This is a genomic window from Rhizobium sp. 18065, assembly GCF_902706095.1.
Taxonomy (GTDB): domain Bacteria; phylum Pseudomonadota; class Alphaproteobacteria; order Rhizobiales; family Rhizobiaceae; genus Allorhizobium.
This window is the reverse complement of sequence record NZ_CACSJP010000007.1, coordinates 1-112,134: the sequence shown is the minus strand read 5'-3', so window position 1 is coordinate 112,134 and position 112,134 is coordinate 1. Positions and strand designations below refer to the sequence as shown.

Genomic DNA, 112,134 nt, shown 5'->3' with positions numbered 1-112,134 from the left:
TCTTCCGCAAGGGTTCGGTCGGTATCGTTTCGCGCTCCGGCACGCTGACCTATGAAGCCGTGTTCCAGACGTCGAACGAAGGCCTCGGCCAGACGACGGCTGTCGGCATCGGCGGCGACCCGGTCAAGGGCACCGAGTTCATCGACATGCTGGAAATGTTCCTCGCCGATGAAGCCACCCAGTCGATCATCATGATCGGCGAAATCGGCGGCTCGGCTGAAGAAGATGCAGCCCAGTTCCTGATCGACGAAGCCAAGAAGGGCCGTAAGAAGCCGATGGCAGGCTTCATCGCCGGTCGTACGGCGCCGAAGGGCCGCACGATGGGTCATGCCGGTGCTGTCGTTTCGGGCGGCAAGGGCGACGCAGAATCGAAGATCGAAGCCATGGAAGCGGCCGGCATCAAGGTTTCGCCTTCCCCGGCACGCCTCGGCAAGACGCTGGTCGAAGTCCTCAAGGGCTGACCCTATATAAAGCAAGTGCCAGGCAAGGGGATCGGTTCATCATCTCTTTGCCTGGTTTCGGCATTTAAATCGAAGGCCCCGCACGCACGCGGGAAAGCGGCAGACCGGATCCGGTCATCATCTCAATTCGGGAGGCGAGCCAGGGCGCTCGCGAAACACCATGAGTAGGCAAGAAGCCAACGAGCAGTTCCTGATCACGTCCTTTCTCGACGGATCGAACGCAGCCTATATCGAACAGCTTTACGCGCGCTATCAGGAAGATCCGTCGTCGCTATCGGGCGAATGGCAGTCCTTCTTCAAGGCGCTTGCAGACAATCCGGCCGATGTGAAAAAAGCCGCATCCGGCGCTTCATGGCAGCGGAAAAACTGGCCGATCGCGGCCAATGGCGAGCTTGTCTCGGCGCTCGACGGCAATTGGGGCACGATCGAAAAGGTCGTCGAGACCAAGGTGAAGGCCAAGGCCGAAGCCGCCGGTCAGCCGATCTCGGAAACCCAGGTTCTCCAGGCGACCCGCGACAGCGTGCGCGCCATCATGATGATCCGCGCCTATCGCATGCGCGGTCACCTGCATGCCAATCTCGATCCGCTCGGGCTTGCCGCACCGGTTGACGACTATAACGAACTGTCGCCGGCTGCCTACGGCTTCACCGAGGCCGATTTCAGCCGCAAGATCTTCATCGACAACGTGCTGGGTCTCGAATACGCGACCATTCCGCAGATGCTCGATATCCTCAAGCGCACCTATTGTTCGACGCTCGGCGTCGAATTCATGCATATCTCCGATCCGGAAGAAAAGGCGTGGATCCAGGAACGCATCGAAGGTCCGGGCAAGGGTGTGGAATTCACCCCGATCGGCAAGAAGGCGATCCTGCAGAAGCTGATCGAGGCGGAAGGCTTCGAGCAGTTCATCGACGTCAAGTACAAGGGCACCAAGCGCTTCGGTCTCGATGGCGGTGAATCGCTGATCCCGGCGCTGGAGCAGATCATCAAGCGTGGCGGCCAGGAAGGCCTTGAGGAAGTCGTTCTCGGCATGGCCCATCGCGGCCGCCTGAACGTTCTGACCAACGTCATGGCCAAGCCGCATCGCGCGGTGTTCCACGAGTTCAAGGGCGGTTCGTTCAAGCCCGATGAAGTCGAAGGCTCCGGCGACGTGAAGTACCATCTGGGTGCTTCGTCCGACCGTGAGTTCGACGGCAACAAGGTTCACCTGTCGCTGACGGCAAACCCGTCGCATCTGGAAATCGTCAACCCTGTGGTCATGGGCAAGGCCCGCGCCAAGCAGGACCAGCTCGCCAAGACTTGGGACGGCGATGTCATCCCGCTCAAGGAACGCTCGAAGGTCCTGCCGCTGCTGCTGCATGGCGATGCGGCGTTTGCCGGCCAAGGTGTGGTTGCCGAAATCCTCGGCCTGTCCGGCCTGCGCGGTCACCGCGTTGCCGGCACCATGCATGTGATCATCAACAACCAGATCGGTTTCACCACCAATCCGGCCTTCTCGCGTTCGTCGCCTTATCCGTCGGACGTCGCCAAGATGATTGAGGCGCCGATCTTCCACGTCAACGGCGACGATCCTGAGGCAGTCACCTATGCTGCCAAGATCGCCACCGAATACCGGATGAAGTTCCACAAGCCTGTCGTCATTGACATGTTCTGCTATCGCCGCTTCGGCCATAACGAAGGCGACGAGCCGGCGTTCACGCAGCCGAAGATGTACAAGGTCATTCGTGCTCACAAGACGGTCGCGCAGATCTATGCCGAGCGCCTGATCGCCGAAGGCCTGATGACCGATGGCGAATTCGAGAAGATGAAGGCCGACTGGCGCGCCAATCTCGAGACCGAATTCGAGGCAGGACAGAGTTACAAGCCGAACAAGGCCGACTGGCTGGACGGCCAGTGGTCGGGCCTGCGCTCGGCTGACAATGCCGACGAACAGCGTCGTGGCAAGACCGCCGTGCCGATGAAGCAGCTCAAGGAAATCGGCCGCAAGCTGTCGGCTATTCCGGAAGGTTTCAAGGCGCATCGCACGATCCAGCGCTTCATGGACAACCGTTCGCAGATGATCGAGACCGGCGAGGGTATCGATTGGGCAATGGCCGAGGCGCTTGCCTTCGGGTCACTGGTCGTCGATGGCCACAAGATCCGCCTCTCTGGCCAGGATTGCGAACGCGGCACGTTCAGCCAGCGCCATTCGGTTCTCTACGATCAGGAAACCGAAGATCGTTTCATTCCGCTCGCCAATCTTGCGCCGAACCAGGCCAAGTATGAAGTGATCAACTCGATGCTGTCGGAAGAAGCCGTACTCGGCTTCGAATACGGCTATTCGCTGGCCCGTCCTAACGCGCTGACGCTCTGGGAAGCCCAGTTCGGCGACTTCGCCAATGGTGCACAGGTCGTGTTCGACCAGTTCATCTCGTCTGGCGAACGCAAGTGGCTGCGCATGTCCGGCCTCGTCTGCCTGCTGCCGCATGGCTACGAAGGTCAGGGTCCGGAACATTCGTCGGCCCGTCTCGAACGCTGGCTGCAGATGTGCGCCGAAGACAATATGCAGGTTGCCTATTGCACGACGCCGGCCAACTACTTCCATATCCTGCGCCGTCAGATGAAGCGTGACTTCCGCAAGCCTTTAATCCTGATGACACCGAAGTCACTTCTGCGCCACAAGCGGGCCACGTCGAGCCTTGCCGAAATGGCCGGCGAATCGTCCTTCCACCGCTTGCTGTGGGATGATGCCGAAGTGATCAAGGACGGCCCGATCAAGTTGCAGAAGGATGCCAAGATCCGTCGCGTCGTGATGTGCTCGGGCAAGGTCTACTACGACTTGCTCGAAGAGCGCGAAAAGCGAGGTATCGACGACATCTATCTGCTGCGTATCGAACAGCTCTATCCGTTCCCGGCCAAGGCCCTGATCAACGAGCTGTCGCGCTTCCGCAATGCCGAGATGGTCTGGTGCCAGGAAGAGCCGAAGAACATGGGCGCATGGTCTTTCATCGACCCTTACCTCGAATGGGTTCTCGCCCATATCGACGCCAAGTATCAGCGTGTTCGCTACACCGGTCGTCCGGCTGCGGCATCGCCGGCAACGGGCCTGATGTCGAAGCATCTCGCCCAGCTCGAAGCCTTCCTGGAGGACGCACTGGGCGGTTGATCCGCCCAGTCACCATCCCCTTCGACCGAAACGTTCTCTGATTAACGGAATTGAGATCATGGCCACTGAAATCCGCGTACCCACCCTTGGCGAATCCGTCAGCGAAGCCACTATCGGCACCTGGTTCAAGAAGGTCGGCGATGTCGTCAAGGCTGACGAGCCGCTCGTCGAACTGGAAACCGACAAGGTCACGGTCGAAGTGCCGTCGCCGGTCTCGGGCGTCCTGACCGAAATCGTCGCTCAGAATGGCGAGACCGTCGGTCTCGGCGCACTGCTCGGCCAGATCAGCGAAGGCGCTGCCGGCAGCGTATCTGCAGCTCCGGCTGCCGCACCGGCCCCGGCTGCTGCACCCGCTGCCGCCGCACCGGCTCCGGCCGCCGCCGCAATGCCGGCAGCGCCAGCAGCGGCCAAGGTTGCTGCCGACAACAATATCTCGACGGCTGATGTCGATGGATCCGGCAAGCGTGGCCAGGTGCTGAAGGGCGACGTGCTGGCTGCCATCGCCAAGGGCTCTTCCGCTCCGGCAGCAGTTGCCGCGCCGGCTGCTCCGCGTCCCGCATCGGGCGCCAACGATGTGGTGCGCGAAGAGCGCGTGAAGATGACGCGCCTGCGCCAGACGATCGCCAAGCGCCTGAAGGATGCCCAGAATACCGCAGCCATGCTGACCACCTATAACGAGGTGGATATGTCGGCCGTGATGAGCCTGCGCACCAAGTACAAGGATATCTTCGAGAAGAAGCATGGCGTGAAGCTCGGCTTCATGGGCTTCTTCACCAAGGCGATCACGCATGCGCTGAAGGAACTGCCGGCCGTTAACGCCGAGATCGACGGCACCGACATCATCTACAAGAACTATTGTCACGTTGGCATGGCCGTAGGCACCGACAAGGGCCTGGTTGTTCCGGTCATTCGCGATGCCGACCAGATGACGGTTGCCGAAATCGAGAAGGAACTGGGACGCCTTGCCAAGGCTGCCCGTGACGGCTCGCTGTCGATGGCCGACATGCAGGGCGGTACCTTCACGATCACCAATGGCGGTGTCTATGGTTCGCTGATGTCTTCGCCGATCCTGAACGCGCCGCAGTCGGGCATTCTCGGCATGCACAAGATCCAGGATCGCCCGGTTGCCATCGGCGGTCAGGTCGTCATCCGTCCGATGATGTATCTGGCTTTGTCCTATGACCACCGCATCGTCGACGGCAAGGAAGCCGTGACCTTCCTGGTTCGCGTCAAGGAAAGCCTGGAAGATCCGGAACGTCTGGTTCTCGATCTCTAAGGAGCAGCCGTGATGGATCCGCTTGCCGTGTTGGCCTCTCCGCTCCTGCCCTTGATCGGCGGGAGCGTGATCCTTCTGGTTCTGCATGTGCTCATGCAGTCTATGATTGCCACTACGGAACTTGGTTCGGCCTGGAATGCGGGTCCACGCGACGAAGAGAAAAGGCCGGCGGGCAAATTCGCCGGTCGGGCGGAACGGGCATCTTCCAATTTCCGCGAGACCTATCCCGGCTTTCTGGCCCTTGCCTTCGGCCTGCTGCTTGCCGGTAAGACTGCGGGAATCGGGCTTGCCGGCGCCGGCGTCTGGATGGCGTGCCGGATTGTCTATATCCCGCTCTATCTGGGCGGCATTCCCTATGTGCGGTCGCTGGTTTGGTTGGGTTCAATGGCGGGCATGGGGCTGATGTTCCTCGCCCTTATGTTCTAGGACGATAGGCGATGTTGGGCTTACGCGCGCTTTCCGGCTCAGCCATCCTGACCCTCCTGGCTCAGCCGTTGATGGCGGCCGACTGCCCGATCGAACGGGCGATCTATGCCGAAGCTGAAACCGGGGCCGAACTGCGCTTTCGAGTGGCAAGCGGCGAAAACACTCCGGTCAGCAATGGCTTTTCACTGATTGCCAAAAGCGCCGCCAAGTCTCTGGATGGCCATGTGATCTATGATCCGGAAATCGAGCGGCCGGTCGCGATGATCATGAACAATTGCCCGGAAGGTGACGTGACTGGCGCTGATCTTGCTGCCTGCACCGTCTGGAAAGGCATCATCTACAGCGTAGACACGGCCTCCGGCCACATCGACCTCTTGCCGCCGGAAGGCACTGCCGCGCCCGACAGCCTGCTGCTTCCGGGGTTTGGCCCTGCTTATGCTCAGTCCTCTTTCGGCAAATCGCTGGAAACGGCACCGTGGGACGTCTTCGAATTCAAGGGCTGTGCATCATGAGCGATCGGCCCGTTCTTCTTGTTACCGGCGGCAGCCGTGGTATCGGCGCTGCAGTTGTGCTGAAGGCAGCAGGTGCCGGCTGGGACGTGCTGATCAACTATGTTTCGAACCGGACAGCGGCGGAAGAACTGGGCGCCGAGGTGCGTCTGCTGGGCGTGCGCGCCGAAATCGTGCAGGGTGACACCGGGACTGAAGAGGGCATAGCGGCTATCTTTGCCGCCGTCGATCAGCAATTCGGCAGGCTCGATGGCCTGGTCAACAATGCCGGCGTTGTCGATCAGACGGCACGGGTTGAAGACTATAGCCGCCAGCGACTGGACCGGATGTTTGCCATCAACGTGATCGGCAAGATCCGCTGTGCTTCCGAGGCGGTCAAGCGCATGTCGACGGCCCATGGCGGACGCGGCGGGCCGATCGTCAATATTTCGTCGATGGCTGCCGTGCTTGGCAGTCCGGGCCAGTATGTCGATTATGCGGCATCAAAGGGGGCCGTCGATACGTTCACGATCGGTCTTGCGCGCGAAGTCGCCAGCGAGGGCATCCGCGTGAATGCCATCCGGCCCGGTGTGATCGACACCGATATCCATGCCTCCGGCGGACTGCCGGATCGCGCGGCGGCCATGGCGCCGAGCATCCCGATGCAGCGGCCCGGCACGTCCGAGGAAATTGCTGACGCCGTTCTTTATCTCATCTCCAGCCAGGCATCCTATGTGACTGGCGCCATCTTGAATGTCAGCGGCGGACGGTAGTCGCCGAAAACGAAGGAAGCATCCCATGTCTTATGATGTTGTCATTATCGGCTCCGGCCCTGGCGGTTATGTCTGCGCGGTGAAGGCTGCACAGCTCGGTCTCAAGGTCGCGGTCGTTGAAAAGCGCGCCACCTATGGCGGTACCTGCCTGAATGTCGGCTGCATTCCCTCCAAGGCGCTGCTGCACGCTTCGGAAGTCTTCCATCATGCCGGCCATGGCATGGCCGACCTCGGTGTAGAAGTCAGCACGCCGACCCTCAACCTCGGCAAGATGATGGCGCACAAGGATGCGACCGTGAAGTCGAATGTCGATGGCGTTTCCTTCCTGTTCAAGAAGAACAAGATCGACGGCTTTATCGGCACCGGCAAGATCGTGTCTGCCGGCAAGGTGTCTGTCACCGCTGACGATGGCAAGGTGCAGGAAATCGAGGCGAAGAACATCGTCATCGGCACCGGCTCCGATGTTGCCGGCATTCCCGGCGTTCCGGTCGAAATCGACGAGAAGGTGATCATTTCCTCGACCGGCGGCATCGCGCTGGACAAGGTGCCGGCTCACATGATCGTGGTCGGCGGCGGCGTCATCGGCCTCGAACTCGGTTCCGTCTGGATGCGTCTCGGCGCCAAGGTGACCGTGGTCGAATATCTCGACAAGCTGCTCGGCGGCATGGACGGCGACGTGTCCAAGCAGTTCCAGCGCATGATGGCCAAGCAGGGCATGGACATCCGCACCGACGCCAAGGTCACCGGCGTCGAGAAGACTGCCTCTGGTGCCAAGGTCACCTATGAACCGGTCAAGGGCGGCGACGCGCAGTCGCTTGAAGCCGACGTGGTGCTGATCGCCACCGGCCGCAAGCCGTACACGGCCGGCCTTGGTCTCGAAGAGGCGGGCGTTGCACTCGACAACCGTGGTCGCGTCGAGATCGATGGTCACTTCAAGACAAATGTCGCCGGGATCTTCGCGATCGGCGACGTGGTCAAGGGTCCAATGCTGGCGCACAAGGCTGAAGACGAGGGCGTGGCGCTTGCCGAAATCCTCGCCGGCCAGCATGGCCATGTGAACTATGATGTCATTCCGGGCGTCGTCTATACCCAGCCGGAAGTCGCTTCCGTCGGCAAGACCGAGGAAGAGCTGAAGGCTGCGGGCATTGCCTACAAGGTCGGCAAGTTCCCGTTCACGGCCAATGGTCGCGCCCGTGCGATGGTCGCAACGGACGGCTTCGTCAAGATTCTTGCCGACAAGGATACTGATCGCGTGCTCGGTGGTCATATCATCGGCTTCGGCGCCGGCGAGATGATCCACGAAATTGCCGTGCTGATGGAATTCGGTGGTTCTTCGGAAGATCTCGGCCGCACCTGCCATGCGCATCCGACGATGTCGGAAGCGGTCAAGGAAGCCGCGCTCGCTACCTTCTTCAAGCCGATCCACATGTAATCGGCCGCTTCTCGAAAGAGGAGTAAAATTGGAAATTATTATATTTCCGTAATCTTCTAAGCCGCGGCTTGTGCTTCAAGTCGCGGCTTTTATCATCTGGAGGCAATATTCCGCAAATGCTTGATAAAGGGCAAGAATATGACCTCCGCAGTCTCGGTTTACTCCATTCCGCAACGCGTGCTTCATTGGCTGATGGCCGCGTTGATCATTTTCAACTTGCTGGTCGCGGAAGCGATGGAAGAGACGGTGGAGGCTTTCGAGGACGGCAATGTGCCGTCTGTCGATGATCTCGCCGGCGCCAATCTGCACGCCTATGTCGGCATTGCGGTGCTCTGTCTCGCCGTGATCCGGCTGGTGCTGCGGGTCGTGCAGGGCGCACCGGATGCGCCGGCCGATGAGCCGCCGATGTTCAAGCTGGCCGCCAAAGTGGCGCATTGGAGCTTTTACGGGCTGTTCATCGCCATTCCGTTCAGCGGCATAGGCAAATACTATTTCGGCAATGACATTGCCGGCTTCCTGCATGGCGGCCCGCTCAAGTCGCTGATGTGGCTATTGATCGCAGTGCATATTCTGGCGGTGCTGGTACACCAGTTCTACTGGAAGACGTCGCTCGCCCAACGCATGACCAAGGGCTGACGGGTAGCAGACAGCGTGGAGCCGCTCATGGCATTGGCAAGATCCGAGATCGTCACCTTGCCGCATCCGGCTTTGCCGGCGGCTGACTGGGCCGATTGTTATGTCCTGAGCGTCAAGGAGGCGGATATGCGGGCGATTGACGCCGCCCGGCGCGTACTCGGTTCTGCACCGGGATGGATCCGGTCGTTGCTTGCTTTGCGCAACCGTATCGTTGGCGTAGTCGGGCTCAAGTCCGCCGAGCTGAAAGTCGGCGCGGCCGGTTCAGTCGGCGCGTTTCCGATCGTCAGCGAGGGGGACCGGCAGGTGGTGCTTGGCTTCAATGACAAACATCTCGATTTCCGCATCGTGGTCGATGTGCGGCCGGATGGCGGGCGGGGCAGCGTCGTGGCGGTCACGACCGTTGTCGACCGCCACAATATGGGCGGTCGGGCCTATATCGCGCTGATCACGCCGTTCCACAAGGCGATCGTCAAGTCGCTGTTGAGCCGGCTTGAGCCGAAATCCTGATCAGCCGCCGACGACCGTCAGCGTGTATCCATCCTTGCGCAGCAATTCGACAAGGCCTTCTGCGCCGGGCAGGTGCAGGGCACCAACGGCGATGAAGGCATTGCCCTTTTCCAGATGCGGTAGGCTGCCTTTGGCCATCACGACATTTCTGTCCTGGACAATGCGGCGCTCGAAGGCGGCATAGGCGCTGTCGTCCTTGTCGGACCCACTCGGCGTGACCGCTTCCAGCATTGGCATGGTCATGCCGATCTCGCCCGAGAGATAGATTTCCGTCATGGTCTCGATGACGTCTTCCATCTTGTCGCCAAGCGCCATGGTCTCGATCAGTGCCTTGAAATGGAACTCGACCGGCAGGTCCGCCATGGCCTGCAATTGCTCGACCAGAGTTTCCAGTCCGGCGACCGGCTTGCCGGCCTTGATCGCATCCTCGGCAATCTGCTTGTCGAGGAAGGATGCGCCGGCCGCCTTGCGGGAAATCTCGCAGGCCGGCAGGGCAACGAAGCTGGCCAGGATCCAGGGTTTCATCCTGGCGACCGTGGCAAGCGACAGACCACGCTGCTTCAGGCCCTCGTCCAGTTCAGTCACCTGCTCGGGGTTGAGGTGGTCCTTGACCGTCTTGCCGTCGGTAAACATGGTCAGTTCGGGATGCATGAGGAGGGCCGCACCGGCCTTTTTCTCGTCGAGGATCTCGTCTGATTCGATGACGATGATGTCGGCTTTTGCCGCTGCCTCGCGGGCACCTTCCGGCATGGTCAGGACGCGCGGGTCGGTGACATGCATGGTGCCGAGCAGCCAGGATGGCTTCACGCCTTCCTTCTCGATCTTCCAGAAAATGCCCTTGCCATTGGGTGTCTTGGCCGCCTCGGCGCGGACCTTGTCCAATGCTGCCGGATCGTCGCGCTGCATGGCGACAAGCAGGTTCTCGCCCGTGCATTTGACGTCATCGGCCCTCGCCGGCGAGAGGCTGAACAGCACCAGCATCAGCGACAGCAGAAAAGCCAGCGGCAGGGCGCCTGCCAGCCAAAGCGCTGCGTCGGCCATCGACAGGCGAGACAGATAGGGACGAATATTTTGCAGCAATGGCGCGTTCATGGCGGATCCCGTTTGATCGCGGCAGACTAGGCCGGTTGCTCCTCACGATCTGTTAAGGATCGTGGTTAATGCAGGCTCAGGCGCGCGGATGGGCGCGGTCGTAGATGTCGAGCAGGCGGGCTGAATCAACGCCGGTATAGATCTGCGTTGTCGACAGGCTGGCATGGCCGAGCAGTTCCTGGATCGTGCGCAGATCGCCGCCGCTGCCAAGCAGATGGGTGGCAAAAGAGTGGCGAAGCGCATGCGGCGTGGCGGAATCGGGCAGGCCGAGTGCCGAGCGCAGGCGTTGCATCTCGCGCTGGATGATCGCCGGCTGAAGCTTTGCGCCGCGGGCGCCGCGGAAGATCGGCTCATTGTCCGGCAGATGGTAGGGGCAGAGCTTCGCATAGGTCTCGACCGCATTGGCCACGACCGGCAACAGCGGCACAAGCCGCGTCTTGCCGCCCTTGCCGGTGACGCGCAGACTTGTGGCCTTTGCGTGAAATGCGGCCGGCGTCAGGTCGAGTGCTTCGGCAATGCGCAGGCCGCAGCCATAGAGTAGAGAGAGCACGGCGGCATCCCGCGCGGCGATCCATGGCTCCTCGTTCATCTGCGTATCGCGATCGACGACTTTCAGCGCCTGGCCGCCGGTCAGTGGTTTCGGCAGAGACTTCGGCTGCTTGGGCGAGCGGATTGCGCTGGCGCCGGCGGCGTTGACGAGATTCTTGCGCTCGAGATAGCGGAGGAAGGATCGAAGGCCGGCCAGGTGGCGGCCCAACGACCGCGCGCCATCGCCGTCCTTGCGGCGGGCTGCCAGAAAACCGCGCAGATCAGCAGGTCGAAGGTTGGCGATGTCGCTGATCTTCACCGTGCCGCCGACATAACCCGACATGAATATGAGAAACTGGCGTGTGTCGCGCTCATAGGCTTCCAGCGTATTGCCGGCCAAACGTCTTTCCGAGCCCAGGCTTTCCAACCAGGCAGCCCGTTCGCCAAGGAGTGTTTCGTCTGCAGGGATCAAAGCGGGCCTTTCAGCGTTTCCACGATTGATGGCGCATGTGTGAGAATGTCTGACGATGCCGCCAGCGGGTTAGGATAAGACTAACGAGGCGAAATTGTCATGCTCGGATCACACTCGACTGCGATAGAAGCTGTGTCCAACAGGCGAGGTAGATAATGTCGCGTCGTGATCCCGTGGCGACCTTCGGTCAAATCGCAGATACCGTATCGCTGTTTTCCCATGGTCGCCCTGGCCACATCGTCGATACGCTGATTGCCGAACGCGGTCAGAAAATCGTCACGCATCCGCTGTGGCCGGTGATGCGACCGTTCATCTACAGTCTTCTTCGGTATGACAAAGCGATCGAGTTCGCCAATGACATCGCCAACATGCCGGGATTCCAGGCGTTCGAATACCTGAGCGCCGTGCTTGACCTGACGATCAGGGTCAAAGCGCCGGAGCGCATTCCAGCCAGGGGCGGTTTCATTCTGGTCAGCAATCATCCGACCGGCATTGCCGATGGAGTGGCGGTGTTCGATCTCCTCAAGGATCGCAGGCCTGACATGATGTTTTATGCCAACCGTGATGCCGTGCGCGTCAATCCGCGTTTTGTCGAGATGATCATTCCGGTCGAATGGCGCGAGGAGCACAAGTCCAAGCTCAAGGCGCGCGAGACGCTGAAACTGACCAATCACGCCGTCGAGCAGCAGAAGGCGACCATCCTGTTTCCATCCGGCCGCATTGGCTATTGGGCAAATGGCCGGCTGAATGAGCGGCCATGGAAGACATCTGCGGTGGGGCTTGCCCGCAAATACGATCTTCCGATCCTGCCTGTGCATATGAAGGCGCGCAATTCCGGCCTGTTCTACTGGCTCGCCAAATGGTCGACGGAGCTGCGCGACATGACGGTGTTCCACGAACTGCTGAACAAGAAGGGTGATCTGTTCGAATTCACCATCGGCAATCTGATTGCGCCGGATGAGCTGGACGGCGATCCGGTGGATGTGACCAGGGCACTGGAGCGCCACACCGTGCATGCACTCGCCAATGATGAAAATGCCTGCTTCGGCCGCCATTTCTAAGCCACATGCCATCGGTTAAGGTGGCCGCATGCAGCTCAGGTCCATGTCAGCCAGCAATTACCGATCCCTGCGCAAGATCCGCATGGATCTCGCGGGCGTAAATCTGTTCATCGGCGCCAACGGCGTCGGCAAATCCAATCTCTATCGTTCGTTGCAATTGGTGCAGGCGGCCGTCCGCGGCAGGCTTGCCCACGAGATTGCAGCGGAAGGCGGCATGGCGTCGGCGCTGTGGTCCGGTCAGAGACGGACTGAAAAGAATTTCCGTATCAAGTTCGAAGTTGAGATCCTGGATCAGGAGCGTGCCGTCACCTTCATCTATAGTGTAGAAGCAGGCCTTCGGCCGCCGGAAGGTGCTGCAGGATTTGCCTTTGAGCCGCAGGTGAAGGCCGAGCATTTCGCCATCGAAACCGGCTCACGGCCGGTGACGATGATGAAGCGGGATGGGCCGGGGATCATGGTTCGCGATGAACGCGGCCGGATGGAGGCATATCCCGAGCAGGCGATGACGTCGGAGACGGCAATCGCGTTGCTCGGCGATGCCGGGCATTATCCCGAGGTCGGCACCTTTCGCCGCATGGTCGATGGCTGGCGGTTCTTCCATGGTTTTCGCACCGATCGCGATTCGCCGCTGCGCCGCCCATGCCTCGCGGTTACGGCGCCGATGCTGGATGAGGATGGGGGCAATCTTGCCGCGGTGCTGGCAACGCTCGTCCACACACGCCAGGACACGGTCGAGCTTGATGCTGCGATCGCATCCGCCTTCGGCGGCGCGCGATTGCGGGTGCCGGAGCCGGGCGAGCATGCTGAATTCGGCGTTATATTTCCGGATTTCCCGCAGCGGGTGTTCCATCCGCGCGAACTGTCGGACGGCCAGATCCGCTTTCTGGGTCTGGCGACCGCGCTGATGTCCTATCGCCTGCCGCCGCTGATCGCCTTGAACGAGCCGGAATCGAGCCTGCATCCCGATATGCTGGATCCGCTGGCCGACATGGTCGCCGAGGCTTCTCGGTACAGCCAGATCTGGATCGTCACCCATTCCGAACAGCTGGCGGCGGCTGTGTTTGCCCGTTGCGGGGCTCGGCCGAAACGGGTCATTCGCCAGGATGGGGCGACCTGGATCGACGGCATGCGGCTGACCGGCGCGACCGACGAAGACGACGATTAGTGTTCAGGGTTCACTTTTGTTCTGTCTCGGGGCATGGTCCGCGCCCATGAACGAAGATTCGTCCAACCTCTTTGGCAAGCTGTTTGATGCACCGGTCCGGCGCGTCGTGCCGGTGCTTGTGCCTATGCCGGCACCGACGGCCTATAGTTATGCCGTGCCCGATGGTGTCACCGTCGCGCCGGGCGCGATCGTGCAGGTGCCGCTTGGCCCCCGCCAGGTGATCGGTGTCGTCTGGGACGGCGAAGACCAGACTTCCGTCGATCCGAAGAAGCTGCGCGAGATCACCAAGGTTTTCGACAGTCCGCCGTTTGACCAGGATATGCGGACCTTTCTCGACTGGGTGGCCAATTACACGCTTTCCCCGCCGGGTTATGTCGCGCGCATGGCGCTTCGAGCGCCGGCAGCGCTGGATCCGGACCCGATGATCGAAGGCCTGCGGTTCAATGGCTACCAGCCGGAACGGATGACGCCGGCGCGGCGCAAGGTGCTGGAGCTTGCCGGAGATGGCCTTTCCTGGACAAAGAGTGGCCTTGCGCATGCCTGCGGAGTGTCCAGCAGCGTCGTCGACGGTCTGGTCACCCAAGGCGTGTTCGAGCAAGTGTTCCTGCCGCCGCCGCCGATCGTCGCGCTTCCGGATCCCGATTACGCCGAGCATCGGCTGGCCGGCCCGCAGAAGGAGGCGGCCGAGGAGATCCTCGAGGGTCTGAAGGCGGGCGGCTTTTCCGTCGCGCTGATCGATGGTGTGACCGGGTCCGGCAAGACGGAAGTCTATTTCGAGGCGATTGCCGAAACGCTGCGCCAGGGCAAGCAGGTGCTGATCCTTTTGCCGGAAATCGCGTTGACGGCGAATTTCCTCGATCGCTTCCACGATCGCTTCGGCGCAAAACCCGGCGAGTGGCATTCCGACCTGGCGACCCGCACGCGCGAAAAGGTCTGGCGCCAGGCGGCCACCGGTGAGATCCGCGTCGTGGCGGGTGCCCGCTCGGCCCTTTTCCTGCCGTTCGAAAATCTCGGCCTGATCATCGTCGACGAAGAGCATGACCCGGCGTTCAAGCAGGAAGACCGCGTCTTCTACAATGCCCGCGACATGGCGGTCGTGCGCGCCCGTATTGCCGGCTTTCCCGTCGTGCTGGTCTCGGCGACGCCCTCTGTCGAAAGCCAGGTCAATTGCATCGCCGGCCGGTACAAGCGCATCCACCTGCCGACGCGCTTTGCCGATGCGGCGATGCCGGACCTGCATCTGATCGACATGCGTCGGCATCCGCCGGAGCGTGGCGGCTTCCTCTCGCCCTTGTTGCTGCGATCCGTCGGCAAGGCCGTCGAGCGCGGCGAGCAGGCACTGCTCTTCCTCAACCGGCGTGGTTACGCGCCGCTGACGCTGTGCCGGGTTTGCGGCCATCGCTTCCAGTGTCCGCAATGCTCGAGCTGGCTGGTCGAGCACCGCTTCCGCGGCCAGATCCAGTGCCATCAATGCGGCTATCACGAGCCGACGCCGAATGCCTGCCCGGAATGCGGCACGCTCGACCATCTGGTTGCCTGCGGCCCAGGCGTGGAGCGGATCGCGGAAGAGGTCGAGAAACATTTTCCGGACGCACGGACGCTGGTGCTGTCTTCGGACCTTGGAGGGGTCAAGCGGCTGCGGCTGGAACTGGAGGCGATTGCCAACGGCGAGGCGGATATCGTTATCGGCACGCAGCTGGTGGCCAAGGGCCACAATTTTCCGCTGATGACGCTGGTCGGCATCATCGATGCGGATATCGGCCTGTCGAATGGCGATCCGCGTGCTGCCGAGCGCACCTTCCAACTGTTGTCACAGGTGACCGGGCGTGCGGGCCGTACCGGCCGCAAGAGCCTCGGCCTGTTGCAGACGTTCCAACCGCAACATCCAGTGATGCAGGCGCTGGTTTCCGGTGATGCAACGGCTTTCTATGACCGCGAGATTACCGAGCGTGAGCGTGCGCAACTGCCGCCTTACGGACGGCTGGTGTCGATCATCGTATCCGCCGACAGTCGGGCCGAGGCCGAAGGGCATGCACGGGCGCTCCGCCAATCGGCGCCCAATGAGCCGGGTATTGCCATTCTGGGGCCGGCCGAGGCGCCGCTGGCCTTGATCCGCGGCCGGCATCGCTTTCGCCTGCTCATTCATGGCAAGCGCAGCAGCGACATGCAGTCCTTTGTCAAAACCATGCTGGTACGCGGGCCGAAGGAACGGAAATCGATCCAGGTGCAGGTCGATGTCGATCCGCAAAGCTTCCTGTAGTCGTAGACGTTGCCGATTCTGCCGAAGAAAAATCGGCGAATGCGATACCGGAACCGCAGCGATTGTGGCATAAGCCGCGGCGAACATCTTCCAGGCGGGACGCTATCATGGAATTCTATTTTCCGACCGAACTCGGCGAGCAATTGGCCTTTCTCTCTGCGGCAACAACGTCGCTGATCGGCTGTTTCATTTTGTTTGCCCCAGGTATCACGCTCAATATCCTGGGCCTGATACGTCGTGACGAACGCCCCGAGGGACTGGGGGCGGCGCGCGCTGTCGGTGGCCTGATGATCGGCTTTTCGGCAACCGCCATCCTGCTGGCCCAGCCGATTGTCTATCTGGCCTTCGGCTCGGCGCTGGGGCTGGCTGCCTTCGGGCGCGTGCTGTCGATCATGTCCGATCGGGGCAGCACCTGGCGCACTGTGCTATTTCTGGTTGTGGAGGCGGTGCTCGCTTCTCTCCCGCTCGCCTATGTATTCGGTTTGATCTGAGCGCGTGAAAACCCTTTATCGACACGGGCGCCGTCAATTCGACGCAGATTTGGACAAATTTCGGCGCGAGGCCTTGCTCTTAAGGAGTAAACCGTTATTACGCGTGTTGCGAGTCTAGACCTGCTATGCTAGACGAACCGCGAAATTCGGAAAACGCAAGTGCAGAACGCTTGTGTTTTCGGGGGAAAACAAAACGATATCAGGATCTTGCTGAACCATTTCGGGGATGTGGGAGAGCCTGGATCAAGATCAGGGAATTTTTTGCCCGTGGCAGACACATCCCAAGTGATTTCTGGCGTAGCAGAGCGTTACGCATCGTCGCTTTTCGAGCTTGCGCTCGAAGCTGGCGCTGTGGATGCCGTTGCTGCCGATCTCAACCGTTTCCAGGCTATGATCGACGAGAGCGCCGATCTGAAGCGCCTGGTGCTGTCGCCCGTGTTTACAGCCGAAGACCAGGTCAATGCGATTACCGCCATTGCCCAGAAGGCTAAGCTCGGCGCGCTGGTACTGAACTTTCTCAAGGTCGTTGCCGGCAATCGCCGCCTTTTTGCCGTGTCCGGCATGGTGGTTGCCTATCGTCAGATCGCCGCCCAGCACAAGGGCGAGATCACGGCTGAAGTGACCTCTGCGCATGCCCTGACGGCAGAGCAGGAAAAAGAACTGAAGGCGGCGCTGAAGAGCGTTACCGGCAAGGAAGTCTCGATCAATGCTACGGTCGATGCTTCCCTTCTCGGCGGCCTGATCGTCAAGATCGGATCCCGCCAGATCGATACATCTCTTCGCACCAAACTTTCCACCCTTAAGCTTGCACTGAAAGAGGTTGGCTGATGGATATCCGCGCCGCGGAAATTTCCGCAATTCTTAAAGATCAAATCAAAAACTTCGGCAAAGAGGCAGAAGTCTCCGAAGTTGGCCAGGTGCTTTCCGTCGGTGACGGTATTGCCCGCGTTTACGGTCTGGACAATGTCCAGGCTGGTGAAATGGTCGAGTTCCCGGGCGGCATCCGTGGTATGGCGCTGAACCTTGAAGCTGACAATGTCGGCGTGGTTATCTTCGGTTCCGACCGTTCGATCAAGGAAGGCGACACCGTCAAGCGGACCGGCGCCATCGTTGACGTTCCGGTTGGTCCGGAACTGCTCGGCCGCGTTGTCGACGCTCTCGGCAACCCGATCGACGGCAAGGGCCCGATCAATGCAACGCGTCGTTCGCGCGTTGACATCAAGGCTCCCGGCATCATTCCGCGCAAGTCGGTGCATGAGCCGATGTCGACCGGCCTCAAGGCCATCGACGCTCTGATCCCGGTTGGTCGTGGTCAGCGCGAGCTGGTCATCGGTGACCGTCAGACGGGCAAGACCGCGATCATTCTGGACTCGATCCTGAACCAGAAGGCCATTCACGACAATGGTCCGGAAGCTGAGAAGCTTTACTGCGTCTACGTCGCCATCGGCCAGAAGCGTTCGACCGTTGCCCAGTTCGTCAAGGTTCTCGAAGAACGTGGCGCCCTGCAGTATTCGATCATCATCGCTGCCACGGCTTCCGATCCGGCTCCGATGCAGTACCTGGCACCGTTCGCCGGTTGCGCCATGGGCGAATATTTCCGCGACAACGGCATGCATGCCCTGATCGCTTATGACGACCTGTCCAAGCAGGCTGTTGCTTACCGTCAGATGTCGCTTCTGCTGCGCCGTCCTCCGGGCCGCGAAGCTTACCCGGGCGACGTTTTCTACCTCCATTCGCGTCTGCTTGAGCGCGCCGCCAAGATGGGCGACGCTGCCGGTAACGGCTCGCTGACCGCTCTGCCGGTCATCGAAACGCAGGGCAACGACGTTTCGGCGTTCATTCCGACCAACGTGATCTCGATCACCGACGGCCAGATCTTCCTTGAAACCGACCTGTTCTACCAGGGCATTCGTCCGGCCGTTAACGTCGGTCTGTCGGTTTCACGCGTTGGCTCTGCCGCTCAGGTCAAGGCCATGAAGCAGGTTGCCGGTTCGATCAAGGGCGAGCTCGCCCAGTATCGTGAAATGGCAGCATTCGCCCAGTTCGGTTCCGACCTCGATGCTTCGACGCAGCGTCTTCTGAACCGTGGTGCACGCCTGACCGAACTCCTGAAGCAGCCGCAGTTCTCGCCGTTGAAGACGGAAGAACAGGTCGCCGTGATCTTCGCTGGTGTGAATGGCTATCTCGACAAGGTTGCCGTCAACCAGGTCGGCAAGTTCGAACAGGGCCTGCTCTCCTATCTGCGTTCGGAAGGCAAGGGTATCCTTGATGCCATCCGCACGGAGAAGGCGATCAGCGACGACACCAAGGGCAAGCTGAAGTCGGCTATCGACACGTTCGCCAAGAACTTCGCCTGATCAGGGCTCAAGCCAAGGACGGATAACGGATGCCTTCACTTAAGGATCTGAAGAACCGGATCGCCTCCGTCAAGGCGACGCAGAAAATCACCAAGGCGATGAAAATGGTCGCCGCGGCGAAACTGCGTCGTGCGCAGGAGGCGGCCGAGGCTGCCCGGCCGTATTCGCAGCGCATGGGTATCGTTCTTGCCAATATCGCCCAGGCGGTCGGCACGGACGATAGCGTGCCGCGTCTGATGGCCGGCACCGGCAAGGACGATGTGCATCTGCTCGTCGTCTGCACTGCCGAGCGTGGCCTTTGCGGCGGTTTCAATTCGCAGATCTCCCGTTTCGCCCGTGACCATGCGCGCAAGCTGCTGGCCGCCGGCAAGACGGTCAAGATCTTCTGCGTCGGCAAGAAGGGCTTCGACAGCCTTCGTCGCGAATTCGGTTCGATCATCGTCGAACGGACGGATCTGCGCGAAGTCAAGCGTATCGGCTTTGCAGATGCGGATGCCATCGGTCGCAAGATCATCGGCATGTTCGAGCGCGGCGAATTCGACGTCTGCACGCTGTTCTATTCCGAATTCAAGTCGGTCATCAGCCAGATCCCGACTGCGATGCAGCTCATTCCGGCTGCCGCACCTGACGTTGATGCACAGGACGGTGCTTCGGCGTTGTATGAATACGAACCGGATGCGGCTGCGATCCTCACGGATCTCATCCCGCGCAACATCTCGGTTCAGGTCTTCCGGGCTCTGCTCGAAAATGTCGCTGGTGAAATGGGCGCCAAGATGAGCGCCATGGACAATGCGACACGCAACGCCGGTGAAATGATCAACAAGCTGACGCTGAGCTACAACCGCCAGCGCCAGGCTCAGATCACCACCGAGCTCATCGAAATCATTGCGGGCGCGGAAGCGCTCTGAGGTTAAGGAAAGAGGGTAAGAATTATGGCTAAGGCAGCTACCCCCAAATCTACCGCAGCTGGCAAGGTGACGCAGGTCATCGGCGCTGTCGTCGACGTATCGTTCGAAGGCGAACTGCCCTCGATCCTGAACGCGCTGGAAACCACCAATGGCGGCAACCGCCTGGTTCTGGAAGTGGCTCAGCACCTCGGTGAAAACCAGGTTCGCACGATCGCCATGGACTCGACCGAAGGTCTGGTTCGCGGTCAGCCGGTTAGCGACACAGGCGCTCCGATCACCGTTCCGGTTGGTCCTGAAACGCTCGGCCGTATCATGAATGTCATCGGCGAGCCGGTTGACGAAGCTGGTCCGCTGGTCACATCCGGCAAGCGCGCCATCCACCAGGAAGCTCCGGCCTACGTCGAACAGTCGACCGATGCCCAGATCCTGGTTACCGGCATCAAGGTCGTCGACCTTCTGGCGCCTTACGCCAAGGGCGGCAAGATCGGCCTGTTCGGCGGCGCCGGCGTTGGCAAGACCGTTCTGATCATGGAACTGATCAACAACGTCGCCAAGGCGCACGGTGGGTACTCGGTATTCGCCGGTGTTGGCGAACGTACCCGCGAAGGCAACGACCTTTACCACGAAATGATCGAGTCGGGCGTTAACAAGCTCGGCGGCGGCGAAGGCTCCAAGGCTGCCCTCGTATACGGTCAGATGAACGAGCCTCCGGGCGCGCGTGCTCGCGTCGCTCTCACCGGTCTGACGATCGCTGAAGACTTCCGCGACAAGGGCCAGGACGTTCTGTTCTTCGTCGACAACATCTTCCGCTTCACCCAGGCAGGTTCCGAAGTGTCGGCTCTGCTCGGCCGTATCCCGTCGGCCGTTGGTTATCAGCCGACGCTGGCAACCGACATGGGCCAGATGCAGGAACGCATCACCACCACGACCAAGGGGTCTATCACCTCGGTTCAGGCGATTTACGTTCCCGCCGACGACTTGACCGACCCGGCTCCGGCCACATCGTTCGCCCACCTGGACGCAACGACGGTTCTGTCGCGCTCGATCGCCGAAAAGGGTATCTACCCGGCCGTTGACCCGCTCGATAGCACCTCGCGTATGCTCGACCCGATGATCGTCGGCGAAGAGCACTACGAAATCGCTCGTAAGGTTCAGTCGACCCTGCAGCGCTACAAGGCTCTCCAGGACATCATCGCGATTCTGGGTATGGACGAACTGTCTGAAGAAGACCGTCTGTCCGTTGCCCGCGCTCGTAAGATCGAACGCTTCCTGTCGCAGCCGTTCTTCGTTGCCGAAGTCTTCACCGGTTCGCCGGGCAAGCTGGTTGCGCTCGAAGACACGATCAAGGGCTTCAAGGGCCTGGTCAACGGCGACTACGACCACCTGCCGGAAGCGGCTTTCTACATGGTCGGCTCGATGGAAGAAGCCATCGAAAAGGCCAAGAAGCTGGCTGCTGAAGCTGCCTAAGTTAGGATCGACGGCGCGCGGGGTCATCCCGCGTGCCGTGCCTCTTTCCATCAGAGAAGTGAACGACCATGGCCGACAATTTCAGTTTTGAACTCGTTTCGCCCGAGCGCCTTTTGTTGTCCGAGATGGTCAGCGAAGTGGTGATCCCGGCTACCGAAGGCGAAATGACCGTCATGGCCAATCATGCGCCGACGATGACCACGATCAAGCCGGGCGTCGTCACCGTGAAACTCGCTTCGGGTCAGGTGACCAAGTATGTGGTTTTCGGCGGTTTTGCCGACGTTTTGCCGACCGGCTGCACGCTGCTGGCCGAATCTGCCGTGCCGCTCGCAGAAGTCACGCCGGACACGCTGAGCAAGCGTATCGATGAAGCCCGCAAGGAGCTGGATTCGGTTGACCATCACGAACATCGCAGCCGCCTCGAGCACTATCTCGGCGAGTTGACCAACCTGAACGGTATTCTGGTCGCCGCCTGAAAGGCAGAGGCCGAGGGCGAATCGCGGCCCTCCAGACCAGTTGCCGGGAATTGAATGAAGAAAGCCGAGCGTCGCCAGACACTCGGCTTTTTCTTTGATCAGACCCGTGGTTTTACCGCGCATCTTCGAGAATCATCGCAGCGCCTTTTTCCGCGACCATCATCGTTGGTGCGTTGATATTGCCGGCGGTGACATTGGGGAAGATCGAGGCGTCGACGATCCTCAGGCCGGGTATGCCGTGGACCCGCAGACGCGCATCGACGACCGACGTTTGATCGTCCGGCCCCATCGCGCAACTGCCGCAGAGATGATAGATCGAGCCGCTGTTCTGCCGGAAATAGTCGAGCAGTCGTTCATCGCTGTCGGTTGCCGGCGACGGTGAGACTTCCTCTTCGATCAGCGCGGCAAGCGTCGGCGCGGCCGCAATGCGCCTCACCAACCGGCTGCCCTGAATGACTTCGGCAATGTCCCGTTCGGTGGAGAGATAATTGGGCCTGATCAGCGGTGCTGCGTCCGGGGCGTTCGATCCGATGGTGATCTTCCCACGGCTGGTGGGCCGACAGGAATTGAAGGCGATCAGGAAGCCCGGATAGGGTTCCGGGGTCAGGCCTGCCCGGGGATTGACGGGAATGCGGTAGGACAGCGGGTTGAAATACAACTGGATATTGGGCCGGCTTTCATCCGGTGCGCCGCGAAAGAAGCCGCCCGCCTGGTTGACGCTCATCGCGAAGGGTCCGCTGCGGGTCAGGAGATATTGCAGGCCGAGTGCCGCCTGGCCGAACAGGCTGGCAAAGGTTCCGTTCAATGTCGGACAATTGGCGCGATAGTAGAAGCTGGCGCAGAGATGGTCCTGCAGGTTCGAGCCGACTGCCGGCAGATGCCGACGTGTCTTGATTCCATGGGCAAAGAGCAGCGCTCCGTCGCCAATGCCCGAAAGCTGCATCAGCTTTGGCGTATCGACCGCGCCAGCTGCGAGGATCACTTCGCGCCGTGCCTTGAAAAGCCGGATGGCGCCGTTCTGCAGCACTTCGACGGCTTCTACACGTCCATCCTCTGACAGGAGCAGTCGCTGGGCGACCGCATGCCGCTCGATTGCCAGATTGGGCCGCTTCAATGCCGGCCGCAGATATTCGGCGCTGGAATGCGATCTCTGGCCATTGCGGGTGTTGATGTCATAGACGCCCGCCCCCTCGATGTCGCGGCCATTGAAATCGTCATTGGCGGGCAGGCCAAGCTCTTGGCACGCCTTGAGAAACGCGTCGCTGACGGCATGGGTGCTGCCGCGCATCGGTGTGACATGAATGGGGCCGTTGTCACCATGATAGTCGGATGCGCCGTGACGATGCGTCTCCAGCGCCTTGAAATAAGGAAGCGCGTCGGTCGCTGTCCAGCCGGGATTGCCGGCCGCCGCCCAGTCGTCGAAATCTGCATTTGCGCCACGGACATAGACCATGGCATTGATCGAGCCCGATCCGCCCTGGACCTTGCCGCGTGGCACGTAGATCCGCCGGTTGCCGAGTGCCGGCTCCGGTTCGGTCGAATACATCCAGTTGACCTTGGGATTGTAGTAGCTCTTGGCGTAGCCCACCGGGATCTTGAACCAGAAGCTGTCATCCTTGCCGCCGGCCTCGATGAGAAGCACGCTGTAGCGTCCATTCTCGCTCAGGCGGCTGGCCAGGATGCAGCCGGCGGAGCCGGCGCCGACGATGACAAAATCATAGATCATGATCGTGGCTCAACCCTTGGCCGGGGCGAAGGCTTTGACGTCGGCCGGCTCTGCGGCCATCTGCAGGTGCAGGCGATCGCCGGTATAGGGTGAATGCTGCCTCACCACGTCCAGGTCGAGTTCGATGCCGAGGCCTGGCTCGCGGGGCGGGATCAGGTATCCGTCTTCAAATGCCAGCTTCGTCTTCAGCACTTCGGCATGGAAACCGCCGAAATCCATGATGGCTTCGTGGATGAGGAAATTCGGCGTTGCCGCAGAGAGCTGAATACTGGCGGCCGCCCCGACGGGACCATTGTAGAGATGCGGTGCGATCTGCGCGTAAAAGGACTCGGCCATGCCGGCGATCTTCTTGGCCTCCAGCAGGCCGCCGACGCGGGCGACATTCATCTGCAGAATGGAGGCGGCGCCCAGTTGCAGTACGCGCTGGAATTCGTATTTGGTCGTCAGCCGTTCACCGGTCGAGACCGGGATCGAGGTGGCGCGGGCGACTTCCGCCATGGCGGCTTCCTGTCCGGGTGGCACCGGTTCCTCGAACCACAGCGGGTCGTATTTCTCAAGCCGCTTTGCCAATCGGATTGCCGAAGACGGTACCATCTGGCCGTGGGTGCCAAAGAGGATATCGGCACGGCTGCCGACGGCTTGCCGGATCCGGGCGCAGAATTCCTCGCAGCGATCCATGACGCCGAGCGACAGCTGGTGGCCGGAATAGTTGGTATAGGGACCGGCGGGATCGAATTTCAGCGCGGTAAAGCCCATCTCGACCATGCGCACAGCTTCCTCGGCTGCCAGGTCGATGTCGTTATAGTCGTAGTCGCCAGCCACGTTCTTAGGATAGAGATAGGTATAGGCGCGCAGCTTTTCGTGCACTGTGCCGCCGAGCAGATCGGCGACCGGGCGACCAGCCGCCTTGCCGATGATGTCCCAGCAGGCGATTTCCAGACCGGAGACGATGCCCATCATTGTCGGGTCGGGTCGCTGGGTGAAGCCGCTCGAATAGGCGGCACGCCAGAAACGCTCGATCTGGTGCGGGTCATGGCCTTCCAGATACCGCTGGAAGACGTCATCGATCAACGGCACCAGAGCGGAGGGGTGGAATGACGTCGCGTAGATCTCGCCGATGCCCTTGATGCCACAGGCCGTCTCCAGTTCAACGAAGATCCAGTACATGCCGCCGACATGCGGTGGCGGAACGGCGACGACGTAGGTGTTCAGCGACGCGATTTTCATGGGTGTTCCCCGGGCTTTGGATGTTGGCAGTGTGCAGTGATTGCGGACCTGTGCGAGCGGGGCTTGCCTAGTGTTTCAGGATCACGAGGCGTGTCTGGGTGAATTCCAGCATGCCATGCTTGCCGTCGTCGCCGCCGAGACCGGAGCGCTTCCAGCCGGCGTGGTAGCCCTGATAGGGATCGGCCGGGAACCGGTTGATGTAGAGCTCGCCGGCCTCGATCTCGTTCGCGGCCTTCATCACCTTGCGATAGTTTTCGGAAAACAGCACCGAGGCGAGGCCGAACTGATGGTCGCTGGCCATGGCAAGTGCGTCGTCGAATTCGTCATAAGGGATGACGGCGAGAACCGGTCCGAAGACCTCCTCGCGGACGATTTCCATGTCATGGCGGCAATGGGAGAGCAGGGTTGGCGGATAAAAATAGCCCTCACCGGCGGGCACAAAGCCTCCGGTCTCGATGATTGCGCCGTCTGCTCTTGCACGTTCGACCATGTGGTGAATTCGAAGACGTGTAGCTGCATTGGCCAGCGGTCCCATCGCATCCGGGCTTTTGCCGCGATCGCCATAGCGACGGTCGTGGAAGGCGGTGCGTAATCTGACAAGCAGGTCGTCGTGCACCGATTGATGCACATAGAGACGCTCGACCGAGGTGCAGACCTGGCCACAATGGGCGGTCTTGGCCGACATCACCATGCGGGTCACCGCATCCAGATCGGCGTCGGGCTCGACGATGACAGGTGTCTTGCCGCCGAGTTCCAGCGATGGCTTGGCGATGTTGGTCTTGCAATATTTCAACACGGTCTGGCCGGCGACAACGCTGCCCGTCAGCGTGATCATGCCGACCTGTGGCCGCGTGCACATCACTTCTGCAACGTCATGGCTCATGGTCATGATGTTGACGAGGCCGGTCGGCAATTCGGCTTCGAGCAGAGCCTCGGCAAAAACGAAGGCAGATGTGGGGGTATTGTTGCTCGGGCGTACGACCACCGCATTGCCGGTGATCAGGGCCGGGGCAATCTTGCGCACGAGCGTGTAGATCGGGAAATTGAACGGGACGAGACAGGCGACCACGCCGATCGGCGCACGCTTCAGCATCAGCGTCTCGTCCGGCGTGTCGCTCTCGATCACTTCGCCTTCGATCCGGCGGGCCCATTCGGCATGATAGCGCATCAGCTCGACGCCGTAGATGGCTTCGGCTGTCGCATCCGCCAGGCTTTTGCCGCTCTCGCGGGCAAGCGCCTCGCCGATCTTGCCGGCGTTGCGCTCGATTGCATCCGCCAGGCGGCGCAATGCATTGCCACGCTCGATGGCAGGCAGCTTGCCCCAGCTTTTCTGTGCCTCGGCTGCATGGGTGACGGCCGCGATGACATCGGCTTCGGTTGCGGCGGGAACCGATGCAAAAACGGCGCCGTCCGCAGGGTTACGTACCTCGATTGCGGCGCGGCTTTCCAGCTCGACGAAACGGCCGCCAATGAAATTGCGATACTCGGTCATGGCCATCTCCTGCGGAAAAATCCGCCCAAGTAGGGGCCGCAGATGCCGGCTTCGCAAGCGAGTTATTTTCGGGCCGATCATTCCAAAAAGGAATGTTTCAATCCGTGCCCAGCTCTGTCGTCAACCATTGGCGGAATGCCGACGCATTGGCGCTCTCGGGTTGCTCGGCGCGTGTGACCAGCCAGTAGGATTCATGACCCTCGACCTCTACATCCATGACCTGTGTCAGCTGGCCAGCCCGGATCAGCGACGCCACCATGAAACGGTCTGCGACGGCAACGCCGAGGCCGTTGCATGCGGCCTCAACGGCCATGTCGAGCAGGTCGAATTCCAGTCCGCCGCGGGTGTTGGTATGGCTGAGATCGGCCGCATCCAGCCAGCGCTGCCAGGTCAGGTAACGCTGGTCGGCCGAGGCCAGAACGTGCAGAAATGTCAGGTCGGACAGATCGATCGGCTGGCCGGCTTGCTTTGAGCGCAGCAGATGCGGCGCGCAGACGGCGATGTGGCGCTCCGTCATCAGCAGTTGCGATTTCAGCATCGGCCATTCGCCGTCGCCGAAGCGGATGGCGCAATCGAGAATGCTGCGCTCTGCCAGGCTGTCTTTTAGCTCGGTGGTGATGCTGATCTCGATATCGGGCATGAAAGCCCGCAGGCTGGCCAGTCTCGGCATCAGCCAGCGCTTGGCAAAGGTCGGCGGCACGTTGATACGCAAACGGCGCTGGTTGCTCTTTTCCATGATGCCGCGCACGGCCAGTTCGACATTGTGGAAGGCCTGCTGCAGGGTCGCCAGAAGCTCGACGCCGGACGGTGTCAGCTCAAGGTGATGGTGCTTGCGGATCACCAGGGTTTCGCCAAGCTGCTCCTCGAGATTGCGGACCTGGCGGCTGACGGCGCTCTGGGTCAGGTTCAGCCGGTCCGCAGCGCGGGTAAAGCTGCGGGTTTGCCCGACCACCTCGAACACTTTCATGGCCGAAAGCGCCGGCAATTTTCGCATGATCTTACCTGTCTCTTGCCGTCAAGAACGGCTTCGTGGCGGCCATATAAGCAGAGACGGGGTGATGCCGTCACTCTGTTTCTATAATGGCATTTTTCATAGCCAGTTTGCGGAATGCGATTGTATGCATCAGCCGGTCGGTGAGATAGTCGCCATGTTGTCGTTCGGCAACCAGGGGAGGACAGGGCATGAAAGTCGGGATCGTGGGTGCGGGCATGGTCGGCAGTTCGGCAGGTTATGCCTTGGCGCTGATGGGCATTGCCAGCGATATCGTGCTGATCGATCAGAACGCGGCGCTGGCGCTCGCCCAGGCGGAGGATATCTCGCATGCCGTCCCGTTCATGTCGTCGACGACGGTGAATGCCGGAGGCTACAAGGATCTGGAGGGTGCGGGCGTCGTTATTCTTGCGGCCGGTGTCAGCCAGAAGCCGGGCGAGACCCGTCTGGAACTGCTGGAGCGCAACGCCGCCGTGTTTCGCGCCGTGTTGAGCGAGGTCCTGCCGGTGGTGCCCGAGGCGATCCTTTTGATCGCGTCCAACCCCGTCGATATCATGACGCAGATCACCACGCGCATTTCCGGGCTTGCCCCACAGCGCATCATCGGCTCAGGCACGATCCTCGATACGGCGCGCTTTCGCAGCCTGATCGGCCGGCATCTCGGCATTTCGCCGCAATCGGTGCATGCCTATGTGCTGGGCGAACACGGCGACAGCGAAGTGCTGGCCTGGTCGAGCGCAAGGGCTGGCTCCATATCGCTTCATTCGTTTGCCGAGCAGGTCGATCACCCCCTGACGGAGGCAGTTCGGGATTCGATAGACGATGGCGTGCGCAATGCTGCCTACAAGATCATCAACGGCAAGGGTTCGACCTATTATGGTATCGGTGCGGGACTGGCCCGGATCGTCAAGGCGATCGCGCAGGATCACCGTGATGTGCTGTCGGTTTCGATCGTCACACCGGAGGTGACCGGCATTCGCGACGTGGCCCTTTCGATCCCGCGCGTCATCGGGGCTGCGGGCGTGATCACCGATCTGTTCCCGGATCTCGACGAACAGGAATATGGCGCGTTGAACCGCAGTGCGTCGCTCCTGAAGGCGCTGGCGGATTCGGTTCGGCTATAGTTGGGCTGGCTTCTGTCACGAAGCATTTGCCTTCTGGCAGGCATCCGGTTTTGATCCGCCAGCATTTGCCCTATAGTGATTTTTTAATGTTTGGACGAGCATGAAGATGGATGCACAGGTTGTCGGGGGCGGTGAACTGGCCGACTTCAGGTCGAAGGCGCGCGCAGCGAGTGGCCTGCTCAAGGCCTTGTCACACGAGACCCGCCTGCTGATCCTTTGCATGGTCAGCCGCGAGGAAAAGACCGTCAGCGAAATCGAAAAACTTCTCGGGCTTCAGCAAGCCGTGGTCTCGCAGCAGCTTGCCCGGCTTCGCGCCGACAAGATCCTCGAGACACGCCGTGACGGGCGCCAGATCTACTATCGCATCGCAGACCCGCAGCTCAACGAGTTGATCTCCGTTCTCTACAAGATGTATTGCGAACCAGGCCCTGGTTCGGTTCCGGTTGGGGCCGCTGGCGATGCGGCCGACATCGCGTGAGCGCACGGCATGGAAATCTGATGGGGGCTGGCCGTGATCGACAAGCTTGAATTCTTCATTGCGCTTGCCCGCGAGCAGCATTTCGGAAGAGCGGCCGAAGAATGCGGCGTGACACAACCGACGCTGTCGGCGGCGATCCGCCAGCTTGAGGATCAACTCGGCGTGATGCTGGTCCAGCGCGGCTCGCGTTATCAGGGCCTGACGCCGGAGGGGCAGCGGGTGCTCGAATGGGCGCGGCGGATTGTCGGCGACGCGCGCACCTTGCGCGAAGAAATGCGGGCCACCCGCCATGGCCTTGCCGGGCATATCCGGCTGGCGGTCATTCCGACGGCTCTGGCGATGGTTCAGCGGCTGACGGAACCGTTTCAGCAGCGCCATCCGAATGTGACGTTTTCCGTCCTGTCGCGCACCTCGCTGCAGGTGCTGAGCCTGCTTGAAAATCTCGAGATCGATGCGGGCATTACCTATCTCGACAATGAGCCGCTGGGGCGGGTCACGAGCGTGCCGCTTTACTCCGAGCGTTATCACCTGATTACCGCTGCTGGAACGCCGCTCGCCGCTCGCGATTCCGTGTCCTGGAGCGAAGTGGCCGACCTTCGGCTCTGTCTGCTGACCGCGGACATGCAGAATCGCCGGATCATCAACCAGCATATGGCCGAGGCGGGGGTTACCCCGAAGCCGACGCTCGAATCCAATTCGATGATCGTGCTTTTCTCCCATATCCGCACCGGAAAATGGGCTTCGATCATGCCGCGCAACGTGGCCGAATCCTTCGGTTTCACCGAGGCGATCCGGATGATCCCGATCACCGATCCGGATGCACAACATCTGGTCGGGCTCGTCGCGACGCATCGCGAGCCGCATACGCCGCTGGTGTCGGGACTGCTGCATGAAGCCCGCATGCTGGTCGCCGCGCAGGCCTTTGATAGATTTTTTCTATCAAGCGACGAAACAGCTGCATTGACCTGATCCGCGCAACACGGTCATCCTCACATAAAGCAACGCGAGCGATTTCGCTGCGGGAGGCTTCAAGCACAATTCGAGGCGGCAAGCCCGGCGCATTTAGATCTGGACGGCTTGTCGGTTTGGGAGGACTGGCACATGAATATTCGGGCGATTGCCGAGGATGAGGCAACCCGCATCTCCGCGATCATTGAGGACTTGAAGCATCTGGAAGGCCCGATGCTGCCGATCCTGCATGAGATCCAGGCCGCATTCGGCTTTGTTCCGGAAAGTGCCAAGCAGATCATCGCCACGGCGTTGAATCTGTCGCGTGCGGAAGTGCATGGCGTGATCACCTTCTATCACGATTTTCGCGACCATCCCTCCGGTCGGCATGTTCTGAAACTCTGTCGCGCCGAGGCTTGCCAGTCGATGGGTGGCGAGCCTCTTGCGGAAACACTGCTGTCGCGGCTGGGTATCGACTGGCACGGCACCACCGCCGATGGTGCGATCACCGTCGAGCCGGTGTTCTGTCTCGGGCTCTGTGCCCAGGCACCGGCCGCCATGCTGGACGACGAACTCTATGCCAGGCTCGACGAACACTGTCTGACCGACATCGTTGCGGAGGCACGCCGATGAGCGTCACCGTTTTTGTTCCTCGTGATTCAGCCGCTCTTGCCGTTGGCGCCAACAGGGTTGCCGCAGCGATCGAGCGGGAAGCTGCGGCCCGCGGTCTCGACGTTGCGATCGTTCGCAATGGCTCGCGCGGCATGCTCTGGCTTGAAGTTCTGGTCGAGGTTCGCACGGAAGCCGGCCGTATCGCCTATGGCCCGGTTACGCCTTCGGATGTGCCAGCCCTGTTCGATGCCGGGTTTCTCAATGGTGGCGCGCATGCGCTCTGTCACGGCGAAACGAAGGAAATTCCGTTCCTCAAGAGTCAGACACGACTTACATTCTCGCGCTGTGGCGTGACCGACCCTTTGTCGCTGGATGATTATCGCCGCTATCAGGGTCTGAAGGGCCTCGAAAAGGCGATTGCGCTACCGCCTGCGGAGATTGTCAGTCAGGTGACTCATAGCGGCCTTCGCGGTCGCGGCGGGGCGGGTTTCCCCACCGGCATCAAGTGGAAGACGGTTGCCGATGCCAGGGCCGACCAGAAATATATCGTCTGCAACGCCGACGAGGGCGATAGCGGTACGTTTGCCGACCGGATGATCATGGAGGGCGATCCCTTCGTGCTGATCGAAGGCATGGCCATCGCCGGCATCGCCACCGGTGCGACCAAGGGTTATGTCTATACCCGGTCGGAATATCCCTATGCGATTGCAATGATGAACGAGGCGATCGAGATCGCCCGCCGCGCCGGCATTCTCGGGGCGTCCGTGTTGGGTTCGCCTTACGCTTTCGACATGGAAGTGCGCGAAGGAGCCGGTGCCTATGTGTGCGGCGAGGAAACCTCGCTGCTCAACAGTCTGGAAGGCAAGCGCGGTATCGTGCGCGCCAAGCCGCCGCTGCCGGCGCTTCAGGGCCTGTTCGGCAAGCCGACCGTCGTCAACAACGTCATGTCGCTTGCCTCCATTCCGGTGATCATGGACAGGGGTGCGCAGTTCTACCGCGACTTCGGCATTGGTCGTTCGCATGGCACGATCCCGATCCAGATCGCTGGCAACGTCAAGTATGGCGGCCTGTACGAGACGGCATTCGGCCTGACGCTTGGCCAGCTTATCGACGAGATCGGCGGCGGAACATTGTCCGGCCGGCCGGTCAAGGCGGTGCAGGTCGGCGGGCCGCTCGGCGCCTATTTCCCGCGGGCACTGTTCGATACGGTTTTCGACTACGAGTCCTTCGCCGCGCGTGACGGGTTGATCGGGCATGCCGGCATCGTCGTCTTCGACGATACGGCCGACATGCTGAAACAGGCGCGGTTCGCCATGGAATTCTGTGCCATCGAAAGCTGCGGCAAATGCACACCCTGCCGCATCGGCTCGACGCGTGGCGTCGAGACAGCCGACAGGATTGCCCAGGGCATCGAACCCGAGAAGAATCGGGAATTGCTCACCGATCTCTGCAACACGATGAAATTCGGTTCGCTCTGCGCGCTCGGCGGTTTCACGCCCTATCCTGTGTTGAGCGCCATGAAGCATTTCCCCGCTGATTTTGCGCCGGCACCGCTGGTGGAGGCGGCCGAATGAGCGAAGCGAACAAAGTCAAAGGCCCTGCGTCCTATTTCCCGTCGATCGAAAAGACCTATGGTCAGCCGATCGCGCACTGGAAGGAACTGGTCCGTGGTCAGTCTGGACTGACGCATATGCAGATCGTCAACTGGCTGAAGCAGACCCACGGCCTGGGGCATGGTCACGCCAATGCGCTTGTGGCGCATACGCTGACTGAAACCAAACAAGCCGGAGAGATCTGAATCATGCGCAATCTTTCCAATGATTTCAAAGGAGCCTTCTGATGGGTCTCGTTCCGGAAATTGACTTTGGCACACCGGCATCCCGCTCCAGCGAGACCGTCACGCTGACCATCGACGGTCGCGAGATCACTGTTGCTGCAGGGACCTCGATCATGCGCGCCTCGATGGAGGCCGGCATCCAGGTGCCGAAGCTGTGTGCCACCGACATGGTCGACGCATTCGGCTCCTGCCGCCTCTGTCTGGTCGAGGTCGAGGGCCGCAACGGCACGCCGGCCTCCTGCACGACACCTGTCGCTGCCGGCCTTGTCGTCCATACCCAGACGGATCGGCTGAAGCAGATCCGCAAGGGCGTGATGGAACTGTATATTTCCGACCACCCGCTCGACTGTCTGACCTGCGCTGCCAATGGCGATTGTGAGTTGCAGGACATGGCGGGTGCCGTCGGCCTGCGTGACGTGCGCTACGGCTATGAGGGTGACAACCATGTCAAGGCGCGCTCAGGTGGCGAAAGCAATGCTCGCTACATGCCGAAGGACGAGAGCAATCCTTACTTCACCTATGATCCGGCCAAATGCATTGTCTGTTCGCGTTGCGTCAGGGCCTGCGAGGAAGTGCAGGGTACGTTTGCGCTGACCATCGAGGGACGTGGTTTCGGCAGCCGCGTGTCACCCGGCGCGCACGAAGACTTCCTCTCGTCCGAATGCGTCTCCTGCGGCGCCTGCGTCCAGGCCTGTCCCACCGCAACGCTGACCGAGAAGTCGGTCATCGCCATTGGTCAGCCGGAACATTCCGAGGTGACCACCTGTGCCTATTGCGGCGTCGGCTGTTCGTTCAAGGCGGAAATGCGCGGCGAAGAGTTGGTGCGCATGGTTCCCTGGAAGGATGGCAAGGCCAATCGCGGCCATTCCTGCGTCAAGGGACGGTTCGCCTATGGTTACGCAAGCCACAAGGATCGCATCCTCAACCCGATGGTACGCGAGAACATTTCCGACCCATGGCGCGAAGTGACCTGGGATGAGGCGTTCGCCCATATCGCCTCCGAGTTCAAGCGGCTGCAATACCAGTATGGTCGCGACGCGATCGGTGGCATCACCTCGTCGCGCTGCACCAATGAAGAAACCTATCTGGTGCAGAAGCTGATCCGCGCCGGCTTCGGCAACAACAATGTCGATACCTGCGCCCGCGTCTGCCACTCGCCGACAGGTTATGGTCTCGGCCAGGCCTTCGGTACGTCGGCAGGCACGCAGGATTTCGACAGTGTCGAACATTCCGATGTTGTCGTGGTCATCGGCGCCAATCCGACGGATGGACATCCGGTCTTCGGCTCGCGGCTGAAGAAGCGATTGCGCCAAGGGGCCAAGCTGATCGTCATCGATCCGCGCCGGACCGATATCGTCCGCAGTCCACATATCGAGGCGGCCTTCCATCTGCCGCTGAAACCCGGCACCAATGTTGCTGTCATGACCGCCATGGCGCATGTCATCGTGACCGAAGGACTGTTTGCCGAAGCTTTCATTCGCGAACGCTGCGACTGGTCTGAATTCGAGGATTGGGCGGCGTTTGTCGCCGAACCGCAGCACAGCCCGGAATCAACAGAGGCATTCACTGGCGTCCCGGCTGCCGACCTGCGCGGTGCTGCCCGCCTCTATGCGACCGGCGGCAATGGCGCGATCTATTATGGTCTGGGCGTCACCGAGCACAGCCAGGGCTCGACCACCGTCATGGCGATCGCCAACCTCTCGATGGTCACTGGCAATATCGGCCGTCCGGGTGTCGGCGTGAACCCATTGCGCGGGCAGAACAATGTTCAGGGCTCTTGCGACATGGGTTCCTTCCCGCACGAGTTTCCCGGTTACCGCCATGTGTCGGATGATGCGACGCGCGACACGTTCGAAAAACTCTGGGGCGTGACGCTGAGCAATGAGCCCGGCCTTCGCATTCCCAACATGCTCGATGCGGCCGTCGATGGCACGTTCAAGGGCATCTACATCCAGGGCGAGGACATTCTCCAATCCGATCCGGATACCAAACATGTGTCAGCCGGTCTGGCCGCGATGGAATGCGTCGTCGTGCACGACCTCTTCCTCAACGAGACGGCGAATTACGCCCACGTCTTCTTGCCGGGTTCGACCTTCCTGGAGAAGGACGGCACCTTCACCAATGCCGAGCGACGCATCAACCGCGTGCGCAAGGTTATGAGCCCGAAGAACGGCTACAGCGACTGGGAAGTGACACAGAAGCTTGCCCAGGCGATGGGGCTCAACTGGACCTACAGCCATCCGTCTGAAATCATGGACGAGATCGCCTCGACCACGCCGAGCTTTGCCAATGTCTCCTATGCCTATCTCGACAAGATGGGATCGGTGCAGTGGCCGTGCAACGAAGCACATCCAGAGGGCTCGCCGATCATGCATACCGACGGCTTCGTGCGCGGCAGGGGTAAGTTCATCCGCACCGAATATGTCGCGACCGACGAACGCACCGGGCCGCGTTTCCCGCTGCTGCTGACCACCGGTCGCATCCTGTCGCAGTACAATGTCGGCGCCCAGACGCGGCGCACCGAAAACACAGTGTGGCACGACGAGGACCGGCTGGAAGTGCATCCGCATGATGCCGAGCAGCGGGGGATCAAGGATGGCGACTGGATCAAGCTGACCAGCCGCTCGGGTGATACGACGTTGCGCGCGTTGCTGACCGACCGGGTGTCGCCGGGCGTGGTCTACACCACCTTCCACCATCCCGACACACAGGCCAACGTGATTACCACGGACTTCTCCGACTGGGCGACCAACTGCCCGGAATACAAGGTCACTGCGGTGCAGGTCTCGCCGTCGAATGGCCCGACCGAATGGCAGGAAGACTATGACGAACTGTCCCGTCGCTCGCGTCGCATCGTCGGCAAGCTCGAGGCTGCGGAGTGACGCATGGCGCTGTCATCTGGCTCTTTGCCATTGGCCCTGACGCGACCTGCGCGACGCGGCCGCCGGTACGGATGCAACGGTAGGAAGGAGCTAACTGCGTGACCGCCCGCAACGTGACCCTCGCCGTCCGGGAAATCCGCAGTCGCCGGGGACTAATGACGGAAGCAAACCGTCTCGTGCCGGAAGAAGTGCCGATCGCCTTTTCCTACGGCGGCAGCACCCATGCCGTGATGATGGCGACGCCTGATGATCTCGAGGATTTCGCCGTGGGGTTTTCCCTGGCCGAAGGCATTATCGGCCATGCGCGCGAGATCGTCGATATCGAGGTGGTCGAGGCCGGTGACGGAATCGATGTGCAGATCGTCCTGGTGGACGGGAATGCTGAGGCCTTGACCTCGCGGCGCAGGCGCATGGCCGGTCCGGTCGGATGTGGCCTTTGCGGCATCGAATCGATCGAACAGGCGACGCGCGAGGTGCCGGTGATTGCGGGCAGCAGTTTCGCCCTCACACCGGTGCAGATCGCCGAGGCCCTGCGTCTTTTGACCGAAGGACAAAAGCTCAACCGCGAAACGCGTGCGGTGCATGGAGCCGGTTTCTTTGTGCCCGGCCGTGGTGTGGTGGCGATCCGGGAAGATGTCGGGCGCCACAATGCGCTCGACAAGCTTGCCGGTGCCGTGCTGCTGGGCGGATGGTCACCGGCCGAAGGGGCGGTTGTCGTTACAAGTCGTCTGTCGGTCGAGATGGTGCAGAAGACGGCGGCACTCGGCAGTCCGATGCTGATCGCGATTTCCGCGCCGACCGCGCTGGCTATCCGCACAGCCGAAAAGGCGGGCATGACCCTGATCGGCATTGCCCGCGACGATGATTTCGAAATTTTCACAGGGTCTGAAAAAGTGGTCCAGGGAGTGTTCCACCATGTCTCATAGCGGCACTGACGAAAAGCTGGTGCGGATGGCAAACCAGATCGCCACCTTTTTTGCGTCCCAACCGCAGGAAGTGCGCGTTGATGGTGTCGCGCTGCATATCAACAAGTTCTGGGAGCAGCGCATGCGCCGCCGGTTCTTCGAGATGATCGATGCGCATCAGGAAGGTTTCCTGCCGCTTGTCGTCGAGGCCGCCGCGAAGATCCAGCGCCCTGGCCCGGTGGCGGCACACAACCCAGCCGAGATGTCGTCGTCCTGATCCGTTGGGGATCAGCAGTCGTGTGTATGGCCACGCAAGTATTAGACGCAAAAAGCGGCCATCGGCCGCTTTTTGTCATATTTAACTTAAGATGGCCTGCAATTACGCCGCCAGATCTTCCAGTTCGCTGCCCTTGAACATCTTGGCGAGGTTCAGGAAGCAGATCATGCCGTTTTCATTGGCGATGATGCCTTCGGAGAAGGTCTTGTCGAAGGAGGCGGAGATTTCCGGCACCGGCTGAACCTGGCTGGACGGAATGGTCAGGATGTCCGAAACGCGGTCGACCAGCATGCCGATGACCATGTTGTGCACTTCCGCAACCACGATGGCCGAGCGCTCGTTGGCAACCGTCGACTTCATGCCCAGCTTGTAGGCCAGGTCGATGATCGGGATCACCGAGCCGCGCAGGTTCATCACGCCGATGACGTCGGCCGGTGCATGCGGGATCGGCGTCGACGGAGCCCAGCCGCGAATTTCGCGGATCGTGGTCGTCTTGACGCAGAATTCCTGATCATGAAGCCGGAAAGCGATGATCTCGAGGGTTTCCCCGCTGAAACTTGTCGAACTGATCGTGGTTGCCATTAGAAATCTTCCCAACCTTCCTGTGCCTTAGCCGATGCACCTACGCCTGCGGCGCGAGCGACCTGAGCCATGAGTTTGCGTGCCGGCGATGCAACAGGAGGGGCATCAGGACGCGCTTGGTGTATAATATGCGAAGAGTGTTGCCCAATTCTAAACTGCGCGACGAGACTCCGAAGTGTTGCCGCCTCGCGGGCCAGGCTGTGGCTGGCGGCTGTCGATTCCTCGACCATGGCGGCGTTCTGCTGAGTGTTCTGGTCCAGCGCATTGACCGCGCGGTTGATTTCCAGCAGCCCGGTTGACTGTTCCTTCGATGCCTCGACGATGGCGATGACATTCAGGTTGATGTCCTGGACTTCCGAGACGATCTGTTCCAGCGCCTTGCCGGTTTCTCCCACCAGATCGACGCCGTTCTTCACCTGGCCGGACGATGTGGTGATCAGGGCCTTGATCTCCTTGGCCGCGTTGGCCGACCGTTGCGCCAGTTCGCGCACCTCCTGCGCGACGACCGCAAAGCCCTTTCCTGCTTCGCCGGCACGGGCCGCTTCCACACCGGCATTCAGGGCGAGCAGGTTGGTCTGGAAGGCAATATCGTCGATGACGCCGATGATGTTGGAAATCTCGCGCGACGAGTTTTCGATCTGGTCCATGGCACCGATCGCCTTCTTGACGACATCGCCGGATCGCTCCGCCGCAGCCTTGGTGCGGCCGACCATCTGTCCCGCCTCGATCGCCCGCTTGGAACTGTTGGACACTGTCTGGGTAATCTGCTCCAGCGCGGTCGCGGTTTCCTCGATCGCTGCGGCCTGTTGTTCGGTGCGCTTCGACAGGCTGTCGGAAGCGGTGCGGATCTCGGACGAGCCGGCAGCGATGGCCTCGGTATTGCCGTTGACGGTGCGGATCGCCTGATGCAGCTTTTCGATCGAGGCGTTGAAATCCACCCGAGTCTTCTCAAGCGCCGGCATGAAAGGGTTCTCGATGCGCGCCGTCAGGTCGCCATTGGCAAGAGCCGTCAGCCCATGCGCCAGTTCATCGACGGCGCGGACCCGTTCGGTCACGTCGGTTGCATATTTCACCACCTTGAAGACGCGGCCATTGGCATCGAAGATCGGATTGTAGGAGGCCTGGATCCAGACGACCTTGCCACCCTTGCCGATGCGTTTGAATTCCTCGGCAACATATTGACCGGATGCCAGCGTCAGCCAGAACTTGCGATAGTCTTCCGTGCGCGTGTAGTCCGCTTCACAGAATATCGCATGATGCTTTCCGGTAATTTCACTCAGACTGTAGCCAAGTGTCTTGAGGAAGTTTTCATTGGCGGTCAGGATGTCGCCGGTAGGGGTGAACTCGATCGTTGCCTGAACGCGTGAAATGGCTTCCAGCTTGCCGCTGTCTTCCGCCGACTTCTGCTTTCTCGCCGTGATGTCTGTGGCGAACTTGACGATCTTGTAAGGCTTGCCGCCGCGCATGACAGGATTGTAGGAGGCCTGAATCCAGATCTCCGATCCGTCCTTGGCGATGCGCTTGTATTCGCGGCTGTCGAATTGCCCTCGGCCGAGACTAGCCCAGAACTCGCGATACTCCGCGCTCGCCACATAGGCTGGCTCGCAGAACATGCGATGGTGCTTGCCCTTGATCTCGCTCAGGCTGTAGCCCAGCGTGCGACAGAAATTCTCATTCGCGGTAATGATCGTCCCATCGAGGTTAAACTCGATAATTGCCTGGGAGCGGCCCAGCGCGGCGAGGACGGATTTTGCGTCCCCTGTATTCGTCATCAGAAATGCCATTTTCCCACTCCGGGTAGACCACGGTTTCATGAAAATTGGCGGCTTCCATTCGAGGGGAAACCGCCAATTTCTAGGGGTCAATTATGGCTCTCAAATCTTAAGAGACGCTCAAATATATCAGAGCTTTCGCGCAGCGATTGATCATTTGCCCGTCATTTTATACAAATTTTACAACCGGCTTGAGCGTCAGCACGGCCGAAGTCACGTAAAAAGAAGCGTATTAGTGCACCTCTAAATTATAATTTCCTGTTTTATCCGGCCTGTGTCGGGCGGTCGAGAATGCGCTTGCCGAACAGGCTTGCGGCCAGATCGACCATCACATGGGCGCTGCGGCCACGGTCATCGAGGAAGGGGTTCAATTCGACGAGATCGAGCGACGATACCAGGCCGCTGTCGTGCAGTAGTTCCATGATCAGATGCGCCTCGCGGAAGGTTGCGCCGCCGGGCACGGTTGTGCCAACGCCCGGTGCGATGCCCGGGTCGAGGAAGTCGACGTCGAGACTGACATGCAGAAGTGCATTCGCCTGGCGGACGTCCTTGAGGATCTGTTTCAGGATGCCGGCCATGCCTTCTTCGTCGATCGCACGCATGTCGTAGACGTTGACTGCATTTTCCGAGATCAGCCGGCGCTCCTCGTCATCCACGGACCGGATGCCGACCTGGTAGACATGGCTCGGGTCGACCAGCGGACGAGCCGGATCAAGGATCGGGGCGAACTCGGCCTTGCCGCAGAAAAAGGCGACGGGCATGCCGTGAATATTTCCGGACGGGGACGTTGCCGGTGCATTGAAGTCGGAATGTGCGTCGAGCCAGAGGACGAAGAGCGGGCGACCCTTTTCGTGGGCGTGTCGCGCCATGCCGGAGACGCTGCCCATCGACAGGCTGTGGTCGCCGCCAAGCAGAACGGGCACTGATCCCTTGGCCGCAGCGTCATAGGTTGCAGCCTCGACCGCGCGTGTAAAGGCGCCGACGATCGCCAGATGTTTGGCCTTGTCCATGATCGGAAGATCGGAAGCCGGCGCCGGGCGAAGGTCGCCTGCGTCATCGACGTCATAACCGAGATCGACAAGGGCCGGCGCAATGCCGGCAATGCGCAGCGCTGCCGGTCCCATGGCGCAGCCGCCGCGTCCGGATCCTTCTTCGAGCGGGACACCGATCAGGGTGACGTTTCTGTTTTGCTTGGCCATGGGTTATCCTTGGAAATGGTTGAGAGCGGATGATGCGCCATGTCTGCGTTGGCAAAAAGCTGGAACATCGTCATAAAGCACTATAGTTTGTGCAAATCGCAACCATATGATGACGAAGTGTAACGATGGATGATCTCGACCGCGATATTCTGAGTGCTCTTCGGCAGAACGCCCGAATCCCTGTTGCTTCGCTTGCCGCGATGACGGGAGCATCGCGTGCGACCATCTCGGCCCGGATCGATCGCCTCGTCGCCAATGGCACGATCGCCGCGTTTACAATCCTGACCGGACGGGAAATCCAGCCGACCGGGGTCAGGGCAATCATCATGATCGAAGTCGTCGGCAAGTTTGCCGATCGGGTTGCGCAGCAGTTGCGCGGAATTCCGCAGGTCAAGTCGCTGCACAGCACCAATGGCCGCTGGGATTTCATTGCCGAGCTCGAAGATCGTGATCTGGCCGGATTCGACGAGACGCTGCGGCGCATCCGTCTGGTCGAGGGGATCAACAGCACCGAATCCAGTATCCTGCTCAAGACCAGCAAGGTCGCCTGATCGGTCAGTATTCCTTCTCGTAGTAGATGCCGCCACCGGCGCCCGAGCCGCCCGCTTCGCCCTTCAATTTCACGCCGCGGCCGATATCGAGATTGATCACCGCCTTGCCGCCGCCGCTGCCGCTTTGCTGCAGCTCGATATAGGTGCGGTCGTTCAGGTATTTGCCGGCGCTGATGCTGGTCTGGCCGGTGGAGTCGGTGGAGATGTCGAGATCGTCGATGCCAAGTGTCGAACGCAGAGTCTGGAACAGCGATGTCGAATTGCCGCCTGCCAGCTGGGCGGCTGCATCGGCCAACTGGGCAATCTGCAGGGCCGAGAGCCGTGACATCGACTGGCCGAAGATCAGCTGGGCGAGGATCTCGTCCTGCGGCAGGGTCGGTGATGAACTGAAGGTCACTTCCGGGTCGCTGGCAAATCCGTAAAGTTTGATCGTCACGGTCGAGCTGCCGGATGTGGTGGTGGCTTCAAGGTCGATGATCGGAATGAGGTCGCCGCCGAAGGTGATCTCGGCTCGGGTAATATCCAGGCGCTTGGTGAGGATCTGCATGCGCCCGCGGCGCAGTTCGAAGCCACCGGAGACATTGGGCGCGGACGCTGATCCGGTCAATGTCAGGGTGCCGCCGAGTTCGGCATCGATGCCACGGCCGCGAATGAAGGTCTGCGACGGGGAAGATATGCGAAGGTCGAGCAGTATCGGCGAACTCGAGCTTCTGCCGGCGGCCGGCGTGATGGTGCGTAGCTGCTGGGTGACTGCCTTTGGCGCGTTGCGATGCTGGATGTCGAGCTGTGAAAGGCTGGTGGGGCGGCGCTCCGACAGCGTGATCGACGTGCGCGACAGATCCACTGTCCCGGCCAGCGTCGGGCCGGCCATGAGAGGGCCGCGCAATGTCAGCCGCGCATCGGCAGTCGCCGTCACCGTGTTGCCATCGACATAGACGGCCTTGTCGAGATTGATCGTCAGATCGGCGGGCATGCCCTGGCCGAGAATGTCGATCGAACCGCTGGCCGAGACACGACCGCCTGAGGCAAAATTGCCGGTCAAGCTGGCGATCTGGGCGCGGTTGTCACGCAGATTGATCGTCGCGGCGATTTGCTCGACCGCAAGGTTGCGGCGCACATCAACCACGCGGGCACCGCTGGTGGTGATCGAACCGGCAATGGCCGGTGCCGTCGCGGTTCCCTGGAGGGTCACGTTCACATTGGCATTGCCTTGCGCCACCAGGCCCTGTTGGCCAAGAACGGTATTGGCGGCCGCCAGCGGCAGGCTGCCCTGGAACCGCATGTCGAGGCCCATGCCTGATACGCCAAGTCGACCGCCGCCATTGAGGGTGATACCGCCGTCACCGGAAAGCCGGGTATCGAGAGAAAGTGTATTGTTCTGGAAGCGGCCATTGGCACTGATGGCGAGCGGCGCCAGTCCAGCTGTCCGGGTCTGGGCCACTTCCGCATCGCGCCAATCAAGCTGGTAGGTGACGTCGGGAGCCGACGACGTGCCCTTGACCTCGACGACACCGGAAATCGTGCCGGCTGGTGCCATTGCTGGGGCAACGGCTGCGGCAAGCGAAGCGGGCAGGGCTGCAATGTCTGCCCTGATGGCAAGGGTTTGACCGGCGCTGCCGGTGACAGTCACATTGCCGGAGCCAGCATTGATCACGGTCTTGCCGATCTGTACTGTACCGTCCGTCACGGTCAGGCGTGCGGGTGCTGCCAGTGCCAGCGCGATGCCGCGTGGCTTGGCGGAAAAGCGGTCCAGCGCAATCGCCAGTCCCTGCGGCTGCTGCTCCATGCTGCCGGCTGCCTCGAGCGGTGCCGCGTCATATTGCGCCCTGGCCTGGAAATCGGTGCGCGCTCCGGCGCGGGCAAAGGTTACCTCGGGGGCCTCGATACGGTTGGTGCCGCTGACAATCGCTGCCGCGCGAACGATGCCCTCGACCGCCAGTGCGGCCACGTCGCTGATGGCAAGATCGATGGCCGGGTTCTCGATTTGCAGGGTGTCGCGGCTGAGCGCCTTGCCTGATGCATCAATCCTGGCTGCAATACGACTGTCCGCCGAGGTGATCGCGATCGTGCCGGCCAGGTCGCCGCTCGCGCTTTGTCCGCCCAGCGCCGCCAGAAGCGAAAGCTGCGGGAAGTCGAAGCTGAGATCGCCGGTCGGCTGGAAGGCTTCGTCCAGCGCAAGGCTGCCTGAAAGACGGTTTTCGCCGACATTGAGTGTCAGAGCAGGGATTTTCGTTGCGCCGTTTTCCGACACCACGTCGGCTGAGATATCGACAGGCTGGGCATCGATCTGCCCGGTCAGCCGCAACTGGCCGCGCGGCGCATTCTGGTCGGCAAGCCCCTCGATCTGCAGTGACAGGTCACGCAGGTCGTAGCCGGCTGCCTTGCCCTCTTCGATGACGACATTCACATTGCCTTCGATCGCGTCCAGCGGACCCGATGCCGATACGTCGAACGCAGCGCCGCCGCTGATGCGCGGCTGGAAGCTGGCGACGTCGTTCAACCGGCCGGTCAGGTCGGCGGCAAGAATGCCGTCGGGCGCCAGCGAGACGGCGCCCTCCGCCGAGCCAAGGTCGGTCTGCAGTTGAATGTCGCGCAGGCTGACCGCCTTGGGCGCGGCAAAATCGATCCGGGTCGACAGGGCGACTGGCTTTGTCAGTTTTTCAGCCAGCGCCGGCGGCAACAGGTCAGGCAGGACAAAGGCTTTCAGCGCGCCGGTAAAGGTCTGCGCCGAGATCACGTAGCGGCCATTCAGCTCCCCGCCGATACCGGCGCTCTCGAGCGTGAGCCTGTCGGTGGCGACCGCATCCTCTTCGATGGTCAGCGGTGCCACGATCTTCAGCGGCGCGCGGATATAGTTGGCCAGTTGCGCATCGAAGAATTCGGCGCTTTGTACGGCAAGCTGCAGATCGACCGGGCCCTGGCGATTGGCGATATCGAAGGCTGAGCTTTCTGCCGTCAAGCCGATGTCGGACAAGGTGCCCTGCGGGGAAGACAGGGTGGCCAGATCGATGGCTGCCTTCAGCGCTGCCGTTTGCGCATTGCCGCTCAGTGTCAGATTGGCGCGGCGCACGGCCACGCCATAGATCGCCTTGTCCTGCTGCCATTGCAACCGCACGGGTGTCGCATTGGCCTCGGCGACAAGGGCGAGATCGTTGATGCCCTTCGGATCATAATGGCCGGATGCCGAGATCCGCGCCGCAGCGGTGGAAAGTTCGCCCTTGCTGATCTCGATTGCGCCATCGGGGGCAATGCGGGCTGCAAGATCGATCGATGTTTCTCCGGCAAACAGGTCACGCAATTGCGGCGGCATCAGGCTGGCAAAATTACCGCCACCGATAAGGGTGATGTCACGCTGGTCTTCTGCTGCCAGCCGGTGCGTTGCATCGACAGAGACGGTTTGCCTGCCGTCCAGGGCGGCGGTGATCTTGCCGGCCCAGTTGCTGATGGCGCCGTCGCCATCGATGCTGAACGCAACAGCCGGCTGATCGGGAAGCTGCAGGAGATTTCCGGCAACTCCACCCTTCGGTTCGGCATAATCGAGCTTCAGCCGCAGCCGATCGTCGTCCGGCGCATAGAGCACGTCGGCGGCAAGATCGGCTGACGGTTCGCCGAGCAGGGTTGCCGTCAACTGGCTGGTGATATTGCTGCCGATGATCTGGGCGGCGCCCTTTGCTGCGATTTCCACGTCACGGCGGGCAAGCGCTGCCCCCACCTTGATCGAGGGCAGGTCGATCGCGGCAATGTCGATGCCAACCGGCAGCGAGAACGGCTCGTCCGACTTGACCACCGGCGTCGCACTTGGCTCCGGTGCGCGATCGATGCGGATCGACCGGGCGCTGAGCTTATCCGCGGTAAAGCGGCGCGACAGGAGATCCAGTGGTGTCCAGTCCAGAGCCAGTCCTTCGATCGTCGCGTAAGGTCCCTTTGTGTCGGCAACAGTAATTCGTTCGACCGTCAATGTCTGGCTCAGCAAGGGGCTTGGCGCGACGATTGAGATCTGCTGGTTGTCCTTCGAGATCAGCGCTGCGATCTGGTTTGCCAGAAACTGGCTGCCGCTGGCCGACAGGCCACCGATCACGATGACGAGGATGGTCAGCGTCACGAGGGTCGCAACCAGCCCGGCAAAAATCCGGAGCGTCCATCCGATGATGCGTTTCAGCCAGATCATTGTCTTTATGGTCCTCGTCCTGCCGGATCTGCGCGGATCAGAAGCTCTGACCTATGCCGGCATAAATGCCATAACGGCTACCGTCGTCATATCGTTGCAACGGAATGGCAACATCGAGCCTCAGCGGCCCGAAAGGTGTCATGTAGCGCAGTCCGACGCCGGCGCCCATGCGCAGATCGGAGAAATCCGGGACATTGTTTCTCGAGACGCTGCCGACATCGAGAAAGGGCACGATGCCGATCGTCTCCGTGACTTGCATCCGGACCTCGAACGAGCCGGTTGCATAGGACCGGCCGCCCGTGGCGTCGCCCGCGTCATTGTAGGGCGAGATCTCCTGATAGGCGTACCCGCGCACCGAGCCGCCGCCGCCGGCAAAGAAACGGCGGGTGGCGGGGATGGATGCCAGGCCGCTGCCGCCGAACAGGCTGCCGGCAGAGAGCTTGCCGGCGAGCACGATGCGATCTTCTGCGCCAAGGCCGAGATAGCCGGACGCCGAGCCTTCGACGGAGGCAAAGACCGTGCTGCCGTTGATTTCGTAGCTCGGCGTGGTCGATACCGATGCAAAATAGCCTTCGGTCGGGTTCAGCTTGTTGTTGCGGGTGTCGCGCGTATAGCCGAGGGGGACGCCGAAGGTCAGGTATTCATTTTCACCGAAGGCATCCTCGATGCTGTCATAGGTCAGCGAAACGCCGCCGCTTACCGTATCGATATCGCTCAGCTCATAGGCGAGCGCGACTTTGCCGGTGATGGAGGCCGCATCATAATGCTCGCTGTCCAGCGTGCTCGCCTTGATGCTCGCCTCCAGCGTTGCCGAAGGGAAGAAGGCGCCGGGTTTGATGAAGGTGATGCCGGCCGAATAGTCGAGATCCGAGAGGTTGCTGACATCGCTGATTTCGCCGAGGCCGCGCACCGCGCCTTCGAGCTTCAGCGATTCGGCGTTGCCGAACAGGTTGCGGTGGCCCCAATAGCCTTCAAGCCCGCCGCCGTCGATCGAGGAATAGCTGGCGCCAAAGCCGAAATAGCGGTGCTTGCCTTCCGCAACCGTGATGGCCAGCGGCCACGAGCCATCAGCGGCAAGCGCCTCCGGCTCGTTGATGGTCACGGAGGAAAACACCCCGAGCGTCCGCAGGCGCTCGCCAGCCTTGCGCAATTGCTCGGGCGAATAGGGCTGGCCCGGGCGAAGTCGTGAATAGCGCTCGATGAATTCGGCATTGACCTGCCGCGCGCCCTTGACCGTCACATCGCCAAGCGGCGCGACAGGGCCTGCCTCGACGGCGATCGTCACGTCGACGGTGTTGGTGTCATGGTCGGCGACGACTTCGCGCTTGGTCAGTTCAGCCAGCGGTCGACCTTCCGATTTCAAGGTGTCGGCGATCTGTGCTGCGGCCTTCAGAATTGTCAGCGAGCCGGCCGCGCCACCCGGCGCCAGCTCGAATTCCGCCGGATCCAGCCGCGCGGCATCGCCCTCGAGGGTAACGTCGCCAAGCGTGAAGACCGGTCCCGTCTCCACGGTGATCGCGACCGGGATCGGTCTCGACCTGTCGAAGGTCGGATTGGGCGGCAGGCTGTCGATGTCGCGTCCATCGACCAGAACGGTCACGATCGCGCCATAGCGGGCATTCTCATAAAGGGTGGCCAGAAGGCGGTCGCGATCGTCCTTGGCCTTGATCACCAGTCCCAGATCGCCGGAGACAGGCGTATCTTCATCTGACAGCAGAAGCGAGGTTCGCCGCAGGGACTTGGTCAAGGCCCTGTCGGCGTCGCCGGTTGTCAGGGCAATGGTGTAGGATACGGGATCGATGACATCATTGGTCGTGTCGTCCTTGCCGAATAGCCGAATCCCGAAAAGCTCGAAGGCTGCTGCTTTTGAAGCAAGAACAGGCCCGAGCAACAAGGGGCTCACGGTCAACAGAGCCATACCGAGCCGGAACGCGACACTCATTTTCGGCAATACAAATCCACTCGGCATACACATTTTCGCTTATCGCGACCTGGCTGGTGCACCCCCGCCAAGGGGCAACTTAGGAGAAAATGCTAAAAAAGGCATACCCTTTTCTTAAAATTCTATAAAAAAGGGACGCGCTCATCGCGCGTCCCAGTCGTTGGCGTCAGTAGCCGCGCGGGCAGCTGTCGATGTAGCGGCGGCCGTTGCGGTCGCGGTAGTAGCACTGGCCCGGCTGGTCCGAAACATTGCCGATAATGGCGCCGGAGACGCCGCCGATGGCGGCACCGACTGCCGCGCCACGCACGTCGCCGGTAATCGCGCCACCGATGATTGCGCCGCCGACAGCGCCGATGCCGGCGCCCTTTTCGGTCTGGGTGCAGCCAGCGACCGACAGGCCGACCAATAGAAGCATGAGAGCTTTTTTCATCTTGTTTTCTCCACTGTTACGCATCCGGTCCAGCCGGTCTTGATCGAGAACACCCATCCGCATTCAGGTTTTTCTAATATGGCGGTGGCAAGCCGCAGAATAGCGGTCAATTCGCGAAAGTCCATGCGCTGCGCGTTCTGCAATAGGCCCAAATTTCAGTCCATTAGGCAATCAAGCGGGAAGCCTGAAAAACAAGGCCTCAATGCTGCGTTGCGGCATACAATTATTTCAATTCGGCTGGTCTGGGCTGTTGATCGTGCCGGAGAAAAGACACACGATGCCTTCGTGTCAGGGAGAGACACGAGGAGGAACAACATGGCAAAAGTGACGCTGACGGTGAATGGCCGGACGGTGAGTGGCGAATGCGAGGACCGCACGCTGCTTGTGCATTTTATTCGCGAGACACTTGGACTGACCGGCACGCATGTCGGTTGCGACACGACACAATGCGGAACCTGCGTTGTGCATATGGACGGCCAGTCGATCAAGAGCTGTTCGATCCTGGCCGTGCAAGCCAGCGGATCGACGATCACGACCATTGAGGGCGTGGCGGTCAATGGCGAAATGCATCCGGTTCAGGCGGCGTTCAAGGAACATCACGGTCTGCAATGCGGCTTCTGTACCCCGGGCATGGTGATGACCGCGATCGATATCATCGGTCGCCACAACGGGACGCTCGACGAGGCAACCGTGCGCCATGAGCTGGAGGGCAATATCTGTCGTTGCACGGGTTACCACAATATCGTGAAGGCGGTCCTGTCTGCCAACGCGGAGATGCACGCCGGCCGCCAGGCCGCCGAGTAAGGGACAGGCAGCAGACAATCGAAGGGTGCCGGCCAATGCTGCCGCGACGCCATCTAAACCTGCTGCCACTGCCTGAGTGCCTTGATCCTGATCTCTGGAGGAGATGAAAATGGGTGTTGAAGGGATTGGCGCGCGCGTGGCGCGCAAGGAAGACAAGCGCTTCCTGACCGGCAAGGGCCGGTATACGGACGACATGGTCGTTCCCGGAATGAAATACGCCTACTTCGTCCGTTCGCCTTACGCACATGCCCGCATCGCAAGCATCGATGCCTCTGCGGCGAAAGCCATGCCGGGCGTGATCGATGTGCTCGACGGAAAGCAGCTGCTGGCGGATGGCATCGGCAATCTGATCTGTGGCTGGATGATCCATTCGAAAGACGGTTCGCCGATGAAAATGGGCGGCTGGCGGCCATTGGCGCACGAAACCGTGCGTTACGTCGGCGATGCCGTGGCGATCGTCGTTGCCGACAGCATCGGCGCGGCGCGCGATGCAGCCGAAGCGGTGCAGGTTGCCTATGACGAACTGCCTGTGGTGACCGTCGCCGTCGATGCCCTGAAACCGGGTGCCCCCGAACTTCATCCCGAAGCACCCGGCAATCTTATCTTCGACTGGGAGATCGGCGACAGTGCCGCTGCCGATGCGGCGATCGCGCAGGCGGCGCATGTCACCGAGATCGAGATCTTCAACAACCGGCTGTCGCCCAACCCGATGGAACCGCGCGCGACGCTCGGCATCTATGACGGCGCTGAAGATCACTACACCTGCTACACGACATCGCAGAACCCGCATGTGGCGCGTCTGGTGATGAGCGCCTTCTACAATGTCGCGCCGGAAAACAAGCTTCGGGTGATCGCGCCCGATGTCGGTGGCGGATTCGGATCGAAGATCTACATCTATCCCGAAGAGATTGTCTGTCTCTGGGCGTCGAAGAAGACCGGCGTTCCGGTCAAATGGACGTCGGATCGCACCGAAGCCTTCCTCACCGATGCGCATGGCCGCGACCATGTCTCGAAGGTGAAGATGGCCTTCGACAAGGATCACAGGATCATCGGCCTGAAGGTCGATACGGTCGCCAATCTCGGCGCCTATATGTCGCTGTTTTCGTCGGCCGTGCCGACCTATCTCTATGCGACGCTGCTGTCCGGCCAGTATGACATTGCCGCCATCCACTGCAATGTCCGCACCGTCTATACCAATACGGTGCCGGTCGATGCCTATCGCGGTGCCGGGCGTCCGGAAGCGACCTATCTTCTGGAGCGGACCGTCGAGACGGCCGCGCGCGAGCTCGGGATCTCGCCGGTCGAACTGCGCCGGAAGAATTTCATCCGCTCCTTCCCGCATCAGACACCTGTCATCATGAACTATGATGCCGGCGATTACGACGCGTCGCTGGATGCGGCATTGCAGGCATCCGACTGGAACGGTTTTTCCGCCCGCAAGGCAGAGGCCGCGAAGCGCGGCAAGCTGCGTGGCATCGGCATGAGCTGCTATATCGAGGCCTGCGGCATTGCGCCGTCGGCGGCCGTCGGTTCTCTCGGCGCTGGCGTCGGCCTGTGGGAATCAGCCGAGGTCCGGGTCAATGCGGTGGGTACCGTCGAGGTCCTGACCGGTTCGCACAGCCATGGCCAGGGGCATGAGACGACCTTCGCCCAGCTCGTGTCGGACCGGCTCGGCGTGCCGCTCGACAATATCTCCATCGTGCATGGCGATACCGACAAGGTGCAGATGGGCATGGGCACCTATGGCTCGCGTTCCGGTGCCGTCGGCATGTCGGCGATCGTCAAGGCACTCGACAAGGTCGAGGCCAAGGCAAAAAAGATCGCGGCACATCTGATGGAGGCCGACGAAAGCGACATTGTCATCGACAATGGCGAGATGAAGGTCGCCGGCACCGACAAGAGCGTACCATGGTTCCAGGTGACGCTGGCCGCCTATACGGGGCACAACCTGCCGTCGGGCATGGAGCCGGGCCTGAAGGAGGGCGCGTTCTACGATCCGTCCAACTTCACTTTCCCGGCCGGATGTTACATTGCCGAAGTGGAGGTCGATCCGGAAACCGGCAAGACCGAGATCGTCCAGTTCGTTGCAGCCGACGACTTCGGCAATATCATCAACCCGATGATCGTCGAAGGCCAGGTCCATGGCGGCATTGCGCAAGGCATCGGCCAGGCGCTGCTCGAGGGCGTGCACTACGATCCGGTAAACGGCCAGCTTCTGACCGCCAGCTACATGGACTATGCCATGCCGCGCGCCGACGACCTGCCATCGTTCAGCGTCTCGCACCAGAACACGCCATGTCCGGGCAATCCGCTCGGCATCAAGGGCTGCGGCGAGGCCGGCGCCATCGGTTCGCCGCCGGCGCTGATCAATGCGATCACCGATGCGATCGGCAACAACAAGCTCAACATGCCGGCAACACCGCTCGCCGTCTGGTCCGCGCTGCAGGCGCGCCAGATCCGGCAAGCGGCCGAATAAGGGAGGAATAACCATGCATCTCTATTCCACCAACTATCACCGCGCCTCTTCGGTCGAGGATGCCGGAAAGCTGCTGTCCGGCGCCGACGATGGCAAATTCATTGCCGGTGGCCAGACCCTGATCGCCACCTTGAAGCAACGGCTGGCGCAGCCGTCGGATCTTGTCGATCTTCGCCATATCGCAGCGTTGAAGGGCATTGCCGTCGAGGGTCGCAAGGTGACGATCGGTGCTGGCGTGACCCATGCGGAGGTCGCCGCGTCGGCGTCCATTCGTGCCGTCTGTCCTGCCCTGGCGCATCTGGCGTCCCTGATCGGTGATCCACATGTGCGCCATATGGGCACGATCGGTGGCTCGATTGCCAATGACGATCCGGCGGCCGATTATCCGGCGGCCGTGCTCGGGCTCGGCGCCACGGTCGTCACCAGCCGGCGTGAGATCGCGGCCGACGACTTTTTCGTCAGCCTGTTCGAAACGGCTCTTGCAGATGACGAGATCATCACGGCTGTACGTTTCCAGGCGCCGGAAAAGGCGGGCTATGCCAAGTTCGCCAACCCGGCCTCACGGTTTGCCATGACCGGCGTCTTCGTCTCGAAGGGCGAGGGTGGGGTACGGGTCGCCGTGACCGGTGCCGGGTCGTCCGGGGTCTTCCGTCATGGCGGCCTCGAACGGGCGCTTGCGGCCGAGTGGTCGCCGCAGGCCGTCGCCGGTGTGCAAATTGATTCGACCGAACTGATGTCGGATCTGCACTGCACGGCGGAGTACCGGGCCAACCTCATCCGGGTCATGGCAAAACGCGCCGTTCAGGCCGCGTAACCGCCTGTCCTGTCGTAAAAAACTTGAAAAGGGCGGTTGCGGCCGTCCTTTTTGTTGCAGCTTGACGCAGATCAAGTTTCGCAGAGGACGATCCTTTAGTATTTATATGCGACAGTTCTAAAACTCGCGCCATTTGTCGCAGTTTAGAATGAATTTACAAAACCGGGGTTGACCGCAACGCCGGAGGCTCGCAAAAGAGAGTCAAAAAGCTGGAGTTTAGGCATGGATTTCGAGGCGTTTTTCAAGAACGAGCTTGAAGGGCTTCACGAGGAAGGGCGCTACCGTGTCTTTGCTGACTTGGAACGTCAGCAGGGCAATTTTCCGCGCGCCACCCGCTACACCGAAAAAGGCACCCAGGACGTTACCGTCTGGTGTTCGAACGATTATCTCGGCATGGGCCAGAATCCGAAGGTGATCGAGGCCATGAAGGGCGCGATCGATCACTGTGGCGCGGGTGCTGGAGGCACCCGGAATATCTCTGGTACCAACCACTACCATGTTCTGCTCGAGCGCGAACTTGCCGATCTGCACGGCAAGGAATCGGCCCTGATCTTTACCTCCGGCTATGTCTCGAACTGGGCGGCGCTCGGCACGCTCGGCGCCAAGATCCCTGGCCTGATCATCTTTTCCGACGCCTTGAACCACGCGTCGATGATCGAAGGCATTCGCCATTCCAAGGCCGAACGCGTCATCTGGAAGCACAACGATGTCAAGGATCTGGAAGCCAAGCTGGCTGCTGCCGATCCGCGCGCGCCGAAGATGATCGCATTTGAGTCCGTCTATTCGATGGATGGCGACATTGCCCCGATCAAGGAAATCTGCGATCTCGCCGACAAGTATGGCGCGATGACCTATCTCGACGAAGTGCATGCGGTCGGCATGTACGGCGCTCATGGTGGCGGCATTGCCGAACGCGAAGGCCTGATGGACCGCCTGACGGTGATCGAAGGCACGCTCGGCAAGGCCTTCGGCGTCATGGGCGGCTATATCGCGGCGTCGCATGCGCTGTGCGATTTCGTTCGCTCGTTTGCCTCGGGCTTCATCTTCACCACCGCCCTGCCGCCGGCGCTTGCTGCCGGCGCGGTCGCATCTATCCGCCACCTGAAGACCAGTCAGATCGAGCGTTTCGCCCATCAGGAACGCGTGCGCCGCCTGCGCAACATGCTCGATGCCGCCGGCATCCCGCATCTGCCCAATCCGAGCCATATCGTGCCGGTCATCGTCGGCGATGCGTCGAAGTGCAAGTGGATCTCCGATCTGCTGCTCGACAATTGCGGCATCTATGTCCAGCCGATCAATTATCCGACCGTTCCGAAGAAGACCGAGCGCCTGCGCATCACGCCGACGCCGCTGCATTCGGACGAGGATCTCGAGCATCTGGTGCATTCGCTGCACCAGCTCTGGTCGCGCTGCGCGCTCGCCCGCGCGGTCGCTTGATCGCAGCGTAATTCCTTCGCATAACGATGCGGGCCATGGCGACATGGTCCGCATTTTTCATGTGAGGGATATTGCCGATGATCATTGCCGTGCGCGTCAACCCTTGGTGAGCATGACCAACAGTGAGGAGGGGGATGCGCCGGAACCTATCCGGAAATTCCCAGAGCGGGCGTTACGGTCGTGGCTAGAGGGTCAGGACTTCGCGATGACGCCTGCCGCCAGTCTGCGTGCTTCGCGGTCGGCTGCAAACACATCGGCGATGGTCGATGCCTGGTTGACGCCGGTCATGTCGTCCATCACCTGCTCGACGACATCGGCCATGGCGAGGAAGCCGATGCGTTCCTCGACAAAGGCATCGAAGGCGGTTTCTTCGGCCGCATTGAGGATCGCGCCCTGCAGGCCGCCGCGCTCCAAGGCGGTGCGGGCAAGGCGGATCGCCGGGAACCGGGTCTCGTCCGGCGCTTCGAAGTCAAGGCGGGCGAGCTTGGCGAAATCGAGCCGGTCGACGTTGAGCGCGCAGCGTTTCGGATAGGTCAGCGCATAGCCGATCGCCGTGCGCATGTCGGGGACGCCGAGCTGGGCGATCACCGAGCCGTCGGCATAACCGACCATCGAATGCACGATCGACTGCGGATGCACGATCACCTCGATCTGGTCGGGGCGAACATCGAAGAGATATTTCGCCTCGATCATTTCCAGCGCCTTGTTGAACATAGAGGCGCTGCCGACAGAGATCTTCAGACCCATCGACCAGTTCGGATGGCTGCGGGCGGTCTGGACCGTGACATTGGCCATCTGTTGCCGCGTATGGGTGCGGAATGGCCCCCCGGACGCCGTCAGCACGATGCGTTCCAGCGCATGGCGCTGGTCGTTGTCGAGGCATTGGAAAATGGCCGAATGTTCACTGTCGACCGGGATCAGCCGGCCGCCGGCCTGACGCACGGCGTCGACAAACAGCGCCCCGGCGGAGACCAGGCATTCCTTGTTGGCAAGCGCGATATCTGCGCCGCGGGCGGCTGCGCGCAGTGTCGGCGCAAGGCCGGCGGTGCCGACGATCGCGGCCATGACCCAGCCTGCCTCCATGTCGGCGGCTTCATCAAGGCCCGATGTTCCTGCCGCAACATCGACGCCAGAACCGGACAGGGCGGATTTCAAAGCGGAATACTGGCTTTCATCGGCCGTTGCCGCCAGTCGCGCACCGGTACGCCGGGCTTGGTCTGCCAGAAGTTCGATATTGCCGTTGCCGGTGACGGCCATGATGTCATAGCGTTCGCGGCCGCCCAATTGCTCGATCACGTCGAGTGTATTGACACCGATCGACCCGGTCGAGCCGAGAACGGTGATGCGGCGATGCCGTTCGCTATCGATCATGCTGCTTATGTCCGAATTGCTTCATTCAGAGATGGCTCTACAAGGGAACGCAGAGACCAGCAAGGCCCGGGCAGTTCAACCTGTCGCGTGATCGCTGGTCCACACCGCGACAGGATGTGACGATGCTGCGTTTGCGAGAAATGGCGCCGGCCCTGCTGGCCGGTTTTGCTCTGCTGGGTCTTGCTGGCGGCGGGTTGCTTCATCTGTTCGGCCGGCCGGAGATTGCGTCGAACGCCTGGCTGGTCAGCGGACTGGTCGTGCTGATCGCGCTCCTGACCGAAATCGTCCGCTCGGTGCTCGGCGGCCGGGTCGGCGTCGATGCGATTGCGGCCCTGTCGATTGGCGTTGCCCTCCTCCTCGGGGAAACGCTGGCCGGGGCGATTGTTGCCGTGATGTATGCCGGCGGACAGCAGCTGGAGAGTTTTGCCGAGGGCCGGGCGCGGCGCGACATGACCGCTCTTCTGGGACGTGTCGCGCGCACCGCCATGGTCTATCGCGGCGCAGAACTGGTCTCCGCCCCGATCGAGACGCTCAAGCCCGGCGACCGTGCGTTGATGCGCAGCGGCGAGGTCATTCCCGTCGATGGCCGGATCATCGCGGGTGTCGTTGAACTCGATCTCTCTGCGCTGACCGGCGAGCCGATGCCGGTTCGTTTTGCGCAAGGCGCCGAAGTGCCGAGCGGCGCGACTGTCGTCGGTGCAGCTTTCGACCTTCTGGTCCTGCGCGAGTCTGCCGCGAGTACTTATGCCGGCATCGTCAGGCTGGTGGAGAATGCGCAAAAGAGCCGGGCGCCGATGGTCCGGCTTGCGGACCGCTACGCCCTGGCGTTTCTGGCTTTCACCCTTGCCCTGGCAGGCTTGGCCTACGGCTTCAGCCAGGATGCGACCCGTGCCCTTGCGGTGCTGGTGGTAGCAACGCCCTGTCCGCTGATCCTTGCTGTTCCCGTCGCGGTCATCTCCGGCATGTCGCGGGCCGCTGCCCATGGCGTGCTGGTCAAGAGCGGCGGCGGACTGGAAGCATTGGCGGCGGTCAAGGTCGTGGTTCTGGACAAGACCGGCACCCTGACGGCTGGTCGTCCCGAGGTCAGCGAGATCCGCTGCTGTCCGGGCTTTCCTGCTGATGACATTCTGCGACTTGCGGCGTCGCTGGATCAGGCATCCGGCCATGTCACGGCCGAAGCGCTGGTGCGGGCGGCTGTCGCGCGCGGTCTGCATCTCGATCTTCCGGAAGACATTCGCGAGACCGCCGGGTTCGGGATCGAAGGCCTTGTGGGTGGGCGCCGGGTAACTGTTGGCGGCGGTGGTTTTGTCGCCTCCCGGCTGGCGCCGGGTGAACTCCTGCCGCGCCAGGTCGTGCCGGCTGAAACCGCCGTGGTCGCCGTTGCGATCGACGGCCGCGGCGCCGGCCATATCCTGCTGTCCGATCAGGTGCGGGCGGATGCCGGGCAGACGGTCGACGCCTTCCGCCGGGTCGGCATCACGCGACTGATCATGGCGTCTGGCGATAGAAGCGATATCGTCATCGCCGCCGCAGCGCGGCTCGGTCTCGATGGAGCCCATGGCGATCTCACACCCGAGAGCAAGGTGGCGGTGATCGAAGCCGAGCGGCAGCATGGATCCGTGATGATGGTGGGCGACGGCGTCAATGATGCACCGGCACTGGCGGTTGCCGATGTCGGCGTGGCGATCGGTGCGCGCGGATCGGCCGCCTCGTCCGAGACGGCCGATGTGGTGTTGCTGGTCGATGACCTGTCCCGCCTGCCGGTGGCCGTGGCGATTGCCCGGCGTGCACGGTTCATCGCGGTGCAGAGTGCCGTGGCCGGGCTGGTCCTGTCCGGTGGCGCGATGATCGCGGCGGCGCTCGGCTATCTCGCGCCCGTGCAAGGTGCGCTGCTCCAGGAAGTGATCGATGTCGCCGTCATCCTGAATGCGCTACGGGCGCTGCGCAGCGCCGGCTGATTTCCGCTTTCCGCTTGTGTTTTCGCTGGTGCCCAATCGGTGGTTGCGGGCTGTCGCATTTGGACGCCTTGTCGCAAAAGCCGCAGTGTTCCAGGAACAATCGGCGTTGAACGCCGTTCGAGTCGTGTCATTCAAACACTGAGGAGAACCCCAATGGCCGACAAGACCCTCGACGAACTGTTTTACGAAACCCTTAAGGATATCTACTACGCCGAACGCAAGATCCTGAAGACGCTGCCGAAGATGGCACGCGGTGCCCAGAGCGAAAAGCTCAAGGCAGCCTTCCAGCAGCACAAGGACGAGACCGAAGGCCAGATCGAGCGGCTGCAGCAGGTGTTCGAAATCATCGGCAAGCGTCCGCGCGCCAAGACCTGCGCCGCCATTGATGGCATCGTCGAGGAAGGCGAGGAAATCATGGACGAATTCAAGGGCTCGCCGGCCCTCGATGCCGGTCTTCTTGCCGCAGCCCAGGCTGTCGAACATTACGAGATCAGCCGCTACGGCACGCTCAGTGCCTGGGCCAAGCAGCTCGGCTACACGGAAGCCGTCAAGCTTCTGGACGCAACGCTGGCAGAAGAATCCAAGACCGACGAGGCCCTGACCAAGCTGGCGGAGACCGCCGTCAATTCTGCTGCGCAGAAAAAGGCAGCCTGATTGTTGCCACAGAGCGTTTCCGCTTTTCTTTGAATTGCGGAATTGCTCCTGAAAAATACAGAAAGCCGGCATATCAGTTGCCGGCTTTCTGCGTCTTGCGGTTCTCTTGTTTCGACGCGATCATGCGGCATCCACCTGCCTTGCCAAGGTTGCTTTGGACAGCAATCGCAGACGCAAATAGCCGCCCCTTGACCTGCAAGGCGCGGCTCCTCCCGAATGCCAGATGTTTGCGGTTATGCTCTGCGCTCGTTGATGGCTCAACCGTCGATGTCGGTTTCCCCGAGCTCCCGTCTCAGTTGCTCGCGGGCGCGGTTCAGGCGGCTCTTGACCGTGCCGACGGCGCAGCCGCAGATCACGGCGGCATCCTCGTAGCGCTCGCCCAGCATGACGATCAGCACCAGGATCTCGCGGTGATGGGCGGGAAGCCGTTCCAGCGCCCGGCGGACTTCGTCGGCCTGAACGACCCAATCCTGGCTCGCCTCGGTCACCAGAGTGGCTGCAAGAGCCTCCGGCAGGCCGATGCTTTCGCGGCTGCTTTTCTTGATGCGGGTGCAAAAGCTGTTGCGCATGATGGTGAAGAGCCACGACTTGAGCCGTGTGCCGGGCTCGAACTTGTCGAGATTGGCCAGGGCCTTCATCAATGTCTCCTGCACGAGGTCGTCAGCCTCCTCGGGTTTCTGGCAAAAGGTGCGGGCAAAGGCACGCAATGCCGGAATGAGGGCTACAACGTCGGACTGTGCGGCAAGCTCGGCTTTACGGATCGACAAGTTCGCCATCCTCCACGGTAACTATCAGATGCAATGGAGCGGAAACGCATCGAAATACGCATAGTTCCCCAAGTGGTCCGCAGAGCACCCACGTCCGGTTGCGGATGTGGCGCCTCAGGCGCTGAACGCGGCCGCCTGTCCGACGATGCGACCCGCCACTCTGCTCGTGACGCAGCCTTTCGCATCGCCTGCCCACGCTGCCGGCGCATAGATACGGCCTTCGTGTTCCGCGGTTTGGCCGCGCCGGGGGAACAACTGCCACCGGGAAGTGTTCTTTCGACATGGCCTCATCGTGCCATGACGGATACCGGCACGGGCAACGAGAAGGAGCGAGCGATGATCAGGCATCTTGAAAACGCCGATGGACAAGGGCAGATCCTGATAGGAGAGCGGCTTTCGCCGGTGGCCTACCGGGTTTCCGTCGAGGAAGTCGACGGGCGGTATCGGGCCAGTGTCAGCCTGCATGCCCCGCGTGACTGGTTGCTCAAGCAAGGCTTCAAATTGCGCGCCACGCTCATTCTGGCCAATGGTGATCGAACAGAGGTCGAACATGGTTCGCCGGTCGAAATCAGCGACAATGTCAGTGTCATTCTCAGCGGTGCACCTCAATCCTTCGGCGATCAGACATCACTCATTGAGAAATTCCCGGAACTGAAGCTTGGCGATGCATGACGCCGAAACATGACGATTGCGTGTTGATCGTCGCGACGGGCGATTTCTGCGGTGAACCGCACGCGCCCCCGTTTCGTAAATGGTTTTAATGGCGGATAGTAAAAAGAGTGCAGCGAGTGAAGATTTCAGTATCGGAGGACCGAATGGCAAAGATAGCGGGAGCGTCCGGGGCAGGCCGTCGCCATCGTGCGGGCGGCATTGTTCGGGAAAAGCTCGATCTTTTGATGTCTGAGCAAGAGCGCGAACTGGTGCCGGATCGTCTCATCGAACTGGCAAAGGAGCTCCAGTCAGCCATCGAACAGAAGTCGGCTGGCGAAAAAGACAGTTGATCGGCGGTTTTTCGAGACTTTTCGATTGAAATTTGGTAAGTAAGAAATATCTGATGTATTCGCTTGGGAGGAGAGCGGATGTCCAATTTTCTTTGGTTTCTGGTGCTGATGCTTGGCCCCGTCCTGGTTGGTGCGGTGATTGCCTATGGCATGATGCAGATGCGCCTCTACACGAGCGCGCGCTATCGCCGTGATGCATTGACCGGCGAAATCTATGGCAAGGATGACCGGGGATGACAGATGATTGGGAACGAGAGGTGATCGGGTAGGTACCCGAAAACGGCGCACTCCTTCGAGTGCGACGTCGCTTCAGGTGAAGCTGCCATCAGCGGGATCGTACCGCTTTCCTTTGGCTAGAGAGGCGAATTCGACCAGTTCGTCTTCGTCCTGAACTCCGCTTTCGACCAGATAGATCAGCAAAGCGGTGGCGTTGTCGGCCTGTTTTGTATCGAGGATCAAATTTTCCTGGCGACTGATCCGTCTTACCGCACGTTCGACGATGTCGGCTTTGTCATGAGCCGAAGAGCCGAGGGATACAGATGCCATGATTGGCCTCCTCCCGTTAAAGGCTGACGCATTGAGAACATAAAACGTCGGCGTCGTGTAAGTTGTCATCATGACTGTTTCCAGTCCGAATACAACCCTTCAACGTTTACCCGCGAAAATTGGTCAAATGGTGATCCCGACGCGATTCGAACGCGTGACCCTCAGATTAGGAATCTGATGCTCTATCCTGCTGAGCTACGGGACCACTTCCTTCTCCATACAAAAGCAAAGCCGGCAAGCCAAGTGATTTTGCTTGTCCGGCCATGCTTGCGTCGATCAGAGAGACATCTATTCGGTCAGGCGTCGCTCGGCCAGACGCACCCAGTAGGAAATGCCGTGGCCGATGACCTCGTCGTTGAAGTCATAGGCCGGATTGTGGAGCCCTGCCGATTTGCCGTTGCCGATCATGATATAGGCGCCGGGCCGGGTCTGCAGCATGAAGGCGAAATCCTCGCCTGCCATGGAGGCATCGACATCGGTATCGACATTCTGGGCGCCGACGATGTCGATGGCCGCCTGGGCGGCATGGTTGGTCTCGGCCGGGTGATTGACCGTTACCGGGCAGGCGCGTTCGTATTCGAATTCTGCCTTGGCGCCGTTTGCGGCGGCGATCCCGTGTGCCAGTTCGGCGATGCGCTTTTCGGCAAGGTCGCGCACGTCTTCGTCCAGCGAACGCACAGTGCCGGTCAGAAAGGCCTCTTCCGGGATGATGTTGTGGGTCGTGCCGGCGTGGAATTGGGTGACTGACACCACCACCGAGCGCAGCGGATTGGCGTTGCGGGCAGCGATCGTCTGCAGCGCGCCGACGATCTGCGCGCCGGTGACGATGGTATCGATGGTGTTGTGCGGCTCGGCCGCATGGCCGCCGCGGCCGGTGATCTTGATGGCGAACTTGTCGGGCGCGGCCATGATGCCGCCCTTGCGAATGGCAAAGCTGCCGGCCGCCATGCCGGGCATGTTGTGCATGCCGTAGACTTCCTCGATGCCGAAGCGCTCCATCAGACCGTCTTCGACCATGGCCAGCGCGCCGCGTCCGCCTTCTTCGGCGGGCTGGAAGATGACCACGACATTGCCATGGAAGGTGCGGGTTTCGGCCAGGTATTTCGCCGCGCCCAGCAGCATGGCGGTATGGCCGTCATGGCCGCAGGCATGCATCCGGCCCTCGGTCGTCGATGCCCAGGGCTTGCCGGTGATCTCGGTGAGCGGCAGGGCATCCATGTCGGCACGCAGGCCGATGGCGCGATCGCCCTGGCCGCGTCCCCTGATGACGCCGACGACGCCGGTGCGGCCGATGCCTGTCACCACCTCGTCGACACCGAATTCCTTCAGCTTCTGTTCGACGAAGCTGGCCGTGTTTTCAACGTCATAGAGGATTTCGGGGTGGGCGTGCAGATGGCGGCGCCATTCGGTGACCTCCGACTGGAGTTCGGCGGCGCGGTTCAGAATTGGCATGTGGCTGTCCTGGTCGGTGCATTGCGGATCACGTGATTGTCGGCGCGGAATGTGCGCCTCCTGATTGACGTATTCAATAGGCTTTGCCATTGCTTGCATTGCTACGGCATTCAGATGCCGAATGCGAGATATCCCCAATGTGAGAGGATTGAAGTCGTGTCCACGAAGTTTCCAAGCATATTGTCCTCAGCAGGAGCGCTGCGCCGGGTTGCCGTCGTTGCCTGTCTGACGGCGATTGCCGTGCCGAATTTCGCCATGGCCAATCCGATGATCGTCGTCGATGTCAAAAGCGGCCGCGTGATCGAGCATCAGGAAGCATTCCGCAAATGGTACCCGGCGTCGCTGACCAAGCTGATGACGGCTTATACCGCGTTCAAGGCGATCCGGGCCGGCGAACTGTCGCTGCAGAGCATCGTGACGATGAGCACGCACGCGGCCGCCGAACCGGCCAGCAAGACCTATTTCAAGCCTGGCTCGAGACTGACGCTCGATAGCGCGTTCAAGCTCCTGATCGTCAAGTCGGCCAATGACATCGCGGTTGCGATCGCCGAAACGGTGAGCGGCAGCGAGGAACGTTTCGTCGCGCGGATGAATGCCGATGCCAAGGCGCTCGGCATGACCTCGTCGCGCTTCGTCAATCCGAACGGTCTGCCGGGCAAGGGTCAGTATACGACGGCGCGCGATCTGGCCCTGCTGGCCGCTGCGATCCGCCGCGATTTTCCCGAATATGCCAGCTATTTCTCGCTGGAAGGGGTGACGACCGGCAAGAAGAACTACGCCGCCTATAATCTCCTCGTCGGCCGGTTCGACGGTGCCGACGGCATGAAGACCGGTTATATCTGCGCCTCCGGTTTCAACCAGGTCTCGTCGGCCACCCGCAATGGCCGCACGGTCATTTCGGTCGTGCTCGGCGCCGACAGCCTTGGCGCGCGCGCCGACCAGTCGGCAGACCTTTTGCAGAAGGGGCTGACAACGGCGACGGCCGGCGGCGGGCGCCTGGAGAGCCTTCAGCCCTATGGCGAGGGGCTCGATCAGGTGGTGGATATCAGCAGCGAGATCTGCAACCCCAAGGCACGCCAGGTTCGTAGCGAAGGGCGCGACGAAGTGGGGCGGATGAAGCTCCTGTCGCCCTATATCCACGAGATGGATCATCAACCGAGCTTCAGCTATGCCGGCCTCATCTCCGGCGGAGAACCGGCGGATAAGGCCAAGGGCGAGGCAAAGGGCGGGGCGCAGGTGAGCGAGATCGCCAACGTGCCGATCCCGCGGCCGCGCCCGACCTTCTGATCCGCTGCCGCATTCGGCCGGATCCTCTGAATGAAAGTGAAAACATGAGCATCGGACGTATCCCCGTATCGATCCTGACCGGATTTCTCGGCGCCGGGAAATCGACGCTGCTGAACAGGATTCTCAAGGATCCGGCGATGAAGGATGCCGCCGTCATCATCAATGAATTCGGCGAAGTCGGCATCGACCATCTGCTGGTCGAATCCTCCAGCGATACCGTCGTTGAACTGTCCGATGGCTGCCTGTGCTGCACGGTGCGCGGCGAGCTGGTCGATACGCTGGCCGAGCTGGTCGACGGCATGCAGACCGGCAAGATCAAGCCGCTGTCGCGCATCGTCATCGAGACCACCGGCCTTGCCGATCCGGCGCCGGTGATGCAGTCGGTGATGGGCCATCCGGCAATCGCGCAGCATTTCGATCTGGACGGGGTGATTACCGTCGTCGATGCGGTCAACGGATTGTCGACCATCGATGGATTTACCGAAGCCTACAAGCAGATCGCTGTTGCCGACCGGCTGATCCTGACCAAGACCACGCTGCCGGAAGCCGGCGATACGAAGGCGCTGATCGCGCGGCTCAGAGCGCTCAATCCGCGTGCGCCAATCACCAATGGCGATGCCGACGAGGCCGGCAGCGCCGCCGTGCTGGTCAACGGGCTCTATGATCCGGCGACCAAGATCGCCGATGTCGATCGCTGGCTGAAGGACGAAGTGGCGCATGAGCATCATGCTCACGGCCATGCTGATGGTCACGGCGAGGAGCATCACCACGACCACCATGATCACGCTCACCATCACGACCATGACCACCATCATGACGTGAACCGGCATGGCACATCGATTCGCTCCTACTCGATCATCCATGACCAGCCGATCGATCCGATGGCGCTCAACATGTTCATCGACCTGCTGCGGTCGACCCATGGCGAAAAGCTGCTGCGGATGAAGGCGATCGTCGCCCTGACCGACCAGCCGGACCGGCCGCTCGTCCTGCATGGTGTGCAGTCGATCTTCCATATGCCGGTGCGTCTGCCGGCCTGGCCCGAGGGGTCCGACCGCAAGACGCGGCTGGTGCTGATCACCAGGGATCTGTCGGAGGACTATGTGCGGGATCTGTTCGGCGCCTTCACCGGCCGGATCGGCATCGACCGGCCGGATCGTACGGCGATGGTCGACAATCCGCTGGCGATCCCGGGTTACCGTATCTAGAGCATTGCCGGCGAAAACGGAGTCGCCTTCAATGCTCTATCTCTTTGTTTTTACGCAATTCCGGACGCAAAATCGGTTCCCACTTTTGCTGGAATTGCTCTAGCCAGGAACGTTAGGCGCGGCCGTTGCCGCCCTTGCGGATCTGGAACCGGTGGCCGCTGTCGAGCGGCTGCGTTTCAAGCAATGCGTGCCCGTCTTCGCGGCAAAAATGGGCGATGTCGATGACGGCCAGCGGGTCGGTGGTCTCGATCACCAGCAGTGCGCCCGGCTGCATGTCGGCAAGCCGTCGGCGTGTCTTGAGGACCGGCAAGGGGCATTTCAGCCCCTTGAGGTCATAGACGACGGGTTCGGTCATGCCGACTACCAGAGTTTCCAGAACGGCTTCTTTTTCACCGGTGCTTCCGCGACGGTCGTTTCCGCCATCTGCGGATTGGGCTGCGGGACCGGCACGACGGACTGGCCTGCCTGCGCCGTTGCCGTGGTCTGTGCAGGTGCGGCCGACGGGGCAGCCGGTGTCACGGGTGCAATGGGAGCAGCCGAGGCGGAGGCGATGCCTGCAGGGGCCGCGGTTGGCGCGGACGGGGCGATTGCGACCGGCGCTGCGGTCTGTACCGTGCCCGCGACTGTTGCCACCGCAGTCGTGGTTGCTCCGGCAGCCGGCGGCTTGGCGGTCAGCTGGTTGATTGCAGCCGGGGCCGAGGTAGCACTTGCGACCGCGGTCGGATTGGCGTCGTCGATATCGAGCAGCTTTCCGGCTGCGAGAGCCGAACCGGTCGGTGCAAAAGCCAGGTCATGCGAGCGCGACTTGCGCAGATCCGCGACCAGCGCCTTGCGTTCGGCTTCGCTTGGATCGTACCAGATCTTGCCGTCGAACTTGTTCAGCGCCTTGGCGTAATTGCGATCGTATTCCTTGTTGTAGCTTGCCAGTGCCATCTCAAGCGCCGGCGGAGTCGACATCGGCGGGCACGCCGCCTGGGCGTTGAAGCCCTTGCCATCGGCCGTCAACTGATTGAAGACATACTTCTTCTCGCAGACATTGACGTCGGGCGGGCGCTTGGTGACTTCGAAATTGTCGTAGCCGACCTTCAGCGTCTTCCAGAAATCATAGTGCTGGCTGTGGCGATGACGGGCCATGTTTTCGGCCGTCATGCGGAACGGAAATGCCTGCAGCTGAATGCTCTGCTGGCCGCCCTTGAAGGCGTCGCGGGCAAAGGCATAGATCTCGAGGATCTGCGCGTCGGTCATCGAATAACAGCCAGACGACGAGCAGGCGCCGTGGATCATCAGGTTGGAACCATTGCGGCCATTCGCCTGGTCGAAGCGATTGGGGAAGCCGGTATTGATCGCGAGGAAATATTTCGAATTCGGATTGAGGTGGTAAGGCGTCAGCGGATAGAAGCCTTCCGGCGCCTGCCGGTCGCCTTCCTTGACCTTGGGACCAAGACGGCCCGACCAGGCGCAGATGTCGTATTCGACGACCTTGTCGAAGCGATTGTTGGTCTTGGCCTTCCAGACTTCCAGCACACCTTCTTCCTTGAAGATGCGCAGCATGATCGGCGCGTTTCGGCTCATGCCCTTCTTCTGGATCTCCGCGACTAGGCGCGCCGGAAGCGGCTGCTGGATCTTGTTGGAGACCTTGGGAGAGTCGTAGGTGGCGCTTTCCAGCGTGTCATTGCAGCCGGCAAGTGCCGCGGCGAAGATCAGTACAAGGGCTGTCGATTTCCAGCGCATTCGCAAAAGCTCTTTTCAAGAACAGATCAAGCGGCCTTGGCAGGTCAGGCCCCTTTTAGTTTATGACTGCTTTCTTCACAAATTATAAACCACGGAGCAATTCATTCCGGGGTGATTTTGCTGCGATACTGTTGCAAAGCGGCAGAGTGATGGCCGGACCGGCCGTCATCCTAGAGATTGCGGCCGATATCGAGGAATTTCTGCCGGCGATCGTTGCGCAACTTTTCGCCCGACAACGGCGTCAGGTCGGCCAGCGCAGACGCGATGACGTCGCCGGTCGACTTGATCACGGCTTCCGGGTCACGGTGGGCGCCGCCGACCGGTTCCTGGATGATGCCGTCGATGATGCCGAAGCCCTTCAGGTCCTCGGCAGTGATCTTCATGTTTGTCGCCGCTTCCTTGGCGCGGGTGGAATCGCGCCAGAGGATCGAGGCTGCCCCTTCCGGCGAGATGACTGAATAGATCGCATGCTCGAGCATATAGACCCGGTTGCCGGTGGCAATCGCGATGGCGCCGCCGGAGCCGCCTTCGCCGATGACGACGGACACCATGGGAACCTTGAGGCCGAGGCACATCTCGGTCGAGCGGGCGATGGCTTCCGCCTGGCCGCGTTCTTCCGCGCCGACGCCCGGATAGGCGCCTGCCGTGTCGATCAGAGTGATCAGCGGCAGACCGAAGCGATCGGCCATTTCCATGACGCGGATCGCCTTGCGATAGCCTTCAGGGCGCGGGCTGCCGAAATTGTGCTTCAGGCGGGACTTGGTGTCGTTGCCCTTTTCCTGGCCGATCACGGCAATCGGCTGGCCGCGGAAGCGGGCGAGGCCGGCCTGGATGGCGGCGTCCTCGGCGAATTTGCGGTCGCCGGCCAGCGGCGTGAAGTCGGTGAACAGATGGCTGGCATAATCGACGAAATGCGGGCGCTGCGGATGGCGCGCAACCTGCGTCTTCTGCCAGGCATTCAGCTTCGAATAGATGTCGGCCATCGCCTCTTCGACGCGGCCTTCGAGCCGGCTGATCTCTTCTGAGGTGTCGATGCTCTCGTCCTCTTCCGCGATCTTCTTCAGTTCGCGGATCTTGGCTTCGAGGTCTGAAATTGGCTTTTCGAAGTCGAGATAATTATGCATGGAGTCAGTTCCGATCGTTTTGTCCCTGGCCTTGCGGCTGCCGGGAACCGGTATTGCCGGTCCTAATCGTGGTTTTTCGCCTGTTTTGCAAGGGGGTGATGCGTTTGGACCAATTGCTGCAGTCTCTCGTCCAGCACATGTGTATAGATTTGTGTCGTTGAAATGTCGCTATGGCCGAGCAATTCCTGCACGGCGCGAAGGTCCGCACCATTGCCGAGAAGGTGGCTGGCAAAGGCATGGCGCAGAACATGCGGCGACACGCTCGCGGCCGGCAGGCCGCTGCGGATGGCAAGATCCTTCAGGTCGCGGGCAAAGACCTGGCGCGGCAGATGGCCTTCCTTGCTGGCGGATGGAAAGAGGAAGGGGCTGTCGGCATGGCCGGGTGTCGCTGCCCGCGTTTCGCCGTAGCGGGCCAGCGCCTCGATCGCCGTGCGCGACAGGGGAACCAGCCGTTCCTTGTTGCCCTTGCCCCTGATGACGAGAAAACGCCCCTCCTGGGCAAGCACCTTGACCGGCAGCGAAACCAGTTCGCTGACGCGCATGCCGGTCGCATAGAGCAGTTCCAGCAGGACCAGCAGTCTGAGCCTTGCAGGCTGGTCCGGACCGGGCAGGGCGGCTTCCTGTTCGGCCAGCGCCAGCATGTTGCCGACATCCTCGACGCTCAGCGTCTTTGGCAGCGAGCGGGCCTTTTTCGGCGCATCGAGGATCGCAGTCGGATCGTCGCCCCTCAGGCCTTCGGCATAGAGAAATTTGTAGAACTGGCGCATCGCCGAAAGCCTGCGGGCCTGCGATGTCGCCTGAAAGCCGCGCTTTGCCAGATCCGACAGATAGGCGGTCAGGTCAGTGCGGTCAGCGTTGCCCAGCGTCGTCTTGCGGGTCGTCAGAAAAGAATGCAGGTCGTCGAGGTCGCGCTCGTAGGAGGAGAGCGTATTGGCGGCGGCGCCGCGTTCGGCGCTCATCATTTCGAGGAAGGCCTCGACCCGTGCCTGGCTCAGATCCGCCACAGAATTGGGTGTCCTTGCTATTGTCTAGCGTTGCTGTTCGACCGGGTTCACGCGTTCCGAGGGGATCTTGATCGTGACATCCCGCTGCCGAGGTTCGACGAAAACCGTGAGCGACCACATGATGGCATAGATGATGCCGGCGATCGTTGCGCAGATGAAGAGAAAGCGAAACAATGTCGGCATGTACGGTCCTTGGCCTTCGAAGCGCTGAACATAGGGAATAGGCATTGCGACTTGCAAGGGGGCTGTGATCCTTGTGTCGATTTGCGTCAACGGCTTGACGCTTGCCCCGCATTTGTCAATACCGTGATGAAACAGTTGCGAACGGGCCGATGACCGATACGATCCTCAATCTTGCCTCCAGTCTGGGCGCGCGCGCCAGGGCAGCGCTCGGAAGACGCAACCTGGTTTTCGTCGGCCTGATGGGCGCCGGCAAGTCGGCGGTAGGCCGGATGGTGGCCAACCAGCTCGGCCTGCCTTTCGTCGATACCGATGTCGAGATCGAACGTGTGTCGCGCATGTCGATCAGCGAATTGTTCGTCGCTTATGGCGAGGAAGAATTCCGGGCGCTGGAAACGCGGGTGATCAAGCGCCTGCTGCGCTCGGGTCCGCGCGTGGTGTCCACCGGCGGCGGCGCCTTCATCAACGACAGGACACGCAAGCAGATCGAGCGGGGCGGTATCTCGCTGTGGCTGAAGGCCGATCTCGATGTTCTGTGGGAAAGGGTCAACAAGCGTGACCATCGGCCGTTGCTGAAGACGGAGAACCCCAAGCAGACCCTCAAGGATCTGATGGACAAGCGCTACCCGATCTACGAACTGGCGGATCTGACAATCCAGTCACGGGACGTGCGCAAGGAAGTGATTGCCAACGAGGTCCTGATGGCGATCATCGACAAGACTGGCATCGACAAGACTGGCATCGAGCAGAGCGGTAAAGGTGAGACGGTATGAGCAAGGTCGAGAATTCGGAACGTCTGGTGCATGTGCCGCTCGGCGAGCGCGCCTATGATATCCTGATCGGGCCCGGTCTGCTTGCGCGTGCCGGCGGCGAGATTTCCAGCCGCATCAAGGGCAAACGTGCGGCCATCGTCACGGATGAGAATGTCGGCGCAAAATATCTCGACGGCCTGATGGACAGCCTGCAGACGGACGGCATCGAGGCGGTGTCGGTGATCCTGCCGCCAGGCGAAAAGACCAAGAGCTTTGCCAGCCTGACCCAGGTCTGCGACGTGCTGCTTGAGGCGCGCATCGAGCGCAATGATGTGGTGATTGCGCTGGGCGGCGGGGTGATCGGCGATCTCACCGGCTTTGCCGCCGGCATCGTCCGTCGCGGCGTGCGCTTCGTGCAGATCCCGACCTCGCTTCTGTCGCAGGTCGATTCATCTGTCGGCGGCAAGACAGGGATCAACGCCCGGCAGGGCAAGAACCTGATCGGCATCTTCAACCAGCCGGATCTGGTGCTCGCCGATACCGACGTGCTCGATACGCTGTCGGAGCGGGAATTCCGCGCCGGCTACGCGGAAGTGGCGAAATACGGCTTGATCGACAAACCTGATTTCTTCGAATGGCTGGAGACGAACTGGCGCGATGTGTTTGCCGGCGGTCAGGCCCGGATCGAGGCGATTGCCGTCAGCTGTCAGGCCAAGGCCGATGTCGTGGTGGCCGACGAGCGCGAAAACGGCCGCCGGGCGCTGCTCAATCTCGGCCATACTTTCGGCCATGCGCTCGAAGCCGCCACGCAATATGACAGCAAGCGGCTGGTGCATGGCGAAGGCGTGTCGATCGGCATGGTGCTGGCGCACCAGTTTTCGGCGCGGATGAACCTTGTCAGCCCGGATCTCGCAAGCCGTGTCGAGGCGCATCTGCGCGCCGTCGGGCTGCCGACCCGGATGGACGAGATCCCCGGCGACCTGCCGCCAACGGACGTCTTGATGGATGCGATCGCTCAGGACAAGAAGGTGAAGAGCGGCAAGCTGACCTTCATCCTGACGCGTGGTCTCGGTGAAGCCTTTGTCGCCGATGACGTGCCTTCGTCAGAAGTGGTGCGCTTTATCGATGAAATGCGCCCGTCATGATCGAGACCATCCTGTCCAGCCTGTCGGATTATTGGCTGACGCTCGTGGCCATCTTCCTGCTGATCTGTGCGTCGGCGTTTTTTTCGGGTTCGGAAACCGCGTTGACGGCGACGTCGCGTGCCCGCATGCACAGCCTCGAGGTCAACGGAGATGCGCGCGCCGGCCTGGTCAATTCCCTGATCGAGCGTCGTGACCGGCTGATCGGTGCGCTTTTGATCGGCAACAACCTGGTCAACATTCTCGCCTCCTCGCTCACCACCAGCCTCTTTCTCGGTTTGTTCGGCGATTCCGGTGTCGCGATTGCCACCGTGCTGATGACCGTGCTTCTGGTCATCTTTTCCGAGGTCCTGCCGAAAAGCTGGGCAATTTCGACGCCGGAGCGTTTTGCCCTGTTCGTCGCGCCAGCGGTGCGTCCCTTCGTCGCCGTGGTCGGCCCGTTGTCGAGCGTGGTCAACTGGATCGTCCGCAAGCTGCTCGGCCTGTTCGGCGTGTCGATCTCCGGTGAAGCGTCGATGCTGTCGGGCCACGAGGAGCTGCGCGGCGCCGTGGCGCTCCTGCATCGTGACGGCGCCGTGGTGAAGGCCGACCGCGACCGCCTCGGTGGTGTTCTTGATCTCGGCGAGCTGGAAGTTTCCGACATCATGATCCACCGCACCGCGATGCGCGCGGTCAATGCGGATGATACGCCGGAAGTCGCGATCCGCAGCATTCTCGAAAGCCCTTACACCCGCATGCCCGTCTGGCGTGGTGCGACGGACAACATCATCGGCGTGGTCCATGCCAAGGACCTGATCCGGGCACTGGCCGAGCCGAATGTCGAGCCGCGCGATCTGGATATCGTCAAGATTGCCCAGAAGCCCTGGTTCGTGCCGGACACGACCAATCTCAAGGATCAGCTCAACGCCTTCCTGCGCCGCAAGACGCATTTTGCCGTCGTTGTCGACGAGTATGGCGAAGTTCAGGGCGTTGTGACGCTGGAGGATATTCTCGAAGAGATCGTCGGCGACATTTCGGATGAACATGACCTGGAAATCCAGGGGGTTCGGCAGGAATCCGACGGATCGATGGTGGTAGATGGTGCCGTGCCGATCCGCGATCTCAATCGCGCACTCGACTGGGATCTGCCGGACGAAGAGGCAACGACAATCGCCGGTCTGGTCATCCACGAATCAAAATCGATTCCCGAAGAACGGCAGGCGTTCACCTTCTACGGCAAGCGCTTCATTGTGATGAAGCGGGAAAAGAACCGCATTACCAAGCTGCGCATTCGCCCGATCGAAGCGGTCAAGACAGAGGCTTGACAAGACTGGGGTGTGGAAAGACCGGGGCCTGAACGGCCGCCGGTTTTACCAGCGTGTCGGTTCGCCCGGTGCTGCCGGCTCGATCGCCAGCGCGTGCAGCCCGGCATCCAGCTCCGGCTTCAGCAGTTCGGTGACAGTGCGGTGGCGGGCAAGACGGCTGAGGCCGTTGAATTTTGCCGAGACGATGCGCACCCGCATATGGGTCTCGCCGGTGCCGGTGATGTCCGGCTGATGGCCGGCGTGATGGGCGCTTTCATCGATCACGTCCAGCCGCTCGGGGGCCAGTTCCTGGCGCAGTGTTTGCTCGATGCGGTTGCGCACGGACATGTCGTGTTCCCTGTGGTCTGGCGGTATGGACTGGCTTGCGGAAAAAGCCCCACAAAGCGCGCAACATTCCGATTTGTCAATTCTTGTCGCGCCACTGTCTAGGCACCATAATTACCGCATGAAACTCGACTCGAAATACTTCGATCGGATCCGCACCAAGCGCAAGCGCGCGGCGGAGCCCGAGCCATCCAATCCAACCTGTCAGTGGGACGGCTGCGAAAAGCCGGGTGTCCATCGCGCTCCCGTGGGTCGCCACGCCGAGGGTCAGTTCTTCATGTTCTGCTTCGAGCATGTGAAGGACTACAACAAGGGCTACAACTATTTCTCCGGCCTGTCGGACACCGAGATCGCCCGCTACCAGAAGGAAGCGATCACCGGACACCGGCCGACCTGGACGGTGGGTGTCAACAAGGCGGCCAAGACAAGCCCATTGCATTCGACGGCCCGGTCCGGTTCGGCTGCGTCACAGGCGCGCATGAAGGACCCGTTCGGCTTCGTGCAGCAGGGCAAGACCGGCGGCGCGCGGTTCCAGCCGCAGTTGCGCAAGCTCAAGACCATGGAGACCAAGGCACTGGATACGCTCGGTCTTTCGGCCAATTCGACGGCAACCGAGATCAAGACCCGCTACAAGGAGCTTGTAAAAAAACACCATCCTGATGCAAATGGCGGAGACAGGGGTTCGGAAGAGCGTTTTCGCGCTGTTATTCAAGCCTACCAATTGTTAAAGCAGGCGGGTTTCTGTTAATCCGAGAAGCAGCAGCGACGATATGCGGCCGGTCGGAAGCGCCTGGCATGGAGAAACGATGAGCAAAATTGATCTTGATATTTCCAATCTCCCCGACACGACCGTGTCGGTGCGCGAGGTTTTTGGAATAGACAGCGATATCCGAGTCCCGGCTTACAGCAAGGGCGACCCATACGTGCCGGATCTCGACCCGGACTACCTGTTCGACCGCGATACCACGCTGGCGATCCTGGCGGGCTTTGCCCACAATCGCCGCGTCATGGTCTCGGGCTTCCACGGCACCGGCAAGTCGACCCATATCGAGCAGGTTGCGGCCCGCCTCAACTGGCCCTGCGTGCGCGTCAACCTCGATAGCCATGTCAGCCGTATCGACCTCGTCGGCAAGGACGCCATCGTCCTGAAGGACGGCAAGCAGATCACCGAATTCAAGGACGGCATCCTGCCCTGGGCCTACCAGCACAATGTCGCGCTCGTCTTCGACGAATACGATGCCGGTCGCCCGGACGTGATGTTCGTCATCCAGCGCGTGCTGGAGAGTTCCGGCCGCCTGACGCTGCTCGACCAGAGCCGCGTCATCCGTCCGCATCCGGCTTTCCGCATATTCGCGACTGCCAACACCGTCGGCCTCGGCGACACGACCGGCCTCTATCACGGCACGCAGCAGATCAACCAGGCGCAGATGGACCGCTGGTCGATCGTCACGACGCTGAACTACCTGCCGCACGACAACGAAGTCGGAATCGTCGCGGCCAAGGTCAAGAGCTTCGGCGCAACCGCTGAGGGCCGCGATACGATTTCGCGCATGGTTCGCCTTGCCGACCTGACCCGCGCCGCCTTCGTCAACGGCGACCTGTCGACCGTGATGAGCCCGCGTACCGTGATCACCTGGGCCGAAAACGCCGAGATCTTCGGCGACGTGGCCTTTGCCTTCCGCGTCACCTTCCTCAACAAGTGCGATGAGCTGGAGCGGACGCTTGTCGCCGAACAGTACCAGCGCGCCTTCGGCGTCGAGCTGAAGGAAAGTGCCGCCAACATCGTGCTTGGCGCGTAAGGGAACGACAGCATGGCAGGGCGCGGCGACAATAGCAGGGCCAAGACGGGTGCAGGCGTGGACACGGAGCCCTTGCGCCGTGCGATCACCGGTTGCGTCCGCTCGATTGCGGGCGATCCGCAGGTCGAGGTGGCCTTTGCCAACGAACGGCCCGGCCTTGCCGGCGAGCGCGTGCGCCTGCCGGAACTGTCGAAGCGCCCGACTGCCCACGAACTCGCCGTGACCCGCGGTCTCGGCGACTCGATGGCGCTCAGGATCGCCTGCCACGACCAGAAGATCCATGCGACGCTGGCGCCGCAGGGTGCCGATGCCCGGATGATCTTCGATGCCGTCGAGCAGGCGCGTGTCGAGTCGATCGGCGCGTTGCGTATGCCGGGCGTCGCCTCCAACATCCAGTCGATGAACACCGAGAAATATGCGAAAGCAAATTTTTCGACGATCAGCCGCCAGGAAGACGCGCCGATCCAGGAAGCCGTCGCGATGCTGGTGCGCGAGAAGCTCACCGGCCAGAAGCCGCCTGAGTCTGCCGGCAAGGTGCTCGATCTCTGGCGCTCGTTCATCGTGGACAAGGCCGGTGCCGATCTCGACAACCTGCCGAACACGATCAACGACCAGCAGAATTTCGCCCGGGTGATCCGCCACATGCTGTCGGCCATGGAAATGGCCGAGGATGTGGGCGACGATCAGGAGCAGGGCGAGGACGACGAAAGCACCGACGAGGACCAGCCGCGCAGCGGCGACGAGGACCAGGAAAGCGCCGAGGAAGAGGCGGGTTCCGAATCCGCGCCGGCCGACGAGAGCGAAGCCTCGCAGGAGCAGATGGACGACGGCGAAATGGACGGCGCGGAGATTTCCGACGACGACATGGCCGACGAGGGCGAGGACGACAGCGAGACGCCCGGCGAAATGCGCCGGCCGTCGACGCCGTTCGACGATTTCAACGAGAAGGTCGACTACAAGATCTTCACCGAGGAATTCGACGAGGAAATCACCGCGGAAGAACTGTGCGACGAGGCCGAGCTTGATCGTCTGCGTGCCTTTCTCGACAAGCAGCTGGCGCATCTGCAGGGCGCCGTCGGCCGTCTGGCCAACCGGCTGCAGCGCCGCCTGATGGCGCAGCAGAACCGTTCCTGGGAATTCGATCTCGAAGAGGGCTATCTCGATCCGGCCCGTCTTGTGCGCCTGGTCATCGACCCGATGCAGCCGCTTTCCTTCAAGAAGGAAAAGGACACCAAGTTCCGCGATACGGTCGTGACGCTGGTGATCGACAATTCCGGCTCGATGCGCGGTCGTCCGATCACGGTTGCCGCCACCTGCGCCGATATCCTGGCGCGGACGCTGGAGCGCTGCGGCGTCAAGGTCGAGATCCTCGGCTTCACCACCAAGGCGTGGAAGGGCGGGCAGTCCAGAGAGAAATGGCTTGCCGGCGGCAAGCCGCCGACACCCGGCCGCCTCAACGACCTGCGTCATATCATCTACAAGTCGGCTGACGCCCCCTGGCGCCGCTCACGCCGCAATCTCGGCCTGATGATGCGCGAAGGCCTGCTGAAGGAGAACATCGACGGCGAGGCGCTGATGTGGGCGCATAACCGGCTGATGGCGCGGCGCGAGCAGCGCAAGATCATGATGATGATCTCGGACGGCGCGCCGGTCGACGATTCGACGCTGTCGGTCAATCCGGGCAATTATCTTGAGCGCCATCTGCGTGCGGTCATCGAGCAGATCGAGACGCGCTCGCCGGTCGAACTGCTGGCGATCGGCATCGGCCACGACGTGACGCGCTACTATCGCCGCGCCGTGACCATCGTCGATGCAGATGAACTCGCAGGCGCGATGACCGAGCAGCTGGCCTCGCTGTTCGAGGACAATGCCTCTGGTTCGGGTGGCGGACGCCGCCGTCGTGCCTAGGCCGACCCTGGCGCGTTCTACGTCCGTCGGCCTTGTTGCGCTCTCCGTCGCGCTGCTTCTGGCCTCCTGTACGCCATCGGCGCTGAAGCCGGGGGAAGCGCTGCCGATCCGCATCGAATCCCGTGCCATCGCCACATTGGGCGGATCGCCGCGTCTTGCCGAGGGGATCGAGTTTGTCGGCGGGCTGGAGCTTTCGTCTGACGAGCCGCTGTTCGGCGCCTTCTCCTCCATTCGTTTTCTTGACGATTCACGTTTTGTCGGCGTGTTCGACACGGGATACTGGATCGAGGGCCGGATAGAGCGTGGCGCGGATGGCACTCTGTCCGGCATCTCCGATGCCAGACTTGCCGCCATGCTCGATCGGGATGGTCGCGAAAGCACCAGCAAATATCAGGTGGATGCCGAGAGCCTTGCGATTGTCGGCGATAAAGCCATCGTCGGCTTCGAGCAGCGCCACAGGGTTGTCACCTATGCGCCGCTTGCCTCGTTGGCGACGGCACGCCCGTCGCAGCCGTTGCCCCTGCCGTTTCCCGTTTCACGCCTGCGCAGCAATGGCGGCATAGAGGCGCTGGTTGTCTCGCCGGCGGATGGCCCGCTCGCCGGTGCGGTCGTTGCGATCTCGGAAAAGAGTGTCGATGAAGACGGCAACAATTTTGCCGGCATCCTTGATGGACCGCTGGCCGGGGAATTTCGCGTCCGCCCGCATGACGGCTTCGAGATCACCGATGGTGTCTTCCTGCCATCCGGCGAGCTTGTCCTGCTGGAACGCCGTTTCTCGATTGCATCCGGGGTTGCCATGCGGCTGCGCCGCATCGATGGCGCTTCGATCCGGCCTGGCGCGATCGTCGATGGTCCGGTCATCTTCGAAGCCGACTACGGCTCCGAGATCGACAATATGGAAGGGATCGATGCCGTCCCGGCAGCGGATGGTTCCATCCGTCTGATCGCCGTCTCCGACGACAACCATTCCATCCTGCAACGCACGGTGATGCTGGAGTTCCGGCTGGAGCCCTGAGCGGGTCCAGCCGGTTTTGGTCCGGGTGTATCAGGCAGTCGTGCGCGCCGACATCGGCCGAACGACGCTCATCAGGGCGCCGTAGGGGAGCAGCATGACGATGCCGACCAGCATCTTCACGGCAAAGTCGCCGAGTGCCCAGGAGATCCAGCGTGGGGCTTCCGCGGCCAGCACGCCGAAGATCGGTGCCGAGGCGATGGCAAAGTCGTCATTCGGGCCGATGAAGCTGAAGATCGGCGCAAACGACAGGGAGAAGAAGATCACCGTGTCGAGAACCGAGCCGATCAGCGAGCCCATCAGCGGCGCCTTCCACCAGGACAGCTGACGCAGACGGTTGAACACCGAGATGTCGAGAAGCTGGCCGACGAGGAAGGCGGAGCCGGAGGCAATCGCGATCCGCGGGCTGGCGAGTGCGATCGACAGGGCGACGCCGACGACAAAGCCGACAAACACGACCTTGCGAGCCGTGCCCGGGCCGAACTGACGGTTGGTCAGGTCGGTGATCAGGAAGGAAATCGGATAGGTGAATGCGCCGAAAGTCAAAAGATCGGCGAGATTGATGCCTGCCAGCGTGCCGCCCAGAGGGAACTGCACGAGGAAGTTGGAGGCGACGACAATCGCCGTCATGAGCAGGCTGTAGAGAACGAAATAGCGCGTCTTCAGCATTTTTTTATCCTGGGTGATGCCACCAGTTGGAGGGACAATGATGTTCAGGGTCGTGCGTGATGCCGGGTGCCAATACGGGATCGGCCACCGGATTCACGTCAAACGAAAAGGCTTGTCCGGATGTCCGGCCAAGCCTTTAAAGCTTGCGTCAGCGCTTGAAATTAAGCGGCTGCAGCGGTCTTCTTGACGATCTGGCGACGCAGCAGACGAGCGCGCATGCTCAGTTCGGTTTCAGAAGCCTTGATCAGGAACGCGTCGAGGCCGCCGCGATGCTCGACCGTGCGCAGTGCTGCAGCCGAAACGCGCAGACGGTAACGCTGGTTGAGAGCATCCGAGATCAACGTGACATCGCACAGGTTCGGCAGGAACCGACGCTTGGTCTTGTTGTTAGCGTGGCTAACATTGTTGCCCGACTGGACGCCCTTGCCGGTCAATTCGCAACTGCGGGACATGGTACACCTATTTTTTTCTAGGCCATCGCATCGCTTCCGGCCAAATGCCGGGCAGGCAATCCAACAGCGCTTGATTGGAAAGTTGCGGTTCTATAGTCAGGCAGAACCTGCGCGTCAAGCCAAACCTTGGATTTTCCGGCTCCGGCAGCGTCATTGCGTTATTTTATTGCCATAGTCCACGGTAAGATGCCGATATCGGGTCGCCGGATTTTCGGCCCCGTTCGCTGAGGGTCGATCATTGCGTGCTGCCAGTCTCGTCATCGGTCTTGTTCTGTCTTCCCTCGGCTCCGCCGATGCCGCAGAGGTGCGCTATAATACCGAATACAGCGTTTCGCTGGGCATCCTGCCGATTGCCCGGCTGTCTTTCGAGACGGAGGTGGATGGCGGGCGCTACACGATCGGCGGGCATTTCCGCTCGTCCGGCCTGGTCGACATCGTCAAGGAAATCTCCGCCAGGAGCAGCGTGTCCGGTCAGGTCGACGGCCAGCGCTTCCAGCCCGACCGATATCAGCTCGAATACAAGGATGGTCGAAAGACCAGCACCTATGATGTGAAGTATCGGGCCGGCAGCGTGGTGGAAACCGTGGTCGAACCGAAACCAAAGCCGCGGCCGGACACATGGGTGCCGATCGCTGACGGCGATCTGAATGCCGTGCTCGATCCGATCGGCGCCTTCCTCATTCCGGGAGACGCCGATGTCTGTTCGCAGACACTGGCCGTCTATGACGGCGAAAGCCGGATGGATCTTGTCCTGTCGCCGAAGCGGACCGAAGGTTACTCCGCCGGCAAGCTGAAGGGCGAGGCCGTCGTCTGTGGGGTCAAATATGTGCCCAAATCCGGCTATCGGAAGGGCCGCAAGGATATCGAATACCTGCGCTCGGTCGAGGGTATGGAGATCTGGTTTGCCAAGACCGCGACCCTCAAGCTATATGCTCCAGTCTATGCGCGCGTGCCGACCCGCTTCGGGACGATCTATGTTTCCGCGCAGAAATTCGACGGCTAACAGGCGCGGGTTTTCGTCCCGCCCGGGGCCTACATGAGGCCTGCACGGGGCCCGTATGGGGGATGAATGAAGACCAGGGCGACGTTGATCGGCTTTACCGCAATCCTGATGTGGTCCTTCCTGGCGCTGATGACGGCCGCCTCCGGCACGATGCCGCCGTTCCAGCTGTCGGCCATCACCTTTGCCATCGGCAGCCTGCCGGGACTGGCGATCTTTGCCCTGCGGCCTGAGCGACTGAAGGAGTTGCGCCAGCCGGCCAAGGTCTGGCTGGTCGGCGTCGGCGGGCTGTTCGGCTATCATTTTCTCTATTTCACTGCGCTGCGGAATGCACCGGCAGTCGAGGCCGGCCTGATCGCCTATCTCTGGCCACTGCTGATCGTCGTCGGCTCGGCGCTTCTGCCGGGCGAGCGCCTCGGCTGGCATCATATTGTCGGCGCGCTGGCTGGGCTTGCCGGCACGATCCTGATCGTGGCGAAGAATGGCGTCGCCTTCGATCCGGCCTATACGCTGGGTTATTTCGCCGCCTTCCTCTGCGCTTTCACCTGGGCCGGCTATTCGCTGCTCAGCCGGCGCTTCGAGGCGGTGTCCACCGATGTCGTCACCGGCTTTTGCCTCGCCACCTCGCTGCTGTCGCTTGTGTGCCATCTCGGGCTGGAGACCACCGTCTGGCCGGTCGACTGGATGCAATGGGCAGCCGTTGTCGGGCTGGGACTGCTGCCGGTCGGGGCTGCCTTCTATGTCTGGGACTATGGCGTCAAGAATGGCGACATCCAGATCCTCGGCGCCTCCAGCTACGCAGCCCCTCTGCTGTCGACCCTGATCCTGATCATTTTTGGCTTTGGCGAGGTTAGTGTCAGAATTGGCCTGGCCTGCGTGCTGATCACCGGTGGCGCGATGCTGGCGGCGCGCGATATGGTCTTCAAACGAAGCAAGGTCCAATCCTGAACGGAGACAGCATGGCGACGCCAGCGACCGGGGTTCTGATGCTCTCGGTCGCGCTCGGCCTTGGATATTTCTGGATCCTGCCGCGACCGAAGACTGCGTTGCGGGCCGTGTGGAAAACATTGCCGGTCGTTCTGCTTGCGCTTTACGCACTGCTTGTGGGTGCGCCCAATCTGCTGATTGTCGCCCTGCTGCTGGGTGCGGCCGGTGATGGCTTTCTCGCCTTTGACGGTGCCCGCGCCTTTGTCGGCGGGCTCGTCGCCTTTCTCCTGTCGCATCTCGTCTATGCCGCCGTCATGGCGCCACTCGGTATATCCGGCCTCGTGTTTGCCGAAGCCTGGCGCCCGATCGCGGGCCTGCTGCTGCTCGTCCATACCCTGGTCATCGTCGCCTTGATCCGGCGACAGGTCGGCCGGCTTTTTCCGGCAATCCTCGCCTATGTGGCGGTTTTTCTTTTGGTCGGCTGGATGGGGCTGAGGATCGGCAATCCCTGGGTCGCCGTGGGCACCGCCATTTTCATCCTGTCGGATACGCTGCTAGCGCTGCGCCGGTTCCGCTGGGGGCCGGATCATCGCTATGACCATGCGGCGGCCTATGCTGTCTGGGGGACCTATTACGCAGCGCAGCTGATCCTGACGGTGACGCTGTCCGAGGCCTGATCGTTTATTCGCCCTTGCCCGGTTCCCAGCCGGGTGGTGCCATCTCTAAAGCGGAAAAGTCGAAACCCGGGGCCACGGTGCAGCCGACCAGCGTGTAGGCGCCGAGGCTTTCGGCCGCCTGCCACTGATTGGCGGCAATGATCGCCTGCGGGCGCTCGCCTTCGCGGATATCGGTACCGAGGATGATCGTATCGACCGCGTGTCCGTCGCTCGACCGGCTGAGCGCGAGCGGCGCACCGGCATAATAATGCCAGACCTCGGCGGCATCCCTAACCCTGTGCCAATGCGAGCGCTCGCCGGCCTCGAGCAGGTAGTAGATCGCGGTGGAATGGCCGCGTGCGCCGCCGTTGGCATCCTTGAAGGTCTGCACATACCAGCCGCCCTCGGGATGGCGCTCCATGCCGAGGGTTTCGATGATCTCGGCGGCCGTCATCAGAAATTGTCCTTGCGTTTGCGGATCTCGGCAAAGACAGCTTCATTGCTTTCGGTCGGCATGCCCAGCGTGCGACGGATGTCCGGATCGTTGGCGCGCAGGAAGGGATTGGTTTCCTTCTCCAGCGCGATCGTCGTCGGTACGGTGAAATCGCCCCGCTTCCGCATGATCTCGATATCCTGGGCGCGCGATTTCAGCCGGCTGTTGTCCGGATCGATGGTGAGGGCAAAACGGGCGTTCGACAGGGTGTATTCGTGGCCGAAATAGACGATCGTTTCGTCCGGTAGTTCCGCCAGCTTCTGCAGCGAATGCCACATGTCCATCGCCGAGCGTTCGAACAGCCTGCCGCAACCGAGCGCAAACAGCGTGTCGGCTGAAAACAGCAGCTTGTCTTCCGGCAGGTGATAGCAGACATGGCCGGCGGTATGGCCAGGGGTTTCGATCACCCGGACCAGATGTTTGCCGAAGGTGAACTCGTCGCCGTCGCCGACGGTGCGATCAATGCCGGGTATGGCCACGGCCTCGTTGCGCGGGCCGATGATCTCGCAGTTGAAGCGCTCTTTCAGTGCCAGATTGGCTTCCACATGGTCGCCGTGATGGTGGGTCGTGAAGATATGGGTGATCGTCCAGTCGTGGCGCTTGGCAGCCGCCAGGATGGGCTCCAGTTCCGGCGCGTCGATGCAAGCCGTGAGGCCTGAATCCGGGCAATGCAGCAGCACGCCGAAGTTGTCGCTGCGGCAGAGAAACACATCGATTTCAAGGGATTTCATTGTCCAGCCATCCGTTCCCATATTGTTGGCGCGAATGTAGCTGGTAAACTCTTGAAGTCCAATCGCTGGCTGCTAACAATGGCGTCATGCATGTCGATATCGTTGACCTTCGCCAATTCTACTACACCATGCTCGGCCGCGTGGCCGAGCAGTCGATCGCCCTGGCGCTTTCTTCGCTCTGGGCGCGGCTGCCGCAGGAGAGACTGGTGGGGCTCGGTTATTGCACGCCATTCCTCGATCGCTTCCGCGCCGATACCGAACGAACCCTTGCCTTCATGCCCGCCGGGCAGGGCGCGGTAAACTGGCCGGTCGGCGAACCCTCGGCCACCGCGCTGGTCTTCGAGGAGGAGTTGCCGCTGCCGGATTCGTCGGTCGACCGGGTGCTGATGGTGCATTCGCTGGAATTTGCCGAGAACCCGCGCGAGACGCTGAAGGAAATCTGGCGGGTGCTGGCGCCCGGCGGTCGGCTGGTGATCGTTGTGCCCAATCGTCGCGGCGTCTGGGCGCGCATGGAGCATACGCCGTTCGGTTCCGGCCGGCCCTATTCGCGCGGGCAGTTGACGGCCTTGCTGCGCGAGACGAATTTCACCCCCGGCGCAAGTGCCGAAGCCCTGTTCTTTCCACCATCGAAGATCCGCGCCGTTCTGCGCCTGCGCAGCGGTTTCGAAAAACTCGGTGGCCTGCTGTGGCCGGCGTTTTCCGGGGTGATCGTCGTTGAGGCACAGAAGCGGCTTTATCAGGGCCTGCCGGTGGCGTCGCGCGCATCGCGACGGGTGTTTGCACCGGTGCTTGCGCCGCATGGGGTGCCGACGACCAGGGCTGTCGCCGATCATCCTTGACGATGCGGGCGAGCCTCGACAAAAGCCTTTATCCATTTTATGGCATGAGCTTATCTAGGGGTGCCGTTGCTGCACCGTTTCACGACAGAGAGACAGTCGCATGCATGTCGCCATGACGAAGCCGACGCCCCGGCCGGGGATCCTCGATATCGCCGCCTATGTACCCGGCAAGGAGCATGCGCCGGGTGTTGCCCGGGTCTTTAAGCTGTCGTCGAACGAGACGCCGTTCGGCCCGAGCCCGAAGGCGATCGAGGCTTTTGCGGCCGCCGCCGCTCATCTTGAAAAATATCCGGACGGCCAGGCTGGGGCCTTGCGCGAGGCGATTGCCGAGGTGCATGGGCTGAATGCGGCCAATATCCTTTGCGGCAATGGTTCGGACGAATTGCTCGGCCTGCTCTGCCATGTCTATCTCGGCCCCGGTGACGAGGGCATCGTCACCGAACACGGCTTCCTCGTCTACAAGATCCAGATCATGGCAGCAGGCGCCACGCCCGTCACGGTCAAGGAGAGCGAATGTCGGGTCGATGTCGATGCGATCCTTGCGGCCGTGACCGACAAGACGAAGATCGTCTTTCTCGCCAATCCGGGCAATCCGACCGGCACCTATGTGCCGCTGAGCGAGGTGCGCCGTCTGCATGCCGGCCTGCCGCCGCATGTCATTCTGGTTCTGGATGCGGCCTACGCCGAATATGTCCGCCGCAATGACTACGAGGCCGGCATCGAACTGGTCTCGGGCAACCGCAACGTCGTGATGACGCGGACCTTCTCCAAGGTCTATGGGCTTGCGGCGCTGCGTATCGGCTGGACCTATGCGCCAGCCGAGATCATCGATGCGCTGGACCGGGTGCGCGGACCGTTCAACATCAATGCCCCGGCGATGGCCGCCGGTGCCGCCGCGATCCGCGACCAGGCCTTCACTGCGCGATCGGTCGCGCATAACCTGGACTGGCTGGCACGCGTGTCGGAGGCGCTGACCACACTTGGCCTGACGGTCACGCCATCGGTTGCCAATTTCATCCTCATTCATTTTCCGGATGTCGATGGCAAGCGTGCCGCCGATGCCGATGATTTCCTCACCCGCCGTGGCTTCATCCTGCGCGCCGTGCAGGCCTACGGTTTTCCCAATGCGCTTCGCATGACCATCGCTGGCGAAGATGCCAATACGGGGGTAATCAATGCGCTCACCGAATTCATGGAACGTGGCTGATGTCTGAAATCCTGTTCAATCGCATTGCCCTGATCGGCATCGGCCTCATCGGTTCGTCGATCGCGCGCGATATTCGCAAACTGGGTCTGGCGCGCGAGGTGGTGATCTCGACACGCAGCGCGGAAACCCTGAAGCGGGCGGAGGAACTCGATCTGGGAACAGCCTACACCACGTCGGCGGCGGATGCGGCCAGGGACGCCGATCTGGTCATCGTTTCGGTGCCGGTCGGTGCATCGGAAGCGGTGGCACAACAGATCGCCTCCAGCCTGAAGCCCGGCGCTATTGTCACCGATGTCGGCTCGACCAAGGCCTCGGTGATCGCGCAGATGGCGCCGCATATGCCGGAAGGCGTACATTTCATTCCGGGTCATCCGCTGGCGGGCACGGAAAAGTCCGGCCCGGATGCAGGCTTTTCCGGCCTGTTCAAGGGCCGCTGGTGCATCTTCACGCCGCTGCCGGATACCGATGCGGATGCGCTGGCGCGTCTTGGCGGCTTCTGGCAGGCGCTCGGCTCGCGGGTCGACGAGATGGATCCGCAGCATCATGACAAGGTGCTGGCGATCGTCTCGCATCTGCCGCATATCATCGCCTATAATATCGTCGGCACGGCCGATGATCTGGAAGCCGTGACCGAGTCCGAGGTGATCAAGTATTCGGCCTCCGGCTTCCGTGACTTCACCCGCCTTGCCGCCTCCGACCCGACCATGTGGCGCGACGTCTGCCTGCACAACAAGGATGCGATCCTGGAAATGCTGGCACGGTTTTCCGAGGATCTCGCCTATCTGCAGCGGGCGATCCGCTGGGGCGAGGGTGACAAGCTGATCGAACTTTTCTCCCGTACCCGCGCCGTGCGCCGCTCGATCGTCGAGGCAGGTCAGGATGTCGATGTGCCGGATTTCGGCCGTCACACCCTCGACAAGTAAGGGCTTTCACGGCGACGGTTTATCGCGGCTCGTTCAGAGGGGGGGTATTTCTCCGAGCGGGATGAAGCCGAGCGAGGCTACGCCGTCGCGGATCGTGATCTCGGCAGACGCCTTGTCGCGTCCAAGGGACATGACAGTCAGGACCTTGTTGATGTCGTCGAACGTGTCCTTCATCTGCGGATAGGCCGTGCCGAGCGCGTCGTTCCAGGCATCCATTCCCTCGATCTCGATGCGAAGCTGTCCGGAGATCAGACCTTCATTGCCGACCGAGAACGGGCCGCTCAGGGTCAGTACGCGGCCTTCACCAAGATCGGCCACGAAGCGGCGGATTTCGCCGTTTGTCCCATACAAGGTCTGGGCATGTGACAGGGCTGGCTGCAGCAGGCCGCCACGATCGGCAAAGGTTACATCGAGGCTGGCCGACGCCGGCGGCAGGGCCAGCGGTTGGCCACCGATGGCAAGCGTTGCTTCGCGAACAAGAGCAGCATAGTCGAGATCGCCTTCTTGCTGGCGGATATGGCTTTCGGCATGCGGTGCCGTCAGTTCGAGCTGCAGCGGACCTGTCGTCGAGATCAGTTTTGCCTTCAGGTCGCGGATTTCCAGCGAGCTGCGATCAAGGCCCGAGAGAGAGGCGTTGAAGCTGGAGAACAGGTCGTCCCATTCGATGGTGGTGTTGAAGCCGCGTGCAGAGCGGATTTCGGCCGGGCCGTCGAGTTCCCAGACGACATGGCCGGGCGCATAGATCTGGGCTGCAGCCCGCACGGCGCCGAAAGAAGCCGATATGCCCTGGTAATTGTCGTCAAGCGACAGCCGGTCGCAGTTCAGCCGGAAGCGGAAGGGATAGCCACCAATCCTCGGCTGCTCGCAATTGGCGGTGATGGCCGCCGGATTTCCGCCCTCGAAGAAGGCGACAATCTGCCGGCGCAGATATTCGGCGGCAAAATACCAGGCGACGCTATAGACAGCGATGAACAGGACGATAAAAACACCGAGACGAAACACCTTGCGGCTTGTGGCGCTTGCGGGCGCGGTGGAGGGCGTTGCCATGGAGTGCTCCTGAGTGACGATCAAATCCTGAGTAAGTGGATTGGCCTGCGATATGGACGAATTTTGGGTCTTTGGCTACGGATCCTTGATGTGGAACCCGGGCTTTGCTTTCGAAGAACGGCTTCAGGCCCGCCTGACCGGCTATCGGCGGTCGCTCTGCGTGCGCTCCTGGGTGTATCGCGGAACCGAGGCGCGCCCCGGTCTGGTGCTGGGCCTCGATCGCGGCGGCTCGTGCCGCGGCATCGCCTTTCGCGTCGATCCTGCGCAATGGCCGGATACGCTTGCCTATCTGCACAAGCGTGAGCTGGTCACCAACGTCTATCGCGAGCGTAGTGTCCGTCTCAGGCTCGATGACGGACGTCAGGTGACGGGGTTGACCTATGTCGTCGACCGGGCGCATCCGCAATATGGCGGTGTGTTCACGGTCGAGGAGGCGGCGAACATCGTCGCCAGCGCGGTTGGCCAGGCGGGTCCGAACCCGGCCTATGTGGCCAACACAGCTGCCCACCTGCGGGAAATGGGCATTCGCGACCACTGGCTGGAAAGCGTGGTCGCGGCGATCGAGGCAATCGGTCAGCCCGATTGACAGGCAGGCCGCGCCGTTTTCGCCGGCTGTTTCACATTGCCTGCAATTCTGCCAGGCGCTTTACCGCCGTCGGGGGCAGGGGAACATGCGGGTTGTCACGTGCGGTTTCGATCAGCAACTCGTCGCTGGCGGCCTCAAGGCGTGCCATCAGCGTGTCGAAAAACACGTCCGGGTCGAGACCGGGCTCGATGGCTGGCAGGATGCGCACCTTGAAATGGCCTGGATAGCGCTGGAACTTGCGACGTGGCCAGAACAGGCCGGGATGCATGGCGACCGGCACGACGGGAACGCCGAGATCGCGGTAGAGGCGGGCAATGCCGTATTTGTATTCGGGCGTCGCTCCCGGTGACCGGCGGGTTCCCTCCGGGTAGATGATCAGCTGGCGACCGTTGCGCATCTCGGTCTTGGTCCGCTCGATCACTTCGGCCATCACCTTGCCCTTGGCGCCGCGGTTGACCGGGATCATGCGCTGTTTGGCGACATACCAGCCGAAGACCGGGATCCACATCAGTTCGCGCTTGAGGATATAGACCGGGTCATCGAGCCAGGGCAGCAGGGCAAACGTGTCCCAGAACGACTGGTGCTTTGGGGCCAGGATATAGCCACCCTTGGGAATGTTCTCGAGCCCCTCGACGGTGAAGGTCGTGCCGACGATCGTCTTCATCAGCCAATGCGAGGAACGCGCCCAGCCCTTCGGCACCCAGAACGCCGTCTTGCGCGGCGCGAGAAAATAGAAAGGCGACAACAGGATCATGCGAAGGATCATGTTGGTGTAGAAGGCCGTATTGAACAGGATGGAACGCAGGGTGATCATCGGGTCATTTCCGTGGACAGGCGAAAACGTCCCTATCGTAAAACACGGCCGAGCAAAAGCCGGTCCGCCGGAATTGCTCAGCTGTCGTCGGCCGGGTCGGCGATTTCTCCCGACGAACGCAAGCCGGGATCGACACTCCAGCCGATGATGCCGCGTGCATAGGCGATGACGCTCTTGGCATATTCGGCCAGCATGGTTCTCAGCGCATCCGGCTCGCGGTACCAGGCGCGAGTCTTCAGGTCGGCATTGACCACGGGGTAGCCGATGAACTCGGTTACCGGATCGCTGCGGCGCAGTTCCATCAGGCTGCGGGCCATGTGATAGTTGCTGGTGACCACCAGGACAGACTTGTAGCCGCGATCACGGATCCAGTTTGCCGCCTCGTTGGCATTGCCGATCGTGTCGATTGCGGCGTAGCCGATATCGACGCAGCAGGCGAACAGTTCGGGTGACGTGCGCGTGGCGCGGCGGATCTGGCCGGCCGTGGTCGAGGGGTTGACGCCTGAAATCAGCAGGCGTCCGCCATAGCCGCGTTTCAAGAGATCGATGGCCTGGTCGATCCGCTGGTAGCCGCCGGTGAGCACGACGATCGCATCGGCCTTGACGTTTTCCGGCGGGCGCAGCGTGGTCACGCTGTCGGCAAAATGCAGGAAGCCTGCGACAAGAAGGGCCACACAGAGCAGGACGAGCAGGCCGCTATAGCGCAGGAACCGGCGCAGCAGACCACGGCGCGCAAACAGGCTGCGGCCCGATATATCGGGCCGGCCCCCTTGAGGCGGTTGGTTTCGGGTCATCCGGTCCATGCTCATTGTCCGTGAATAGCGTGGATTTTCCACACGGAACAGGCGGCTTTAAGGCAAGTCAACACGCTTCCTTGACGATTAATCGTCCATAAGTCCATCGGTTCGCGCCGGATCCGAGCGAATTAGGTCGATCTCGTAAATGGTGCGCATCACGGTCAGGCGCGCCGTGATGGTGGTCAGCAGTGCTATCACGATCATCGTGGCAAAGATGCCGAGATAGCCGGTCCAACCGATGGTAAACGTGCCGAACAGCGCCGTTGCCTGATCGCTTTCCGGCGTGGCCATCGACCGCGTCTGCCAGAAATTGGCGGCGGCAAACAGGCCGGCCGCGAGCAGGCCGCCGGCGGCTGCACCCTTCAGGCTGATCTTGAGGAAGTGCTTCTGAAATTCCTGGGCGACGAAGGTGCTCTCGGCGCCGACGAAATGCAGGACCTCGATGATGTGGCGATTGCCCGATAGTGCGCCGCGGGTGGCAAAGACCACCGTCAGCACCATGGCGGTGAACACCAGGATCAGCACGCCGGAACCGATCAGCACGGTGGTCCGCGCCATCTGCACGAGGCGATCGACCCAGGTGCGGTGATCGTCGAGAAAGGCTTGCGGTACTTCGACCTTCAGCAGGTCGCGCATCGAGGCGAAATCGGGAGGATTGCTTTCGTCGATGGTGATGACGATCAGGCGCGGAACCGGCAGGTCTTCGAGATTGAGGCCGGTGCCGAGCCAGGGCTCGAGCAGGCGGGCAGTCGCGTCATCGTCCATGATCCGGCCGTCGCGGGTGCCGACGAAGGTCAGCGCAAGATCGCGCGCCTTGACCAGGGCAGCCCCCATGTCGAGGCCGTCCTCCGGCTTGATCTGGATGGTGACCTCGCGGGAAATCTGGCTCTGCCAGCCGGCGGCGGTTGCCCGGACCATCGACACGGCGCCCAGCGTCAGGCAGGCGAGGAATGCCATGATGGCGATCACCACCATCAGCGCGTTGCCCTGGATGTTGGAGGGCGGCAGGATCGGCCCGGTCGGCCTGACGGTCATTTCGACCCGGCGTTTCTGCTTGCCATCCGGCTGCTGCGGGTTGTTGGTGCCTGTCTCACTCATAGAGGTCGAGCCGCCCGTCGGTGAGGATCATGCGGCGCGCATCGACCTGGTCCATCAGCGCCAGATCGTGGGTGGCGATGACGACGGCGGTGCCCAGCCGGTTGAGTTCGAGGAACAGGCTGAGCAGGCGGCGGGCCATCGGCGGGTCGACATTGCCGGTCGGTTCGTCGGCCAGCAGGATTTCCGGCCGGTCGATCAGCGCACGGGCGATGGCGACGCGCTGTTTCTCGCCGCCAGACAGCACGGCCGGCAGCACGTTGATGCGTTCGCCGAGGCCGACCCATTTCAACAGTTCGATGACATCGCGCCTATAGCTGCCCTCCTCCTTGCCGCGCACGCGCAGCGGCAGGGCGACGTTTTCATAGGTGGTCAGGTGGTCGAGAAGGCGGAAATCCTGGAAGACGATGCCGACCCGGCGGCGCAGCATCGGCAGCTCACTGCGGGGAATGCGGGTGATGTCGCGGCCGAAGCTCTGGATGATGCCGCGCGTCGGCTGCAGCGACATGAACAGCAGGCGCAGCAATGTCGTCTTGCCCGCACCGGACGGGCCGGTGAGGAACTGGAAGGAACTCTTGGGAATGTCGAAGGTCAGGTCGCGGAGGATCTCCGGTCCCATTCCATACCGAAGGCCGACATTTTCAAAGTGGATCAACGGCTGGGCCCAGTCTGACGTGTCCGAGGTCTGGGGCTCGTAAACGAAGATCGTCAACGGCCGGTAAACATGCCCGCAAAACGGCAGCCGGATGGCCGAAATTTCCGAAGCATTAACCATTTGAATTTACGTCTGGAGTGGATTCGTTTCAACTGCCGAGTTTCGGGTATCCGGAATTGGCTGTGCGAAAGGTACGGCTGAGATGAACGCCTTCCGTTTCCAAAAGCAGGCAGCGGCCCCGGACCAGGATCTGTTGCCGCCAGACCGGGCGCGCCGCCGCATCGAGCGCCAGCATTTCCAGACGGCCAATGATGTCGTCGATGCCCATTTCGTCGTGGTCCGCGATCCGCCGCAGAGAGCCAAATTCCAGGCGGCTTCGGCGACGAGCGCTCCGGCTGCCCCGGATTTCGCAACCGGCCTGACGTCGTTGCTGCGCCGGGTCGAGCACCATCTGCAGCGGCTGTCCGATATGAGTTTCGCCCTTCTCGTGGCCGGCTGCTTTGCTAGCATCTTCGGCATCGCGGGACAGCTCTATTCAGGCTCGGGTTCGATCGATGCCATGGTCAATCCGCTCGACATCACCCATGTCAGCCTGACGCCGCAATACAAGAACGGCATGCAGGTCCTGCTGCTCAACGCGATCGTCGAAAACCGCTCGGACGATACCGTCAGCCTGCCGAAACTCAGGGCCGACCTCCTGATCGGTGGGCAGATCATCGCCAGCACCTATATCGATGCGCCGGTCAGCGATCTCGATGGCGGCCACAGTCGTGGCGTTGCCGCCCGGCTCCAGCATCCTGGTGGAAAAACGCCGGAACTGCGGCTTTCCTTCGAGGATCCGGGTGTCTCGCCTTCCTGACTGTGCTAAGGGCTTGCCTTTCCGGCAGTCTCAGGCTGCCGGGCTGAAGGCCGAAACCGGCCGATCATCAAGGAGAAGTCCATGCCCGTCGTCCGCGGCAAGAATATCGAACCCCTGTTCACCGCCGCGCAGATCGCCGAGCGCAATCACGAGCTTGCTGCCGATATCATGAAGGGTCAGTGCGACGATCTTCTGGTGATTTCGGTGCTCAAGGGCTCGTTCATCTTCGCCGCCGATCTCATTCGTGCGTTGCATGATGTCGGGCTTGCGCCGGAAGTCGAATTCATCACCCTGTCCAGCTATGGCACAGGCACGGTGTCGCAGGGCGTCAGGATCATCAAGGACATCGACAGTGACGTGAAGGGCCGCAATGTGCTGCTCATCGACGATATTCTCGAGTCCGGCCGCACGCTGCTGTTCGCCAAGGAACTGATGTACGAGCGCGGCGCGGCCAATGTCACCATCGCCGTGCTTCTCGACAAGAAAGTGAAGCGCAAAGAAGTGTTTGAGGCCGATTTCGTCGGTTTCGAATGCCCCGACTATTTCGTCGTCGGCTACGGCATGGACGTGGCCTATGCGTTCCGCGAACTGCCCTATGTCGGTGTTGTCACCGGCGACGCCTGAGGCGTTCCGTTTCGCGACATCTGGCCTTCTGTCACTGACCGCTTGTTAACCATGGCGCGGGACCGTGTGTCCCGCGTTTACCTCTCGACAAGGAAACTCTGTTGATTTGCCCTGACGGGCACGGAAACGGATCGCGGGAGTTGAATGCAATCATGGCGAGAATCTTGATCACCGAAGACGAAGATTCGCTGCGTACCTTCGTTGCCCGCGCCCTGCGTCTCGATGGCCACGAAACCAGCGAAGCCGCCGATGGCGAAGAAGGTCTGGCTTTGCTCTGCGAAGAACCTTTTGACCTGCTTCTGTCGGATATCCGCATGCCGGTCATGGACGGCATCGAGCTTGCCCACCGGGCCTCGTCCCATTTTCCCGAGCTGAAGATCCTGCTGATGACCGGCTATGCCGAACAGCGCGAACGCGCCGATGACCTCGCCTCGAAGATCATCGACGTGGTGCCGAAACCTTTCGCGCTGACCGATATCCGTGCGGCCGTCGCCAGCGCTCTCGCCGGCTGAGTATCTCTTTCGAAATTCTACTGGATCTCGAGCAGTCGCTCGAGATAACGCCGTTCCAGCTCCGGGCTGGAATTCTGGCCGAGCTTTTCGCGGATCGCCTCGAGAATTTCGCGGGCGCGCTGCACGTCGATCTCGTCCGGCACCCTCACTCTTTCGCCGAAGTCCGGGCCTGACGTGGCGCGCGGCCGGCCGAGCGGATCACGGCCGTTCTGGTTGCCCTGACCCATCTGCTGGCCTTCGCCCTGCTGGCCCTGCATGGCCTGCATCATCTGGCCCATCATGTCGCGCGCACCCTGGCGCAATGCTTCCAGCGCGCGGCCCTGGCCTTCGACGGCACGGTCGCCCTGGCTCTTGCCAAGTGCTTCGCCGGCACCCTTCATTTCACCCTGCGCCTGGCCGAAACCTTCGCCGGGATCCAGGCCGAGGCCTTTCAGGCCTTCCTGCAATTCGCCGAGCTGCTTGCCGAGGCCTTCCTGCTGCTGGCGCAGGTTCTTCAGCGCCTCGCGCAGCTGTTCGGCCGTCATCTGGTCGGTGTCCTGCTCACCCTGTTGGCCGTCCTGGCCTTGCTCGCCCTGCGCCTGCGGATCCTGCTGCTGTTCGCCCTCTTCGCCTTCGCCCGGGTCGCCGCGCTGCATGCGGTCCCTCAGCGCCTGGTCCAGCTTGAATGTCTCGTCCATCAGCCGCTGCTGCTGCTGCATGATTTCGCCGAGCTTGTCGATCTGCTTGCGCGCTTCGCTGTTCTGCTGCTCGCCGCCGCGCTGCGGGCGCCCGGCCTGCATGTTGTTCATCATGCGGCTGAGTTCGTTGAGCAGTTGCCGCGCCTCGTCCTTGTTGCCTGAACGGGCGAGGTTTTCCAGCTGGTCGAGCAGATTGTCGAGATCCTGCTGGCGCACGGTGTTCTGGGCGCTCTGCTGCTCGCCGTTCTGGTTTTGCATGCGCTCGGCCATGGCGGTCATGAATTCCTGCATGGCGGCCCGAAGCTCGTCCATCAGCTTCTTTATTTCCTCGTCCGGGGCATCGCGATCCAGCGCGTCCGCCAGGTTCTTCTGCGCGTCGCGCAGCCGCTTTTCGGCCAGCGACAGGTCGCCGTCCTCGATGCCGAGCGCGATCTCCCACAGATAGTCCGCGGTCTCCTGCAGCGCCTCGGTGCCTTTGGCCTGCTGCATGCGGGCGCGGGCCGATTCGATCAGCAGGAAATGGGTGAGATTTGGGATGGTCTCGTCGGCGCGAAGGGTGATCGCTTCGTTCAGCGCAATGGCCCGCGGCATGGCGCGGGTGTCGAGCGAAAAGACCTGCCGTTGTTCGGCCACGGCAGCGGCAAGCTTCTCCGAGAAGTTTCGCGACGGCAGGATCATTTCCACAGGCGGGCTGCGGCCGACCTGTCCTGCGCCATCGGTAGCAACCAGCGTGATCGACACCTTGGCGCCCGCCAGGGGATGCTCGGTGATGTTGCGGCTGGCGACGCCCTTTGTTTCGCGGACATTGTGGCGCGGCAGGTCAAGCTTGTAGTCCGGCTGCGGATAAAGCGGCGTGGCGCCGGGCTTGGTTTCCAGCGGCACGATCTCCGCATGGGCTTTCTGCAGGCCATAATCGTCCTTGGCGGTGAAGGCGATTTCCATCGCGCCGTTGATCGCGCGGCGCGGCGTGCCGTCGAAGGCGATCTCGGGGGCCTTGTCCGGTGTCACCTGAATGGTCCACTGGCGCTGGCCAACACGCAACTGGCCGGCATCGGCCAGCTCCAGTTCGTGGGTGCGGGCGGCAAGCGGCGCTGCGGGTGCCGGAGGCGGGTTGCTCGACGCTTGCGACCCTGCCGCGGCGCCCGCCACAGCCTCTTCCTTGGCCGCGACCTCGATCACCGTGCCGTCGACTGCCTTGCGATAGAAGACCTTCTCGTCGGCGGCCCCGCCGCTGATGCGCACGGTGATCTTCGAATGTTGCGGCACGCTGACGCCGTTTTCGTCCTGGGTGCCGAGGCCCGACAGGAAGACCGGGGCCTGGCCAGTATAGGCTGGGGGCGTGATCCAGGCATCGATGCGCATGTCCGGCGTCTGGTTTTCGGCGACATGCTGGCGGAAGGCATCGGCGATCGTGCCGGCGCCGTTCGAGCCGGAATAGGCAAGTGCGGTCACAAACAGCAGTGCCGGGATCGCCCGCAGGGCATAGCGGTCGAAACGGGCGATGTCCGGCTGCGGCAGGCCGGTGTCAAGGGCTGCAATGCGCTCGGCCATGCGGCGCTGGTGTTCCTGCCAGAGCGCACGGGCAAACGGCGTCTCGAAGGCGGGTTCGTCGTCCTGCACCGCGACCGGCTGGTGCGGCAGGCCATTGCGCTCTTCCAGCAGCCGGTCGGCTTCCCCGGTCGTTGGCAGTTTCAATCGCAGGAAAGGCAAGAGAGAAGCGACAAGTGCGAAGATCAGGACAAAGACCAGCGCGAGGCGCAGATATTCCGGGAGTTCGCGATAGACGCCGAACCAGGCAAGCGAAACGAAAAGGGCGGCAATGCCGGCAACCGGGAGAAACAGCGGCAGGAGGCGTTCGGCAAACAGCACAAGCCGTGCCAGCAGGCGCTTGAAACCAACCCGGCGCGCGAGAGCAGGATCTGTCTTGAACGCGCCTTTCCGTTGGCCGGCCGGGCGGGATTGCGGCATCCGTCAGGTCTCCGAGTGCACAGGCCGCCGCATGACGGCCTCAAGGCTCGAAGATAGCAGGCTTTGTGGCGAAGACGAGGGCGAGGCGGGAAAGCCGGTGGTTTTTCCCGCCATATCGCTGAAATGTGAACGCCGAGCCATTCGGATCCGTTGGAAACCGAATCGCTCTGATCAGTCGAGCCAGTCGGGAACCGAGTCGAGCGCAATCAGTTCTTCATAGCTCGGGCGAGGGCGAATCACATGGAATTCGCTGCCCTTGACCAGCACTTCCGGGATCAGCCGGCGGGTGTTGTAGGTGCCGGCCTGAACCGCGCCATAGGCACCGGCCGAGCCGACCGACATCAGGTCACCGGGCTTCGGCATGCTCATTTCCCGGTCCAGCGCCAGATAGTCGCCGGTCTCGCAGACAGGGCCGACGACGTCGGCACGAATGCGCGGCGCGCTGGCAGCAGACAGGATCACCGGCCGGACCTCGTGATAAGCCTCGTAGAGCGTCGGGCGGATCAGGTCGTTCATCGCCGCATCGACAATGACGAACGTCTTGTTGCCGCCGTCCTTCACATAGATCACTTCGGTGACCAGAATGCCGGCATTGCCGACCAGCAGGCGGCCGGGCTCGGTGACGATCTTGCAGTTCAGTCGCGCCAGCTGGTCCTTGACGATCTTCGCATAGGCCTCCGGTTCCGGCGGCGGGTTGTTGTCGTCCTTGTAGGGAATGCCGAGACCACCGCCGACATCGACATGGTCGATGGCATGGCCGTCGGCGCGCAGGGCCTCGACCAGTTCGCGCAGCAGCCGGAAGGCGTCCTCGAACGGCTGTAGGTCGGTGATCTGGCTGCCGATATGCATGTCGATGCCGCTGACCTGAATACCCTCGAGGGTGGCCGCACGGGCATAGACGGCGCGGGCGCGCTCGTAGGAAATGCCGAACTTGTTTTCCTTCTTGCCGGTCGAGATCTTGGCATGGGTCTTGGCGTCGACATCGGGATTGATGCGGAAGGAGACATGGGCCCGCTTGCCGGCCTTGATGGCACGCTGGTTGAGGATCTCCAGTTCCGGCTCGCTCTCGACGTTGAAGCAGTAGATCCCGGCTTCAAGCCCGAGATCCATTTCGCTTGGCGTCTTGCCGACGCCGGAGAACATGATCCGTGACGGCGGAATGCCGGCGGCGAGCGCACGGCGCAGTTCGCCTTCCGAGACTACGTCGACACCGGCGCCGAGGCGGCCCAGCGTCTTCAGCACGGCCTGGTTGGAATTGGCCTTCATCGCATAACAAACGAGCGCGTCGACACCATCGAAGGCCTTGGAAAAGACCTTGTAATGGCGTTCCAATGTTGCCGTCGAATAACAATAGAAAGGCGTGCCGACGGCGCGGGCGATCTCGGGGATGGCCACGTCCTCGGCATAGAGGACGCCGTCGCGATAGTCGAAATGGTTCACCGGGAAAGACCTGTCAAAGGAGCGGATCGAGGAGGAAAGGCGTGTCGGGCGTCGCTTGCGGTTTCGAGTCGCGCTTGTTCTGCTGGTCGACCGGCGTGCTCGGCGGATCAAGGTCGCCCTTGCGGCCACAGCCGGAAAGCGCGAGCATTGCTGCCAGCAGCAGAGAAACGGCGATCGTCGGGCGGTTAAGCGTTTTCACCATGATCCAATCCATCGAATTATGTTGTCCAAAGGCTCTAGCGAAAGACAGGGCGCTTGTGCACCCTGATTCTGGTGATGAATACCTGACGCCTGCGTGATCGGTTGCCTGTGCAGCTACGTGTTCAGTTTCGTGTCTAGTTTCTGGCACGCCACCAGGCGATCTGCTTCCTGACTTCCGAAGGTGCTGTGCCGCCGAAGCTCTTGCGGCTGGCGACCGAGGCCTCGACTGTCAGGACGTTGAAGACGTCGTCTGTGATCGCCGCATGGATGCCCTGCAGGTCTTCCAGCGAAAGTTCGGCCAGATCGCAGCTCTTGCTCTCGGCCAGCGCCACGGCGCGGCCGGTGACATGGTGGGCGTCGCGGAAGGGCAGACCCGCCTCGCGCACAAGCCAGTCGGCAAGATCGGTCGCGGTCGAATAACCCGAGCCGGCCGCCGCCTTCATGCGGTCGGTGCGGATCGTCATGTCGCGGACCATGCCGGTCATCGCGGCGATTGCCAGTTCCAGGCTCTCGGCTGCGTCGAAGACCTGTTCCTTGTCTTCCTGCATATCCTTCGAATAGGCGAGCGGCAGGCCCTTCATGATGGTCAGAAGGGCGATCAACGAACCGTTGATCCGGCCGGTCTTGGCGCGCACCAGTTCGGCGGCATCCGGGTTCTTCTTCTGCGGCATGATCGACGAGCCGGTCGAAAAGGCATCCGACAGGCGGATGAAGCCGAATTGCGGCGTCGACCAGATGACGATTTCCTCGGCGAGACGCGACAGATGCACAGCGGCAATCGAGGCGATCGACAGGAATTCGAGCGCAAAATCGCGGTCCGACACTGTGTCGATCGAGTTGCGGGTCGGCTCGCGGAAACCGAGCGCCTTGGCCGTCATGTGGCGGTCGATCGGATAGCCGGTGCCGGCCAGGGCTGCGGCCCCGATCGGGCTTTCGTCGAGGTGCTCGATCGCGTGGCGCACACGCTGACGGTCGCGGCCGAACATCTCGACATAGGCCATGCAGTGGTGGCCGAAGGTCACCGGCTGCGCCGTCTGGAGATGGGTGAAGCCGGGCATGACTGTGTCGGCATGTTCTTCGGCGCGGTCGAGAAAGGCGGCGATCAGGCCGGTCAAGGCCTGTTCCGTCTTCTGCAACTCTTCCTTGACCCAGAGGCGGAAGTCGAGCGCCACCTGGTCGTTGCGCGAGCGGGCCGTGTGCAGCCGGCCGGCAGCCGGGCCGATCAGGTCTGCCAGGCGCGCCTCGATGTTCATGTGAATGTCTTCGAGCTTGCGCGAAAAGATGAACTGGCCGGCCTCGATCTCTGACAGGATCGTGTTCAGGCCGTGAACGATCTTGTCTTTGTCTTCGGCGCCGATAATGCCTTGATGCGCCAGCATGGTCGCATGCGCTATAGAGCCGCGGATGTCCTGGGCGTAAAGCTTCTTGTCGAAACCGATCGAGGCATTTATCTCCTCCATGATGGCTGCCGGGCCGGAGGCGAAGCGACCGCCCCACATCTGGTTGGAGGATTTGCTGTCCTTGATGTCCTCGGCCATGAAATGCCTATCCTGGAGAATGACATGACTGAAAAAAGACCGTCCGGCCTCTTCCCCGTCAAGCTGGTTGCGATTGCGGCGATTGCCGGCGTAATCGCCGGCGCGGCAGCGGTATACGTGAAGCAGACGGTGTCTGGCAATGGCGCGGAGACGGCAGTTGCCGGCCAATGCGAGGGTTCGGTCGCCCGCGCCAGCGCCCTGACCTCCTACATGACCGGAGATGTGGCGGCGATGGTGCCGGTCGACGCGCCAAAACTGATCGAAGGTCTGTCGTTCCGCGATGCCGCCGACAAGCCGATGACGACGGCCGATTTTGCCGGCAAGACCGTGCTGCTCAATCTCTGGGCGACCTGGTGCGTGCCGTGCCGGGAGGAAATGCCGGCGCTGAACAACCTGCAGACTGCGGTTGGCGGCGATCGTTTCCAGGTTCTGGCGATCAATATCGACAATGGCGACGCTGAAAAGCCGAAGGCGTTTCTCGAGGAAACCGGCGTTCATGCGCTCGGGCTTTACCGCGACGCCTCGATGGGCGTGTTCAACAGCCTGAAGAAGCAGGGCCTTGCCTTCGGTCTGCCGGCGACGCTGCTGATTGACGAAAAGGGCTGCCTGCTCGGTTCGATGAACGGCCCGGCCGCCTGGGACAGTCCGGATGCCAAGGCGCTGATCGCGGCTGCCGCCGGCGCCTGACTGCAGAATTCCTGCCTCTGGACGAGGGCAGGCTTTGCGCTATTCTCCCGATGGTTGTGCGGCGAAAGCAGACGCGTTCTGCCAGACGCATCGGAGAGGATAGGCCACTCCGACCAGGGCGATGGCCTCGCCGCGCAATTGGAGGGTGATCTATGTGGCCAAAACCATTTAGCATCACGTTTACGATACGGAAAACCCGCACGGGGTGGCAAGCTGCCGTGCGGGTCACATTCCGTCAGTAAACCAGAGGGGCGGGCGAAAGCTCGCCTCTCACTCCGCAAATATAGTCTTGAATGCCTCGATCAGCAAGGCGCGTACCGTCAGCGCGTCGGAACCGGCACTTCGCCGCGATAGTCGTAGAAGCCGCGGCCGGACTTGCGTCCCAGCCAGCCGGCCTCGACATATTTGACCAGCAGCGGGCAGGGGCGATATTTCGAGTCCGCCAGGCCGTCATGCAGCACCTGCATGATCGACAAACAGGTGTCGAGGCCGATGAAGTCGGCCAGCTGCAGCGGACCCATCGGATGGTTGGCGCCGAGCTTCATCGCCGTGTCGATCGCCTCGACCGAGCCGACGCCTTCGTAAAGCGTATAGATCGCCTCGTTGATCATCGGCAGCAGGATGCGGTTGACGATGAAGGCCGGGAAGTCTTCGGCAACGGTGATCGTCTTGTCGAGCGAGCGGACGAAGGTCTTCGCCGTCTCGAAGGTATTTTCGCCGGTGGCGATGCCGCGGACCAGTTCGACCAGCTTCATCACCGGCACCGGGTTCATGAAGTGGATGCCCATGAAACGTTCCGGCCGGTCGGTCGCCGAGGCCAGACGGGTGATCGACAGCGACGAGGTATTGGTGGCGAGCAGCGCTTCGGGCTTCAAGACCGGGCAGAGCAGGGCGAAGATCTTGCGCTTGACGGTCTCGTCCTCGGTCGCCGCCTCGATGACGAGGTCGGTGGCGGCCATGTCGTTGATGTCGCTCGAACCGGAAATCAGGGCGAGTGCCGCCTTGCGTTCGTCTTCGGTCAGCTTGCCGTTGGCGACCTGGCGGGCAAGATTGCCGTGGATGGTGGCAAGGCCGGCCTCGATGCGCTCCTTGGCGAGATCGTAGATGTGGACCTTGTAGCCGGCGATGGCCGAAACCTGGGCGATGCCGCAACCCATCTGGCCCGCACCCACCACGCCTACATTGCTGATCGTCGTCGTCATCCCGCTCTCCTACCCATCGAATTCAAAGTTCTTCGCAAAGATGAATGTCTTCACAAAATTGCCGGGCCCGCTTTCGCGAGCCCGGCAATTGATAGACCCATGCCGGGTGTTTTTCCAGCCCTTTCGCGGTTGCGAAGGAGAGCGGATCAAAGCGCCTTTTCAAGCTCCGGCAGGGCTTCGAAGAGATCGGCGACAAGGCCGTAGTCGGCCACCTGGAAGATCGGGGCTTCCTCGTCCTTGTTGATCGCGACGATGACCTTCGAGTCCTTCATGCCGGCGAGATGCTGGATGGCACCGGAGATACCGCAGGCGATGTAGAGCTGCGGGGCAACCACCTTGCCGGTCTGGCCGACCTGCCAGTCGTTCGGCGCATAGCCGGCATCGACTGCGGCACGCGACGCGCCGACGGCCGCACCGAGCTTGTCGGCCACCGGCAGGATGACCTGCTGGAACTTTTCCGACGAACCCAGGGCGCGACCACCCGAGATGATGATCTTGGCCGAGGTCAGTTCCGGACGGTCCGAAGACGACAGCGCGTCCGAGACATGGGTCGACAGGCCCGGATTGGCAACGGCTGCTATCGTTTCCACGGCCGCGGAACCACCTTCAGTCGCGGCAGCAAACGAGGCGGTGCGCACAGTGATCACGCGTTTGGCGTCGGTCGACTGCACGGTCTGGATGGCGTTACCGGCATAGATCGGACGCTTGTAGGTATCGGCGGACACCACTTCGATGATTTCCGAGACCTGCATCACGTCGAGCAGGGCTGCGACGCGCGGCAGGACGTTCTTGCCGACCGATGTCGCAGGCGCGATGATCGTGTCATAGCTGCCGGCAAGCGAAACGATGAGGGCCGCCAGCGGCTCTGCGAGGTTGTTGGCAAGGCTTGCGTCGTCGGCGAGCAGTACCTTGGTGACGCCCGACAGCTTGGCGGCCGCGTCGGCGGCTGCCTTGGCGCCGGCACCCGCGACCAGCACATGCACGTCGCCGCCAATCTTGGCGGCGGCCGTCAGTGTCTTGGCGGTCTGGTCGGACAGGGTTGCGTTATCATGTTCTGCCAGAAGAAGAATGGCCATTTTCGTAATCTCCTATGCGTTCCGCTTACAGCACGCCGGCTTCGTTCTTGAGCTTGTCGACCAGTTCGGCGACGCTCTTGACCTTGACGCCGGCCTTGCGGCCCGACGGCTCCTCGGTCTTCAGCACCTTCAGGCGGGCCGCCGTGTCGACGCCGAAATCGGCAGGCGACTTCTTGTCGAGCGGCTTCTTCTTCGCCTTCATGATGTTCGGCAGCGAGGCGTAGCGCGGCTCGTTCAAGCGCAGGTCGGTGGTGACGATTGCCGGCAGCTTGACGTCAATCGTCTGCAAGCCGCCATCGACTTCGCGGGTCACGGTCGCCTTGTCGGCGCCGAGGTCGAGCTTGGAGGCGAAGGTTGCCTGGCTCCAGCCGAGCAGGGCAGACAGCATCTGGCCGGTCTGGTTCGAGTCGTCATCGATTGCCTGCTTGCCGGTGATCACCAGGCCCGGCTGTTCGGCTTCGACGACGCCTTTGAGGATCTTGGCGACGGCAAGCGGCTCGACGGCGTCATCGGTCTCGACCAGGATGGCGCGGTCGGCGCCCATGGCCAGCGCCGTGCGCAGCGTTTCTTCCGCCTTGGCCGGGCCGATCGACACGACGACCACTTCCGTGGCCTTGCCGGCTTCCTTCAGGCGCAGTGCTTCCTCGACGGAGATTTCGTCGAAGGGGTTCATCGACATCTTGACGTTGGCCAGCTCGACGCCGGTGCCATCCGGCTTCACCCGGATCTTCACGTTGTAGTCAACAACCCGCTTTACGGTCACTAGGATTTTCATGGGTTCCTTCCTTCACTGCTTTCCGCCGGAAAATGCGCTTGAAAGCGGTCCGCCGTTTGTCGATTGGCGACATCGATACGCATTTTTTGTCCAAACACAACGCCTGACGCCGATTGCCGCGGCGTTTGATGACAGCAATAATTGACGTTTACGTTCACGTCAATAAGCGGCACGCCGCATGCGGTTCATCGTCCCCAATGGCTGACCCGGGGCGTGGTCCGGGCCGTCGGCTGTGCTGGCGCCGGAACAACGACTTCGGCCATGGGGCTTTCCCGGTGCTCGACGGCGCGCGGCGTGACGATGGTGCGATCGAACAGCGGCACGCCGGGGCGGCGAAGCACGAGCACCAGCAGGGCGCCGGCGATGATGCCACCGACATGGGCGCCAAAGGAGACATTGCTGTCCGCGTTGAACAGCAGCATGAAAAACTGCTGGCCGATCCACAGCGCCAGCGGAATGAAGGCGGGCAACGGCAGCGGGAAGCGCATCAGCACCAGCACCCAGACGCGCACCTTCGGGTGCAGCATCAGATAGGCCGCGACCACGCCGGAGACCGCACCCGATGCGCCGATCAGCGGCGCCTGAGAAGTCGGTGCGAGCAGTCCATGCACCAGCGCACCGGCCGCGGCGCAAACGAGATAGAACAGCAGAAACCGCCAATGCCCGAGCGCGTCCTCGACATTGTCGCCGAACACCCAGAGGAACAGCATGTTCGAGCCGAAATGCAGCCAGCTGGCATGCAGGAAGGCATAGGTCACATAGGTGCTGTCTTCCGGAACCAGTACCAGAGAGGGGTCGAGATCGGCAAAATCGAAAACAACCGCTGCAATGAAACCCAGGCCGTAGATACACATCTCCAGCAGCTTTTCCGGCATCATCAGGGTCAATACATGGACCACCACATTGGCAGTGATCAGCCCAAGGGTCACATATTGCCGTTTGATATGCTTCAGCGCGTTGCGATCATGCAATGGAATAAACATCGTGCCTCGTCGCGCCTGGCTTTCGGTTGGTGGCCAGCCTAGCCGATGTGTGATGTGCGCAACAGGGGTCTGCAAGGCATTGTCGCATTCCGCACCTGTCGCGGGGATGACTTTTCCAATTCCCCCAGTCTTTTCAATAAAACGCACCCCATTTCATCCCCCTGGTTTTGAGCCGTGCCATACTCTCCCCGTTCCGCCTTCGGATACACCGGGTGTTGCGAGCCCGGCGAAGCGGAACCGGCGCCGGAGGGCGCGGCTGTCGCAGGCCAGACCCTCCGGGCCGGATGCAACGGTCTCCCTCTGGTGGAGGGATGATGGATGGCAAAGACCTCGGATGGTTTGAGCCAACCTCGATCCCAACGGCCATCGGGCGTGCCTCAGCGGCACACAAACAAGGCGCCGGACCTGGCTGATTGATTGAGTGATTGATTGATCGGGTCCGGTGACAAAGACGGCGGGAGCTATGGTCGCAAATGACCCGCTCCCCGGGCGAGGGTCAGGTCGGGATGTGCGCACATCCGCCGAGAACCTGAAACCTCCCGGGCACCCGGCCAGGACGTCTCAACCAGGCGTTCCGGACCCAAGCCCGGTTGACGACGAGACTTCGGTCTCAAAGCCAGAGCCGCCTTGCCAGAGAGACGCATGCAACCGGCAAAAATCGCCGAACGGGGCGCCGGAAGGAGCCATATAAATTATTCAATCAGGTTGCTTCTGGCGCCCTGTCCGAGACTGACACGCTATCCCCGGAGGAGGACAATCCGACCGGTGGTTTGGCATGGGATTTTTGAAGGTTTTGAAGTTTGAGCATGACGCCGACAGGTTAAGCAGAAACCGTCAGTGCCAGTTCGCCCCCCTCTGTCGGCTCCGCCGACATCTCCCCCACACGGGGGGAGATCGCCGAGACCTCGGCGCAAGGGAGAGCAATGGACTGCATTGCTCAGGTAAACACATGGACGACAAGACATCGCACCATTGCATCGGCTTCGAACACACAAGATTTCCGGTTGGTCGAGCGGCCAACCCCGGTCGATCTCCCCCCGTGTGGGGGAGATGCCCGGCAGGGCAGAGGGGGGTGTTGCCGGGCACAAGGACGCGACAAAATTACAAACCCCGGATGCACGAATACCCGCGCAATTCCCAAAGCTACCTATTCTTCCCCGGCACCCACAAAACATCCGCCTTGCCGTCGTCATTGGCATGGCGGGCGGCGACGAAGAGGAAGTCGGACAGCCGGTTGATGTATTTCAGCGCCGCGCCACCGACCTCTTCGCCCTCGATGCGCGACAGATCGACCATGATGCGCTCGGCGCGGCGCGCGATGGTGCGGGCAAGATGCAGGTGGGCAGCAGCAGGGGTGCCGCCGGGCAGGATGAAGGATTTCAGCGGGTCGAGGCGGGCGTTGACCGCGTCGATTTCCTGCTCGATGCGATCGACCTGGGACTGGATGATGCGCAGCGGCTCGTAACTCAGCACCTCGCCGGTGTCGGGGGCGGCGAGATCGGCGCCAAGATCGAACAGGTCGTTCTGGATGCGCATCAGCATCGCGTCGAGTTCGGGGAGATCGGCGGTGTGCAAACGGGCGATGCCGATCGCCGAATTGGTCTCGTCGATCGTGCCATAGGCATCGACGCGCAGGTCGTGTTTCAGGCGGCGTGGACCCGATACCAGGGCCGTGGTGCCGTCATCGCCGGTGCGGGTGTAGATCTTGTTGAGCTTGACCATCTGTTTTCTCAGCGTCCGCCGCCGGTGACCCACAGCGTCAGCATGATCAGCGCAATGGCGATCGCCTGCAGCACGATACGCGCCTGCATCAGCTTGTTCGAGGTATTGCCGCTGCCGCCCTTCAGCATGGTGAAAAGGCCGCGCATCAGAACGATCACGACGAGGCCCATGACGATCAGGGTAAGCGTAGTAAGGAAGGCTGACATGGCGTGTTTATGCCCTTGTTGGTGCTGGTCAGTCCAGCGATCGCATCAATCTGTAGAAGAGGTCTGCCGGCAGCAGGCGCTTGAGCAGCGCACCCTGTTTCGCCGGCTTGGTTACGAGGTAATGTGGGCGCGCGCGCGTCGCGGTCAAGGCATGCTGCAGGACTTTGTAGACGGCGTCCGGTCCGAGCTTGTGGCGGTTGACCGGGCCGCTTCCATCGAGCCGCGCCAGTTGCTTGCTGTATTCTGCGGCGTGCGGCGAATGGACAAGATCGATGTTCTCGCGGATCTTTGCCAGAGCATTGGCGGTGAAGCGGCTTTCGATCGGCCCGGGCTCGATCAGGCTCACCTGGATGCCGCTGCCTTCGAGTTCCATGCGCAGCGTCAGGCTCAGCCCTTCCAGCGCATATTTCGACGCCGTGTAGGCGCCGCGCCAGCGATAGGGCAGCAGGCCGAGGATCGACGAGCACTGGACGATGCGGCCGCGACGCTGGGCGCGCATCAAGGGGATGATCCGCCGCGTCAGGTCGTGCCAGCCGAAGACATTGGTTTCGAATTGCCGGCGCAAAACGTCTGTGGAGAGGTCCTCGACCGCGCCCGGCTGGCCATAGGCGCCGTTGTTGAACAGCGCATCGATCCGGCCTCCGGTGCGCTCGGCGACGGTGTCGACCAGCCTTGCGATGCTGTCGGTGTCGGTATAGTCCATGACGAAGGCCTCGATGCCTTTGTCTTCGAGCGCTTGCATCTGGTCCGGCTTGCGGACCGTGGCGAAAACCCGCCAGCCGTCGCGCTTGAGGGCTTCGGCGCAATAGGCGCCGATGCCGGACGAACAGCCGGTGACGATGATGCTGGGCAAACGAGACCTCTTGTTCCTGTACAAACGGGAACGGGTTTCCCATATTCGTCGGCGCGTGACAATCGCGCGCCGCAACCAAGGAGACGGGATGCCGGCTTTCTTCCGCATGCTCTACAAGGTCAGCTACGATGCCCTCTACCATTTTTCAGAGGATGACGGCTGGGCCATGGCGAGCCATGTCGCGCTATCGGCGCTGCTTGCGGTGTTTCCCTTTCTGATCTTCGGTACGGCGCTGGCCGGTTTTCTCGGCGCGAACATGTTCGCCGAGACTGCGGTGCACATCATTTTCGACACCTGGCCGGAGACCATCGCCAAACCGCTGTCGGATCAGGTGGTGGAAGTCCTGACCATTCCGCGCGGCGGGTTGCTGACGGTCTCGGTTCTGGCCGCGGCCTATTTCGCCTCCAACGGCGTCGAGGCGCTCCGGGTGTCGCTGAACCGGGCCTACCGTGTGCCCGAGACGCGGCCCTGGTACATCACGCGCCTGGTCTCCTTCGGCTTCGTGCTTGGCGCGGTCGTGGTGCTGGCCGCCATCAGCGCGCTTCTCGTTGCCGTGCCGGTAGCTCTGGCCTTTGCCGAAAAGTGGTTCCCGTTCCTGAAGGAGTTCCTGGCGACGGTCGCCAACTGGCGCGTCTATGGCACGATCGGCTTGCTGGTGATCGGCCTGATGGTGTTTCACCTCGGCCTGCCGGCCGGGCACCGGCGTTTCCTCGACGTGCTGCCCGGCGTGCTGTTGACGCTGGTGCTCTGGCTGGTCGGGGCGCTGGTCTTTGCCTCGTATCTTGCCAGTTTCGCCAATTATGCGGCGACCTATGCGGGTCTCGCTTCGGTGATGATCGTGCTGGTGTTTCTCTACATGGTCGGCGCCATCTTCATCATCGGCGCCGAATTCAATGCGGCGCTCCTGAAATTCCGCGTGGTGCCGTCCAGGCGCCGCAAGCCGCCGCGCTCAGAGGCCGACGAGGCGGCGGATATCGGCTGAGTTGGCGCCGCCCTCGCGAAGCGTCGCGAGCGCGGTATTGCCATTGCTCTTTGACAGCTTGCGGCCATCGGGGCCGAGGATCAGGCGGTGGTGGTGATAGGCCGGGGCCGGCAGGCCGAGCAGCACCTGCAGCAGCCGGTGGACGGAGGTTGCGTGAAACAGATCCAGTCCGCGCACCACATGGGTGATGCCCTGTGCGCCATCGTCGAGGGTGACCGAAAGGTGATAGCTCGACGGCGCATCGGAGCGCCACAGGACGACATCGCCCCAGGCGGCCGGATCGGCGGCGATCAAGCCCCTTTCGCCATCGCCCGCTTCCTCCCAGGACAGTGGCGCGGGCAGCGCCGTGCAGGCCTCGGCCAGGGCCTTGTCCATGTCGAGACGCCAGGCATAGCGGTCGGCTGCGGCGATGTTTTGCCGGCGGATCGATGGCTCCAGATGACGTTCGTCCGTCGGATAGAGCGGCGCGCCGTCGGGATCGCGGGGCCAGATGTCGCCACCACCCTCGGCTGCTGCAACCCGGGCCTTGACCTCGCCGCGGGTCAAAAAGGCCGGATAGACGAGATCACGGGCAATCAGGTCGTCGAGGGCTGCGCGGTAGAAGGCGAAATGCTTCGACTGGCGCCGGACGGGCTTTTGCCAGCCGATACCCAGCCAGTGCAGATCCTCATGGATCGATCGTTCGAATTCCGGCGTGCAGCGCAAGCGATCGATGTCTTCCATGCGCAGCAGCAAGCGGCCTTGCATGGCGCTGGCCATGTCGGCATTGGTCAGGGCGGACAGTGCGTGACCGAGATGCAGCCGGCCGTTGGGGCTGGGGGCAAAACGCAGGATCGGCTCATTGCGGACAATCGGGATCATGGTCCTACTTGGCATGAAAGGGGTTGCGCAGAAAAGTCGCGCCGGCAAAACATCGCAGTCGATGAAACCGGCCGCAGACGGCAAGGCATACAGCATGGGATATATTCGGTGATCATCCGCAACGAGACGGATCTGGCTTTCGGGCTTGAAGCCCTGCTTGAGGCCGACCCCGGCCTTCGGCCGATTGCCGAAGGCTGCGGCGAATTGCCGCTGCGGCTGGCTGATGCCGATTTTGCCGGGCTGGCGTCGATCATCGTATCGCAGGTTGTGTCGCGGGCAAGCGCCGATGCGATCTGGCGGCGGATGACGATGGTACTGGGCGCGCGCCCGACCGCCGCCGGTTACCTGGCGCTCGATGCGGCCGGAATTGCCGGTTTCGGGCTTTCCCGCGCCAAGGTCGAGGCGCTGCGGACGGTGGCGAATGCCGAGACGGAAGGCCGGCTCGCGCTTGCCAAGATCGCTGCACTGCCGGCGGCGGAGGCCGTTCGGACGCTGACCGCGCTGAAGGGCATCGGCCCTTGGACAGCCGAGGTCTACCTGATGTTTTGCGGCGGCCATGCCGATATCTTCCCGGCCGGCGACGTGGCGCTGAGGATCGCTGTCGGGCATGTGCTGTTTGACGGACGACGACCGGAGATTGCCGAGGTCAAGGCGGTGACCGAGGCCTGGTCGCCCTGGCGTTCGGTGGCCGCCCGGCTGTTCTGGGCCCATTATGCCGGCATCACCGGACGGGTGGCGGTGCCGCGCTGAGCACCGCTTCGGTGCGCCATCATTATTTGGGCTTCACAATGCTGTAACAACGGACCTAATATAGAAGTGCAGATGCCGAATCGATCAGGAGAACGCCTTGACGATTGCAGTTTCGCCCCAGGCCCTGCCGGCGCTCGTTCTGAACGCCGACTACCGGCCACTGAGTTATTATCCCTTGTCGCTCTGGTCCTGGCAGGACGCGATCAAGGCGGTCTTCCTTGACCGTGTGAATATCATCGCTGAATACGATCAATCGGTCTGCTCGCCGAGCTTTTCGATGCGGCTTCCGAGCGTCGTCAGCCTCAAGACCTATGTGCAGCCGACGCGCAATCCGGCCTTTACCCGCTTCAACGTCTTCCTGCGCGACAAGTTCGAGTGCCAGTATTGTGGCTCGGAAGACGACCTGACCTTCGACCATGTCATCCCGCGCGCCCATGGCGGCGAGACGACCTGGGAAAACGTCGTGGCGGCCTGTTCGCCCTGCAATCTGCGCAAGGGATCTAAGCTGCCGAAGCAGGCCAGCATGTTCCCTTATCAAAAGCCCTACCGGCCGACGGTGCAGGACCTGCACAACAACGGCCGGCGCTTTCCGCCGAACTACCTGCATGACAGCTGGGTCGACTATCTCTACTGGGATTCGGTGCTGCAGCCCTGACGCGTCAGCGCTTCTTGCGCAGCACGCCCCAGAGGGCGACGGTGGCGAGTGCTGCACTGGTCAGCACGTTCCAGCCGGCAAAGGACAGGCCGAGCACGCGCAGCGTCGCTTCGGTGCAGGACGGCGCCTTGGTGCTGTTGAGCGCTTCAAGGACATTGGTCGGGGTTGCGCCACCGGTCGCGCCGATGCTGCAGCTGGCCGGACCGTCCCAGAATTTCCACTCGACGCCGGAATGGTAGATGCCGAGCCCCATGCCGACCAGCATCAGCACGGCGATGACAAGAAACAGCCCGCGGGTGACGACCGGCGGGCGCAGCGCCGAAGATGCAAGTGCGGCAATCCCGACGCCCAGGCCGATGTAATAGGGGTTTCTCTGCATCAGGCAGAGCGCACAGGGCACATAGCCGCCGATATGCTCAAAGCCGAGAGCGGATCCGACGACGATCACCATGCCGAGGGTGAGAAGGCCTGCAATGGCCATGTCGGAATTGGCGAGGGAGGCGACAGGGCGCATCGGATATCCTTCAGATGACAAGTTCGACCGATGCGGCGATCTACACCGCAGGGTCATGAGCAAGGCGTGTGCTGCGCCGGGCAGCCGGTGAGGGTGAAAGAGCCGGGCGGCGCGGCATTTCCGGTCCGGAATTCAGCAGAGCGTTTTTATGCAAGCGGCTGACGGCTGTAAATGGCCGTCACGGCCGCTGCGGCATCCTGCAGCGGAACTTTCGTGTGATCGCTCCGCCAGGCAAAAAGGTGGTTGACCAGCTCGGTCTCCTTCGTATAGTCCGGCGCTGTCCACCCGGCGTTTAACGCTTTGTGCCCCATTGGCGGAACTGGTAGACGCGCTCGACTCAAAATCGAGTTCCGAAAGGAGTGCTGGTTCGATTCCGGCATGGGGCACCACTTCATTTTTCCAGATACTGTTTTTGCTGACCCTTTTGGAGTTTTTATCCGCGCTCGGAATAAGGTGCGGGTGTGGTGCCACGTTGACAACTCGCACGACGGCCATGGTTTCGCTGTCCCGGCTGCTCCAGCCCCGTGTCATTTGTCGCTCGGGTAAACGGCACAAAGATCAATTGTTCAATTTCGGGCCAGGTACGGATTGTTGCAAATTTGCCAGTCTTCCCCTTAAAGATGATTAATTTAATCATCTTTAGTTGCTCGTCGAAAACTCCGTTTATATACATGCGCTCAGCGCGTTAGGCCGCCCAGCGATACGATTTCGCTGCCTCCACATATTCGTGATCTCTCCCAGGTCGCTTTCCGAAATTCTTCGCTTCCCGAAAAGGATCGCGCAATGACGTTTTCTTTCAATCAGCTCCGTTCTCATGGTCATCTTCTGAGCTCCACCATACTGGTTGGCGCCATGGCCGTTGCTTTCATGCCGGTTGCGGTTCTTGCACAGGACGAGACTGGTGATGCAACGCAGCTCGCGCCGATCGTCGTCAATGGGTCGAGTGCCGACGCGGCCAGCGAGGACAACAATACCGTGGTGCCCAAGCGCTCCTCTTCCGCATTGAAGACGGATACGCCGCTTGTCGAGACGCCGCGCTCGGTTTCCGTCGTGACCCGCAAGGAGATGGAACAACGCGCCGTGACCGACATGATCCAGGCAACGCGCTACAGCTCCGGCGTGACCACAGGCGCATTCGGCTATGACCCGCGCTTCGACCAGATCTACATCCGCGGCATCGAAACGACGACCGCCGGCGACTTCCGTGACGGTCTGCGCCAGCCGATCATGACCTATGGCTCGTTCGCGACCGAAGTCTATACGCTGGACAGGATCGAGGTGCTGAAGGGGCCGGTATCGGTGATGTACGGCGCGGCGAGCGCTGCCGGCATCGTCAACCGCATCTCCAAGCTGCCGCTCGAGGAAGCCCATCACGAGGTCGAGCTGCAATACGGCACCGTCGGCCGCAAGCAGGCCGCCTTCGACTTTGGCGGTCCGATCAATGACGAATTGTTCTACCGTATGGTCGGCGTCGCCCGCGAGGGCGAAGGTAGTTACGACATCGCCGACGATCGCTATCTCCTGCAGCCGTCGTTTACCTGGAAGCCGAGCGACGACACGACGTTCACGATCTACGGTCTGGCGCAGAAGGGCGAGACCGCCGCAAGCGCCTGGAGCTACCTGGAGGGCGATGACGTCTTCCTCTATACCGACCCGGACTTCAACAGCCAGAAGGTCGAGCAATATCAACTCGGCTACCAGCTCGAGCATGAGTTCGACAACGGCCTGACCTTCCGCCAGAACGCCCGCGTTGGCGATGTCGATCTCACGGCTCACTACCTCAACCGCGTCCTCGTCAATGCCGATGGTACGTGGCCGACGACTTCGGTGACGGACGACATGCGCACCTACCAGATCGATAACCAGCTCGAAGGCCAGTTCGATACCGGCAGCATTGCCCACACGCTGCTGACGGGTCTCGACTACACCTATGTCACCTCCGATTTTGCCATGGGCAGCGGCAGCGTGGCTGCGGGCACACCCGGCTCCAGCGTGGCGATCCCTGCGCTCGATACCTTCAACGGCAGCGACCTCAGCCAGACCGGCATCTACGCCCAGGACCAGATGGAATTCGGTAACTGGCGCGCCGTTGGCGGTCTCCGTTATGACTGGGCGCATCAGGAATCGACCGACAAGGTTGCCGGAACCACTGATGTGAAGGATGACGGCGTCCTCTCAGGTCAGTTGGGGCTGCTCTACCTCTTCGACAATGGTATCGCGCCCTATGTCAGCTACGGCACATCCTTCGTGCCATCCACGAACCTGTCTGTCACCGGTGAAGTGCTCGACCCGACGAAAGGCCGGCAGATCGAGGCAGGCGTGAAGTATCAACCGGACGGCGAGAGCTTCTCGTTGAACGCCGCCGTCTACCAGCTGGTGGAAACCGGCAAGCCGCAATATGCCGGCTATTCAAGCTTCTACTATTATGAGAACTCGGGTGAGAATACCTATACGGGCTTTGAACTCGAAGGGCGCAACGAATTCGACAATGGCATCAGCCTGGTCGCGGCCTATACCTATGCGCATGCCGAAATCACCGATAACATCGATCCGACGCTGATCGGCAATGCGCCTTCCACGGCTCCGCGTCATGTCGCATCCCTGTGGGTGAACTATGCTGTTCCGGATGACTCAGTCATGGCGGGCCTCAGTATCGGTGCCGGCATCCGTGCCACGAGTGATTCCTTCACCAGCGACGGCAACACCGGCAAGAACCCCGGCGCCGCCTATTTCGATGCGGCGCTGTCCTACGACTTCGGTGCAAAGTCGCCGGAGCTGAAGGGCCTCTCGCTCTCGATCAGCGCAACGAACCTCGCCGACCGACGCGAAGAAGTCTGCACCGACGGCTATTGCTATACCGGCCAGAGCCGTACGGTTCTCGGCTCGCTGAAATACAAGTGGTAACCGTCTGAAGCCGGCGCCGGCTTCCAGACCATTGCCGTCCCTTCCCTGTTCCGGCGCTCATGCGAGGCGCCGGAACAGGCGTTTCAGGCGCGGCCGATGATGCGGAAACGGGTGAAATCGCCGGCTGTAATGTTTGGGGAGCAAGCATGACCGAGAATGCCAATCTTTTTCCCGGGACCGTCCATTTCGACATGCAACCGGCTGCGGGCGGAGAGCCTTACCGGATCTTCCTGTTCACGCCGAAAGGCGAGTCGCCGGCCGAAGGCTGGCCGCTGCTGGTCACGACCGACGGCAATGCAACCTTTCCCTTTGCCGTCGCCAGCCTGGTGACGCAGGCGCCGTACCCAACCGGAACCAATGTCGAGTGGGGTGTGGTCGCGGCGATCGGATATCCGGGCGACGAGCCCTACAATGCGCTGCGGCGGGCCTGGGACCTGGGTCCTCCGCCGATCAAATCCTATCCACCCTATTTCGAAGGCGGGCCGCCCGTGCGCATCGGCGGTACGGGGGAGCTGCTCGACTTCATCGAGGCGCAACTGCTTCCGCGTCTGGCCGATATGGTGAAGCTCGATCCGAGCCGCAGATCGCTTTTCGGACATTCCTTCGGCGGTCTTTTCACCCTCTACGCCCTTTTCGACCGACCGGGCCTGTTTTCCAACTGGATTGCCGCAAGCCCGACGATCTATTGGGAAGGCAGTGAAATCCTCAACAACGAAGCGCGTCGCACAGACCACCCGGCGGGCGGCCAGATCTTCCTGCATCTGTCGGCCGGCGAATACGAGGGGGATGCGCTTGCGCCGTTCCAGTCCCGCAATCCTGATGGCGCCGCTCGTCTCGAGAAGAAGACGGTCGAGCGGACGGTTGGACTGGCGCAGGAAATGGCGGAGCGACTGAACCGTCCTCGCGACGGCATTCGCACCGAGTTCGAGCTTTTTCCCGGGCAGACCCATATGTCCGTGCTCGGACCAGCCGTCAATCGCGCCGTGAGCATCGCCTTCGAGGTTGTCGGCCGAGACGCCTGACGGACGCCGACGCCGGACGTGGTCGCGTCGCATCGCCGCGCAGTCGAAGGGCAAGGTGCGCGCTGCGGGCGACGAGAACGCGGCCTCGCATGGCTGGACACATTTCTGCGAACCATGATAGTCGCATAGGCTGCGCGATGGCTGATGAATTCCGAGAAATCGCTGCAATTGTTGCATTCAGGCGTTCATCATGCGGCGCCGGCATTCTCTTGAGAGAGCACGAAGATGGCAGATAAGATCAAGGCTGCGGGCAAGATCAACGCAGGCGGCAAGAAAATTCGCATGGGCCAGGCGGTTCGCCAGGTGACTGTTGATGCCGGGCTGCTGCCGAAGGTGGCGGGTGTGCCGAATGCCAAAGCTACGGAAGCCAAGGGTGCTGAAGGCAAGGCTGCTGAAGGTAAGGCGCGCGTGAGCGTCGTTTCGCCGGTTACGCCATCGGTGCTTGCCATGCGCAAGTCGATGAAGCAGCAGTCTGCTCAGGCCAAGGTCGCCAAGGTCACCGCCGCGATCGAGGCCGGCAGCGTGCCGGCGGCGGAAGCCAAGGCGCTGGTGCTGGCCCATCTGGCCAAGATCGCCGGCACTTCGGCCGTTGCCGAAAAGCTTTATCGCAGCCAGCATCTCGAGGCGTTCGGCGGACGCACGCCGGCCCAACTCGTGCGCGCCGGGGAGCTCAGGGCGTTGCTCGTGCATCTGAGCGCTGCCATGCCTGCAGCCAAGGCTTGACCGCAGGTTCTTGCCTTTCCGGTTCCTGATCGCGATCCAGTACAGTGGCCTTCTGCCGGCCTCCTCGGAGAATGCATCCCGTTTCGCACTGCGCTGCAACCGCTTGGCGATTGTGCAGTTGCGAGATGGATGTTAGCAATTCTGCGATGAACACCTGGAAAAAACGGCATGTTGCTACAGCCTAGCGCCTCCTTCGAGGGGTTGCAGCGCGATTTTCGCTGGGAGATTCCGGCTGATTTCAACATCGGCCGGGCCGTCTGTGACGATTGGGCGCTGCGGGAGCCGGAGCGGATCTGCCTCGAACATTTTTGCATGGACGGTGGGCATCTCTCGCTGACCTACGGCGCGCTTGCGGCGCAATCGTCGGCCTTTGCCCAGGCGCTGGTTTCTCTCGGTGTCGAGCCGGGCGATCGGGTGGCGCTGCTTCTGCCGCAATGTTTCGAGACGGTGATCGCGCATCTGGCGATCTACAAGATGGGGGCGATTGCCCTGCCTCTGGCTTTGCTGTTCGGCGAAGAGGCGCTGGAATATCGACTGAGCAATGCCGGTGCCAAGGTCGTGGTGACGAACACATTCGGACTGTCGCGGCTGGCGCCGATCACGGCGCGTCTGGGCGGGCTCAGGCATGTCGTGTCGATCGATCCGGCCGATGCGCCGGTGCATTCGTTTTCGGCGCTGGTCGAGCAGAATCGGGACAGTTTCGACATTGTCGCCTCCGGCCCGGACGATCCGGCGCTGATGATCTACACATCCGGCACGACAGGCGCGCCGAAAGGTGCCCTGCATGGCCACCGTGTTCTGGCCGGTCATATGCCGGGTTTCCAGCTGGCGCATGATTTTCCACCACAGCCCGACGACAAGATGTGGACGCCGTCAGACTGGGCCTGGGC

At 61.7% G+C, this 112,134-nt stretch carries 109 protein-coding genes and 2 tRNA genes (1 of these 111 only partly in view); 66 read left to right on the top strand and 45 right to left on the bottom strand.

Features of this window, described 5'->3' with window-relative positions:
* From sucD to GVK95_RS17140, 9 genes are all read left to right on the top strand, one after another.
* Positions 1-461, top strand: the 3' portion of a protein-coding gene (gene sucD, locus GVK95_RS17180; protein WP_007605162.1) for a succinate--CoA ligase subunit alpha. It extends 442 nt beyond the left edge of the window; 461 of the gene's 903 nt are visible here — the last part of the coding sequence; its start codon lies beyond the left edge, outside the window; its stop codon occupies positions 459-461.
* Positions 462-621: 160 nt separating this feature from the next.
* Entirely contained in the window at positions 622-3,606 is a 2,985-nt protein-coding gene (locus GVK95_RS17175; RefSeq protein ID WP_159951806.1) for a 2-oxoglutarate dehydrogenase E1 component, read from the top strand.
* Positions 3,607-3,664: 58 nt separating this feature from the next.
* Positions 3,665-4,882 (top strand): 2-oxoglutarate dehydrogenase complex dihydrolipoyllysine-residue succinyltransferase, encoded by a 1,218-nt coding sequence (gene odhB, locus GVK95_RS17170; RefSeq protein ID WP_159951804.1) that lies wholly within the window; start codon positions 3,665-3,667, stop codon positions 4,880-4,882.
* A 12-nt stretch (positions 4,883-4,894) separates the two neighbouring features.
* On the top strand, positions 4,895-5,308 hold the full coding sequence (locus GVK95_RS17165) for an MAPEG family protein (RefSeq protein WP_159951802.1): 414 nt from the start codon (positions 4,895-4,897) through the stop codon (positions 5,306-5,308).
* Positions 5,309-5,319: 11 nt separating this feature from the next.
* Positions 5,320-5,820 (top strand): hypothetical protein, encoded by a 501-nt coding sequence (locus tag GVK95_RS17160; protein WP_159951800.1) that lies wholly within the window; start codon positions 5,320-5,322, stop codon positions 5,818-5,820.
* Positions 5,817-6,569: an SDR family oxidoreductase gene (locus tag GVK95_RS17155; RefSeq protein WP_159951798.1), complete on the top strand. Its 753-nt coding sequence runs from the start codon at positions 5,817-5,819 to the stop codon at positions 6,567-6,569. Before GVK95_RS17160 ends, GVK95_RS17155 begins: the two co-directional genes overlap by 4 nt.
* A 25-nt stretch (positions 6,570-6,594) precedes the next feature.
* On the top strand, positions 6,595-8,001 hold the full coding sequence (gene lpdA / locus GVK95_RS17150; RefSeq protein WP_159951796.1) for a dihydrolipoyl dehydrogenase: 1,407 nt from the start codon (positions 6,595-6,597) through the stop codon (positions 7,999-8,001).
* A gap of 138 nt (positions 8,002-8,139) precedes the next feature.
* Positions 8,140-8,637 carry a cytochrome b gene (locus tag GVK95_RS17145; protein ID WP_159951794.1) on the top strand — a complete coding sequence of 166 codons (498 nt, stop codon included), beginning with the start codon at positions 8,140-8,142 and terminating at the stop codon, positions 8,635-8,637.
* Between the two features lie 27 nt (positions 8,638-8,664).
* Positions 8,665-9,144 (top strand): DUF2867 domain-containing protein, encoded by a 480-nt coding sequence (locus GVK95_RS17140; RefSeq protein WP_159951792.1) that lies wholly within the window; start codon positions 8,665-8,667, stop codon positions 9,142-9,144.
* Here the strand turns inward: GVK95_RS17140 and GVK95_RS17135 are convergent, their stop codons facing one another.
* Together GVK95_RS17135 and GVK95_RS17130 are read right to left on the bottom strand one after the other, a co-directional pair.
* Complete coding sequence (locus GVK95_RS17135; protein ID WP_159951790.1) at positions 9,145-10,236, bottom strand: TraB/GumN family protein; 1,092 nt, start codon at positions 10,234-10,236, stop codon at positions 9,145-9,147.
* Positions 10,237-10,312: 76 nt separating this feature from the next.
* On the bottom strand, positions 10,313-11,236 hold the full coding sequence (locus tag GVK95_RS17130; RefSeq protein ID WP_159951788.1) for a tyrosine recombinase XerC: 924 nt from the start codon (positions 11,234-11,236) through the stop codon (positions 10,313-10,315).
* 155 nt (positions 11,237-11,391) lie between these two features.
* Between GVK95_RS17130 and GVK95_RS17125 the strand changes: the two genes are divergently transcribed.
* The 9 genes from GVK95_RS17125 (at position 11,392) to GVK95_RS17085 (ending at position 21,421) form a co-directional block, all read left to right on the top strand.
* Positions 11,392-12,297, top strand: coding sequence for a 1-acyl-sn-glycerol-3-phosphate acyltransferase (locus GVK95_RS17125; RefSeq protein WP_159951786.1), 906 nt, complete (start codon positions 11,392-11,394; stop codon positions 12,295-12,297).
* A 28-nt stretch (positions 12,298-12,325) separates the two neighbouring features.
* Positions 12,326-13,462, top strand: coding sequence for an AAA family ATPase (locus tag GVK95_RS17120; RefSeq protein ID WP_159951784.1), 1,137 nt, complete (start codon positions 12,326-12,328; stop codon positions 13,460-13,462).
* A gap of 46 nt (positions 13,463-13,508) precedes the next feature.
* A complete protein-coding gene (locus GVK95_RS17115) occupies positions 13,509-15,722 on the top strand; it encodes a primosomal protein N' (protein ID WP_159951782.1) in 2,214 nt (737 codons plus the stop codon).
* Positions 15,723-15,829: 107 nt separating this feature from the next.
* On the top strand, positions 15,830-16,213 hold the full coding sequence (locus GVK95_RS17110; RefSeq protein WP_159951780.1) for a DUF4345 domain-containing protein: 384 nt from the start codon (positions 15,830-15,832) through the stop codon (positions 16,211-16,213).
* Positions 16,214-16,474: 261 nt separating this feature from the next.
* Positions 16,475-17,041: a F0F1 ATP synthase subunit delta gene (locus tag GVK95_RS17105; protein WP_159951778.1), complete on the top strand. Its 567-nt coding sequence runs from the start codon at positions 16,475-16,477 to the stop codon at positions 17,039-17,041.
* Positions 17,041-18,570, top strand: coding sequence for a F0F1 ATP synthase subunit alpha (atpA, locus tag GVK95_RS17100; protein ID WP_159951776.1), 1,530 nt, complete (start codon positions 17,041-17,043; stop codon positions 18,568-18,570). The genes GVK95_RS17105 and atpA overlap by 1 nt, the downstream gene beginning before the upstream one ends.
* A gap of 29 nt (positions 18,571-18,599) precedes the next feature.
* A complete protein-coding gene (locus GVK95_RS17095; protein ID WP_159951774.1) occupies positions 18,600-19,478 on the top strand; it encodes a F0F1 ATP synthase subunit gamma in 879 nt (292 codons plus the stop codon).
* A gap of 24 nt (positions 19,479-19,502) precedes the next feature.
* Positions 19,503-20,945, top strand: a complete 1,443-nt coding sequence (gene atpD / locus GVK95_RS17090; protein WP_159951772.1) for a F0F1 ATP synthase subunit beta — start codon at positions 19,503-19,505, stop codon at positions 20,943-20,945.
* Between the two features lie 68 nt (positions 20,946-21,013).
* A complete protein-coding gene (locus GVK95_RS17085; RefSeq protein ID WP_159951770.1) occupies positions 21,014-21,421 on the top strand; it encodes a F0F1 ATP synthase subunit epsilon in 408 nt (135 codons plus the stop codon).
* Positions 21,422-21,533: 112 nt separating this feature from the next.
* On the opposite strand, the gene GVK95_RS17080 is transcribed toward GVK95_RS17085, so the two are convergent.
* The 4 genes from GVK95_RS17080 to GVK95_RS17065 form a co-directional block, all read right to left on the bottom strand.
* A complete protein-coding gene (locus tag GVK95_RS17080; RefSeq protein WP_200844312.1) occupies positions 21,534-23,147 on the bottom strand; it encodes a GMC family oxidoreductase N-terminal domain-containing protein in 1,614 nt (537 codons plus the stop codon).
* Between the two features lie 9 nt (positions 23,148-23,156).
* Positions 23,157-24,374 carry a mandelate racemase/muconate lactonizing enzyme family protein gene (locus GVK95_RS17075; RefSeq protein WP_159951768.1) on the bottom strand — a complete coding sequence of 406 codons (1,218 nt, stop codon included), beginning with the start codon at positions 24,372-24,374 and terminating at the stop codon, positions 23,157-23,159.
* 67 nt (positions 24,375-24,441) lie between these two features.
* Positions 24,442-25,866 (bottom strand): aldehyde dehydrogenase family protein, encoded by a 1,425-nt coding sequence (locus GVK95_RS17070; protein ID WP_159951766.1) that lies wholly within the window; start codon positions 25,864-25,866, stop codon positions 24,442-24,444.
* Between the two features lie 97 nt (positions 25,867-25,963).
* The gene (locus GVK95_RS17065; RefSeq protein ID WP_159951764.1) at positions 25,964-26,860 is read right to left on the bottom strand and encodes a LysR substrate-binding domain-containing protein; all 897 of its coding nucleotides are present in this window, start codon (positions 26,858-26,860) and stop codon (positions 25,964-25,966) included.
* A 188-nt stretch (positions 26,861-27,048) separates the two neighbouring features.
* Here GVK95_RS17065 and GVK95_RS17060 point away from each other — a divergent pair, with 188 nt between their 5' ends.
* The 9 genes from GVK95_RS17060 (at position 27,049) to GVK95_RS17020 (ending at position 35,920) form a co-directional block, all read left to right on the top strand.
* Positions 27,049-27,981, top strand: a complete 933-nt coding sequence (locus GVK95_RS17060; protein ID WP_159951762.1) for an L-lactate dehydrogenase — start codon at positions 27,049-27,051, stop codon at positions 27,979-27,981.
* Between the two features lie 100 nt (positions 27,982-28,081).
* Entirely contained in the window at positions 28,082-28,459 is a 378-nt protein-coding gene (locus tag GVK95_RS17055; RefSeq protein WP_159951760.1) for a metalloregulator ArsR/SmtB family transcription factor, read from the top strand.
* Between the two features lie 33 nt (positions 28,460-28,492).
* Positions 28,493-29,428, top strand: a complete 936-nt coding sequence (locus tag GVK95_RS17050; protein ID WP_159951759.1) for a LysR family transcriptional regulator — start codon at positions 28,493-28,495, stop codon at positions 29,426-29,428.
* A 132-nt stretch (positions 29,429-29,560) separates the two neighbouring features.
* Positions 29,561-30,040 carry a formate dehydrogenase subunit gamma gene (locus tag GVK95_RS17045; protein ID WP_159951757.1) on the top strand — a complete coding sequence of 160 codons (480 nt, stop codon included), beginning with the start codon at positions 29,561-29,563 and terminating at the stop codon, positions 30,038-30,040.
* On the top strand, positions 30,037-31,593 hold the full coding sequence (locus GVK95_RS17040; protein ID WP_159951755.1) for an NADH-quinone oxidoreductase subunit NuoF: 1,557 nt from the start codon (positions 30,037-30,039) through the stop codon (positions 31,591-31,593). The genes GVK95_RS17045 and GVK95_RS17040 overlap by 4 nt, the downstream gene beginning before the upstream one ends.
* Entirely contained in the window at positions 31,590-31,817 is a 228-nt protein-coding gene (locus GVK95_RS17035) for a DUF4287 domain-containing protein (protein ID WP_159951753.1), read from the top strand. The genes GVK95_RS17040 and GVK95_RS17035 overlap by 4 nt, the downstream gene beginning before the upstream one ends.
* Positions 31,818-31,858: 41 nt before the next feature.
* Positions 31,859-34,738, top strand: a complete 2,880-nt coding sequence (gene fdhF / locus GVK95_RS17030; RefSeq protein WP_159951751.1) for a formate dehydrogenase subunit alpha — start codon at positions 31,859-31,861, stop codon at positions 34,736-34,738.
* Positions 34,739-34,893: 155 nt separating this feature from the next.
* Complete coding sequence (fdhD, locus tag GVK95_RS17025) at positions 34,894-35,664, top strand: formate dehydrogenase accessory sulfurtransferase FdhD (RefSeq protein WP_244618807.1); 771 nt, start codon at positions 34,894-34,896, stop codon at positions 35,662-35,664.
* On the top strand, positions 35,654-35,920 hold the full coding sequence (locus GVK95_RS17020) for a formate dehydrogenase subunit delta (protein WP_159951747.1): 267 nt from the start codon (positions 35,654-35,656) through the stop codon (positions 35,918-35,920). Before fdhD ends, GVK95_RS17020 begins: the two co-directional genes overlap by 11 nt.
* Before the next feature lie 102 nt (positions 35,921-36,022).
* Here the strand turns inward: GVK95_RS17020 and GVK95_RS17015 are convergent, their stop codons facing one another.
* The 3 genes from GVK95_RS17015 to rocF form a co-directional block, all read right to left on the bottom strand.
* Positions 36,023-36,502, bottom strand: coding sequence for a chemotaxis protein CheW (locus tag GVK95_RS17015; protein ID WP_159951745.1), 480 nt, complete (start codon positions 36,500-36,502; stop codon positions 36,023-36,025).
* On the bottom strand, positions 36,502-38,274 hold the full coding sequence (locus GVK95_RS17010; RefSeq protein WP_244618799.1) for a PAS domain-containing methyl-accepting chemotaxis protein: 1,773 nt from the start codon (positions 38,272-38,274) through the stop codon (positions 36,502-36,504). The genes GVK95_RS17015 and GVK95_RS17010 overlap by 1 nt, the downstream gene beginning before the upstream one ends.
* A gap of 263 nt (positions 38,275-38,537) precedes the next feature.
* Complete coding sequence (rocF, locus tag GVK95_RS17005) at positions 38,538-39,473, bottom strand: arginase (protein ID WP_159951741.1); 936 nt, start codon at positions 39,471-39,473, stop codon at positions 38,538-38,540.
* Positions 39,474-39,598: 125 nt separating this feature from the next.
* Here rocF and GVK95_RS17000 point away from each other — a divergent pair, with 125 nt between their 5' ends.
* On the top strand, positions 39,599-40,024 hold the full coding sequence (locus tag GVK95_RS17000; RefSeq protein WP_159951739.1) for an Lrp/AsnC family transcriptional regulator: 426 nt from the start codon (positions 39,599-39,601) through the stop codon (positions 40,022-40,024).
* A 4-nt stretch (positions 40,025-40,028) separates the two neighbouring features.
* Here the strand turns inward: GVK95_RS17000 and GVK95_RS16995 are convergent, their stop codons facing one another.
* From GVK95_RS16995 to GVK95_RS16985, 3 genes are all read right to left on the bottom strand, one after another.
* Positions 40,029-44,192: a translocation/assembly module TamB domain-containing protein gene (locus GVK95_RS16995; protein ID WP_159951737.1), complete on the bottom strand. Its 4,164-nt coding sequence runs from the start codon at positions 44,190-44,192 to the stop codon at positions 40,029-40,031.
* A 37-nt stretch (positions 44,193-44,229) separates the two neighbouring features.
* Positions 44,230-46,110, bottom strand: coding sequence for an autotransporter assembly complex family protein (locus GVK95_RS16990; RefSeq protein WP_200844316.1), 1,881 nt, complete (start codon positions 46,108-46,110; stop codon positions 44,230-44,232).
* A 190-nt stretch (positions 46,111-46,300) separates the two neighbouring features.
* A complete protein-coding gene (locus GVK95_RS16985; RefSeq protein WP_159951733.1) occupies positions 46,301-46,564 on the bottom strand; it encodes a glycine zipper domain-containing protein in 264 nt (87 codons plus the stop codon).
* Positions 46,565-46,879: 315 nt separating this feature from the next.
* Here GVK95_RS16985 and GVK95_RS16980 point away from each other — a divergent pair, with 315 nt between their 5' ends.
* The 4 genes from GVK95_RS16980 to hemA all read left to right on the top strand — a co-directional run bounded on the left by GVK95_RS16980 (position 46,880) and on the right by hemA (position 52,095).
* Positions 46,880-47,368 (top strand): (2Fe-2S)-binding protein, encoded by a 489-nt coding sequence (locus tag GVK95_RS16980; protein ID WP_159951731.1) that lies wholly within the window; start codon positions 46,880-46,882, stop codon positions 47,366-47,368.
* Positions 47,369-47,477: 109 nt separating this feature from the next.
* Entirely contained in the window at positions 47,478-49,844 is a 2,367-nt protein-coding gene (locus GVK95_RS16975) for a xanthine dehydrogenase family protein molybdopterin-binding subunit (RefSeq protein ID WP_159951729.1), read from the top strand.
* A 13-nt stretch (positions 49,845-49,857) separates the two neighbouring features.
* Positions 49,858-50,658, top strand: a complete 801-nt coding sequence (locus GVK95_RS16970) for a xanthine dehydrogenase family protein subunit M (protein WP_159951727.1) — start codon at positions 49,858-49,860, stop codon at positions 50,656-50,658.
* Positions 50,659-50,880: 222 nt separating this feature from the next.
* Entirely contained in the window at positions 50,881-52,095 is a 1,215-nt protein-coding gene (gene hemA / locus GVK95_RS16965) for a 5-aminolevulinate synthase (RefSeq protein WP_159951725.1), read from the top strand.
* A 192-nt stretch (positions 52,096-52,287) separates the two neighbouring features.
* On the opposite strand, the gene dxr is transcribed toward hemA, so the two are convergent.
* The gene (gene dxr, locus GVK95_RS16960) at positions 52,288-53,466 is read right to left on the bottom strand and encodes a 1-deoxy-D-xylulose-5-phosphate reductoisomerase (RefSeq protein WP_159951723.1); all 1,179 of its coding nucleotides are present in this window, start codon (positions 53,464-53,466) and stop codon (positions 52,288-52,290) included.
* A 122-nt stretch (positions 53,467-53,588) separates the two neighbouring features.
* Here dxr and GVK95_RS16955 point away from each other — a divergent pair, with 122 nt between their 5' ends.
* Both GVK95_RS16955 and GVK95_RS16950 read left to right on the top strand, forming a co-directional pair.
* Positions 53,589-55,424, top strand: a complete 1,836-nt coding sequence (locus tag GVK95_RS16955; RefSeq protein ID WP_159951721.1) for a heavy metal translocating P-type ATPase — start codon at positions 53,589-53,591, stop codon at positions 55,422-55,424.
* Positions 55,425-55,577: 153 nt separating this feature from the next.
* Positions 55,578-56,078, top strand: coding sequence for a ferritin-like domain-containing protein (locus GVK95_RS16950; RefSeq protein WP_159951719.1), 501 nt, complete (start codon positions 55,578-55,580; stop codon positions 56,076-56,078).
* A gap of 257 nt (positions 56,079-56,335) precedes the next feature.
* On the opposite strand, the gene GVK95_RS16945 is transcribed toward GVK95_RS16950, so the two are convergent.
* Positions 56,336-56,854 carry a sigma-70 family RNA polymerase sigma factor gene (locus tag GVK95_RS16945; RefSeq protein ID WP_159951717.1) on the bottom strand — a complete coding sequence of 173 codons (519 nt, stop codon included), beginning with the start codon at positions 56,852-56,854 and terminating at the stop codon, positions 56,336-56,338.
* Positions 56,855-57,181: 327 nt separating this feature from the next.
* Between GVK95_RS16945 and GVK95_RS16940 the strand changes: the two genes are divergently transcribed.
* The 3 genes from GVK95_RS16940 (at position 57,182) to GVK95_RS16930 (ending at position 58,083) form a co-directional block, all read left to right on the top strand.
* Entirely contained in the window at positions 57,182-57,517 is a 336-nt protein-coding gene (locus GVK95_RS16940) for a hypothetical protein (RefSeq protein WP_244618798.1), read from the top strand.
* Between the two features lie 143 nt (positions 57,518-57,660).
* Positions 57,661-57,846, top strand: coding sequence for a hypothetical protein (locus GVK95_RS16935; RefSeq protein WP_159951713.1), 186 nt, complete (start codon positions 57,661-57,663; stop codon positions 57,844-57,846).
* Between the two features lie 78 nt (positions 57,847-57,924).
* The gene (locus tag GVK95_RS16930) at positions 57,925-58,083 is read left to right on the top strand and encodes a hypothetical protein (protein WP_159951711.1); all 159 of its coding nucleotides are present in this window, start codon (positions 57,925-57,927) and stop codon (positions 58,081-58,083) included.
* 72 nt (positions 58,084-58,155) lie between these two features.
* Here the strand turns inward: GVK95_RS16930 and GVK95_RS16925 are convergent, their stop codons facing one another.
* From GVK95_RS16925 to GVK95_RS16915, 3 genes are all read right to left on the bottom strand, one after another.
* Positions 58,156-58,464 carry a hypothetical protein gene (locus GVK95_RS16925; protein ID WP_244618797.1) on the bottom strand — a complete coding sequence of 103 codons (309 nt, stop codon included), beginning with the start codon at positions 58,462-58,464 and terminating at the stop codon, positions 58,156-58,158.
* A 56-nt stretch (positions 58,465-58,520) separates the two neighbouring features.
* Positions 58,521-58,597, bottom strand: a tRNA-Arg gene (locus GVK95_RS16920).
* Positions 58,598-58,680: 83 nt separating this feature from the next.
* On the bottom strand, positions 58,681-59,844 hold the full coding sequence (locus GVK95_RS16915; RefSeq protein WP_159951709.1) for a M20 aminoacylase family protein: 1,164 nt from the start codon (positions 59,842-59,844) through the stop codon (positions 58,681-58,683).
* Between the two features lie 156 nt (positions 59,845-60,000).
* Here GVK95_RS16915 and GVK95_RS16910 point away from each other — a divergent pair, with 156 nt between their 5' ends.
* Together GVK95_RS16910 and GVK95_RS16905 are read left to right on the top strand one after the other, a co-directional pair.
* Positions 60,001-61,131, top strand: a complete 1,131-nt coding sequence (locus GVK95_RS16910; RefSeq protein WP_159951707.1) for a D-alanyl-D-alanine carboxypeptidase family protein — start codon at positions 60,001-60,003, stop codon at positions 61,129-61,131.
* A 44-nt stretch (positions 61,132-61,175) separates the two neighbouring features.
* Entirely contained in the window at positions 61,176-62,339 is a 1,164-nt protein-coding gene (locus GVK95_RS16905; protein ID WP_159951705.1) for a GTP-binding protein, read from the top strand.
* Between the two features lie 112 nt (positions 62,340-62,451).
* On the opposite strand, the gene GVK95_RS16900 is transcribed toward GVK95_RS16905, so the two are convergent.
* From GVK95_RS16900 to GVK95_RS25055, 5 genes are all read right to left on the bottom strand, one after another.
* On the bottom strand, positions 62,452-62,694 hold the full coding sequence (locus GVK95_RS16900; protein ID WP_007601336.1) for a sulfurtransferase TusA family protein: 243 nt from the start codon (positions 62,692-62,694) through the stop codon (positions 62,452-62,454).
* Positions 62,695-62,699: 5 nt separating this feature from the next.
* On the bottom strand, positions 62,700-64,070 hold the full coding sequence (locus GVK95_RS16895) for a murein L,D-transpeptidase family protein (protein WP_159951703.1): 1,371 nt from the start codon (positions 64,068-64,070) through the stop codon (positions 62,700-62,702).
* Between the two features lie 170 nt (positions 64,071-64,240).
* Entirely contained in the window at positions 64,241-65,194 is a 954-nt protein-coding gene (locus GVK95_RS16890) for an acetyl-CoA carboxylase carboxyltransferase subunit alpha (protein WP_159951701.1), read from the bottom strand.
* 62 nt (positions 65,195-65,256) lie between these two features.
* Positions 65,257-66,198, bottom strand: a complete 942-nt coding sequence (gene xerD, locus GVK95_RS16885) for a site-specific tyrosine recombinase XerD (RefSeq protein WP_159951699.1) — start codon at positions 66,196-66,198, stop codon at positions 65,257-65,259.
* 24 nt (positions 66,199-66,222) lie between these two features.
* Positions 66,223-66,381 carry a hypothetical protein gene (locus tag GVK95_RS25055; protein WP_200844311.1) on the bottom strand — a complete coding sequence of 53 codons (159 nt, stop codon included), beginning with the start codon at positions 66,379-66,381 and terminating at the stop codon, positions 66,223-66,225.
* A gap of 149 nt (positions 66,382-66,530) precedes the next feature.
* Here GVK95_RS25055 and GVK95_RS16880 point away from each other — a divergent pair, with 149 nt between their 5' ends.
* From GVK95_RS16880 to GVK95_RS16870, 3 genes are read left to right on the top strand one after another with little or no spacing between them, the layout of a single operon-like run.
* Positions 66,531-67,151, top strand: coding sequence for a shikimate kinase (locus tag GVK95_RS16880; protein ID WP_159951697.1), 621 nt, complete (start codon positions 66,531-66,533; stop codon positions 67,149-67,151).
* Positions 67,148-68,275, top strand: a complete 1,128-nt coding sequence (gene aroB / locus GVK95_RS16875; RefSeq protein ID WP_159951695.1) for a 3-dehydroquinate synthase — start codon at positions 67,148-67,150, stop codon at positions 68,273-68,275. Before GVK95_RS16880 ends, aroB begins: the two co-directional genes overlap by 4 nt.
* Positions 68,272-69,576, top strand: a complete 1,305-nt coding sequence (locus tag GVK95_RS16870) for an HlyC/CorC family transporter (protein ID WP_159951693.1) — start codon at positions 68,272-68,274, stop codon at positions 69,574-69,576. Before aroB ends, GVK95_RS16870 begins: the two co-directional genes overlap by 4 nt.
* Positions 69,577-69,621: 45 nt before the next feature.
* Here the strand turns inward: GVK95_RS16870 and GVK95_RS16865 are convergent, their stop codons facing one another.
* The gene (locus GVK95_RS16865) at positions 69,622-69,903 is read right to left on the bottom strand and encodes a BolA family protein (RefSeq protein ID WP_159951681.1); all 282 of its coding nucleotides are present in this window, start codon (positions 69,901-69,903) and stop codon (positions 69,622-69,624) included.
* Positions 69,904-70,021: 118 nt separating this feature from the next.
* Between GVK95_RS16865 and GVK95_RS16860 the strand changes: the two genes are divergently transcribed.
* From GVK95_RS16860 to GVK95_RS16845, 4 genes are read left to right on the top strand one after another with little or no spacing between them, the layout of a single operon-like run.
* Complete coding sequence (locus tag GVK95_RS16860) at positions 70,022-70,648, top strand: J domain-containing protein (protein ID WP_159951679.1); 627 nt, start codon at positions 70,022-70,024, stop codon at positions 70,646-70,648.
* Positions 70,649-70,706: 58 nt separating this feature from the next.
* Positions 70,707-71,699 (top strand): cobaltochelatase subunit CobS, encoded by a 993-nt coding sequence (cobS, locus tag GVK95_RS16855; RefSeq protein ID WP_159951677.1) that lies wholly within the window; start codon positions 70,707-70,709, stop codon positions 71,697-71,699.
* 12 nt (positions 71,700-71,711) lie between these two features.
* Entirely contained in the window at positions 71,712-73,607 is a 1,896-nt protein-coding gene (gene cobT, locus GVK95_RS16850) for a cobaltochelatase subunit CobT (protein WP_159951675.1), read from the top strand.
* Complete coding sequence (locus GVK95_RS16845) at positions 73,600-74,622, top strand: esterase-like activity of phytase family protein (RefSeq protein ID WP_244618796.1); 1,023 nt, start codon at positions 73,600-73,602, stop codon at positions 74,620-74,622. The genes cobT and GVK95_RS16845 overlap by 8 nt, the downstream gene beginning before the upstream one ends.
* Positions 74,623-74,652: 30 nt before the next feature.
* Here GVK95_RS16845 and GVK95_RS16840 read toward each other — a convergent pair whose 3' ends face one another.
* Entirely contained in the window at positions 74,653-75,288 is a 636-nt protein-coding gene (locus tag GVK95_RS16840; RefSeq protein ID WP_159951671.1) for a VUT family protein, read from the bottom strand.
* A gap of 161 nt (positions 75,289-75,449) precedes the next feature.
* Positions 75,450-75,740, bottom strand: a complete 291-nt coding sequence (gene rpmB, locus GVK95_RS16835) for a 50S ribosomal protein L28 (RefSeq protein WP_007607364.1) — start codon at positions 75,738-75,740, stop codon at positions 75,450-75,452.
* A 238-nt stretch (positions 75,741-75,978) separates the two neighbouring features.
* On the opposite strand from rpmB, the gene GVK95_RS16830 reads away from it, so the two are divergent.
* The 3 genes from GVK95_RS16830 to GVK95_RS16820 all read left to right on the top strand — a co-directional run bounded on the left by GVK95_RS16830 (position 75,979) and on the right by GVK95_RS16820 (position 78,344).
* Positions 75,979-76,743 (top strand): DUF3108 domain-containing protein, encoded by a 765-nt coding sequence (locus GVK95_RS16830; protein ID WP_159951669.1) that lies wholly within the window; start codon positions 75,979-75,981, stop codon positions 76,741-76,743.
* Positions 76,744-76,809: 66 nt separating this feature from the next.
* Positions 76,810-77,688, top strand: coding sequence for an EamA family transporter (locus GVK95_RS16825; RefSeq protein ID WP_159951667.1), 879 nt, complete (start codon positions 76,810-76,812; stop codon positions 77,686-77,688).
* An 11-nt stretch (positions 77,689-77,699) separates the two neighbouring features.
* Complete coding sequence (locus GVK95_RS16820) at positions 77,700-78,344, top strand: lysoplasmalogenase (protein ID WP_159951665.1); 645 nt, start codon at positions 77,700-77,702, stop codon at positions 78,342-78,344.
* 4 nt (positions 78,345-78,348) lie between these two features.
* Here GVK95_RS16820 and GVK95_RS16815 read toward each other — a convergent pair whose 3' ends face one another.
* Positions 78,349-78,777, bottom strand: a complete 429-nt coding sequence (locus GVK95_RS16815) for a cupin domain-containing protein (RefSeq protein ID WP_159951663.1) — start codon at positions 78,775-78,777, stop codon at positions 78,349-78,351.
* A complete protein-coding gene (gloB, locus tag GVK95_RS16810) occupies positions 78,777-79,547 on the bottom strand; it encodes a hydroxyacylglutathione hydrolase (RefSeq protein ID WP_159951661.1) in 771 nt (256 codons plus the stop codon). The genes GVK95_RS16815 and gloB overlap by 1 nt, the downstream gene beginning before the upstream one ends.
* 86 nt (positions 79,548-79,633) lie before the next feature.
* Between gloB and GVK95_RS16805 the strand changes: the two genes are divergently transcribed.
* The 3 genes from GVK95_RS16805 to GVK95_RS16795 all read left to right on the top strand — a co-directional run bounded on the left by GVK95_RS16805 (position 79,634) and on the right by GVK95_RS16795 (position 82,516).
* Positions 79,634-80,386: a class I SAM-dependent methyltransferase gene (locus GVK95_RS16805; protein ID WP_159951659.1), complete on the top strand. Its 753-nt coding sequence runs from the start codon at positions 79,634-79,636 to the stop codon at positions 80,384-80,386.
* Between the two features lie 100 nt (positions 80,387-80,486).
* The gene (gene hisC / locus GVK95_RS16800) at positions 80,487-81,593 is read left to right on the top strand and encodes a histidinol-phosphate transaminase (RefSeq protein WP_159951657.1); all 1,107 of its coding nucleotides are present in this window, start codon (positions 80,487-80,489) and stop codon (positions 81,591-81,593) included.
* Positions 81,593-82,516, top strand: coding sequence for a prephenate/arogenate dehydrogenase family protein (locus GVK95_RS16795; protein ID WP_159951655.1), 924 nt, complete (start codon positions 81,593-81,595; stop codon positions 82,514-82,516). The genes hisC and GVK95_RS16795 overlap by 1 nt, the downstream gene beginning before the upstream one ends.
* Positions 82,517-82,549: 33 nt before the next feature.
* On the opposite strand, the gene GVK95_RS16790 is transcribed toward GVK95_RS16795, so the two are convergent.
* Entirely contained in the window at positions 82,550-83,563 is a 1,014-nt protein-coding gene (locus tag GVK95_RS16790) for a DUF2125 domain-containing protein (protein WP_159951653.1), read from the bottom strand.
* A gap of 52 nt (positions 83,564-83,615) precedes the next feature.
* Here GVK95_RS16790 and GVK95_RS16785 point away from each other — a divergent pair, with 52 nt between their 5' ends.
* Entirely contained in the window at positions 83,616-84,149 is a 534-nt protein-coding gene (locus GVK95_RS16785) for a gamma-glutamylcyclotransferase (RefSeq protein WP_159951651.1), read from the top strand.
* Positions 84,150-84,180: 31 nt separating this feature from the next.
* Here the strand turns inward: GVK95_RS16785 and GVK95_RS16780 are convergent, their stop codons facing one another.
* The 4 genes from GVK95_RS16780 to ftsE form a co-directional block, all read right to left on the bottom strand.
* The gene (locus tag GVK95_RS16780) at positions 84,181-84,963 is read right to left on the bottom strand and encodes a 1-acyl-sn-glycerol-3-phosphate acyltransferase (RefSeq protein WP_159951649.1); all 783 of its coding nucleotides are present in this window, start codon (positions 84,961-84,963) and stop codon (positions 84,181-84,183) included.
* Positions 84,964-85,040: 77 nt separating this feature from the next.
* On the bottom strand, positions 85,041-85,757 hold the full coding sequence (locus GVK95_RS16775) for a YdcF family protein (RefSeq protein WP_244618795.1): 717 nt from the start codon (positions 85,755-85,757) through the stop codon (positions 85,041-85,043).
* Positions 85,758-85,844: 87 nt separating this feature from the next.
* A complete protein-coding gene (locus GVK95_RS16770; protein ID WP_159951645.1) occupies positions 85,845-86,858 on the bottom strand; it encodes an ABC transporter permease in 1,014 nt (337 codons plus the stop codon).
* Positions 86,851-87,510, bottom strand: coding sequence for a cell division ATP-binding protein FtsE (gene ftsE, locus GVK95_RS16765; RefSeq protein WP_200844310.1), 660 nt, complete (start codon positions 87,508-87,510; stop codon positions 86,851-86,853). The genes GVK95_RS16770 and ftsE overlap by 8 nt, the downstream gene beginning before the upstream one ends.
* A gap of 202 nt (positions 87,511-87,712) precedes the next feature.
* Between ftsE and GVK95_RS16760 the strand changes: the two genes are divergently transcribed.
* From GVK95_RS16760 to GVK95_RS16750, 3 genes are all read left to right on the top strand, one after another.
* Positions 87,713-88,369, top strand: coding sequence for a hypothetical protein (locus tag GVK95_RS16760; RefSeq protein WP_159951643.1), 657 nt, complete (start codon positions 87,713-87,715; stop codon positions 88,367-88,369).
* Between the two features lie 81 nt (positions 88,370-88,450).
* On the top strand, positions 88,451-88,993 hold the full coding sequence (gene hpt / locus GVK95_RS16755; RefSeq protein WP_159951641.1) for a hypoxanthine phosphoribosyltransferase: 543 nt from the start codon (positions 88,451-88,453) through the stop codon (positions 88,991-88,993).
* 152 nt (positions 88,994-89,145) lie between these two features.
* Positions 89,146-89,505 carry a response regulator gene (locus GVK95_RS16750; RefSeq protein WP_159951639.1) on the top strand — a complete coding sequence of 120 codons (360 nt, stop codon included), beginning with the start codon at positions 89,146-89,148 and terminating at the stop codon, positions 89,503-89,505.
* A 17-nt stretch (positions 89,506-89,522) separates the two neighbouring features.
* On the opposite strand, the gene GVK95_RS16745 is transcribed toward GVK95_RS16750, so the two are convergent.
* From GVK95_RS16745 to argH, 4 genes are all read right to left on the bottom strand, one after another.
* Complete coding sequence (locus GVK95_RS16745) at positions 89,523-92,150, bottom strand: TIGR02302 family protein (RefSeq protein WP_159951637.1); 2,628 nt, start codon at positions 92,148-92,150, stop codon at positions 89,523-89,525.
* A gap of 171 nt (positions 92,151-92,321) precedes the next feature.
* A complete protein-coding gene (gene lysA, locus GVK95_RS16740; RefSeq protein WP_159951635.1) occupies positions 92,322-93,590 on the bottom strand; it encodes a diaminopimelate decarboxylase in 1,269 nt (422 codons plus the stop codon).
* A 13-nt stretch (positions 93,591-93,603) separates the two neighbouring features.
* Positions 93,604-93,792 carry a lipoprotein gene (locus GVK95_RS16735; protein WP_200844309.1) on the bottom strand — a complete coding sequence of 63 codons (189 nt, stop codon included), beginning with the start codon at positions 93,790-93,792 and terminating at the stop codon, positions 93,604-93,606.
* Positions 93,793-93,925: 133 nt separating this feature from the next.
* Entirely contained in the window at positions 93,926-95,329 is a 1,404-nt protein-coding gene (argH, locus tag GVK95_RS16730) for an argininosuccinate lyase (RefSeq protein ID WP_159951633.1), read from the bottom strand.
* Positions 95,330-95,353: 24 nt separating this feature from the next.
* On the opposite strand from argH, the gene GVK95_RS16725 reads away from it, so the two are divergent.
* Positions 95,354-96,016 carry a TlpA disulfide reductase family protein gene (locus tag GVK95_RS16725; protein ID WP_159951631.1) on the top strand — a complete coding sequence of 221 codons (663 nt, stop codon included), beginning with the start codon at positions 95,354-95,356 and terminating at the stop codon, positions 96,014-96,016.
* Between the two features lie 320 nt (positions 96,017-96,336).
* Here GVK95_RS16725 and GVK95_RS16720 read toward each other — a convergent pair whose 3' ends face one another.
* The 3 genes from GVK95_RS16720 to GVK95_RS16710 form a co-directional block, all read right to left on the bottom strand.
* Positions 96,337-97,218, bottom strand: coding sequence for a 3-hydroxybutyryl-CoA dehydrogenase (locus tag GVK95_RS16720; RefSeq protein ID WP_159951629.1), 882 nt, complete (start codon positions 97,216-97,218; stop codon positions 96,337-96,339).
* A gap of 146 nt (positions 97,219-97,364) precedes the next feature.
* Positions 97,365-98,294, bottom strand: coding sequence for an electron transfer flavoprotein subunit alpha/FixB family protein (locus GVK95_RS16715; RefSeq protein WP_159951627.1), 930 nt, complete (start codon positions 98,292-98,294; stop codon positions 97,365-97,367).
* Between the two features lie 25 nt (positions 98,295-98,319).
* Positions 98,320-99,069, bottom strand: a complete 750-nt coding sequence (locus GVK95_RS16710; RefSeq protein WP_159951625.1) for an electron transfer flavoprotein subunit beta/FixA family protein — start codon at positions 99,067-99,069, stop codon at positions 98,320-98,322.
* Between GVK95_RS16710 and GVK95_RS16705 the strand changes: the two genes are divergently transcribed.
* Positions 99,068-99,214, top strand: coding sequence for a hypothetical protein (locus GVK95_RS16705; RefSeq protein ID WP_159951623.1), 147 nt, complete (start codon positions 99,068-99,070; stop codon positions 99,212-99,214). The two genes, GVK95_RS16710 and GVK95_RS16705, sit on opposite strands and share 2 nt — an antisense overlap.
* Before the next feature lie 40 nt (positions 99,215-99,254).
* On the opposite strand, the gene GVK95_RS16700 is transcribed toward GVK95_RS16705, so the two are convergent.
* From GVK95_RS16700 to GVK95_RS16685, 4 genes are all read right to left on the bottom strand, one after another.
* Positions 99,255-100,052, bottom strand: coding sequence for a rhomboid family intramembrane serine protease (locus GVK95_RS16700; RefSeq protein ID WP_159951621.1), 798 nt, complete (start codon positions 100,050-100,052; stop codon positions 99,255-99,257).
* 1,143 nt (positions 100,053-101,195) lie between these two features.
* The gene (locus GVK95_RS16695) at positions 101,196-101,774 is read right to left on the bottom strand and encodes a cob(I)yrinic acid a,c-diamide adenosyltransferase (protein WP_159951619.1); all 579 of its coding nucleotides are present in this window, start codon (positions 101,772-101,774) and stop codon (positions 101,196-101,198) included.
* A gap of 8 nt (positions 101,775-101,782) precedes the next feature.
* Entirely contained in the window at positions 101,783-101,980 is a 198-nt protein-coding gene (locus GVK95_RS16690; RefSeq protein ID WP_159951617.1) for a twin transmembrane helix small protein, read from the bottom strand.
* Positions 101,981-102,008: 28 nt separating this feature from the next.
* Complete coding sequence (locus GVK95_RS16685) at positions 102,009-102,833, bottom strand: SDR family oxidoreductase (protein ID WP_159951615.1); 825 nt, start codon at positions 102,831-102,833, stop codon at positions 102,009-102,011.
* Positions 102,834-102,921: 88 nt separating this feature from the next.
* Here GVK95_RS16685 and GVK95_RS16680 point away from each other — a divergent pair, with 88 nt between their 5' ends.
* Positions 102,922-103,815, top strand: a complete 894-nt coding sequence (locus tag GVK95_RS16680) for a YihY/virulence factor BrkB family protein (RefSeq protein WP_159951613.1) — start codon at positions 102,922-102,924, stop codon at positions 103,813-103,815.
* Here the strand turns inward: GVK95_RS16680 and gluQRS are convergent.
* Complete coding sequence (gluQRS, locus tag GVK95_RS16675) at positions 103,783-104,676, bottom strand: tRNA glutamyl-Q(34) synthetase GluQRS (protein WP_159951611.1); 894 nt, start codon at positions 104,674-104,676, stop codon at positions 103,783-103,785. The genes GVK95_RS16680 and gluQRS overlap by 33 nt on opposite strands.
* Before the next feature lie 108 nt (positions 104,677-104,784).
* On the opposite strand from gluQRS, the gene GVK95_RS16670 reads away from it, so the two are divergent.
* On the top strand, positions 104,785-105,426 hold the full coding sequence (locus GVK95_RS16670) for a DNA-3-methyladenine glycosylase 2 family protein (RefSeq protein WP_159951609.1): 642 nt from the start codon (positions 104,785-104,787) through the stop codon (positions 105,424-105,426).
* Between the two features lie 97 nt (positions 105,427-105,523).
* Complete coding sequence (locus GVK95_RS16665) at positions 105,524-106,081, top strand: HNH endonuclease (RefSeq protein ID WP_159951607.1); 558 nt, start codon at positions 105,524-105,526, stop codon at positions 106,079-106,081.
* A 4-nt stretch (positions 106,082-106,085) separates the two neighbouring features.
* Here GVK95_RS16665 and GVK95_RS16660 read toward each other — a convergent pair whose 3' ends face one another.
* Positions 106,086-106,595 (bottom strand): disulfide bond formation protein B, encoded by a 510-nt coding sequence (locus tag GVK95_RS16660; protein ID WP_159951605.1) that lies wholly within the window; start codon positions 106,593-106,595, stop codon positions 106,086-106,088.
* Positions 106,596-106,899: 304 nt separating this feature from the next.
* Here GVK95_RS16660 and GVK95_RS16655 point away from each other — a divergent pair.
* The 5 genes from GVK95_RS16655 to GVK95_RS16635 all read left to right on the top strand — a co-directional run.
* Positions 106,900-106,984: transfer RNA gene (locus tag GVK95_RS16655), tRNA-Leu, on the top strand.
* 394 nt (positions 106,985-107,378) lie between these two features.
* The gene (locus tag GVK95_RS16650) at positions 107,379-109,499 is read left to right on the top strand and encodes a TonB-dependent siderophore receptor (RefSeq protein ID WP_159951603.1); all 2,121 of its coding nucleotides are present in this window, start codon (positions 107,379-107,381) and stop codon (positions 109,497-109,499) included.
* A 146-nt stretch (positions 109,500-109,645) separates the two neighbouring features.
* Positions 109,646-110,521: an alpha/beta hydrolase-fold protein gene (locus tag GVK95_RS16645; protein WP_159951601.1), complete on the top strand. Its 876-nt coding sequence runs from the start codon at positions 109,646-109,648 to the stop codon at positions 110,519-110,521.
* Positions 110,522-110,746: 225 nt separating this feature from the next.
* The gene (locus GVK95_RS16640) at positions 110,747-111,244 is read left to right on the top strand and encodes a hypothetical protein (RefSeq protein WP_159951599.1); all 498 of its coding nucleotides are present in this window, start codon (positions 110,747-110,749) and stop codon (positions 111,242-111,244) included.
* Positions 111,245-111,412: 168 nt separating this feature from the next.
* A partial coding sequence (locus GVK95_RS16635) for an AMP-binding protein (RefSeq protein ID WP_159951597.1) occupies positions 111,413-112,134 on the top strand: 722 nt, incomplete at its 3' end.

What these genes read in the sequence shown, in the direction of transcription:
- GVK95_RS17175 (WP_159951806.1), top strand. Translation starts at nt 622, where the DNA reads ATGAGTAGGCAAGAAGCCAACGAGCAGTTCCTGATCACGTCCTTTCTC.
- odhB (WP_159951804.1), top strand. Translation starts at nt 3,665, where the DNA reads ATGGCCACTGAAATCCGCGTACCCACCCTTGGCGAATCCGTCAGCGAA.
- GVK95_RS17165 (WP_159951802.1), top strand. Translation starts at nt 4,895, where the DNA reads ATGGATCCGCTTGCCGTGTTGGCCTCTCCGCTCCTGCCCTTGATCGGC.
- GVK95_RS17160 (WP_159951800.1), top strand. Translation starts at nt 5,320, where the DNA reads ATGTTGGGCTTACGCGCGCTTTCCGGCTCAGCCATCCTGACCCTCCTG.
- GVK95_RS17155 (WP_159951798.1), top strand. Translation starts at nt 5,817, where the DNA reads ATGAGCGATCGGCCCGTTCTTCTTGTTACCGGCGGCAGCCGTGGTATC.
- lpdA (WP_159951796.1), top strand. Translation starts at nt 6,595, where the DNA reads ATGTCTTATGATGTTGTCATTATCGGCTCCGGCCCTGGCGGTTATGTC.
- GVK95_RS17145 (WP_159951794.1), top strand. Translation starts at nt 8,140, where the DNA reads ATGACCTCCGCAGTCTCGGTTTACTCCATTCCGCAACGCGTGCTTCAT.
- GVK95_RS17140 (WP_159951792.1), top strand. Translation starts at nt 8,665, where the DNA reads ATGGCATTGGCAAGATCCGAGATCGTCACCTTGCCGCATCCGGCTTTG.
- GVK95_RS17135 (WP_159951790.1), bottom strand. Translation starts at nt 10,236, where the DNA reads ATGAACGCGCCATTGCTGCAAAATATTCGTCCCTATCTGTCTCGCCTG.
- GVK95_RS17125 (WP_159951786.1), top strand. Translation starts at nt 11,392, where the DNA reads ATGTCGCGTCGTGATCCCGTGGCGACCTTCGGTCAAATCGCAGATACC.
- GVK95_RS17120 (WP_159951784.1), top strand. Translation starts at nt 12,326, where the DNA reads ATGCAGCTCAGGTCCATGTCAGCCAGCAATTACCGATCCCTGCGCAAG.
- GVK95_RS17115 (WP_159951782.1), top strand. Translation starts at nt 13,509, where the DNA reads ATGAACGAAGATTCGTCCAACCTCTTTGGCAAGCTGTTTGATGCACCG.
- GVK95_RS17110 (WP_159951780.1), top strand. Translation starts at nt 15,830, where the DNA reads ATGGAATTCTATTTTCCGACCGAACTCGGCGAGCAATTGGCCTTTCTC.
- atpA (WP_159951776.1), top strand. Translation starts at nt 17,041, where the DNA reads ATGGATATCCGCGCCGCGGAAATTTCCGCAATTCTTAAAGATCAAATC.
- GVK95_RS17095 (WP_159951774.1), top strand. Translation starts at nt 18,600, where the DNA reads ATGCCTTCACTTAAGGATCTGAAGAACCGGATCGCCTCCGTCAAGGCG.
- atpD (WP_159951772.1), top strand. Translation starts at nt 19,503, where the DNA reads ATGGCTAAGGCAGCTACCCCCAAATCTACCGCAGCTGGCAAGGTGACG.
- GVK95_RS17085 (WP_159951770.1), top strand. Translation starts at nt 21,014, where the DNA reads ATGGCCGACAATTTCAGTTTTGAACTCGTTTCGCCCGAGCGCCTTTTG.
- GVK95_RS17080 (WP_200844312.1), bottom strand. Translation starts at nt 23,147, where the DNA reads ATGATCTATGATTTTGTCATCGTCGGCGCCGGCTCCGCCGGCTGCATC.
- GVK95_RS17075 (WP_159951768.1), bottom strand. Translation starts at nt 24,374, where the DNA reads ATGAAAATCGCGTCGCTGAACACCTACGTCGTCGCCGTTCCGCCACCG.
- GVK95_RS17070 (WP_159951766.1), bottom strand. Translation starts at nt 25,866, where the DNA reads ATGACCGAGTATCGCAATTTCATTGGCGGCCGTTTCGTCGAGCTGGAA.
- GVK95_RS17065 (WP_159951764.1), bottom strand. Translation starts at nt 26,860, where the DNA reads ATGCGAAAATTGCCGGCGCTTTCGGCCATGAAAGTGTTCGAGGTGGTC.
- GVK95_RS17060 (WP_159951762.1), top strand. Translation starts at nt 27,049, where the DNA reads ATGAAAGTCGGGATCGTGGGTGCGGGCATGGTCGGCAGTTCGGCAGGT.
- GVK95_RS17055 (WP_159951760.1), top strand. Translation starts at nt 28,082, where the DNA reads ATGAAGATGGATGCACAGGTTGTCGGGGGCGGTGAACTGGCCGACTTC.
- GVK95_RS17045 (WP_159951757.1), top strand. Translation starts at nt 29,561, where the DNA reads ATGAATATTCGGGCGATTGCCGAGGATGAGGCAACCCGCATCTCCGCG.
- GVK95_RS17040 (WP_159951755.1), top strand. Translation starts at nt 30,037, where the DNA reads ATGAGCGTCACCGTTTTTGTTCCTCGTGATTCAGCCGCTCTTGCCGTT.
- GVK95_RS17035 (WP_159951753.1), top strand. Translation starts at nt 31,590, where the DNA reads ATGAGCGAAGCGAACAAAGTCAAAGGCCCTGCGTCCTATTTCCCGTCG.
- fdhF (WP_159951751.1), top strand. Translation starts at nt 31,859, where the DNA reads ATGGGTCTCGTTCCGGAAATTGACTTTGGCACACCGGCATCCCGCTCC.
- fdhD (WP_244618807.1), top strand. Translation starts at nt 34,894, where the DNA reads ATGACGGAAGCAAACCGTCTCGTGCCGGAAGAAGTGCCGATCGCCTTT.
- GVK95_RS17020 (WP_159951747.1), top strand. Translation starts at nt 35,654, where the DNA reads ATGTCTCATAGCGGCACTGACGAAAAGCTGGTGCGGATGGCAAACCAG.
- GVK95_RS17015 (WP_159951745.1), bottom strand. Translation starts at nt 36,502, where the DNA reads ATGGCAACCACGATCAGTTCGACAAGTTTCAGCGGGGAAACCCTCGAG.
- GVK95_RS17010 (WP_244618799.1), bottom strand. Translation starts at nt 38,274, where the DNA reads ATGACGAATACAGGGGACGCAAAATCCGTCCTCGCCGCGCTGGGCCGC.
- rocF (WP_159951741.1), bottom strand. Translation starts at nt 39,473, where the DNA reads ATGGCCAAGCAAAACAGAAACGTCACCCTGATCGGTGTCCCGCTCGAA.
- GVK95_RS17000 (WP_159951739.1), top strand. Translation starts at nt 39,599, where the DNA reads ATGGATGATCTCGACCGCGATATTCTGAGTGCTCTTCGGCAGAACGCC.
- GVK95_RS16995 (WP_159951737.1), bottom strand. Translation starts at nt 44,192, where the DNA reads ATGATCTGGCTGAAACGCATCATCGGATGGACGCTCCGGATTTTTGCC.
- GVK95_RS16990 (WP_200844316.1), bottom strand. Translation starts at nt 46,110, where the DNA reads ATGGCTCTGTTGACCGTGAGCCCCTTGTTGCTCGGGCCTGTTCTTGCT.
- GVK95_RS16985 (WP_159951733.1), bottom strand. Translation starts at nt 46,564, where the DNA reads ATGAAAAAAGCTCTCATGCTTCTATTGGTCGGCCTGTCGGTCGCTGGC.
- GVK95_RS16980 (WP_159951731.1), top strand. Translation starts at nt 46,880, where the DNA reads ATGGCAAAAGTGACGCTGACGGTGAATGGCCGGACGGTGAGTGGCGAA.
- GVK95_RS16975 (WP_159951729.1), top strand. Translation starts at nt 47,478, where the DNA reads ATGGGTGTTGAAGGGATTGGCGCGCGCGTGGCGCGCAAGGAAGACAAG.
- GVK95_RS16970 (WP_159951727.1), top strand. Translation starts at nt 49,858, where the DNA reads ATGCATCTCTATTCCACCAACTATCACCGCGCCTCTTCGGTCGAGGAT.
- hemA (WP_159951725.1), top strand. Translation starts at nt 50,881, where the DNA reads ATGGATTTCGAGGCGTTTTTCAAGAACGAGCTTGAAGGGCTTCACGAG.
- dxr (WP_159951723.1), bottom strand. Translation starts at nt 53,466, where the DNA reads ATGATCGATAGCGAACGGCATCGCCGCATCACCGTTCTCGGCTCGACC.
- GVK95_RS16955 (WP_159951721.1), top strand. Translation starts at nt 53,589, where the DNA reads ATGCTGCGTTTGCGAGAAATGGCGCCGGCCCTGCTGGCCGGTTTTGCT.
- GVK95_RS16950 (WP_159951719.1), top strand. Translation starts at nt 55,578, where the DNA reads ATGGCCGACAAGACCCTCGACGAACTGTTTTACGAAACCCTTAAGGAT.
- GVK95_RS16945 (WP_159951717.1), bottom strand. Translation starts at nt 56,854, where the DNA reads ATGGCGAACTTGTCGATCCGTAAAGCCGAGCTTGCCGCACAGTCCGAC.
- GVK95_RS16940 (WP_244618798.1), top strand. Translation starts at nt 57,182, where the DNA reads ATGATCAGGCATCTTGAAAACGCCGATGGACAAGGGCAGATCCTGATA.
- GVK95_RS16935 (WP_159951713.1), top strand. Translation starts at nt 57,661, where the DNA reads ATGGCAAAGATAGCGGGAGCGTCCGGGGCAGGCCGTCGCCATCGTGCG.
- GVK95_RS16930 (WP_159951711.1), top strand. Translation starts at nt 57,925, where the DNA reads ATGTCCAATTTTCTTTGGTTTCTGGTGCTGATGCTTGGCCCCGTCCTG.
- GVK95_RS16925 (WP_244618797.1), bottom strand. Translation starts at nt 58,464, where the DNA reads ATGATGACAACTTACACGACGCCGACGTTTTATGTTCTCAATGCGTCA.
- GVK95_RS16915 (WP_159951709.1), bottom strand. Translation starts at nt 59,844, where the DNA reads ATGCCAATTCTGAACCGCGCCGCCGAACTCCAGTCGGAGGTCACCGAA.
- GVK95_RS16905 (WP_159951705.1), top strand. Translation starts at nt 61,176, where the DNA reads ATGAGCATCGGACGTATCCCCGTATCGATCCTGACCGGATTTCTCGGC.
- GVK95_RS16900 (WP_007601336.1), bottom strand. Translation starts at nt 62,694, where the DNA reads ATGACCGAACCCGTCGTCTATGACCTCAAGGGGCTGAAATGCCCCTTG.
- GVK95_RS16895 (WP_159951703.1), bottom strand. Translation starts at nt 64,070, where the DNA reads ATGCGCTGGAAATCGACAGCCCTTGTACTGATCTTCGCCGCGGCACTT.
- GVK95_RS16890 (WP_159951701.1), bottom strand. Translation starts at nt 65,194, where the DNA reads ATGCATAATTATCTCGACTTCGAAAAGCCAATTTCAGACCTCGAAGCC.
- GVK95_RS25055 (WP_200844311.1), bottom strand. Translation starts at nt 66,381, where the DNA reads ATGCCGACATTGTTTCGCTTTCTCTTCATCTGCGCAACGATCGCCGGC.
- GVK95_RS16880 (WP_159951697.1), top strand. Translation starts at nt 66,531, where the DNA reads ATGACCGATACGATCCTCAATCTTGCCTCCAGTCTGGGCGCGCGCGCC.
- aroB (WP_159951695.1), top strand. Translation starts at nt 67,148, where the DNA reads ATGAGCAAGGTCGAGAATTCGGAACGTCTGGTGCATGTGCCGCTCGGC.
- GVK95_RS16870 (WP_159951693.1), top strand. Translation starts at nt 68,272, where the DNA reads ATGATCGAGACCATCCTGTCCAGCCTGTCGGATTATTGGCTGACGCTC.
- GVK95_RS16865 (WP_159951681.1), bottom strand. Translation starts at nt 69,903, where the DNA reads ATGTCCGTGCGCAACCGCATCGAGCAAACACTGCGCCAGGAACTGGCC.
- GVK95_RS16860 (WP_159951679.1), top strand. Translation starts at nt 70,022, where the DNA reads ATGAAACTCGACTCGAAATACTTCGATCGGATCCGCACCAAGCGCAAG.
- cobS (WP_159951677.1), top strand. Translation starts at nt 70,707, where the DNA reads ATGAGCAAAATTGATCTTGATATTTCCAATCTCCCCGACACGACCGTG.
- cobT (WP_159951675.1), top strand. Translation starts at nt 71,712, where the DNA reads ATGGCAGGGCGCGGCGACAATAGCAGGGCCAAGACGGGTGCAGGCGTG.
- GVK95_RS16840 (WP_159951671.1), bottom strand. Translation starts at nt 75,288, where the DNA reads ATGCTGAAGACGCGCTATTTCGTTCTCTACAGCCTGCTCATGACGGCG.
- rpmB (WP_007607364.1), bottom strand. Translation starts at nt 75,740, where the DNA reads ATGTCCCGCAGTTGCGAATTGACCGGCAAGGGCGTCCAGTCGGGCAAC.
- GVK95_RS16825 (WP_159951667.1), top strand. Translation starts at nt 76,810, where the DNA reads ATGAAGACCAGGGCGACGTTGATCGGCTTTACCGCAATCCTGATGTGG.
- GVK95_RS16820 (WP_159951665.1), top strand. Translation starts at nt 77,700, where the DNA reads ATGGCGACGCCAGCGACCGGGGTTCTGATGCTCTCGGTCGCGCTCGGC.
- GVK95_RS16815 (WP_159951663.1), bottom strand. Translation starts at nt 78,777, where the DNA reads ATGACGGCCGCCGAGATCATCGAAACCCTCGGCATGGAGCGCCATCCC.
- gloB (WP_159951661.1), bottom strand. Translation starts at nt 79,547, where the DNA reads ATGAAATCCCTTGAAATCGATGTGTTTCTCTGCCGCAGCGACAACTTC.
- GVK95_RS16805 (WP_159951659.1), top strand. Translation starts at nt 79,634, where the DNA reads ATGCATGTCGATATCGTTGACCTTCGCCAATTCTACTACACCATGCTC.
- hisC (WP_159951657.1), top strand. Translation starts at nt 80,487, where the DNA reads ATGCATGTCGCCATGACGAAGCCGACGCCCCGGCCGGGGATCCTCGAT.
- GVK95_RS16795 (WP_159951655.1), top strand. Translation starts at nt 81,593, where the DNA reads ATGTCTGAAATCCTGTTCAATCGCATTGCCCTGATCGGCATCGGCCTC.
- GVK95_RS16790 (WP_159951653.1), bottom strand. Translation starts at nt 83,563, where the DNA reads ATGGCAACGCCCTCCACCGCGCCCGCAAGCGCCACAAGCCGCAAGGTG.
- GVK95_RS16785 (WP_159951651.1), top strand. Translation starts at nt 83,616, where the DNA reads ATGGACGAATTTTGGGTCTTTGGCTACGGATCCTTGATGTGGAACCCG.
- GVK95_RS16780 (WP_159951649.1), bottom strand. Translation starts at nt 84,963, where the DNA reads ATGATCACCCTGCGTTCCATCCTGTTCAATACGGCCTTCTACACCAAC.
- GVK95_RS16775 (WP_244618795.1), bottom strand. Translation starts at nt 85,757, where the DNA reads ATGACCCGAAACCAACCGCCTCAAGGGGGCCGGCCCGATATATCGGGC.
- GVK95_RS16770 (WP_159951645.1), bottom strand. Translation starts at nt 86,858, where the DNA reads ATGAGTGAGACAGGCACCAACAACCCGCAGCAGCCGGATGGCAAGCAG.
- GVK95_RS16760 (WP_159951643.1), top strand. Translation starts at nt 87,713, where the DNA reads ATGAACGCCTTCCGTTTCCAAAAGCAGGCAGCGGCCCCGGACCAGGAT.
- hpt (WP_159951641.1), top strand. Translation starts at nt 88,451, where the DNA reads ATGCCCGTCGTCCGCGGCAAGAATATCGAACCCCTGTTCACCGCCGCG.
- GVK95_RS16750 (WP_159951639.1), top strand. Translation starts at nt 89,146, where the DNA reads ATGGCGAGAATCTTGATCACCGAAGACGAAGATTCGCTGCGTACCTTC.
- GVK95_RS16745 (WP_159951637.1), bottom strand. Translation starts at nt 92,150, where the DNA reads ATGCCGCAATCCCGCCCGGCCGGCCAACGGAAAGGCGCGTTCAAGACA.
- GVK95_RS16735 (WP_200844309.1), bottom strand. Translation starts at nt 93,792, where the DNA reads ATGGTGAAAACGCTTAACCGCCCGACGATCGCCGTTTCTCTGCTGCTG.
- argH (WP_159951633.1), bottom strand. Translation starts at nt 95,329, where the DNA reads ATGGCCGAGGACATCAAGGACAGCAAATCCTCCAACCAGATGTGGGGC.
- GVK95_RS16725 (WP_159951631.1), top strand. Translation starts at nt 95,354, where the DNA reads ATGACTGAAAAAAGACCGTCCGGCCTCTTCCCCGTCAAGCTGGTTGCG.
- GVK95_RS16720 (WP_159951629.1), bottom strand. Translation starts at nt 97,218, where the DNA reads ATGACGACGACGATCAGCAATGTAGGCGTGGTGGGTGCGGGCCAGATG.
- GVK95_RS16715 (WP_159951627.1), bottom strand. Translation starts at nt 98,294, where the DNA reads ATGGCCATTCTTCTTCTGGCAGAACATGATAACGCAACCCTGTCCGAC.
- GVK95_RS16705 (WP_159951623.1), top strand. Translation starts at nt 99,068, where the DNA reads ATGGGTTCCTTCCTTCACTGCTTTCCGCCGGAAAATGCGCTTGAAAGC.
- GVK95_RS16710 (WP_159951625.1), bottom strand. Translation starts at nt 99,069, where the DNA reads ATGAAAATCCTAGTGACCGTAAAGCGGGTTGTTGACTACAACGTGAAG.
- GVK95_RS16700 (WP_159951621.1), bottom strand. Translation starts at nt 100,052, where the DNA reads ATGTTTATTCCATTGCATGATCGCAACGCGCTGAAGCATATCAAACGG.
- GVK95_RS16695 (WP_159951619.1), bottom strand. Translation starts at nt 101,774, where the DNA reads ATGGTCAAGCTCAACAAGATCTACACCCGCACCGGCGATGACGGCACC.
- GVK95_RS16690 (WP_159951617.1), bottom strand. Translation starts at nt 101,980, where the DNA reads ATGTCAGCCTTCCTTACTACGCTTACCCTGATCGTCATGGGCCTCGTC.
- GVK95_RS16680 (WP_159951613.1), top strand. Translation starts at nt 102,922, where the DNA reads ATGCCGGCTTTCTTCCGCATGCTCTACAAGGTCAGCTACGATGCCCTC.
- gluQRS (WP_159951611.1), bottom strand. Translation starts at nt 104,676, where the DNA reads ATGATCCCGATTGTCCGCAATGAGCCGATCCTGCGTTTTGCCCCCAGC.
- GVK95_RS16660 (WP_159951605.1), bottom strand. Translation starts at nt 106,595, where the DNA reads ATGCGCCCTGTCGCCTCCCTCGCCAATTCCGACATGGCCATTGCAGGC.
- GVK95_RS16650 (WP_159951603.1), top strand. Translation starts at nt 107,379, where the DNA reads ATGACGTTTTCTTTCAATCAGCTCCGTTCTCATGGTCATCTTCTGAGC.
- GVK95_RS16645 (WP_159951601.1), top strand. Translation starts at nt 109,646, where the DNA reads ATGACCGAGAATGCCAATCTTTTTCCCGGGACCGTCCATTTCGACATG.
- GVK95_RS16640 (WP_159951599.1), top strand. Translation starts at nt 110,747, where the DNA reads ATGGCAGATAAGATCAAGGCTGCGGGCAAGATCAACGCAGGCGGCAAG.